The organism is Pandoraea fibrosis (assembly GCF_000807775.2).
Taxonomy (GTDB): domain Bacteria; phylum Pseudomonadota; class Gammaproteobacteria; order Burkholderiales; family Burkholderiaceae; genus Pandoraea; species Pandoraea fibrosis.
Window position 1 is genome coordinate 3,453,475 of the sequence record NZ_CP047385.1, and the last position, 115,343, is coordinate 3,568,817.

Below are 115,343 nucleotides of genomic sequence, written 5' to 3' on the forward strand. Positions count from 1 at the left end.
GTGCTCTATACCGGTACGTTCAGCAAGGTGCTGTTTCCCGGGCTGCGTCTGGCCTATCTGGTCGTGCCCGTTACCCTCATCGATCGCTTCACTGAAACCGCGAACCTCCTCGGAGGCGCCGGCCCCATCTCCACACAAGCAACAGTCGCCGAATTCATGGAGCACGGCCATTTCGCCCGCCATCTCCGGAAAATGCGTGCCCTTTACGCTGAACGTCGCGGGTTGCTCGTCGATGCCCTCAACCACGTCTTTGGCGACGACCTCGGCGTCCAGCCTCAGGCCGGCGGTATCCAAACGCTCGCTTATCTCCATGATTCTCTCGGCGGGCTGACCGACGTTTCCGTCGCCAACGCCGCCCACGAACTCGGACTCGCCGTGCACGCCCTCAGCCACTGGCATTTTCACGGAACGCCACGCGCCGGACTGCTGATGGGGTTCGCCAATATTCCCGATTCGAAAACAGCGCTTGCACTATGTCGGAGGCTTTCTGTGGCCGTTTACGCCGATTAACACCTCCCCCCAGACGGACCGGGGCCCCTTTCCGCCTCTCAGACATAAACCCAACTCGATTCGGAAAGGAGCCCCGGTCCGTCTCCCTCTACGCCATTTGTGCTTCCCGCCAACAGCTTTTCTGAGCGGAGGTGGCTTGTTTTGACGGCATTGCATAGAGACCATGCCGCGACAGGTGCTTTGGAAACCCGTTATGCTTCTTTGCTCGACGTTTGCGTCTCCCCCCTTTTTTCCGGCGACGATTTTTTCGCCGACCCGCTTTTCAGGAGTTCCCGCCCGTGGCCGCTTTCGAAATCGACGATATCGTCTCCTCACTGCACTCCGCACGCCTGCGCTGGCGTGACGGCCAACGTCGCCTGCTCGAATCCGGTGGACGCGATCTTCCCTCGCGTGAACGCCTCGCAGAAATCATCACGCAACTCAAAGGCGTTCTCTTTCCCATGCGACTCGGGCCTCTCGACCTTCACCAACAAGGCGAGAATTATTACGTGGGTCATACCCTGACCTCCGTGCTTAACGATCTCTCCGAACAAGCCCGGCTCGAATGGCGCTATAAGGCCCGGCACAATGCCGAAATTACCGCAGCCCTCATCGAGGAACGTGCCCACTCGGCCATCCAGCAGTTCGCCCGCAAACTCCCGGAAATCCGCGAATTGCTCGACTGCGATGTCCTTGCCGCCTATCAAGGCGATCCGGCCGCCGGCAGCGTCGACGAAGTCCTCATCTGCTACCCCGGCATCCACGCGATGATTCACCACCGCATCGCGCACGAACTCTATCGGCTCGAATTGCCTCTGCTCGCCCGCATCATCGCGGAACAAGCCCACTCGGAGACCGGTATCGATATCCACCCCGGTGCCCAAATCGGGGCAGGCTTCTTTATCGACCACGGAACGGGCGTGGTGATCGGCGAAACCGCTATCCTCGGCCAACGTGTGCGCGTGTATCAGGCCGTCACGCTTGGCGCCAAACGCTTCCCGGCAGACGACGACGGTAACCCGCGCAAGGGCCTCGCTCGCCACCCGATCGTGGAAGACAACGTGGTGATTTACGCCGGTGCCACGATTCTCGGCAGAGTCACGATCGGACAAGGCTCGGTCATCGGCGGTAACGTCTGGCTAACGCAAGACGTCCCGCCGTACAGCAACATCACCCAAGCCCGCTCGCGCACGGAAGCCGGCTCGCCTCCCGTCTCAGGATGCGATAACGACCCGGCCTGATCGTTCGGTCGTCGCGCCGCCGGGAGACGTTATCCCGTCTGTGGCGGTGCGGCGACGCGCAAGCGAACCTCCGGTGACGCCAGGCACGTTGCCACGGCCTCAAAGCCCGGCGCGCCAGGGTAGGGCGCCACGCGAACCGGTGGGCTGTGGTTGGCCGGACAGAGCACGATGGCCTCGTCGGGACCCACCGCCGTCAGGTCTAGAATGGCGGACGAGCGCGTCATCACAAAGCACGGTTGTTTCTGCGTCCTTGTCCGCTTGCGCAAGTAGCGAATCAACGCTTCCTGTGTGTTTTGCGCAAGACCCTGCTCGATCATGTCGATGACCAGCGCACCCTCGCGCTCGGCTTCCAACGCAACGAGCAATACGGTCAACGCGTCGGATTCGGTGGCTCCTTCGTCTCGCAACCAGATCGTCGCCTGCTCGACTCGCGCACGCAGCAGCGCGTCGCGCTCCAGGCAGGCGAGGGCGGTGCTGCGACCAGCGTCCAGTCGATCAAGTCCCAGAAATGTCCCGCCCGGCAATTCCAGCGCGAGTCGCATGGCCAGTCGCGTCTTGCCACTTCCCAACGATCCGATGAGGTAGGTCAACGGTCGAATATCGCGCAACTCGAATCGCTCGCCACCCCACGGCCATGGCAAGTCGAACGCGACACTCGGCGCCACCGGTTCAATGAGGCCCGGCAATTCTCCTTCGGCAGGCATCCGGCCCGCCACCAACCCGGCACGCAAGCTTCTCACGCGCTCCAGCCGCTGCAATCGATCGCGGATCTCTTCGTCCAGCACACGTTCATGCGCAGCCAATGCGCCCGCCAGCGGCTGGGGCTCGCTGCCACTTAGCACGCTGGCGACTTGCGCAAGGCTCAATCCCAACGCGCGCAGCGCGACAACTTCCGCCGCTCGCGCCATATCGGCCGTGCCGTAGACGCGGTAGCCCGCCGTTGTTCTGCCGGGCGAAACCAATCCATGCCGCTCGTAAAGCCGCAACGCCTTGTTCGAGACACCCAATCGTCGTGCGGCCTCCGATGCGTTCAGGCGGATCGCAGAATCGTTCATCACTCACCTCGTTGTATCGACCGGTCAATGCCGTGAGAGGCCATGCTCAGGCCGGTCCCAAGGGACAGGTCAACATCGACGGACGTTACTTAACATATCAACGGTTGTCGAATTAATTAACCGACCGGTCGGTTTTTGTTATGTTAGGCTTCAATGGGCTTAGCCCCTCATAAAAATACGGAGACATTGATGACTTTGATTGCTCGTTCGCCGCGCTCATCCGGTAAAACCACTGTGATTTCGGCGCAATCGTGGACCCGTAAGGGCCATGCCAGTCGCCGGGGGCTGCCCGCGTGTCTGGCTGCCACGCTGCTGAGTCTCGCGTTTGTGGTGCCGACGGCCGCCGAGGCCGCAACGACAAGGGCCGACGGCCCGGGCAACGCATCGGTGACGGCGCAACCGGGCACGGTGCCGGGACGTGCCGACGTGACGATCAAGCGCGATGAGTTCGGGGTGCCGCACATCTATGCGTCGACGACGTATGCGTTGTTCTATGGCTACGGCTATGCCATCGCGCAGGATCGCCTGTTCCAGATGGAGATGGCTCGCAGGAGCACGCAAGGGACGGTCGCGGAAGTGCTGGGCGAGAAGTTCGTGGACTTCGACAAGTCGATTCGCGGCAATTACTGGCCGGCCTCGATTCGTCGTCAATTGGCCGATTTGCCACAGCGCGAACGCGATATTCTCGACGGCTATGCTGCGGGTATGAACGCCTGGATCGCACAGATTCGCGCGCAACCGGATCAACGCATGCCGAAGCAATTCAACGACTTCGGCTTTCAACCGGCGAATTGGGATGCCTTCGACGTGGCGATGGTCTTTGTCGGCACGATGGCGAATCGCTTTTCGGACGCCACGAGTGAGATTGACAATCTGGCACTGGTGACGGCACTCAAGGACAAGTACGGCGCACAGAAGGGCATGGCGCTGTTCAATGAACTGAAATGGATCGCCAATCCGGACGCCCCCTCGACGGTGCCCGCCTCGGAAGGTGTCTACCCGGTGAAGGTTGGCCCCGAGTCAGGCGCGCCGATGCAACCGCTCGCCCGTTACGATGGCCCCGCCCCGATGTTTGCCCGTCTCGCGCGCGGCGACGACGGCGCATTGCTGCATCAGGACCCCGAGGCGAACGCGGCCACGATGCTCGCGCAATTCGCCGCTTCCGGACAACCCGGCCTCGCAGGTTTTCCCACGACGAGCAATATGTGGATCGTCGGTAAGACCATGGCTCGCGACGCCCGCGCAATCATGCTCAATGGCCCGCAATTCGGCTGGTTCGCGCCCGCCTATACCTACGGCGTCGGCCTGCACGGTGCGGGCTTCGATCTCGTCGGCAATACGCCCTTCGGCTATCCCTGCATTCTGTTCGGTCACAACGGCAAGATCTCGTGGGGGTCGACCGCAGGCTTCGGCGACGACATCGATATTTACGCGGAAAAGCTCGACCCGGCCAACCCGAATCGCTATTTCCATAAGGGCCAATGGCACGACATGGAGAAGCGCGTCGAGATCATTCGGGTGAAGGGCGGGGAGCCCGTGGTGCAGGAGGTCTATCGCACCGTGCACGGCATCGTGATGCAACGCGACGCGAAGCAGCCCATTGCCTACGCCAAGGCTCGTGCATGGGATGGCCTCGAAGTGCAATCGTTGCTCGCCTGGACCCACCAGGCGCAAGCGCAGGACTGGAAGTCATGGACGGCGCAAGCGGCACGTCATGCACTCACCATCAATTGGTACTACGCCGACGTGTCGGGCAATATCGGCTATGTCCACACCGGCGCTTATCCCTCGCGTCAGCCGGGACACGACCCGCGCCTGCCCGTGCCCGGCACCGGCGAATGGGACTGGAAGGGCCTGCTGCCGTTCTCCACGAACCCGAAGGTCTACAACCCGAAGCAAGGCTGGATCGCCAACTGGAACAACTCACCGCAAAAGGGCTATCCCGCCAGCGATCTGTTCGCCTTCGTATGGGGCGGTGCGGACCGCGTGGTGGAAATCGACCAGCGTATTGAAGCGCACGACAAGCTGAACGTCGACGATATGTGGCAGATCCTGAAAGACACCAGCGCGGTGGATGTCAATCGCCGTCATTTCTTGCCGTTCATCGAGCGTGCCACGGCCAACCTTCCGGCGACCGACGCACGACGCCAACTCGCCTCGCAATTGGCCACGTGGAATGGCTTGAGCCTCGATCCCCAGCACACGGGTCACTACGACACGGCCGGTCCCGCCGTCATGGACGCATGGCTGAGTGCCATGCTCAAGCGCACGCTGGGACAGGTGGTGCCCGCGCCCTACGACAAGTGGTTTCTGGCAAGTGGCTACGCCGCACCGCAGGACGGACCGACCGGCTCGCTCAATATCGGCAACGGCAGCAAGGTGCTCTATGAGGCGCTGCGCGGCGACAAGGCGGGTGTGCCGCAAACGTTCGATATCTTCGGCGGCCAGCGTCAGGACGACGTGATCCTCGCCGCTCTGGACGACGCCATCGTCGCCCTCAAGGCGAAGCTCGGCCCGGACATGGCCGCATGGCGCGCCCCGACGGTGCCGCTGACGTTCCGCGCAAACAACTTCTTCGGCGTGCCGCAGGCGAATGCCGCAGAAGCGGCGCGCACGCCGGTCTACATGAACCGCGGGACGGAGAACGACCTGATCGTTTTCGGCGCCAAAGGCAGCTCAGGCAAGGTGGCTGCGTATGACGTCGTCGCGCCGGGGCAAAGTGGGTTCATCGCGCCGGACGGCACGCGCTCGCCGCACTATGCCGATCAGTTGGAGATGTACACGTCGTTTGGGCGCAAGCCGCTCTGGCACGACGCGTTCGACGTGAATCGCGCAGCGAAGTCGGTCGAACGGCTGCGTATCGAACGGGAATCCGACGCGCAATAAACGTCGTTACCCTTCAGGCGAGCCCCGTCGCCCCTGCCAGGGCGCATAGCGCGACCACGGCAAGTGGCGGGGCTTTCCAGCGCGTCAACAGAAGGACGGCGACAGCGGCAACCGCAAAATCGGCTGGACGGTGCACCGCGCTGGTCCATACGGGCGAGTACAGCGCCGAGGCCAGAATGCCGACGACCGCCGCATTCACGCCGGCCAGCATGGCGGCTGTCGTGGCCCGCTCCCGCAGCGCTTGCCAGTGCGGCAGCGCGGCAATGACAAGTAGCAATCCCGGCAGAAATATCCCCACCGTTGCCAATGCCGCACCCAGCCACGGATGGTCCGGACTTCCCGAGAGCCAGCCGAGAAACGTGGCAAAGGTGAAGAGCGGCCCGGGCACCGCCTGTGCGGCGCCATATCCGGCCAGAAAGTCGTTGGTCGAGACCCACCCCTGGGCAACGATCTGTGCCTGAAGCAGGGGTAATACAACGTGTCCGCCGCCGAATACCAGGGCGCCGGCACGGTAGAACCCGTCGAGGATCGCGATGGACCGTTCGCCGGTGAACTGTTGCAAGACCGGCAGTCCAGCCAGCAGCGCGACGAAGAACGCCAGTGAAACGGCGCCCGCCGTGCGCGAGATCCGGAATCGAAGCTGGGGCGATGTTGGGGCGGCCGCAGATGACACGACCGAACGCAGTCCTGCATAGCCCAGCCCCGCCCCCAGTGCGATCACAATGAGTTGCGCAAACTGGGTCGTCGCGACTGCCAAGACGACGATCGCCATCAGCGCGATGCCAGCGCGGCGTGCGTCTGGACATAGCCGCCTCGCCATGTCCCACACGGCTTGTGCGACGACCGCGACGGCCATCAGCTTGAGCCCGTGCAGCACGCCATCGCCGACCGGACCGCCCAGACGCGGCGCCACGAGGGCGAACACGAGAAGCAGCAATGCGGAAGGCAGCGTAAAGCCGCACCACGCCGCGATGCCACCCAGCCAACCTGCGCGAAGCAGGCCGATGGAGAACCCGACCTGACTGCTCGCCGGGCCCGGGAGGAACTGACATAGTCCCACCAGATCGCCAAAACTCGCGTCATCCAGCCAGCGCCGTCGCGCCACGAATTCGCGTCGAAAGTAGCCGATGTGCGCCACCGGCCCGCCAAAACTGGTCAGACCCAGCACGAGAAACGCACGCAACACTTCGAGGGCGCTGTGCGGATTCGGGGCGGCAATTCCGGTGGAGGTGTTGCTGTCGGTTTTCAAGGGATTTCGCGTTAAAGATCACGGGGACGAAAGTCCGCCAGCATAGCCTGAAGGCGGTGACGCGAACATGACGCGACACCGCGTCGATATCCCCCAGCTTACGCCGCGCCCGTATACCTGACGGCCTCAACGATGACATATCGACTAAACCCGGAGACTCGCTGACTAACGCCATCGCGGGTCGACACGGGAAACTCGGGTACCGGACACAACAAGATCTGGCAGAACACTAGGGGCCGTTCCGCGATTCGGGCGTCATTGCCGCACCGCCGGGGCCCATGGGTCACGAGGGCAATGGGCGATGGGCAAGGCGTGGGGAAAACAAAAGAACGATACCGTCGGGGCAAACGCGCCGGGCGAGACGCATCGCCGCGTGCAACACCGGCCACCGCTGCGGCTTCGCGCGATCGTCGGCGTCACCGGCCTCATGCTTTCCGGACCGCTCTTCGCACAATCCGGGCCGTACATTCTGAACTATCGAGGTGCGGACGGCGGGTGTTGCTTCAATAACAACGGCTCCGACGGTCAGCCTGCGACGCAGGACGTCGAGCAAACCGTCTCTGGCCTGAACATTCGTGCGACCGGCAGTACGGCCATTTTCGTCGACGTTAGCGGCGGCAACGGAGGCAACAGCAGCGATCTGTCCAGCATGAGCCACTGGGGCGGCAACGGCGGATACGGCCGCATCGCGGATTTCGTCGTGCGCTCTAGCACCGTCGCCAGCACCGAACAGGGTATTGCCGTCCTGTCCAAAGGGGGCGACGGGGGACTCTACGGGTATCGTTCGAACGGCTATGGCAGCGGCGCCGACGGTCATTTCGCACGCCTGACCATCGACAACACCCGCGTAACTGCCAATGGCGACGGCATTGCGGCCCGGTCGATCGGAGGCAACGGCCAGCGAAGCGCCATCCCCCAGTTTCCCGACGCGAACAACGAACGCGACGCCGGCAATGGCGGCAATGCCGGTCAGGCGAGCGTCATCATGCAAGGCAATAGTTCGGTGTCCGTTGTCGGCACGAATGGCGCTGCCGTCATCGCCGAGTCGCTCGGCGGACAAGGCGGCTTCGGCGACAACGAGAGCGAATGGGGCGGGCACGCCTATTCGGGACGCGGCGGATCTGCCGACGCCGCAATTGTCACGGTGAGCGACGGCACCATGACATCGGACGGGCAGGGCATGGGGGGCATTCTGGCGCGCTCTGTCGGCGGGAACGGGCCGAAAGGCGTTGGCTCGAACGTGCGCGCGGCCGACGGCGGCAACGCGGGCAACGTCACCGTGCAGAACGGCGCGGCGATCACCACGAGCGGCAACAACGCCATCGGTATTGCCGCCTACAGCATCGGCGGGAATGGTGGCGACGGCGGCTCGGGCTCCTGGAGCTTCGGGCACGACGGCGGAGCCGGCGGCACGCCCGGCAGTATCAACATTCAGAACGACGGCGCAATCACGACGCGAGGACTCGGTTCGATGGGGATATTCGCGTCCGTCGTCGGCGGCACCGGGGGCAGCGGCGGCGAGGCCGGCGCATCGGGCTCGGGCGGGAGCGGCGGTGCAGGCGGCGCCACCGGCGCGTTGGCCGTTTATGTTGCAAACGCCAGCGACGCCGCGATCCGCACATCGGGCAATTCCGCGCCGGGCATGGTGGCGCACGCCGTGGGCGGTGGGGGTGGCAACGCCTCCGCCAGCAGCGGCGAGATGGTCATCGGTGGCGGCACCGGTGGCAGTGGCGGTGAGGGTGGCAATCTTCACGGGCTGAACTCGGGCGTCATTGCAACGACCGGTGATCAGAGTGGCGGCATGCTGGTGCAAAGCGTCGGCGGTGGCGGCGGGTATGGTGGCGACGCGAACGCGGTGGGCGTCATTTTCTCGGTCGCCACGGGGGGGCGAGGTGGCCCCGGCGGTGGCGGAGGTCACGTCTCGATCGAGCAGATGGGCGACATCTCGACGACGGGCGCGGATTCGAGCGGCATTCTGGTGCAAAGCATCGGGGGTGGCGGCGGCGCGGGGGGAAGCTCGACGTCTGCTGCTGTCGGGGTTGGCCTGGGGCTCGCGGTCAGTCACGGTGGGGCCGGCGGCGGTGGCGGCAACGGCGGTGAGGTCTACGCCACGCTCTATGACGAAAGCACCGTCACGACATCTGGCGTCATGAGTAGCGGATTGGTCGCCCAGAGCCTCGGCGGCGGCGGCGGCAACGGTGGGTTCGCCAGTTCGTCGCAGATCACGATTGCACCCGATCTCGGCCCCGGCGTTTGGACGGCGACGGTCAGCCCGCATGTCACGATCGGCGGTTCGGGAGGCAGCGGCGGCAACGGCGGTACCGTCGGCGTCGATACCGCGAATCTGATCACCACACACGGCGCAAAGAGTTACGGGGTACTGGCGCAAAGCGTCGGTGGTGGCGGCGGTAACGGCGGCAATGCGGCGGCGCCGCTGCGCACCACATCGATCCCGTCGGAGAACACCCGGTTCAACATCAGCGTCGGCGTAACGATTGGTGGCACAGGGGGGAACGGCGGAAATGGCGATGCGGTCACTGTCACTAACGAAGGGGCTGGCAGCATCGTCACAAGCGGCGACCATTCGGTCGCTGTTCTCGCGCAAAGCATCGGCGGTGGCGGGGGCGCCGGCGGCACGGTTCAGCAGGAGACGGCGCAGTCGTTCAACGCCACGCTGGGTGGACCGAGCAATGCGCTCGGCTTGCTCAAGCAAATTTCCGACTGGCTGAGCAGTTCGACGCCGAAACCGAGTATCGCATTCGGCTCGCTGACGCTGGGCGTCGACGTGCGCGTGGGCGGCGGCGGTGCGAGTGGCGGCAACGGTGCCGCTGTGAGCGTGGTGAACAATGGCACGGTCGGGACGTCGGGCGATGCCGCAGCCGCTATCGTGGCGCAGAGCGTGGGCGGCGGTGGCGGAAATGGCGGGACGGCCACGTCGACAAGTGTCTCAAGCCTCATGTCGAGCATCGACGCCCTGTACGGCACGGTGACCGGCAAGGTCGCCAACTATTTTCAGGTGTCCCCGAACGTGGGGTCGAACGTGGCTGTCGGCGGCAACGGCGGAAGCGGTGGCAATGGCGGTGCCGTGAGCGTCACGAATACCCATCATCTCTACACACAAGGCTATGCCGCACCTGCCATCGTGGCGCAGAGCATCGGGGGCGGCGGCGGTGCGGGGGTTTCGACAACGCAAAGTCTCGACGTACTGCTTCACAATTGGGCGCCCAAGGAGGCGCCGGCGATTCTCGGCGAAATCAATCGGATCGTCGACCTGCTCGGATCGAATCTGGCGTCGGCGCAGCACAACGTGAATGTGAGCGTGGGCAGCAAGGGGGGCACCGATGGCGATGGTGGCGCAGTCACGGTCAATGCCGGCGATTCCCGCAGCGACATTCGCACGCAAGGCGATAGCGCTCCCGCCATCCTCGCGCAAAGCGTGGCAAGCGGCGGCGGGTACGCGGCCGCATCGAATTACACCTTCGGGCCGAGTTCGTTTTCCGCGACGAGTGGGCCTGCGCTGTCGCTGAATCTCGGAGCGGAATTCGGTTTCTCGACGACTCATACGGGCACGCCGGGAACGGTTCAGGTCACGAATGGCGGCGATATCGGCACGCAAGGCAACGATTCGACCGGCATTCTGGCGCAAAGCGTCTCCGGTGGCGGCGGCACGGCAACGCTCGGTCTTACGGCGGGAACATCGACGACGCTTGCCAAGGACGCAACACGTACCCAACCGTCTATTCAACTCGGTAGCACGCTCACCAATGGCATTGGCACGCTGCAAGCGTCGGGGGGCAGCGTCACGGTCTTGAACACAGGCACGATCGCAACAGGTGGGGTGCTCTCGCATGGCATTCTGGCGCAGAGTGTGAGCGGTGGCGGCGGTGCCGGGTCCCTGACCACGAGTGCGTTGGCCGGCACATTGATCGATGGGCCTGCGGTCACGCTTGGGGCCGTCGCGTCGAGCGGTGACGGCATACGGGCAGACGCTGGCAATGTGAACGTGAACGTCGGCGACGGCAAAACGTTGGTGAATCAGATCGCATCGAGCATTTCGACGAACGGCGCATTGTCGTTCGGCGTGTTGGCGCAAAGCGTTGGCGGCGGTGGCGGCTATCTGGCGCTGACGAGTGGCAATGCCGCGATGTCGTTATCCCTGTCGGATCTGACGCTCGGGGCGACAGGTGGCGCGGGCGGCAAGGGCGGCGCGGTGACGACCACGCTCGGGGGCAACGCCCTCATTCGCACTTCGGGGCAGGACGCCCACGGCATCGTCGCGCAAAGCGTTGGCGGTGGCGGCGGCATTGCCGGCCTCACCACGGCGCCCGGACAGGTGTCGTTGAATACGGCAAGCAACACGGCGGGGGGCGCCAACGTCAACGACGGCGGCGCCGTGAATGTCAACGTCATTGGGCAGGTACAGACCTCCGGCAACGGCGCGGCAGGTGTGCTGGCGCAAAGCGTTGGCAACGGGGGAGGTATCGCAGGCGATCTGTCATCGCTGAACTTTGGCAACGTTCCGGTGACGTATGCCAGCGTCACGACCAACGCCGGCAGTGGGGCCGGCGGCAATGTGGACGTCTACGTCGGTGGCCGCATCAATACGACGGGCGCCAACGCACCGGGTATTCTCGCCATGAGTCTGGGCGGCGGCGGGGTGCTGTCGGATAGCGGCATCCTCATCAAGAGCGCCGCGTATCGGCAGGGCAACGCAGGGGGCGCCGTGTCCGTGGGGTTGATCCAGGGCGCGTCGGTCAGTGCGATGGGCGAAGGCTCGCCTGCGATTGCCGCCTTCAGCCTCGGCAGTGGCGACAGCAACGGCGGCCATCCCGACGCGTCACCGATGACGATAAGCGTTGCCAACGGCGCGAGCGTGGCGGCAAATGCAACGTCGGGGATCGGGGTGCTCGCCGTCAATACGGGCACGGTATCCATCGACAACGCCGGCAGTGTGACGGCGAAAACCGCGATCAAGACGCTCTCCCGTACCGTCGTGAACAACACCGGCCTCGTTCAGGGCGATGTTCAACTCGGTTCGGGCAGTGTCTTCAACAACCATATCGGGGGCGAACTGCGCAGCGGCGCCGTTCTCACCGTCGACACACTCAACAATGCTGGCGTTCTCAGTCCGGGCGGACCGCGTAGCTACATCACGACGGTACTCACCGGCTCGCTGCAAGAGACGGGGACTTATGCCCCGGACGTCGATTTCACCAACGGCCGCAGCGACCTGCTGTCCGTCACCGGCGCGTCGAGCTATGACGGCAACGTCGTGCCGATCCTGCATAACCCGGTCAAGGACATCTGGCTGAACATCGCGCACTTCGATACGGTGCCGTCCACGTCGACGACGACCGTGCTCAGCCCGGCCATCGCCTTCAGCTTCCGCTCGAAGGACGCGAAGGGCGGCACGAGCGATCCGATGGTCGCCGTCGATGCGAACTTCCGGCCGCAAGGTGTGCCGCTCAATACCAATCAATCGAGCTTTGCCGACTATCTGCAAAACCTCTGGCAACTTGGGCGCCTCGACGCCGGCCCGCTGTTTCAGCCCCTCGTCAGTGCGACGAACGCCTCGTTGTACAAAAAAACGCTCGACACGATGGCCGCCAGCGCATCGCTCATGCGCGCCGGCAGTCGGGGCAATGAAAGCTACGACTTCCTGAATCGCCTGATGAGTTGCCCGCAATTCGTCAATGCGGGCACGCGCATGACGGAAGGCAGTTGTGTCTGGGGTCGTGTGATCGGCACGCGCTCGGATCGGTACGACACCGCTGACGACAGTGGATTTCGCAGCCAGCAACTGACGTGGCAGTTCGGCGCGCAGAAGGAGTTCGTGCCCGACTGGTTCGTTGGCGGCTCGGCGAGCTATGTGGTGACACACGCACACTCGTCGGATCAGTCGCTTCAGGTATCGAGCGACGGTTTTCGCGGCGGCTTGACGCTCAAACACCAGATGGGGCCGTGGCAAGTCGCACTGGCCGTGCTCGGTGGGTTCGAGTCTGGCACGCAGAATCGCACCATCGACTATCCGGAAGCGTTCGCCGTGGCAACCAGCCGCCCCGATGCCTACTTTGTCGGTGCACGAACGCGGCTGTCTTATCAATTGAACTACGCGGGCTGGTACGTGAAGCCCTACGCGGACGTCGACGTCATCTACGATCGCACGGGGGCATATCGCGAGTCGGGTGGCGGCGTCTTCGATCTTGCTGTGGCGGCGCAAGGGCGCACGTCGGTGCTCGTGAGTCCTACGATCGAGGTCGGTGGACGTTTCGACTGGCATGGCGTGACGGTGCGCCCGTATCTCTCGCTGGGGGCAAGCTTCACGTCCAAAGGCAATGCCAGCGTCGACGCCCAGCTCGTGCAGTTCCCCACGGCACCGTTTCAAATCACATCGTCGCAACCAACGGTGTACGGCAATCTGACGGCGGGCGTGGAACTCCTCTCGGCCAAGGGACTGGAGCTTCGGGCCGAGTACAGCCTGCGTCGGGCCGAAGCGCAGACGGTGCAAAGTGCTGCATTGCGTCTGGCGAAGCATTTCTGACCTGACTTGCTGAAGTCATCGTTTCTCCATCAAGCAGCCATGATGCATGACGGCTTTAACGGGGAGGCATAGGAAGATCGGGAGTCGCGTGCGGAGGTGGCGCGCTTTGTTCATTAACCTCTGGACGTTGTTGGCCGGGATCGAGGCACGTAATATTTTCCGTTCATTTCCCAAATGTGAGCCGGCATCGGACGCCAAAGAGAAAAGTGCCACAGTCGGCGGTCCGTTTCAGCAATCGTGCGGCTTTGCATCGCGATAGCGTGTGTCCTCTTTTTTGCTGCGAATACGGTGCCTTCCGAGAACGCGAAGGCATATCGTGGCAGAACCTATGGAGTCACGTCGAATGACACGATTGCATTCTGCAACGCCACACCACACCCACCGCTATGTAGCTCACGCGCGCGACGCGAGACGGAGCAACATGCATCAAGCTTTTGTCGAGGACTGGCGTGCCAGTATGTCGCTGCCGCGCCGTGCACATCTTCACATTAGCCATTCGCGCACGCCTCGTAGTTCAACGCCGAGCGAGACGCCGGTGCCCGCGTCCGCACTTGCATCTGGCAACACAACCCATCGCGAAAGCTCCCAGGCCGCCTTTGCGCTGAGTCTGCTGACAGTGGTTTGTGCAGCGGGTGTGGCAAGTGCGGCCGTCGTCCCCGGGGCGTCCGGCACTTCGGCCAATGCACTGCGCTCGATCAGTCGCAGAAGTGTGACTAACGAGGTGCCTGCCGTAGCGGCACCGGTCGGGCTGTCGCATTCGGAAACGCTCGCCGGCCTGTATGCGTTGCTGCGCGTGTGGCCGTCCCATCCCGGTGGCGAAGGCGTCCTGGAACAGTGCCTGCCAGACCATCGGACACGATCGGTCGGCGCAACGGCGGTGCCGGTGGGTGGCAACGAAGCGTTAAGAGCGGGACTGACTGCCTATCGCGACGATATTCAGCGTGCTGTCGTCAGCCTGATCCGAGAGGCCGTCGCGGCTTCGGACGCAAACACGCGTGCGGCCTTTGCCGAGGCCGATATTCTGATGCCCAGCCGCAAGTTGTTGATCGTTGAACACGCAACGGCGTTGGGCTTGCCGCCGAAAGTCAAGGTCTACGACGCGTCGCACGCCATCTCGCTCCACCTGCGAAATGAGGAGGGCCGATGGCAAGAGTTTGCACTCTCGCTCGCCTACGAGGCGCCAGCGCTCATCACACCCGTGACGGGCGACTGGCCACATGGCCAGATCAAGGACCGCTGGACCGCCGAGACGTATGGCCCCGTGTTCTGGGGCGAGCGCTGGGCGTCGATCGAGTCGAGCATCGGCGAAAAAGATAAGATCATCTTCACAATCGAACGCAATGGGGCATCGATCTCACCCGGTTGGCCGTCTCCCGAATCGTCGGTGCTCGACTCGCCGGACATGGAGGAGGTTGCCGAGCTACTGCTCGAGACCGTACTGAAACGCTCTCCTCGAGACCGCCGCGAGGTGCGGGGAGAGTCTCCCATGCCACGGTCTCGGCGGGACGCGATTTCCGACAGCGACGGGGCGAGGGCGTTGGCTTCCCGACTCTCCATGACGGGGCTCAAGTGTCTCGCTGCCGTGGTCCAAGCCGACAAACTTCATCAGGACGCCATTTCCCTGTTGTCGCGCCTTTGGCCGGATGCCCCCGCAGAGGCGCACACACAATCCCTTGCACAGGTACCGCAAGAGGCGGCCCCGCAGGCACCAACGCTACCGGACGTCATCCACCATGAAGCATTCGACGGGCCCTATGGTCGAGGCGTGACGTGGTCGTTGCCACCGGATGTCTACGTCGAATACCTCCCGGACCGGGCACAGAACGGCGTGAAAGTGTTTTCCATCGACGGTGAGCTATACGGTGCGTCGGTGGCGCATACGCGCAAACATGCCTCCGATCTTCGGCCACTCAAGGACATGCGCGCCGCCTTGGGGCCGGAATCGCTGTGCCGTATCTCGCGCGGCATCGGGGCCGATGTCGATGGCATGTGTCTCGAATGTCATGGAGAACACGAAGGCGAAATCTCGGTCACGGAGCAGGGCGCAACGCTCGCGCAGCACCAGGCGTTGGAAGCGTCGCCAATCGTGCGCCTGCGTGTCGCGATCTATTCACGCCCGTTTTCCACCGCAGACGGCAGTCTTGCGTTCTTCGCGTTTGGACGTCTTGGGCATTTCGACGAAGCGGGAGTGCCGCGCGTGTCCGAGCACTCGCCCGTTGTCGAGTCGTCGGTCTACCCCCCCGAGCTGTATGGCGAGATGACGTATTACGAGCAGGCGACGACGGAGGGCCCGGTCGGTGGTCGGCGCGTGAGACTGACGCTCGGCGACATGCACATCTCGGTGCCGTTCGGCACCTACCGTGACAGACGCGGCACGCTGCACGGCGTGGTGCAACTCTCGCACGTCATCTACTACCGTTTCACGATGCCGGCGGGGGAGAACGTACGAGTCACCCACGGGGTACATCTACACCGGCGCGACGCGGAGCATCGCGATATCCGGGCCTATCGCACCGCGCAGAATCATCGAGCGGCAGCGGAAAATGCCATCGTGCTGCCGTCGATCACCTACGGTGAAGGGCGCACGCTGCTGCAGTTGTATCTCAAGATCTGGCAGCAGTCACCCTCGCCAGCAGATGTGTGGCGAGGACTCGAGGACATTTCGTTGTCCGTGGTCGAGGCAAGGCGGGCGATTCACTCGCTTACGCAAGCCATTGAGCACCAGGTGACGGCGTCCAGAACGCCCCCCGCATCGCCGGGCGCAAGCGTGTCCTCGCCACCGCCGGACGTCGATACGATATTGATGCCGATGTTCAATCGGCTCTGGCGTCATTGGCAGCAGTATCCTGCACAGGCCGACGCGTTCATCAATGCGATTTCGCGGGACTTCGTCTCGCGCCCGGCACCGCTCGCCGTCTGGTCGCAGTTGCCGTTCGTCGGCGATGTACAGACCACGCGCGACGTGCTGTCGATGTTCGAGAACCTCTTTCCCGGCATGGAGGATTTACAGGGACTCGTGAGAGGCTCAGCGCGCGCGGCGCGCGATGTCGGCGATCAAATGCGGGAAGTTTCGGGCAGCGCAAACATCGCCGTCGCGGAGGTGACGCTTGCCGATGGCACCCGCAAGCTCTACTACTGTATGTCCGGGCTTCAACGCAGGGCATTGCGCACGCACCCAACGTCTGTGCCGACCGTGGACGCGGGCCGAGCATACAAGCAGCGGCAAGAGAACGTCATCAGTCAACGGCGTCAATCCCCGAGCACGGGGAGGGACGGTATGTTCACCGAGCCGCCCCATCTGCGCTTTATGGTGGCCGATGCCGACCTGCCGACGTACAGCGGCGCGACGAATGAACCGCAGGCCCGCACGCTCGACACGGAGCGAATGATTTTGGCGCAGATTTATGCGGATCATCCGGCGGGTAGCAACGTCATTCGCTCGATCGTGCTTTGCTCACGTATGCCGTTTTGCGACTCTTGTGCGATTAATCTCGCCATGGTCCCGTATCACTATCCCGACGCCGAACTACGCTTCTACTATGTGGCCCCAGCGCCGCGCGGTCGCCGGGCCGGCGAGGGCTCAGCCTCCGACGGGGCTTCTCCAACCATGGCGACAGCCCGTGCGCGAGGGCGTATGCGTGCTGATGCGGGTCAACCGGCACCCGACAGCCCATAAACAGGACGCCTGATCGTTTTTCCCCTATATTGACCGATCTCGACGTCGATCCCGGCGTCTGATCATCACGACCCGCACCGTCGTTCGCCTCATCAAAGTGAGTGGCGGCGCGGGCACTGTGCCAAGGGGCAAAGGAACGATGCACGCATGACCGCGCCTGAATCCTCCTCGCGCGAGCCGGCCATCGGGCTGGGCAGCGCGGCGCGCGATCTTTACCGCGCGCTGTGGCGTCACGCCAGTGGTGTACGGACACATTTGCTAGGCGCCGCCGGATTGCTGTCGGCCGCACAACTGCTGCGTCTCACCATGCCGTGGCTGGCTGCGCAGGCCATCAATGCGCTTCAGCAAGCCGACATGGCCAGCGCGGGCCGCTGGATCGTCTACCTCGTCGGCATCTATTTGTTGTCATGGATGCTCCACGGCCCGGGCCGGATTCTGGAGCGAAATGTCGGCGTACGTGTGCGTGTCCGGCTGGCCGACGAACTCTATGCACGCATTGCCGCCGCGCCGCTGGCGTGGCGCGACGGTCGACATTCCGGCGAGTTGCAGCATCGTGTGGTGCAAGCCAGCCGCGCGTTGTCGGACTTCGCACAGAATCAGTTCGGCTATCTGCAAAGCGCGTTCAATTTCGTCGGGCCGCTGGTGGCGCTGGCACTGCTTTCGCGCACGAGCGGTGTGATCGCCGTGACGGGATATGTCGTCATCGCGCTCATCATCTTGCGCTTTGATCGCGTGCTGATGCAGCTCGCGCGAGCCGAGAACGATGCGGAGCGCCGCTACGCGGCCGCGTTGCTCGATTTCGTCGGCAACGCCGGCACCGTCATTGGCCTGCGGCTTCAGGCGGCGTCGCGCAAGGTGCTCGGGCGTCGAATGGACGCGGTGATGGTGCCGCTGCGTCGTACCGTGACGGTCAACGAAGGTAAATGGTTCGCCGTCGACATTCTCGGCATGGGACTGACGTGGATTCTGGTCGTCGTCTACGTGTTGCAGTCGCGTGCGCCAGGGCAGGCCGTGCTGCTCGGCACGGTGTTCATGATCTATCAGTACGCGCAACAGGCGGCGACGGTGGTGGGTGCCATGGCCTCCAATTTTCAGAGCTTCGCTCGCATGCATACGGATTACGGCAGTGCCGAGCCGATCTGGTCGGCGCCCGGCGACCCCGACGCCGTCGTGCCCGCGATCGAGCCCGAGGCGCCGTGGCAGACGCTCGCGTTGCGTGGCGTCACCTGGCATTACGCCGACGATGCCCGCGGGGGGCTGCATGGTGTCGATCTCGTACTCAAACGGGGGGCGCGAGTGGCGCTCGTCGGGCCGAGTGGGGGCGGAAAGAGCACATTGCTGCGCACGCTTGCCGGTCTCTACTTGCCGCAGCAAGGCGAGTTGTTGCGCGACGGCGCCCCGGCGGATTGGGCCGATCTGCGCACGCTGGCGACATTGATCCCGCAAGAGGCGGAAGTGTTCGAGGCGAGCGTGGAGGAAAACCTGACGTTCGGCGAGCCGGCCGACGCGCAATCGCTGCACGCGGCCGTGCACGCCGGCGTGTTCGACGACGTACTCGAGCACTTGCCTGACGGATTGGCGAGCGCACTCAATGAGCGTGGGGGCAACCTCTCGGGTGGTCAGCGTCAGCGACTGGCATTGGCGCGCGGAGCGCTGGCGTCGCAGGGCAGTTCGCTATTGCTTCTCGACGAGCCAACCAGCGCGCTCGATCCGCTGGCCGAGGCAAGGGTGTTCGACCGCATGTATGCGGCATTCCCGACAGCGTGCATTGTCGCCTCGGTCCACCGTCCGAGTCTGCTCGAACGGTTCGATACGCTTGTCGTGATGGAGGGCGGTCGGGTGGTGGATGCCGGTCCGCGCGAGGAGGTGCTGGCACGACGGACTTAGCCGGCGTCGCCCTGATATCCGGCGACCAGCGCATCGAGCAGATGGCGCACCGCTGGCACCATGCCACGCCGCGTCGGAAAGATGGCGTGCACGACGCCTGGCGTCGTGGACAGCGCAGGCAGCAGCCGGACCAGGCGTCCGGTGCGAATGTCGTCTTGGACGAATTCGCCGGGCAGTAACGCCACACCAACCCCCATCATTGCCGCGGTGCGCAGGCTGGCGAGATCATCCGTCGCCAGCCTGGGTTTGTGTGCCATCGACATCGCCTGTCCATCATTCCCCACCAGATGCCACGCATACCGTTCGGACTTGTCGGCCATCGCGAGCGTTGGCCAGTCGCTAAGCGTGTGAAGTGAAGTGGGCACGCCATGTCGGGCAACCAACGCCGGACTGGCCACCAGAATCAGCGCAGACAATCCGAGCTGACGAACCGCGAGGTCCGTGTCGTCCAGCGGCGCAAGCCTGACGCGAATCGCGAAATCCAATCCTTCCTCGACGACGTCCACGCGACGATTGGTCGCGTCGATCAGTACTTGCACCTGCGGGTGTGCCTGCGTGAATCTGGCGACCATCTCGGCAACCCCTGAGCTTAGCAATCCCAGCGGGCAACTGATGCGCACGGTGCCTTGTGGTTGACTCCGAGTCCGGTCGACAAGCTCACGGGCCGCTCGAGATTCCGCGACAAGCGCCAGGCAGTGCTGATGGAACTGCCGCCCGGTTTCCGTGAGCGACAGACGCCGACTGGTGCGGTTCAGCAGTCGCACACCCAGTTCCTCCTCCAACGCCCGAACGCGCCGGCTCAGCTTCGATGTCTGAAGCCCCAGACTGCGCGCCGCCGCCGTGAAGCTGCCGCGTTCCACCACTTCGGCGAAGAGCCGGAGGTCATTGAGATCGGAGATGGCATCCATGAGATTTGGGGCAAAGGAGACATTCGTATCGTTCTACAGGAAGCAATGATGCTTTGCAATTGTGGAGATATGCAGGCAATCGTTGCTTGAATAGCATGTGTCCACTGCCTAAGGCCTGCACTGAACCTCGTGAAAGCCCCACAGGCGAACCAAGGAGTCAGACATGTTGACGCACCGGCGTTGGGCATCGCTAGACGCAGCCGATCACGGCTGGTTGCGGGCGAAGTATCACTTTCGGGTCACGCCGTCGGGGCATCCGTCCCACGACGCGCTCGGCCCGTTGATCGTTTGGAACGACGACGAGATCGCCGTGGACAGCGGTTTCCCGCTCCATGGGCATCGCGATGTCGAAATCGTCACCTATGTGCGTGAGGGTGTGCTCGGACACCGCGACACACTGGGCTCGGAAGGCTTGATTCGGGCAGGCGACGTTCAGGTCATGAGTGCCGGCACGGGCATCCGCCATGCTGAATTCAACAAGGGCGACGTGCCGTTGAAGCTCTATCAGATCTGGTTGCAACCACGACAGACCGGTGGCCAGCCGCACTGGGCGACGAAACCGTTTCCGCGTGACGTGGGGATGGGGCGTTTCAAGGTGCTTGCCAGCGGCTACGCGCACGACCAGGGTGCGCTTCCCGTGCGCGCCGATGCTCGCGTGCTGGGCGCAACGGTAGGCGGTGGCGAGCGCCTTCAGCACATGCTCGCCCCCTGCGAAAGCGCCTATCTCGTGGTCGCCTCAGGCCGCATCGCCGTGAATGGCGAGCCGATGGGACCACGGGACGGTGTTGCGATCACGGACGTCTCGAGCATTCAGATCCTTGCTTTGGAAACGGCTGAGCTGGTCATGGTGGAAGCCGGCTGAGCCGCAGCTCTCATATTCCCCATCTTTTTTGCATGTTTTGGAGATTGTTATGGAACGCTACAAATTTCTTCCCTTGCTCGGTCGCATTCTGCTCGGCGCGCCGTTTCTCATGAGCGGATTGGGCAAGCTCGGTGCGCCTGCCGCAACCGTTGGCTATATCACGGCAATGGGGCTCCCGGCGCCTTCGCTCGCCTACCTCGTCGCGGTGATCGTGGAAGTGGGCGGTGGGCTGCTGCTGTTGTCCGGTTTTCGGGCGCGTCCGGTGTCGTTGGTGCTGGCGATCTTCTCGGTGGCGACGGCGCTCGTCTTCCACCACAACTTCGCCGATCAGAATCAGATGATCCACTTTCTCAAGAACGTGATGATGGCTGGCGGACTGCTGCAGATCACCTACTTCGGCGCGGGCGCGTTCAGCCTGGATGCCCGACGCAAGACGTCGACTTCGCGCCAGGCGGTGACGGCCAGATGACAGCCGTGAGGGGCAAACGGATCGGACAGGCGCGTTAGTTGCACCGATCCGGCGGAGGCGGTGCGCTTCGCGGCGTGTCGCTCCCCGTCGCCCTGACAAGCCATAGCAGACGTGAACCGGCGAGCCCTGTTCGTCATGCATCAAAACGATGTTGTTCCCTCATCGAATTCGGCTATGCTGGCGTTTGCACGCGCCTGACGACCGGTAGTAGAGCGGTCTGGATGCGGATGTCCGCCGAAGGGGGAGGGTCATATCGCCTGCCCCTGCGGCCGCATGAGAACACAATACTCAGTCACGCTTCCATGGCTATCACGGCAGTCTTCATCAGCATCGCGGTTCTATCGTGTGTCATGAGCGTGGCCGTTCTGGGCTCGTTATTTCAGGCGAAAGTCCCCGGGGTGCGGCTTTGGTGCGTGGCAAGCGGACTGCTGGCGGTGATCTCCGCGCTGTTGCTGACAGGAACGTCGAACATCGTCGTGGTGACGGCCAGCAGCCTGCTGGTGATCGCCTCGCTCCTCGGCCTGCACGGCTTTCGGCAGTTCCTCAATCGACGCACCTCGTTCGCCTGGGAGTATGGGGCGATCGGCGTCATTCTCTTCATGCTGGTCTACTGGACGTTCGTGTCGCCGCACGTCGATGCCCGTAGCGCCATGATCTCGGGGTTCATTGCCTACGTCCGGTTCCATATCGGCTGGTCGGTATTGAAGTATCGGCCGCCGGGCCGCCCCAAGTACGCCTACTACTTCGTGTCGATTGCGGCCACGCTTGGCGCCATGGTCCATGCGGTGCGCGCCATGGCCTACGCATTCGGCTTTGCCCATGAGACCGTGTTTCTGGAACCGACGCCGTTGAACGTCATGTTCCTCGGCATGGCAACCCTGACCTTGCCGTGCCTGACGGTCGGCATGGTGCTGCTCGCGCATGACCGGCTGACGGATCGGATGGAGCGTCTGGCGACGTTCGATGACCTGACGGGGGTGCTCGCCCGCCGGGCCTTCATCGCTCGCGCCGAAGCCGTGACGCAGGCGAGCGCGGCGCGAAAATCCGTATTTTCGATCGCCATTCTGGATATCGATAATTTCAAGCGCATCAACGACCGATACGGGCATGCCGCCGGGGACCTGGCGCTGGCCCACGTGGCGTCGCTGATCTCGCATGCCGTTCGCGGCGACGACATCGTCGGGCGCATCGGTGGCGAAGAGTTTGCGTTATTGCTGCCGTTGGCCACGAAGGAAGAGGCCGGATGCCTCGTCGACCGGTTGCGTGCCATCGTTGCCGCATCGGGGTCGTGTGTCCCGGGCAGAGACGTCGTGGCCACACTCAGCGCGGGTGTCGATGCCTACTGCGAGGGCGACACGCTTGCGTCAGTGATGGCGCGCGCCGACGCTGCCCTCTATGCTGCCAAGGCGAACGGCCGGAATTGCGTCGTGGTCGCGCCGGCAATGGACCCCCGATCGTGGCGACCGCTCCCGAACGGGCCCGGCGAGCTGTCGCCCGGCCACGTCGCTCCCCTGTAATGCAAGACATTCCGAGGCGCTGTACGCTTTGGCGACGCCAATGCCCATCGCAGCAGCGTCGCTATGACGTGACTCCACGACTGACTTGATTGAGGATTGAGGACGATATGCGCCGAGACGAGCTGTTTCAACAAGTGGCCGAACGCTTCGCGTTTCCCCTGAATGACGAGATCAAAATCGGCGGGAAGTACACACCGGTACTGCTCGACGGCGATCAGGCATACGTGGCAGGCCAGATTCCGAGAATGGGCGATACCGTGCACTTCGTCGGCGACGCCGGCGGTAGCCTCTCGCTGGAAGAGGCTCGACGCGCGGCAGGGGTGTCGGCGCTGCGCGCACTGACGTTGATACAACGGGCCTGCGGTAGCCTCGACGCCATTGTGTCGGTGCCGCGCATCAGCGTGTTCGTGAGAAGTGCCCCGGCGTTCACCCTGCAAAGCGAGGTCGCCGACGGCGCCTCCGATGTGCTTTTCGAAATACTTGGCGAGGCTGGCGTGCACACGCGCACGTCGGTCGGTGTGCTTCAATTGCCGAAGGGCGCTGTTGTCGAAGTCGACTTCATCTTCAGAGTGCGGACGGCGAACACGTAACGCATTTGCCGGCTCGCGCGCGATTCCGCGATTCGGCGATGCGGCAATGCTCTGTCAGGCCGGTGTCTGATGCGCCAATTGGGCCGCGGCCAACTGTCCCAGACGCCGGACGCCACTTTCAATGCGCTCGTTCCACACCGAGGCGGCGCTCAGACGCAGGCAGTTCCTGAAATGCCGGTTGGCCGAGAAAACGTCGCCGGGAGCGAAGCAGATGCCGTCTTCCAGCGCTTGGTCGAAAAGCGCGCGCGAGTCGAATGGACGGGGCAGCTCCAGCCAGAGGACAAAGCCGCCTGCCGGCCGGCTGACCTTCGTGGCGGGCGGAAAACTATCCTCAATGACCCGCGTCATCCGAACGAGATTGTCCTGAAACGCGTGCCGGACCCGGCGCAGGTGCGTGTCGTACAATCCGCTCGCCAGAAATTCGGCCAATGCCACCTGAGGCAGCACCGGGCTACACAGGCTGAAGGCAAGTTTGCGTTCCAGCACGCGTTGACTGTAACGTCCTGCGGCGATCCAGCCCACGCGATACCCCGGAGCAAGGCATTTCGAGAACGAACTGCAATAAAGCGTGTTCTCCCCGCCATCGAGAGCAATGAACGGCTTGGGTCGCTCGCGCCCGAAATGGATATCACCGTAGACATCGTCTTCAATCAACGGCACGCCGCGCTGTGTCAGCAAGCCGAGCAGTGCGAGCTTGTTCGCCTCCGGCATCGCGTAGCCTAACGGGTTGCTGAAGCCGGAGGACAGGACGCACGCCGCCACGGATTGCGCATCCAATAGCCGCGACAGCATATCGATGTCGATGCCGCTCACGGGATCGGTCGGCAACTCGATGACCTTGAGCCCGAGCATTTCGAGCGTGTGCAGTAGCCCGAAATACGTCGGCGACTCCACGGCAATCGTGTCGCCCCGGTCGGCAACGGCGGTGAGCGCAAGCAACAGCGCTTCAGTGCACCCGCTGGTGATCAGCACGTCGTCGGGCGACATGACGTGACCCACGCGCATCGATCGCCGGGCAATCTCCTGCCGCAACCCCGGTTCTCCTTGCGGTGGGCAATAGATGTTGTGACGATCGCCGTGCAGCCGGGCGGCGCGGGCCAGTGCAAGGTCCAATCGTTTGGATTGCAGGATCGAGGCATCCGGCACAGTGCAGCCGAGCGGCACCAGCGCCTGGTTCGATGCATGCTCAAGGAGGCCGGCAACGGCGCCACTGATCGACACGGTGGACGCCTTGGCCTTCAGGCGAGGCACGGAGGGCAGCGCGAGCCGGTGACGACGCGCCGACGCGACATAAAAGCCCGATTGCGGGCGCGACACCAAACGCCCACGATCTTCCAGCAACCGGTAGGCCCGAAGCGCCGTAAAGACACTGATGCCATGCTGCTCGCTGAACGCTCGAACCGAGGGCAGACGCTTGCCGGGCGGCAATGCGCCGTTATCGATCATGTTGACGATGAGGTCCGCCAATTGCAGGTAACGGTACGGTGAAGGCATAGCGATGGCAGCGCACGAGACGAAAGACGGGGCCATTATTGACGCGCGTGAAAGGGTTCGCAAGCACAAATTGTGTTGGTTTATTTGGCCGGAATTGTGACTGTTATCGTTGTCGAGCAAGGACTACGATGCAGGGGATCTGCACAGGAGCCACGTGAAATGACCGTATCGACCGTCTCAACGACTGCACAAGAACCGGAGCAGACGAACCGCTTTCCGGCTGAATGGCGGGGGCGCTTTCCCTACAACGACATCATCTCCCTGCTGGACGTGAATCGGCCGTTCAATCTTGCCGAAAGCACATCGCAAGACCTGACGTTCGGCGAGATTCTGGACCTCGCCAATATCGAGAACCTGCGTGAGTTGAAACTTGGGTACGGCAAATCGGCCGGCTCGCTGGCGCTGCGCGAAGCCATTGGGCAGGCTTGCAACGTCCCGGCGGAGCACGTCGTCACGACCCAGGGTGCCGCGCTCGCCTTGTTTCTGCTGGCATTCGAAACCTGCCGCCCGGGGGATGAAGCCGTGCTGATCACCCCATGTTTTCCGTCGAGCCGGGGCTGCCTTGTCGGTGCAGGCGTCACGGTGCGCGAGGTAACGCTCGCGTTCGAAACGGGGTATCGCCTCGATATGGCGCAAGTCGAAGCCGTTCTGTCACCGAAGACGAAGCTGGTCAGTCTTGCGTCGCCGCAAAATCCGAGTGGCGTACAAACGTCGCGCGGGGAAATCGAGGCGCTGCTTTCCCTCATGGAAAAGCGTTGTCCTCAAGCCGTGCTGTTCATTGACGAGACGTATCGGGAAGCGACCTATGGGGATCAGCCTACGATGGATAGCGTGGCGTCTCTCCACCCTCGCATCGTGACCGGCGCTTCAGTGTCGAAAGCATTAGGCGCTCCCGGGTTGCGCACGGGGTGGCTCACCGTCGCCGACCCGGACCTGCGGGCGCGTATCGTCGTGGCGAAGATGAATACCATCATCTCCGGGTCTGTCCTCGACGAAACCCTCGCGACGGCGCTGTTGCAGCACCGGCAGAAGGTTCTGGCGCCGCGCCGTCGTTTGCTCGCCAGCGCGTTGGACGAACTTGGCGCATGGTGCTCGTGCGAATCGGCGCGTATCGAATGGATACGCCCCGACGCCGGGGCCTTGTGTTGCGTCAAGCTTTGCGCCGACGTGTTTGACGACGCTGCTGTCTCGCGATTCTGGACGCTGCTGCCAGACCACGAGGTGCAGTTGGCTTGCGGCGACTGGTTCGGCGAGAGCCGTCGCGTGTTCCGTCTCGGCTTCGGCTATCTTCCGCCGGAGCGACTCGGCCCGGCGCTGTCGGCGTTGTCGTCGGTCATGACCGCGTGTCTGCGCCCGTGAGCTTTCGGCTTCCCTTTGAAGGACATCCATCGTTATGAAAGTCAGAGTCGCCTATATCGAAGAACCGCCGTTCTATTGGACCGGTCCCCACCAAACCGCCACCGGTGCCGATATCGAATTGGCCGACGTGACGCTTCGCGCGATCGGTGCGTCGGTCATCGAGTTTGTGCCGACGACATTCGATGAGCTGCTGCCGGGGGTGCAAGAAGGGCGGTGGGACATGAACGTGCCTTTGTTTGTCTCGGCGGAACGCGCGCAATCCGTTGCTTTCAGTGTGCCGGTCTGGGCGCTGGGGGATGGTTTCGTCGTTCGGCAAGGTAACCCGAAGGCGCTTTCTCGCTACGAAGATGTGGCCTCCCGAAGCGACGCGCTGCTCGGCCTGGTGGCGGGAACCGTGCAACGCGACACTGCAATGCGCGCAGGCGTGCCTGAGGGCCGGATCGTGGCGTTCAAGCGTCAATCCGAGGCTGTGGCGGCGCTTATCGCAGGAGAGATCGATGCCTATACGGCCACGGCAGTCGGCAACCGGGAGATCGTCGGCACGCATCGGGCACTCGAAGCCGTTGCGCACGACGTGTCTGGTGACGGCAACACCCCGGTCGGGGCATTCTCCTTCCGGCAAGACAATGAGGCACTTCTGCGTGCGGTGAACCACCAGCTGCGTCAATACCTTGGCTCGGCCGATCACCGGGCGCGCATGGCGAAGTACGGCATCACGACGACGGAGATCGATGGCGCCCTGCAACGCGGCGCTTAAGCCGCTTTCGCAATATCGAGCCCGAGTCCCGTATGGACGTGCCCCAACTGGAAGGTCTCGTCCTCCAGCACGCGAAGGGCGAACGGGATATTGGTCTTCACGCCTACGACCTCGGTCGCGTTAAGCGCTTCGATCATGCGACGGATCGCGGCCGGCCGGTCTGCGGCATGCACGATGATCTTGGCCAGCAGCGGATCGTAGTAGGGCGTGACCGTGTTGCCCTGCGCATATCCCGTTTCGACGCGGATGCCATCCCCTTGCGGCAACCGGAAGACATCGAGCGTGCCGGGTGACGGGAAGAAGCGCACGGGGTCTTCGGCATACAGCCGGACTTCAATGGCGTGTCCCTGAACTCGCGGACGGTCAGGGATCACGCTCTCAAGCCGTGCGCCGGCGGCCAGCCGAATTTGCGACACCACGAGATCGATTCCCGTAATGGCCTCGGTCACTGCATGTTCGACTTGCAGGCGCGTATTCATCTCCAGGAAGTTGCACGCACCGTCGCTACCGAACAACGTTTCGGCCGTGCCGATGACGTCGTATCCGATGTGCTGCAACAGACCGGCAATGCGCTCGGCAGTGGCTTCCAGATCGCGGCGCGGCAGCAGCGGTGCGGGGGACTCCTCGATCACCTTCTGATGACGGCGTTGCACCGAGCAATCTCTCTCGAACAGATGGCAGGCGTTGCCGAACTTGTCCGCAAGTATCTGAAACTCGATATGACGCGGTCGCTCGATCAGTTTTTCCAGATACAGATCGGCGTTCCCGAAGCTCTTCTGCGAGACCGAGCGCGCTTGGGCAATGGCGGCAAGCAACGACACTTCGTCTCGCGCCGGCAGCATGCCGATGCCGCCGCCACCCGCCGCAGGCTTGATCAATACCGGGTAACCGATCGCGCTCGCGGCGGCGCGGATGGTATCGGGCACGTCGTCGAGCAGTCCCGAGCTGGGCGACATGGGCATGCCGTGCCGGGCCATCAATTCGCGTGCGCGTGTCTTGTGTCCCATCGCTTCGATCCAGCGCGGCGAGGGGCCGATAAAGATCGCACCCGCTTCGACGACGCGGGTGGCAAAAGCGGGGTTCTCCGAAAGAAAACCATAGCCCGGATGGACGGCGTCGGCACCGCTGAGCTTGAGTATCTCCAGCAGCCGCGCCTGATTCAGATAGCTCGAAGTCGCGGGGGGCGGCCCGAGCGCATACACCTCATCGGCGGCAGCGAGATAGGGCATCGTGCTGTCGGCGTCGGAGTGCACGGCCACGGATCGGATCCCCATCTGACGCAGCGCCCGAATGATGCGCGCGGCAACCGCGCCCCGATTGGCCACCAGAACCTTTTGAATCATGTCTCCTCCTTAGGCTTATTGCGTCGGCGCTGCGTGATCGAGCATGCCGTCCCAAACGCGCGGGACTGCGTCGAGCGCTTGCCCGAGGACCTCGGTTTCTTGTCGGAGGGCGCGCAAGGCGTCCTCGAGATGCGCGCCGGTCATGCGCGACGCAATCGATGCAATGCTGATCGACGCACACGGCGTGCCGTCTCGTCGCGGTAGCGTCATGCCGATGGCGCTCACGTCGGCAATCACCGTCTGCAAATTGGTCGCGTAGCCGTCGAGGCGCGTGCGCTTGACCATCTCGCGCAACCGCTCGGGCGAAATCTCGCGATAGCGCGAAAAGTGGGCGGCGTTGGCCGCAATCGCGGCATCGACCGCGTTGTCGGGCAACGCGGCAAGCAGAGCCATGGCGCCGGCACCGGCGCCCAGCGCACGGCGGGCCCCCATCGTCAAACTGTGGGTGCGAATCGGGTAGCTGCCCTGAAGATGGTCGAAGCAAACGGCCTCATGACCGCTTCTGACCATCAGGAATACCGAGTCGCCCGTCGCGTCGGCCAATCGGCGCAGCGTCGGTTGACACCGCTCCCTCAAGTCGAACGAGGGTGATGCGCTCAGGCCAAGCACATAGGCGGTATGGCCCAGCGTGTAACGACGGGCTTGCGGCTCGAGTTGCAGCATGCCGCTGAAGACAAGGCCTTTGACAATGCGGTGCGCCGTAATGCGCTCGAGCGCCAGCCCTTCGGCGATCTCGTGAAGACGAAGTCCCGCAGGGCCGCGCATGGCGATCAGACGTAGCACGGCAATGGCGCGTTGAATGCTCTGGGTGCCTTCGTTCGCGCGGCGCGTCAGCGTCTTGCCATGTGACTCGTCGCCGCTGAGGCTGTCGGCATCGATGGCGAGGGAGGAGGGCAGGGTCATGAACGGGTTTCGAAAGTTGTCGGTCAATCCGGGGCAAATGTCGTGACTGCGAAGTATGAAGCAGGCGGCTATCGTCCGCGAAATACCGGCGAGCGTTTCTCGGCAAATGCCTGACGACCCTCCTTGCGATCTTCCGTGTCTCGTAACAGCCCCCATGCATGGCGCTCGTAAGTGAGTGCCGAGGCGAGCGGCATATCGAGACCGTCGCGCACCGCACGCTTTATGGCGCGCACGGCCAGCGGTGCGCTGTCGGCGATGCGTCGCGCCAGGGCCACGGCGGTGTCATGCAGGGCATCGGGGGGCACGACATGGCTTACCAGTCCGATGCGCAGCGCGGTGTGGGCATCGATAGGCTCGCCGGTGAGCAGCATCCACATCGCATTTGCACCGCCGACGAGCCGTGGCAGACGTTGCGTGCCCCCCGAGCCGGGCATCGATCCCACCTTCACTTCGGGCAGCGCAAATCGCGCGGTATCGGCAGCAATGCGGATATCGCAGGCCAGACCGATCTCCAGACCGCCGCCATAGGCCAGACCGTTGAACGCACAGATGAGCGGTGTGTCGATGTCCAGTCCCAACGTCAACGATCCGGCTTCGGCATGCTCGCTTGCCACATCGCTCGCGCCGAACGCCTGTGCGGCGAACGGTTGGGTGGGCGGGGGCGTGCGCTTGAGGTCGGCACCGCTGCTGAATGCGCGCTCGCCTGTGCCTGTCACGATCACAACGCGAATCTCCGGTTCCCGGGCGATGTGCTGCCACAACCGCTGTAGTTCCGCCCGCATCGGATAGTCGATGGCATTGAGCGTCTCAGGCCGGTTCAGCCGTACCGTTGCGATGCCTTCGTTCAAGGAAAAATCGATGCTCATGGCGGCTCAGGGGTCGATTCGGTGCTTGAAACCCGGCACCCGGGCATCCGCCGTCGCGCGCAGCGTTCGTCGGATCACATCGCGTGTTTCGGCGGGGTCGATGACGTCGTCGATCCAGCCTTGCGCAGCGGCTTCGTAGGCACTCGACTGTTCGTCGAGCTTTGCCATGATCTCGGCTTTGCGCGCGCCAGGGTCCGGCGCGCCGGCGATCTCGCGGCCGTACACCAGTTCGACGCCCGCCTCGGGACCCATTACATCGAAATGAGCCCCCGGCCAGGCGGCGAGATAGTCCGGGCGCATGGTGCGTCCGCACATCGCGAGATACGCGAGACCGATGGCTTTGCGCGCCACGATCGTGACCTTGGGTACCGAGGCGGCACAAACGGTATTGAGCAGACGTGCGGCGAGCGACACCATGCGATGCTTTTCGATATCGGGGCCGACGAGAAAGCCCGGCGCATCGCAGATGAAGACGAGCGGCACGTGAAAGGCATCGCAGAGGTCGACGAATTTTCGCGCCTTCTGCGCGGTCTTTTCGTCCATCACGCCGCCGCGCGCCATGGGGTTCGACGCCAGAAAACCGACGGGCTGTCCATCGATACGCCCGAGCGCCGTGATCAGGTTCGGACCATATTTCGGTCGATAGTGGAAAACGTCGCCTGCGTCGACGAGCAGACTCAATACCCGTTTCATGTCGTAGGCCTGACGACCGATATCGGGGATCATTGCGCGCAGTTTCTCGCGGCCTTCCTCGGTATCCACCGCGGCCGGTTGGGGGGCGCGCACCGGCGGGAGTTCGCCGCAGTGGCTGGGCAGGAACGACAGGAAGGTGCGCAGGCTTTGCAGCGTGTCGGCTTCGGTATCGCCAACGTAATCGGCCTGTCCAGTGACGGTTTCGCTCACCTCGGCGCCACCGATGGCGTCGCTCGTCACCAACTCGCCGGTGCCGACTTTCACGACCAGAGGCCCCGACATTCCCATGACCCCAGTCCCACGGGCGAGCGCCGTGAAATCCGATTGCGCCGCAGTGAACGAGGGGCCACCGAAGGCCGGTCCCAGAATGGCGGCGAGTTGCGGTATCTGGCCAGACATCCGGAAATGATCGCCGAAGCGTGCGCCCATGTTCGCCGCCATCGCACCGAAGCTTTCCTGCACGCGCGCCGCACCGGCTTCCATCAGCGCGATGAACGGCTTGCGATGTTTCAGCGCCGCTTCACGCACACGCGCGATCTTGATTTCACCCACTCGGCCGCGAGTGCCGCCCAACACCGTGGCATCGTCCGCCGCCACGTAGACGATTCGGCCATCGATCGTTCCGTAACCCGTGACGATGCCATCGGCTGGCGTGCGTTCGCGTAGCGAGGCATGGGCGCTGTGCGCGTGAATCCCCATCTCGACGAAGCTGCCGTCGTCCAGCAACAACGCCAGTCGTTCCCGCGCGGTCAGCTTGCCTTGCGCTCTCAATTTCTCGATGGCGGCGCCGGACGCCGCGGAACGGACCGCCGAGCGACGTGCGTGGAGTTCGTCAATTTTGCGTTTATCCATTTGAGCTTATCGGCGGGGCAGGGTAAGTGCGGCTATCCAGATATCCATATATTGAAATAAATAACGATTATATGGTGCGGTGCGCGATCGAAATCTTGTCGTCGGTATGATCGCTTATTGACATCGGCATCCTAGTTTCCTAGCTTTTATAGCGGATATTTCGACAATATGCCAGAGAGTTTCTTGTAAATTGCAGTGGGGTTTTCGATGTCTTTTTGATTCCGATATTTGTACATATGAGATGAGGACGAAATGAATCGAACGACGGGATGGCGCGTTCTGACGCGTGTGGCTTCGGGGCTGCGGGCCGGGTTGACCGCAACGGCGATAACGGCGGGCGCCTTGGTGGCGATGGGGGCGCCACTGAATTCGGTCGCTGCCGACAAGACCGGGCCGGCCGTCGACAAGAGCACGCTCGTGGTCGCGCTCGACAAGGAAATCCAAAGCCTCGACGCGTTGGTGACGGCGAGCGGCGATTCGCAGCGCTACGCGATGCAAATCTTCGATACGCTGTACGGGTTCGACTCGAAGGGCAATATCGTGCCGCGCATGGCCAGTAGTTACACGATGTCGTCCGACGGCCTGCTCTACACCTTCAAACTTCGCCCGCACATCAAGTTCCACAACGGCGACCCATTCACGTCGGCCGACGTGAAATACTCGATCGAGCGCATCATCGATCCGGCGACGAAGAGCACTCGCCGGCCGTTCTTTGCGCCGGTAATCGATGCGATCGAAACCCCGGATCCGCTGACCGTGCGTGTGAAGCTCAAGCAACCGGACGGCGTATTTCTCAACAAGATTGCGGGCTTCCTTTTCATCGTGCCCCAGAAATACGCGTCGTCGCTGCCCAATGTCGAAGCGTTCGCCGCAGCGCCTATCGGGACCGGCCCTTACCGGGTCAAAACGAACAAGGTGGGGCAATACCTTGAGCTTGAGCGCTTCGACGATTTCTACGGCGAGAAGCCGGGCATCAAGACGCTCGTGTTCAAGTACATTCCCGAGCCGTCCAGCCGTGTGAATGCCATCGTCTCCGGCGAAGTCGACATTGCCGCAATGATCCCGCTGGCCGAGGTGGCACGTCTTCGTCAGGACGCGGCGCTCGACGTCATCACGAACCCGGTGTCGTCGCCCATGCACGTGCGCCTGTACTCCAACGTGCCGGACTCGCCGCTCGCCAAGCGCGACGTGCGTCTCGCGCTGAACTATGCGATCGACGCGAACGCCATCATCAAGGGTGTCTTTCACGGCGTTGGTGCGCCGATGGGGACTTTCATTTCCAAATACTTCCCCTATGGCGGCGATCCGAGCATCGCGCCATATCCCTACGACCCGGCCAAGGCTCGCGCGCTGCTCAAGCAGGCCGGCTATCCCAACGGCTTCTCGATCAAGCTCTATGACGCAGTCGGCACCCCCAAAGAGTTTGCCGAGGCGCTGGCGGCGTACTGGGCCCAGGTGGGCGTGAAGGTCGACATCAACCGCATCGACTATGCCGCATGGAGTCGCTTGAACAACACGCACAAGACCGGGCCAATGACAACGACGCAGTTCACCAATGCGATCTACGACCCGATCCATCCGGTGGCGGGCTCGTTCTCGAAGGACGGCGCATGGTCCGACTACGCCAACCCCGAAGTCGAAGCGTTGCTCAAGCAGCTCGAGACCACTACGGGCGCCGAGGCACGCGGTGCGTTGTTCCGCAAGATTGGCAAGATCCTTCATGACGATGCCTCCGCGGTGCTGGTGACGGAGTTGTTCAACGTCTTCGCCAAGAAGAAGACGCTTACGTGGGAAGTGCAGCAGGGCTCGGGCTTCCTCAATTTCCGCAAGGTGGCCTGGCAATAAGGTGTTGCCGATACTGCGTGACGGCATTTCCCGTGCGCAGTATCGGCATGCAGATCGACGTTCGGTTCGGGCCTCAGGCGTCGATGCTTACCGCATCGTCGCCTTCACCAATCGGATCGCCCACCTTGAAATGCACTTTCGTGACACGTCCGGCGCGCGGGGCGATGACGGGGATCTCCATCTTCATCGACTCGACCAGCAACAGGGCCTGGTCCTCGGTGACGGCGTCGCCTTCGGCGACAAGCACCTGACAGACGGTGCCGGTAATTTCTGAGCGGACAGCTTGGTGCGACATGTGCGTTTCCTCCGGGTGGTAATCCATCGTGCAATCAGTGTTGTGCGGTGCGCAGACAACAAGGAGTCGTCGGCAAATGGGTGCTTCTATCAGTGCTTCGGGAAATCGTGCGGGACTGGGTGTCAATGAGCAATGGCAGGCGGAGTACGACATCGTCGTTGTAGGGTACGGGGCGGCTGGCGCTGTGGCCGCCATCGAAAGCGCCGATGCCGGGGCGCGCGTTCTGCTCATCGAAAAGATGCCGGACCCGGGTGGCATTTCGATTCTGTCGGCAGGCGGCGTGCGCGTCTCCGACGATGCCGAGGCGGCGTTTCAGTACCTCCATCACACCTGCGGAGGGCGCACGCCCGACGATGTTCTGCGGGTGCTGGCGAGCGGCATGACCGAGGTGCCCGACTACCTGCGCGAGTTGGCGCAAGTCAATGGCGCGTCGGTGCGCGTCGACCCCGCGGTGGGCAACTACCCCTTTCCTGGTTGCGATGCGCTCGGTTACGCGGACATCGAATCGATTCCGGGTTTCGGCGATCCGTCGGGATACCTTGCGGCGCGCCCGTTCCGTCCCGGCTGCTTGCTTTTCAAGCTGCTGGTCGACAATGTCGACGCGCGGCGCGGCAGTATTGATGTGTGGCTGTCGTGCGCAGTGGAACGGTTGGTGCAGGGCGAGGATCGCGAGATTCTGGGTGTGCGGCTGCGGCGCGACGGCCATCAGGCGGCGGTGCGCGCCCGTCGGGCGGTCATTCTTGCCTGCGGCGGCTTCGAGGCCGACGAGGAGATGAAGCGACAGTTTCTCGTCTCTACGCCAGCCCTCCCGGGCAGTTTTCGGGGCAACACGGGCGACGGCATCCGCATGGCGCAAGCGGCCGGGGCCGCGCTTTGGCATATGTGGCATTGCCACGGCCCCTACGGCATTCGTCACCCCGATCCCGTCTATCCGTTTGGCATCTACGCCAAGCTGCTCCCGATGTGGACGCCCGAGCGCGAAACAAAGCCACTGCCCAAGATGGCCTGGATCGTGGTCGATCAGCGCGGCCGGCGTTACGTCAACGAATACCCGCCGTACATTTCCGACACGGGGGTGCGCCAGTTCGATCACTACGACCCCGTCACCTACCGGCACGACCGCTTGCCATCCTTCCTGATCTTCGACGAAGCGGGGCGCCGCCTGTACCCGATGGGCCGGGCTATCACGAACGATCGAGACGCCTGGTACGAGTGGAGCGACGACAACCTGAAAGAGGTCGAGAACGGTTTGCTGGTGCGCGCCGACACGCTTGAGGGCCTTGCGCAAAAGCTCGGCATCGACGCAGGTGGACTGGTGCGCACGATCGACGCATGGAATGCGGGCTGCGACGCAGGGCGCGATGACGCCTTTGGTCGCCGCCCCGAAACGATGGTGCCGCTGCGCGAGGGGCCGTTCTATGCCGCATCGTTGTGGCCGGTCGTCATCAATACACAGGGCGGGCCGGTTCATGATGCAGGGCAGCGTGTGCTCGACCCCTTTGGTGCGCCGATCCCGCGACTGTATGCCGCAGGCGAACTGGGCAGTGTCTTCGGTCACATTTACATGGCGGGCGGCAACCTCGCCGAGTGCATCGTCGGCGGGCGTGTTGCGGGTCGAAACGCCGCAGAGGAAGCCGCGAATTTCCGTCATGTTGAATTCTAAAATCAATAAAACGTTCAAATGGTGGAATTAATATTGCGCCATATCGTGTGTAAAACGCAAGCCTGGGCGAGATGATTTGCTAAGTAGAAATCCATATAAAGACTGGCTAAGGCTTGCGTTATAAAGATAACTCAAGGCGAATCGAACGAGATGAGAGTTATCCCTGATGAGATTTCAGACAATATATTTGTTTCAAATATTGACCATCTTCGAATGCGTGACTAGACTGGATCGCAACACGACGACTGCGGACACAGATCACGCAGCGCCACAACCAGGAGACGCAAGCGCATGAGCAATCGCTTCCAGGGCAAGGTGGTTTTAGTCACCGGCGGTGCGCGTGGCATTGGCTACGCAACAGCCGAACGTTTCGCGAAGGAGGGCGCAAGCGTAGCGATCTGCGATATCTCTGCAGAAGCTGCGCAGACCGCCGCCGAAACGTTGCAGCGCGAGACGAATGGCAAGGCCGTCGGTTTCGGCTGCGATGTCACCAACGAGGCGCAGGTCGACGAACGCTTCGCACAGGTGATCGCGCAACTGGGTGGCCTCGACGTTCTCGTGAACAACGCCGGCATCACACGCGACAATCTGCTGTTCAAGATGTCGGTCGATGACTGGGACCTCGTCATGAACGTGCATCTGCGCGGCACCTTCCTGTGCACGCGCGCCGCGCAGCGCCATATGGTCGAGCAGCGCAGCGGCAAGATCGTCAATCTCTCCTCGACGTCGGCACTGGGCAATCGCGGGCAGGCGAACTATTCGTCGGCCAAGGCGGGCTTGCAGGCATTCACGCGCACAGCGGCCATCGAACTCGGCCCGTTCAACATCAACGTCAATGCGGTGGCGCCAGGGTTCATCGATACCGAAATGACCCGCCAGACCGCCGAGCGACGCGGCATCGATCCCGAGGAATACAAGCGTCAGCGCGCCAGGAACATTCCGTTAGGACGTGTTGGCGTGCCCGGCGACGTCGCGAATGTGGTGGCTTTTCTCTGTAGCGAGGATGCCGCTTTCGTGTCGGGACAAATCATCTATGTGAAGGGTGGGCCGGAGACGTTGCGCTGAGATTGCGCACACGTCTGTCGTCACCATCAACGCTCATACGGAGAATTCAATGCGTATCAAGGCATTGCCGCGCCAACTGGCGTGGCTGGGCTCGGGGCTCGCGCTGTGCGCCGCGCTGCTGTCGTCGCACGCGGCACTCGCCATCGGGGGAAAGCCCGCCGTCAATCGTGACACCGTGGTTTTCGCGGTCGGCAAGGACATCAACAATCTCGACGGACAGGTCGCCGCGACCGGCGATTCGCAACGTTACGGTTGGCAGCTCTTCGACACGCTTTATGCGTTCGACATCGATGGCAATCTGAAGCCGAGCGTCGCCACCGGTGTAAAGATTGCGCCGGATGGCTTGCAGTACACCTTCACATTGCGAAAAGACGTCACGTTTCATAACGGCACGAAACTCACGGCAAAAGATGTGAAGTATTCGCTCGAGCGCATCGTGGCACCCGAGACCAAGAGCACGCGACGCCCGTATTTTGCCAATCTCGTCGAGCGTGTCGATGCGCTGAACGACACCACTGTGGTGTTTCACCTGAAGCGTCAGGACGGCGCGTTCCTGAACAAGATCGCCGGTTACTTGCTGCTGGTGCCGAAGGCCTACACCGAAGCGCTGCCGTCGCCGGAAGCCTTCGCGCGCGCGCCGGTTGGCTCGGGACCTTACAAGTTCGTCGAGCAGAAGATCGGCCAGTCGGTCACGTTCGAGCGGTTCGACGGCTACTGGGGAGCGAAGCCGGGTATCAAACATCTGGTTTTCAAAGTCATTCCCGAGGCGAGCAGCCGAATCAACGCCTTGCTCAATGGCGAGGTCGACGTGATCGACTATGTACCGAGCGTGGATGTCGCCCGGCTCAAAGCCAACGCCGGTCTGAAGGTGAAATCGGTGCCTGTGGGCAGTCCGCTGGCCGTGCGTCTGTACTCGAACGTGCCGGGCACACCGCTGGCGAAACGCGAAGTCCGGCTGGCGCTCAATTACGCGCTGGATACGAAGGCCATCATCAATCAGGCGTTGCATGGTGTCGGAGCGCAGATGTCGTCGTATGTATCGTCGAGCTACCCATACGGGGTGGATCGCACGCTCAAGCCGTATCCGTATGACCCGGCGCAGGCGAAGAAGCTGCTCGCACAAGGCGGATATCCGAACGGATTCACGACCGACTTGCTTTGCCCGACCGACAACCCCAAAGAGCTTTGCGAAGTGATCGCCGCGTATTGGAGCGCCATCGGCGTCAAGACCAATGTGAAGGTCATCGACTACGCCGCCTGGAGCCGCCTGAACAACACGCACAAGGGTGGGCCGATGACGATGATGCAATTCTCGAATGCCATCTACGACCCGGTGCATCCGATCAGCGGCGCGGCGACCAAGGACGGGACCTGGTCCGACTACTACAACCCGGAAGTCGAAGCACTCGTGGCGCAGGGCGATGCGGCCACGTCGCGCGAGCAGCGTGACGAGATCTTCAAGAAGATTGCGCGTCTGCTGCACGACGACGGGCATGCCGTGCTGATTACGGAGCTGTACTACACCTTCGCACAAGACGTGAAGCTGAACTGGGAGCCGCAGCATGGCAGTGGGTACTACAACTTGCGCAACCTGGGCTGGCAGTAAGCCTGCCTGCCAGCGGACGTGACTCAATGAGCCAAGCCATGAACCGAGAAGACGGTAGCGTGCTGAGCCAGGCGGCACCGGCGGATGTCTTGACGACCGATAGCATCCCCCCGTTGACGCCTGCGGCAGACAGCGTCGACTGGACGCGCGAGACGTTCGGCAGCGCACTCACGTGGATCGCGCGAACGCATGGCATGCGTGAGGCCGTCGTCCATGGCGAGACCCGCCTGACGTTCTCTGAACTTGCCGAGCGTATCTGCGCCTTCGCCCGAGGCCTGATCGCACTCGGCATCGGGCCGGGCGAGAATGTCGCGCTGTGGATGTCCGACAGCACGGATTGGCTCGTCGCCCGCTGGGCGGTGCCTTTGATCGGGGCGGTCCTGGTGCCCGTCAACACGCGATTCCGGGAAAGCGACGTTGCCTATGTGCTGAGTCAGTCGGAAGCCAGCACACTCATCGTGGAGGAGCGCGCCGGCTCGGTAGCGCGCGGGATCCGCTACTTCGATATCCTCGCCCGTCTCGATCCCGATTGGGACAAGCACCGGCGTGGCGCGTGGCGTTGCGAACGCATGCCGGCGATGCGACGTGTGATCGGCTTGTCGTGCGATCGCACGCTGCCCGGCGGGATGGAAGACTTCCGGGCAGTCGAAGCCCATGGGCAACGTCACCGGCACGACGGTGTGCTCGAGCGACGCCTGAACCAAGTCAAACCCGACGACGTAGCGCAAATTCTTTACACCTCCGGCACCACCTCGTTTCCGAAGGGGGCGATGGTTCGCCACGGCGCGCTGCTCGCGAACAATCAATATGCCGCTCAGTGCCTGAGACTGTCGCCGAGCGACCGATACCTCTCGTGTGTACCGCTTTTTACCGCAACCGGCACGTTCTATACCCTGGCGATGGCACTCTCGGGCGCGGCCATGGTCATCGCGGACCAATTCTCGCCGAAGCGCTTCTGTGAGCTGGTCGAACGCGAAAAGATCACCGTCAGTTTCTTCGTCGACACCATCGTGCAGGACCTCAAGGCGTTTGCCGATATCGGTCGTTACGACCTGTCGAGCCTTCGCACCGGTACAGGGGCGCCATTGCCGACGGCCTCGTTCGAGTGGGTCAGCACAACGTTGGGGGTGCCCGAACTGGTGAGCGCCTACGGCATGTCGGAAACCTCCAACGCCGTTGTTCGAACCCGCTGGAACGACCCTTACGAGAAGCGTTCGCGCACGAACGGGCGACCGGTGCGCGGCGTGCAGATTCGTATCGCCGATATCAATACCGGTGTCTCCGTGCCAGCCGGCGTAACGGGCGAGATCTGCATCGCGGGCTATGTCGTGATGAAGGGCTATTACCGGATGCCCGACGAGGACAAGAAAGCCATCGACGCAGAGGGCTGGCTCCATACGGGCGATCTCGGCGAGCTGGATGTCGACGGCTATCTCACTTACCGTGGCCGTCTGAAGGAAATGATCAAACCCGGCGGATTCAATGTCGCCACGCAGGAGATCGAGGTGTTCCTGAAAACCTACCCGGGCGTGCGGCAAGCCGTGGTGGTGGGTGTGCCGGATGCGCGGCTTGGCGAGGTGGGCTACGCCTACATCGAACGACAGGCGGGCGCTGAGATCGACCCGCTTGCGTTGCAACAGTATTGCCACGCGCACATCGCTAGCTACAAGGTGCCGCGTTACGTCGAGTTCATCGAGGACTGGCCGCTCACGGGAAGTCAGAAGATTCGCAAGCTCGAACTACGCGATCGTGCGACACAGATTCTCGCCGCGGGCGAAACGGCAGAGGCGGGCGGTCACGCCCAGCCGGCGGGGTCGTCTGAAGACGGAGGCCGCGCTTGATTCGCTATCTCACGCGCCGTGTGGCGCAATCACTGATCACGGTGTTGCTCGTCACGCTGGTGATTTTCCTGATCGTGCGGCTGATTGGCGACCCGACCCATCTGATGTTGCCCCCCGAGGCGACGGAAGCGGATCGGGCGGTGCTGCGCCATCAGATGGGCCTCGATCGTCCGGTCGCGGTGCAGTACGGCTCGTACTTGTGGCATCTGCTGCAAGGGCAGCTTGGCATGTCGTACCGGTTTTCCCGGCCGGCGCTCGACGTCGTGCTTGGTGCACTGGGCCCGACGTTGTTGCTCACCACGTCGGCGCTCGGCCTGGGCATTCTCGTCGGGGTTCCACTCGGCGCCATCGCTGCCGTTCGCCGGGGAGGTGCCGTCGATCAATGCGCCAAGCTTTTCGCCATTCTCGGACAGGCGGCACCGCCTTTCCTGTTCAGTCTGCTGTTCATCCGCCTGTTCTCGATCCAGTTGTCGTGGTTTCCGACCAATGGCTACGGCACCTTCTCGCATCTTGTCCTGCCAGCCGTGGCGCTGGGGTGGTACTCGGCGGCCGGCATCATGCGGCTGACCCGCTCAAGCATGTCCGAAGTGCTCGACACGGAGTACATCAAGTTTGCACGGATCAAGGGCGTACCCGAGCACACGATCATCTTCCGCCACGCCTTGCGCAATGCGCTGCTGCCGATGATTACGTTCACGGCACTTCAGTTCGGCATCCTGATGGGGGGAGCCGTCTCGGTCGAATTCATCTTCTCGTGGCCGGGGATCGGCCGCCTGATTCTCGATTCGATCTCCAATCTCGATTACACGGTCGTGCAAGCGGCGGTGACGGTGGGGGCGCTGATCTTCACCTTGCTCAACCTGGCGGTAGACGTGCTCTACGCCTATGTCGATCCGAGGATTCGTTATGCATGAGGCTACGCCCCTCGATTTGCAGCAACGCCCGGCCGAACTCAGTGTGCCGGTGCCGGACCTGCGTGCACGCCGTCAGCGCTGGCGCGACGTCCAGCTCTGGGTAAGCCTTGCGCTGGCCATCGGGCTGGTCGTCGTGGCGCTGGCGCCGCAATGGTTCTCTCCCTACGATCCGAACGCGATCTCGTTGAGCGACATTCTCAAACCGCCGTCGTCCGCCCATTGGTTCGGTACCGATCAACTCGGTCGCGATCTGTTGTCGCGCGTCATCTGGGGGTCGCAGATTTCGCTGTATGTGGCGTTCTGCGCGGTGCTGCTTGCCGGCGTGTTCGGCAGCTTGTTCGGCATTGCCGCCGGATACCTCGGCGGTTGGGTCGATGCCGTGGCGATGCGTCTGGCCGACATTCAGCTCGCGCTGCCTGCTGTCATTCTCGCGCTGGTGCTGGTCGGCGCCATCGGGTTCAGCGTGTTCAATCTCGTGATCGTGTTGAGTCTCGCGAACTGGGCGCGCTTCGCCCGCGTGACACGCTCGGAAGCGCTGTCGCTGCGCTCGCGTGATTTCGTGCTACTTGCAAAGCTGGCCGGTGCTTCGCGTATTCGCGTGATCTTTGCCCACATCGTTCCGAACGTGATCAATACGTTCATCGTGCTGGCCACGCTCGATATCGGCACGATCATCATTCTGGAAGCAACGTTGTCGTTTCTCGGGCTCGGTGTGCAACCGCCTACGCCGTCGTGGGGCGCGATGATCGCCGACGGGCGAGGCTATCTGGAAACCGCGTGGTGGATTTGCGGCATTCCGGGCATGGTGCTGATGGTGGCCGTGCTTCTGGCGAACCAGCTTGGCGACGCGTTGCGCGATCGGCTGAGCCCGACGATGTCGCGGGGGTGGTAATGACGACGTCTTCAGCCCCGCTTCTGGAGGCCCGTCACCTGAGCACGATGCTACGGGGCAAGCATGGCGTGGTGACGGCCGTCGACAACGTCAGCCTGCGTGTCGACGCCGGCCGTTCGCTCGCGCTCGTTGGCGAGTCCGGTTCGGGCAAGAGCATGACATGCAACACGCTCCTTGGCCTGTTGCCCTCCAACGGGCGACTCGTACAGGGCGAGGTCTTGTACAAGGGGCAGGATCTCGCGAAGCTGCCGCGCCGCGCGATGGAAAAGATTCGCGGCCGCGAAATCGGCATGATTCTTCAGGACGCGATGACCTCGCTCAACCCGTTGATGACCATCGGGGATCAGGTCGCCGAGATATTCCGCGTGCATCAGGGCATTCGCGACAAGGCGGAACTGCGCCGGTTGTGTGTCGAAGTGCTGGAGCGCGTAAAGATTCCCGCTGCCCGCGAACGCCTCGACAGCTATCCGTTCCAGTTCAGCGGCGGCATGCGCCAACGGGTGTCGATCGCGATCAACATCGCCCTCTCGCCCGAATTGCTGATTTGCGACGAACCGACCACTGCGCTCGACGTCACCGTGCAATTGCAGATCCTCAAGTTGCTTCGCGAACTTCAGCAGCAACGCAATATGGCGCTGATCTTCGTGACGCATGACCTGCATCTGGCGTCGCAGTTCTGCGACGACGTCGCCATCATGTACGGCGGACGCATTGTCGAGGCCGGGCCCATCGCCGACGTGTTCGCGCATCCCGCACATCCCTACACAGCGGGTCTTCTCAATGCGGTGCCTTCGCTCGGTCATTACGAGCGGCGTCTGGAAGCCATTCCGGGGCAACAGCCGGGACTGGCCGACTGGCCGGAAGGCTGCCGTTTCGCGCCGCGTTGCCAACTCGCTACGGAGCAGTGCCGCACGCGGTACCCGGATTGGTTCGAATGGCAGAGCGGCGAACGGCGCAGCGCTTGCTGGGAAACGGTCAGGATGCTGAGTGCCTCGTCTGCCTCGGAGACCCATGGCGCTGGAGAATCTCCGGCGGCCCGGGCGGGGTGCAGTGCCGGCCAAATCCGCAGGGAGGTGGCATGAGCGCCCACGCCTACCTTTCGGTGCGCGATTTGCGCAAGACCTATGATGTGCGCCGCGGCCTGCTCGGCCGGGCCCGCCCGCTGCATGCCGTGGCAGGCGTCTCGTTCGATGTCGCCCGGGGCGCGACGTTCGGTCTGGTCGGCGAGTCCGGCTCCGGCAAGAGCACCATCGCCAAAATGCTGATGCTCGCAGAGCCGGCGACCAGCGGTGTGGTGAGCGTCGACGGGCAGGATATCCGGTCGCTCGACGCCGCCGCCCGAGCGCATTTCCATCAAGTGCTTCAGCCAGTCTTGCAGGACCCGTACAGCGCGCTGAATCCGCGCATGCGTGTGGGGCGCATCATCGACGAGCCGCTGCGCATTCACCGGACCCTCGATGTTCAGGGCCGCGCACAACGTGTGGCTGAATTGCTGCGCCTTGTGGGGTTGCCTGCCAGCGCAGACCGCAAGTTTCCGCATGAACTCTCGGGTGGCCAACGACAGCGTGTGGCAATTGCGCGCGCCCTCAGCCTCAGTCCGCGCTGCATGATTCTCGACGAACCGGTCTCCGCGCTGGATGTGTCGATTCAGGCACAGATCCTGAACCTGCTCAAGGACCTGCAGGGTGCGCTGGACCTCACTTATCTGTTGATCTCGCACGATCTGGCCGTCGTGGCCTATATGAGCCAACGCATCGGCGTGCTCTACCTCGGCGAGTTCATGGAGGTCGCCGACACGGCCACCCTCATGCGCGGCGCGCGTCACCCCTACACGCAGGCCCTGATCGCCTCGGTGGATGCCCGTGGGGCGAGCGGGGCGCAATCGGTGGCCGGCGAGATCCCGTCACCGATGAATCCGCCGTCGGGATGCCCGTTTCATCCTCGCTGCCCGCACGCGGCGGCACGATGTCGAGAAGAAAAGCCGGTGGCGCGGGAGATCGCGCCGCGCCACTGGGTGACTTGCCATTTCGCGGAAACGATTCCCGTAGCGACAGCGAACACTGCTGCGCGCGCCATCGGCCCGAGAGCGATAGAAACCGCCACCCCCTCCGTTCCGGAGAACCAGGCGGTCCCCTTTCAGGAGACAACATGAATTTCGCCGAAACCCCGTCGCTGTCCCGCCAAGGCAATCAGGCTGTGCTGGCAGCGCTTGAAGATGTCGTTCAGTCCCGTTTTCCCGCGCGTGAACGTGCCTACCATGACGCAGCGGCCATGCCGTTCGAGAACCTGCAGGATCTTTTCGAACTCGGCTTGCTGACCGCAACGGTGCGTCGGGAGCATGGTGGACTCGGCAGCAACGTGCGTTCCAGCGATCCGGCCACTTTCCTGCAAAGCATGCGCCGCGTTGCGCGCGTGTCTCCGGGCACCGCGCATTGCATGCAAGTGCAGAACCACGTGGCGTGGGCTATCGACGAGTTGGGGACCGATGCCCAGCGCGAGCGCTTCGTGAAACCGATGACGCAAAAGATGAGCGTGTCGTCGTTCGTCGGCAGCGAAGCCGGCCGCAAGCACATGTATGTCCTGAAGACGACCGCGAAGAAGGTCGACGGCGGCTACATCGTCAACGGCAACAAGAACTATGCGACGAACGGCTATGAGAATGGCGTTGCCATCGTGTTCGCCACCATCGAAGGCGAGACTGAGTATGACAAGTCCCATCTGATGGTCATCATCGAGCCGGGCATGGAAGGGCTGAGCATCAACCATGACTGGTATCGCCCGACAGGCATGCGCGTTTGCCCGAGCCCGGAAATCTATCTGAACGATGTTTTCATCGACGAACTGCATGTCCTCGGCGAGCCGGGCGTCTACCCGCGCGGACGTTGGCAAGGCCGCTTCCATCTGGGCTTTACCGCGAATTACCTCGGCATGATCGAAGGCGCCTACGCTTGGGTCAAACAGAGTCTGATCGAGCGTGGCAGAGGGAAAGACCCGTTCGTACAGCTTCGTCTGGGGGAAGCCAAGACGCAATTGCTGGGGGCCCAGGTGGTCTTCGAGAACGCTATCGAGGCGTGGCGTACTGGCGACGTACAGCAAGCGGAACTGATTTCGATGCAAGCCAAGTCGATCTGCGCGCACGTGGCGTTGGAGATGTCGCACACCCTGATCATGCTGGCCGGTTCGACAGCACTCTTCGACGAGTTCCCGCTCGGCCGGCTGATCCGCGACCTGAATACGCACATTCTGCACGTCGGCCACGACAAGACGGCGCAGATCGTGGGGGCGGCCGAGCTTGGGGAGTCGTTCGATTCGACACTGCAACGCTAAGTCGATCGCGCTCATCGCCGCGGCCCAGCCATCTTCGTTCATCCGGATTTTGAGACTTCGAGAGTACCCATGGATTTCCAGCTCACCGATTCGCAGCGCGAACTGATCGATGCCACCGAGAAGTTGTGTCGTCAGTTGCTCCCGCTCGCGAAGGAGGCCCACGAGGCCGAGACCCGCGGCGACTGGGGGCCGCTGCAGACGCTGCGTCGCCAGATGGCCGAGGCAGGTTTGCTCGCCCTGAATTTGCCGCAGGAATATGGCGGTGTTGGTCTGCCATTGCTCGACACATTGCTGTTGATTCAAACCATCCAGCGGGTGGACTCGACGCTGGGCGGGCTATCGCATCGCACGTCGACGGGCGCCATCGGTGCGGTGCTCGAACTGGGCACCGAGGAACAAAAGCGTCGTTTTGTCACCGGTGTTGCGCGCGGTGAAATCGGTGTGTCCATCGGCATTACCGAGCCCGACGCGGGCTCGGCCGCCACGGCAATGAAAACGAAAGCTCGCATCGAGGGCGACGAGGTCGTCATCAGCGGGCAGAAGATCTTCATCAGCGCGGCCAAGGCCAATCACTACACAATGCTCTACTGTCGCTTCGGCAACACGGGGCGCGCGAGCGACATCGGTGCCGTGATGGTGCCGCACGATGCGCCGGGGTTCTCGTGCAGCAACGGTACGTTGAACATGGCCGGCGAGCGTCAGTACGAGCTGTATTTCGACGAATGCCGCGTGCCCAAGGCCAATGTTCTGGCCGAGAGTCGTGCGTTTGCGAAGCTCATCAGCGTCTACAACGCAGAGCGCCTCGGCAGTATTTCCCGCATGCTCGGGTCGGCCCAGGCGGCGTTCGACTTCGCATTGCAGTACGTGCAGGAGCGCAAGCAGTTCGGTCGCGAACTGGCGGATTTTCAGGGCTTGCAGTGGATGCTCGCGGAGATGAAAGTCAAGCTGGAGGCCGCACAACTGCTGACCTACCGGGCAGCGTCGAACACGGCGAGCGGGTTGCCTTCGCCATTGGAAACGTCGGTCGCCAAGGTCTATGTCGCGCAGGCCGCCAAGGAAATCTGCGACGACGCGATCCAGTTGCTCGGCGGCTACGGCTACATGAGCGAGTATCCGGTCGAAGGGCTGTATCGCGAGGTGCGCGGCGGCTCGATCTATGGTGGCACGCTGCAGATTCACAAGAACATGATCGCGGGTCATCTGCTGGGACGAAAAAACAGCCAGTGGGCCAGCCATTCCGGGGAGTCGGGAGAATGAAGGCGTCCGATCTCGCCGGGCACGAGCCGGTCATCGTCGATGTGGTGCGCACGCCGGTTGGCCGCCGCAATGGCGCCCTGCGGGAGTGGCACGCGACGGCACTGCTTGCCCATGTGCTCTCGGCACTGATCGAGCGTAGCGGGGTGCCGCGCGGCGACGTCGACGATGTCATCGCGGGATGTGCGACACAGGTGGGCGAACAGGCCGGCAATATCGCCCGCACGGCATTGTTGATGGCCGACTTCCCCGTGACCGTTCCGGGAACCACCGTGCAGCGCGCGTGCGGATCGTCGCAGCAGGCGATCCATTTTGCCGATAACCTCATTCGCAGCGGGGTATGCGAGGTCGTGATTGCCGGCGGTGTCGAACTGATGTCGAAGACGCAAGGCGGCAATGACGATACGCGTTACGGACTCCGCTATCCGCCGTCGCTGGTCGAGCGCTTCTCCATGCCATCGATGGGGATCGCCGCAGAGCGCATTGCCGAGCGGTGGCAACTCGATCGCGGCTATCTCGACGAACTGGCGCTGCGCAGCCATGCACTGAGCGCCGAGGCACAAGACGCGGGTCGCTTCGATCGGCAGATGGTGCCGCTCGCCGGGGTGGACGGCCAGAGGCTCGAGCGCGACGAGGGGGTTCGCCGCGATACCTCGCTCGATAAGCTCGCGTCGCTCAAGGCGTCGTTCCGCGAGGACGGCAGGGTGACGGCGGGCAACGCGAGCCAGGTCTCCGACGGTGCTGCCGCCATTCTCATCATGACCGCCGCGAAGGCCCGCGAGTACGGCCTTCGTCCCCGAGCGATGCTGCGCGCGCAACGTGTTGTCGGCGTCGACCCGTCGCTGATGCTGACGGGACCGATTCCTGCGACGCAGCAGATTCTGGCCCGTAGCGGGCTTGCGCTGGCAGACATCGATCTGTTCGAGATCAATGAGGCGTTTTCATCCGTGTTGGGTGCCTGGCTGGCCGAACTGAAGCCGGATCTCTCGCGCGTGAATGTCAATGGTGGATCGATTGCCGTTGGGCATCCGCTCGGCTCCACAGGGGCGCGGCTAATGGCGGGGCTGGTCGACGAACTAGAGCGTCGGGGCGGCCGCTACGGACTGCAATCGATGTGTTGCGGCGGCGGGTTGGGCACGGCAACGATTATCGAGCGCGTGGAATGACGGGCGCGAGTGTCCGAAAACCGGTGGGGCTACGAGACAAGGAGCGTGACGATGACAGAGATCGACCGTTCGCTGATAGGCACGAGTGCGGCGCCGTTCGTGGTCGAGGTCGAGCGTGGTGCCATTCGCAAGTTTGCCGATGCCATCGGCGATGGCAATCCGCTTTATCGTGACGACGCGTTTGCCCGCCGGCACGGCTTTGCCGGTGTCGTTGCGCCACCGACGTTTCCCACGTGCTTCCGCCCGCCGCAAGATCCGCCGTGGATTGCGACGCTGGATCGGCGTCGCATCGTGGCGGGCGAGATCGGGTTTCACTACCTGCGTCCCATCGTGGCGGGCATGCGCTTTGAATGCCGCCTGCGACTCCTCGCCGTGGACGACAAATCGGGCGCTCGCGGCGCGATGTCCTTGCTGCGTCAGGAGATGACCGGACATCTCCTCGACGACGATGGCGGGGCAGGCGAGAGTGTTTTCGTTGTGCGACGCACGACCGTCTATCGATCGTCGCAGCAGGTGCAGGCAAGGAGTCTGGCATGAACGGCGCACATCTTCAGCGCGCACGCATTGGCGACACGTTCGCGCTCGCCGTGCCCGCGATCAGCACCACGCAATTGGTGCGCTACGCCGGCGCGTCGGACGATTACAACCGGATTCACTACGATCAGGCCTACGCGCAAGAGGCGGGACTTGGCGGCGTGATTGCCCATGGAATGCTGACGATGGCCTTCATGGGGCGGGCGGTATCGGACTGGGCCGGCCCGGCTGCGGCCATTCTCGACCTCGATGCCCGCTTCAACGCGCCGGTGCGCCCGGGCGATGTCGTCATGGTCGTGGGAACGGTGGCGGAATGCTCGCCTGCCGAGGACGGCCGGCGGCGTTTGCGTTGCGAGATTGTTGCCCGTGTCGGCGAGAAGACCGTTGCGAGCGGCGAAGCATGGGTGGCGGCACCGTCTGCCTCTCCAGTGCCGTGAGCACTGCCGTTGCGAGCCGGGGCGGATTCGCACAACCCACGCGGTAACCACGATGTCTTTCAGGAGGTCCCAGTGAACGCCACATTCGATGCCAGCCATTTTCGCCATGCGTTGGGACGCTTTGCTACCGGTGTAACCATCGTCACAACGACGGCGCAGGACGGTACACCAATAGGGCTGACGGCCAATTCGTTCAACTCGGTGTCGCTCTCTCCGCCGATGGTGCTCTGGAGCATCAACAAGCGATCGCGAAGTCTCGAGGTCTTCGAGTCGTCGGGGCGTTTCGCGATCAATGTGTTGTGTGCCGATCAACTGCCGCTCGCCGCGCGCTTTGCGTCACCCGTTGCCGATCGTTTCGAGGGCGTGGACTGGCGCACCGGACGCTCGGGCATGCCGCTCTTCGAGGGGTGTGTGGCGTGGTTCGAGTGCCATCTGGCGTTCAAGTACGAGGGCGGCGATCATTTCATCTTCGTGGGCGAGGTGATCGACGTCGGCCATTGCGACCGCGTACCGCTGCTGTATGCCGGCGGGGCGTATGGGGTGCCAACGCAGCATCCCGATCTGGCGCTTGGGTAAGTCGCAAGGCGGAGGCGGGGGCCTCGCGTGCCTCATTCCCAGGTTTGCGACTCGACGTCGAGTTTCTTCTCGAGTGCCCGGACTTCCTTCTGCAGAAGCTTGGCCATCTCCGCGCGGCGGGCGCCCGACAAGCGGGATTCGATGGCTGCAATGCTGATGGCCGCGTAGGGCTGTCCCTGACGGGGCCGGATCGCCATACCGATGGCCGACACGCCGGGCAGCACGTCTTCCTCATTGAGCGCGTAGCCGATCGCGAGCGACGTATCGATGGCTTTTTGCAGGCTGGCTTCGGTCACGTTGCCGAATGCCCCCAGGCGGCCCGCGTTCGTCGCCATCACACGTTGGCGTTCGTCCTGCGGCAGAGACATCAGCAGCGCGAGACTGCCGGCACCGACGCCGAGCGGACGCCGTCCGCCAATTTCCAGGGTGCGCGTCTGGATCGGATATCCCCCTTCGAGCAGGTCGATACACACGGCATCGAGTCCGCTACGGACCATCAGGAAAACGGAATCGCCGGATTTCTCGGCCAATGCCTGAAGGGTCGGCTGACATAGCTCTCGCAAACTGAAGTGCGGCGACGCGGCAAGGCCGAGTTCGTAGACCACGTGGCCAAGGTGGTAATGCCGCGTTTGGCGGTCCTGCATGAGCATGCCCTGCGCCACGAGCCCCTTGACGATGCGATGTGCCGTCGGGCGTTCGAGCGACAAGGCGTCGGCGATATCGGACAGCCGCAGGCCTTTCAGTCCATGTGCCGCGATCTCACGCAGTACCGTGACGGCACGGTGAACGCTCTGCGTGCCCAGCGGAGGCGCCTTGTCGATGGGCTTGTCTGTGGCCGCAGGCTTGCCTGACGTTCGTCCGGTCTCGTTGCTTTTGGTAGGCACGGAAGGAGGGCGGTAAGTGAACATGGGAAGCCGAAGCATGCATTCCTTTCGGCCAGTGTCGGAAATTATACGGTGAGCGCCCTTTTCGGGGCGCGTAAGTGAATACGACGCTTGACAGTCGCGCGATTCGAGACGGCTTGCGCCTCGGTCACACGACTGAAAAAAGGGAGACATGCTGTGTTCAGGCGTCGCGAGATTTCTCCGGTGGCCCGGCATCCACATGACCGCCGAAGGCATAGCGCATCGCCGACAGCAATTGGTCGGCGAACACCCCTTGGCCTCGTGAGCTGAAGCGCGCATAGAGCGCTGCACTCAGCACCGGGGCCGGGACCGCTTCGTCGATGGCTGCCGCGATAGTCCACCGGCCTTCTCCCGAATCCGCGACATGACCGGGAAATTTCTCCAGCGCCGGGTCAGTCCGTAATACCCCTGCCATCTTTTCGAGTAGCCAGGAATCGATCACGCTTCCGTGCCGCCACACTTCGGCGATATCGGGCAGGTTGAAGTCGTACTGGTAGTACTCGGGATGTGGCAAGGGCGTGATTTCGGCGCTGACCTCGCGTTGCTGCATCCCGATGTTCGCGTGTTTCAGGATGTTCATCCCTTCGGCATAGGCGGCCATCATTCCGTACTCGATGCCGTTATGGATCATCTTCACGAAATGACCTGCCCCATGCAGTCCGCAATAGAGATACCCCGACTCGGGACCCGGTACGTCTGCGTTCGTCTTGCGGCCGGCACTGTCCGTCGCACCCGGGGTGAGGGCAGTGAAGATCGGCGTGAGATACGTGGCGATGTCCGCCTCGCCGCCGACCATCAGACAGTAGCCTCGCTCGAGACCGGCGATCCCGCCGCTGGTGCCCACATCGACGAAATGGATGCCTTTCTCGCGCAAAGCGACGCTGCGCCGAATATCGTCCCGGTAGTAGGAGTTACCGCCGTCGATGACGATATCGCCGGGCGACAGCCGGGGCACGAGGTCCGTCAGCGTCGCGTCCACCGCAGCCGCCGGCATCATCAGCCAGAGAATCCGGGGCGTTTGCAGAAGGGACAGCATCTCGTCGAGTGAAGCCGCGCCGGTCGCGCCCTCGTGGCGAAGCGCTTCGATCGCGGCGGGCTGAACATCGTGCACGACGCACTGATGACCGTGACGCATCAGCCTGCGTACCAGATTGCCGCCCATGCGGCCCAATCCAATCATGCCGAGTTGCATGGCTCGCTCCCAAGGTTGGTGGGTCGAGGTAACGCGATTGCGCCCCTCCATCACTGCCAGACTTGACGGATGAACTCTACACCTTCGTGCTGACGCTGGCCCCTTGACACAAGGGCGTGGTGCAGCGTCTTGTGAAGTCCTCAGACGGCGCGCGTTTTCGATCCCTCAGCCCCGGGAGGTTCGGCGCGAAGCAGGTACGCGACGCGAGCTGTCAGACCGGCGCCGTCAGGGCGATTCTCCAGCATCAGCCGGGCGTGGTGACGTTCCGCAACGCGACTGACGATAGACAGTCCCAAACCGCTGCCTTGCCCCACGGCGTCGGTACCCCGATAGAAGCGCGTGGTGACCTTTTCGAGCTCTTCCGGCGCAATGCCATGTCCGGTGTCGATCACCTCGAGCGCCACACCTTCCGGCTGGCTTGACAGACGGACATCGACCGCGCCGCCATCGGGGGTGTGTCGAAGCGCATTGTCCACAAGGTTGACCAGCAACATGGTGAGACCGGTAGCGTCCCCGTGAACAAACAGCGGGCTGTCCGGCCCGACGAGCCCCAGATCGATATCCCGGCTCTCGGCGGTGAAGGAGTAGTCCCCCACGACGTGTTCGGCCAGTGCCCGAATATCGATGACGTTCGCGATATCGATCTGGTCCGCGTCTGCTCGTGCGAGGTCGAGCAATTGTTGTACAAGGTGAATCAGGCGATTGAGCCGGCCCTCCAGCTTGGCGGCGATGGTGGAATCGCTCCCCAACGCCCCTTGCTGGCGCGCGTGCTGCAACTGGAGCTTTAACGCTGCCAATGGCGAGCGGAGTTCGTGGGCGGCATTGGCGACGAAAACCCGTTGCGCCGACGCGGCCTGATCGAGCCTCTTGAGCAAATCGTTCAGCGAATTGACGAGTGACGAAATTTCGCTGGGAATCGGCTGGTCGAAGCTCAGCGGCGTGAGCGACTCATAGGAGCGCTGGGCGACCGATCGCGAGACGGCGGAAATCGGCTGAAGTCCCTTGGAGACGACCCACAACACAAACATGACGATTGCCGGCACCAGCACCCATAGGGGGGCAATGATTCTGAGCGCCATGCCAACCGCCAACGAGTCTCGCACGGCGATGGGCTGCGCCACCTGCACATACCGATCGGGGAGTTGCATGCCATAGACCCGCCAATGCGTCTCGTCCCACTCCTTGTCGTGGAATCCCGGCGTCAGGCGTGGCATCGAAAGGGCCGCGTCGTTGTGATACTGAGGGATGTTGTTCCCTTCCCACCGTTGTATCACCAGACGATCCTCCGCGAGGCTACCCCAATCGGCCTTGCCCGGCCCCTCCGTGAGCGCCTCCTCCGAAGAGGTGACGGGTAACGACAGCGCAACGGTTCGCAATTCGTAATCGAACAATTCGGCGGCTTCGTTGCGCGCGGTGCGATAAAGCGAGTATCCCGCGACCAGCGCAAGGAGGATAAGGCCGACGAGTAGCCAGACGATGAGCCGCCAACGTATTGATTTCATTCGACGCGCGCCATGCGATATCCCACACCGCGAACGGTCACGATATGCTGCGCGCCGATCTTTCTGCGCAGACCGTGGACGTGCACCTCGATTGTGTTGCTTCCCACCTCGTCCCCCCAGCCGTAAAGCTTCTCTTCCAGCTCCCGTCGAGTGAAGACGTGTGTCGGCGTTTCCATCAAGGCAGCCAGTAGCGCGAACTCGCGGGGCAGCAGATCCATCGGCTGTCCCTCCAGCAGCACCGTATGCGCCGAAGGATCCAGCGTCAAAGCCCCGTGCACATAGCACGGGGCCGCCTGACCGACGCGGCGGCGGCCCAGCGCGCGCACGCGGGCGGCCAATTCGTCCAACTCGAACGGTTTCACCAGATAATCGTCGGCGCCTGCATCCAGACCTTGCACCCGATCCGTCAGCGCGTCGCGCGCCGTCAGAATCAGGACCGGAGAAGTGCCGCCGGCATTGCGATAGCGCTTCAGCACGTCGATACCGTCCTGCTTGGGCAGACCGAGGTCGAGGAGCACCAGCTCGTAGACGGCGTTGCCGAGAGACAGCTCCGCCGCCCGGCCATCTGCCGCCCAGTCCACCGCGTGTCCGGCGCTTCGCATGGCATCCAGCACCGTCTCGGCGATCATCGGGTCATCTTCGACCAGCAAAAGTCTCATCCGCATGCTCTCCAACGTGCGCCTCGCGCGATTCGACCGCGCGGATAAAGGGCTATTCTGCCATCTCCTTTCTTAAGCGTTGCTTATCCGGTGCGGATGCCTCTATCCGCGCACGGCAACCGATTGCCCGTCGATAGCATTGTTTTGGCTTAAGCAGTTCTTAAGGCTGCGCTTTCTAGAATCGCCCCAACGTCATCACTATTTGCCGTTGGAGGCCCGGATTGCACCCCATCACATGCCATCTCACTGCTGGACTGACCGCAGTCGGCGTTGCGCTGCTCAGTGGCTGCACGATGTATCACGAGGCGCCGCTGCCGACACAGCCCCATGCACCAACGAACGTCAGCCGCATCGATATCGACGCCGCTGCCATGCGATTTCCGGCGCTGGCGGCGCATCATTTCGACCCGTCGGACGGATTGGACAGCATCGAGATCGCCATGCTGGCCGTGTCGAACAACCCTGACCTGAAGCTTGCTCGCGACGACCTGGGTATCGCCCACGCGCAGTCGTTTGCGGCAGGTCTGCTTCCCGATCCACAGGTCGGGATTTCGAGCGACTACGTCAGTCCGGGGCCGAGCGATGCAACGCGTGCCTTCAACTACGGCATCAGCATGGATCTGATGGCCATCGCCGCGATCCCCGGCGCGAAGGCCACGGCGGAGCACAACGTTCAGAAACTGGATCTCGGATTGCTGTGGCAGGAACAGCAGACGATTGCTCAGGCACGCCGACTCTTTGCCAAGGTACGCACGCAGGACGCCTTGCTGCCGCTGGCGCGTGACGCAAACGACCTCGCGCAGGAGCGCTATGAGACATATCGGAAGGCGGTGGACGAGGGGAACCTGACGTCGGACAGCGTGAGTGCCGCGTTGACGGCGGCACAAGACGCACACAAGCAATACACCGACTTGCAGCATGCCGATCTTCAGGCACACGCCGACCTGAATGCGTTGCTGGGGCTGGCGCCGCAAACCGAACTGACGCTGATCGGCGGCGAACCCACGAGCGCGCCGTCGGATTCGCTGCTGGACGATGCCGTCACTCATCTCCCGCAGCGACGCGCCGACTTGCAGGCGCTCGCAGCGGGTTACGCCGCGCAGGATGGCCAGTACAGACAGGCCATTCTCAAGCAATTCCCGAGCTTGTCGGTGGGCTTCGTCAGACAGCGCGACACCTCGAATGTCTACACATCGGGCTTCCAGATCAATCTGAGTCTACCGATCTTCAATCGCAATCAGGGCAACGTGGCGATTGAATCGGCAACGCGCAAGCGCTTGCGCGACGAGTATCAAATCCGACTGGACCAAGCCTACGCCGACATCTCACGGCTACGCGCCGACCGCGCCATTTCGCAGGCACAACTGCTCGGGGTCGAGACGGCGCTGCCCAGGCTCTCGCAAGCGAGCGATGAGGCGACACGTCAATACCGCAGCCGCAATCTGACACTGGGTGCCTATACCGACAGCCGCCTGGCATGGCTGGCGAAATCCGTTGAGGCCTTGTCGTTGCACGAGGCGGTCGAAGAGCAGGACATCACCATCGAAACGCTGGCCGGACTCGCCATGTTGCCCGCGAACGCCACGTCCAAGGAATCGAATCATGACCACGAATAAACGCGCCACTACAAACTGCTGGGCAAAGGCCGTGCCCGGTGTATTGTCTCTCGGCCAGGCGGTCGTGTTGGGATTGACATGTTTGCTCGCGGGCCTGAGTGGCAGCGCGTCGGCACAGACCTCAACGGTTTCCGTGAGCACGCTACCGGTACGCCAGGCGGTCATCGCGCAACCGGTAAGCGCCTACGGCGCCGTCTCGGCCTCCGGTGCGGCGGTTCAGTCCATCACGTTGCCCTACACGGTGCGTGTTGCGACCTTGCGCATTGCCCCCGGTCAACGCGTGGCCAAGGGAACGCCGTTGATGGATGTGGTCGCCGACGCAACGGCGACGCTGGCGCGCGATCAGGCGAGCACGGCACTCGCCGCGGCGCGTCGCGACCTCACGCACACGAAAGCGCTATACGACGCGCATCTTGCCACGCAATCCCAACTCGATGCCGCCCAAAAGACGCTCGACGATGCAACGCAGGCCGAAGCGGTCCAGCAACGCGTGGGGGCAACGAACGGCACGCAAACCCTGCGCGCGCCGCTCGACGGTGTCGTCGTGCAACTGAATGCGGGGCAGGGCGATCAGGTGCCGGCCGGTACTGCGCTTGGTGTGCTGGCGCGCGACGTGCAGCGTGCGCAGGTGCCAAACGTCGTGCTCAGCGTCGAGCCGTCGCTGGCCGGCAGCATCCGCCCGGGAGACGTCGTGGAAGTGCGCGCCATCGCGGCGAATCTGTCCGGGCAGACGGTTTCCGGCAAAGTCGCCACGATTGGCGCCGCCATCGACCCGATTACGCAGGCCGTGGTTGTGACGGCCATCGTTCCTGAAAGCCCGACGCTGATCCCCGGCACCCGTGTCTCGGCTTCGATTCAGACGCAGCCCGCACAGCACTGGGTCGTCCCCAGAAGCGCGGTACTGCGTGACAAGGATGGCGCGTATCTGTATCAGGTCGACGGCTTGCACCGCGCCCACCGCATCGCCGTCCGGCCCAGGGTTGATGCGGGCGACAAGTACGGTGTCGACGGCGAACTGCTCAAAGGCGCACCGGTGGTCGTCGCAGGGAACTACGAACTGACCGAAGGCATGACGGTGACCATTGCGGGAGGCAACTGATGAGTTTCGTCCAGTGGATGCAGGCGCACCGGCGCTCGTTGCTGTTCGTCATCTCGATGATTGCCATCGCCGGCGCGCTGATGTCGACACAGCTTCCGATTTCCTTGTTTCCGGATGTCGCTTTTCCTCGCGTTGTCGTCTCGCTCGACGCCGGTGATCGTCCCGCCGAGCAGATGGCCGCACTGGTGACGATGCCGGTCGAAGAGGCACTGCATCGCGCACCGAACGTGCGGGGCGTGGAATCCAGAACCAGCCGCGGGAGTGCCGAAATCGCCGTGAATTTCGACTGGGGCACCGACATGGCACTGGCAACGCTACAGATCCAGTCGGCCATTGCCGAAACGCTGCCGTCGTTACCCGCCGGGACCTCAACGCAGGTTCGCCGCATGGACCCCACGGTGTTCCCGATCATCGCGTACAGCCTGACGAGCGCGACGCGTTCACCATCCGAACTCTATAACCTCGCCCAGTACCAACTGCGGCCGTTGCTGTCTGCGGTCGGCGGTGTTGCCCGGGTGGACACGGTCGGTGGTGCACATGACGAACTCGAAGTCACCATCGATCCGCTTCGACTGACGCCATACAAGCTGGCGATCGGTGACGTGGTCAAAGCCGTCGCAGCCAGCAACGTGTTGCTGGCCAGCGGCCGGCTCGAAGATCACGACAAGCTGTATCTCGCCATTGCACGCGCCTCGGTGACCTCACCGCAGACGCTCGCCAACGTTGTCGTAGCGAACACGCCGGCGGGGCCGGTACATCTCTCGGACGTCGCACAAGTCTCACAGGGCACCGTTCCACAATGGCTGCGTGTCACGGCGAACGGCCGCGACGCCGTGTTGCTCAACCTCTATCAGCAGCCCGGCGCGAACAGCGTTGCCATCGCCCGCGACGTGCGCGCGAAGCTCGCTGCCTTCCAGGCGCAGTTGCCGGCCGACGTGAAGCTCTCGAACTGGTACGACCAGAGCGAGCTGGTCATTGCCTCGGCGGCAAGCGTTCGCGATGCCATGCTGATCGGCGTGGTGCTGGCGGCGTTCACGTTGCTGCTTTTCCTGCGTAACTGGAAGATCACGGCAATTGCCGTGGCGCAAGTCCCTGTCGTCATGGCCGCCACGCTACTTGTATTGCACGTGTTCGGCATGGGGCTCAACATCATGACCCTGGGCGGTATGGCGGCGGCCGTAGGCCTGATCATCGACGACGCCATCGTGATGATCGAGCATATCGTGCGGCGCATGCACGAACACGGGGCGGAGAGATTCCACGGAAGGATCATGGCCGCCGCTCTGGAATTCACGCGTCCGCTCGCCGGGTCGTCGGCGGCAACGCTCATCATCTTCGTCCCGCTGGCGTTTCTTACCGGGGTCACGGGGGCGTTCTTCAAGGCGCTGTCGATCACCATGGCCAGCGCGCTCTTCGTCTCGTTCTGCGTCACATGGCTCGCCATTCCGCTGCTATGCGACCGTTGGCTGACGGCAAAGGACGCCCATGCGGAAGCGGGCGGAAAGGTCGCGACGTGGGTGGACGCGCGATATACCCGCCTGGTCAAGGCGCTGACCGCGCGCCCTTCGCGAATGCTGCTCGGGATCGTTCCGTTGCTGATCGTGGCGGCCTTTGCGTTCACGCGTGTCGGCAGTGGCTTCATGCCGAGCATGGACGAGGGCGGCTTTGTCCTGGATTACCACACCGCCCCCGGTACATCGGTCACGGAAAGCGATCGCCTCGTGCGTCAGATCGAGCAGATCGTGCAGGCCAATCCCAACGTGCAGACTTATTCGCGGCGCACCGGCACCGGCCTGGGTGGCGGACTGGGCGAGCCGAATCGGGGCGACTTCTTCGTGCGTCTGAAGTCCGGCGACCGGCAGCCCATCGATACCGTGATGAACGATATCCGTGCGCAAGTGGAAGCCAAAGTGCCGGGCGTAAGCGTCGAGTTTGCGCAGTTGATGGAGGATTTGATCGGTGATCTGACGGCCGTGCCGCAACCCGTGCAAATCAAGATCTACGGCGACGATCAGAGCGTGTTGGAAGCCACGGCGCGCAGTGTCGCCGGCACGCTTGCCCACGTCCCCGGGGTCGTCGACGTCAACGACGGCATCAATCCGGCCGGCGATGCGCTCGACATCCAGATTCAACCGGATGCGGCAGCGGCGCAGGGGGTCGATCCTCAGTTCGTCGCTCAGCAAGTGGCCGATCTGCTGGCCGGAAACGTGGCGTCGAGCTATCAGGCGGGCGTCAAGAATGTGGGTATTCGCGTGCAGTTGGAAGGGGCGCAGTCGTTGACTGACACGGGGCTTGCGCATCTGCTCTTGCGCGCCCCCGACACCCACCTGTTCCCGCTCGACAGGGTGGCGAAAATCGCTCCCGTCACGGGACAGCCGGAGATCAGCCGCGACAATCTGAAGCCGATGGTCGCCGTCACCGCGCGTATCAGCGGGCGCGATCTCGGGTCCGTCATTGGCGATGTGAGGCAGATGCTGGACACGCGTCACCTGCTGCCCAAAGGGACGTACTACGCGCTCGGAGGACTCTATGAGCAGCAACAGATCGCATTTCACGGCCTGATGGTGGTGTTTGCGGCGGCCGTGGCGCTCGTCTTTGCGCTGCTGTTATTCCTGTACGAGCGCTTCCGGGTGGCTGCGGCGGTGCTGGCGATGCCGATGCTCGCCGCCGGCGCGGTATTCATCGGACTGTGGGCAACCGGCATCGAGTTGAACATCACCGCCATGATGGGCATGACGATGATCATCGGGATCGTGACCGAAGTGGCGATCTTCTACGTCTCGGAGCTTCAGAGTCTGATTCGCGAGGGCATGCCGCTCGAAGACGCATTGGTCGTGGCGGGGCAAAACCGCCTGCGTCCCATCGCCATGACAACATTGGCGGCCATTCTCGCACTGCTGCCGCTGGCGTTTGCCATCGGGCAAGGTTCCGCCATGCAGCAACCGCTGGCGATCGCCATTATTGCCGGGCTCATTGTGCAGATGCCACTTGTGCTGCTGGCACTGCCTGCTGTGCTCAAGGCCGTGCTCAGGACGAAGTAGCCCGGGCCGCCCCGAGGGAATCATGCGAGGTCAACTTGCTGAGTCCCTCGGCGCAAACGCGGCGCAGCGCTTACCACCGATGCTGATAAGTCGCCGTGAGCGTAATCCCCGGCGCGGGCAGGTGGCTTGTGTTGTTGCTGTTGCGCAGGAGTTGGCTGTAGAGCGGGTAGTAGTACCGATTGAACAGGTTCTGGATGCCCACGGTCGCCGTGTCGTTCCTGGTGATTTCGTACCGGCTCATGACATCGACGGTCGTGTAGCTCGTCGTGTCCATCCGGCCAAAGCTGTTCGCGCCGTTCAGGCGATAGTCGCGCCCCGAGAAGTAGGTGACCTGCAGGCGGTTGCTCCACTTCGGCGTTGGCTTGAACTGGACGTAGCCCGTGAGCTTGAGCGGTGGAATGCGGTAGCCGCTCATGTCCTGCGCATTGGCGCCCTGTGGCGTCTCGCGCCCCTGCATCCACGTGAACGTGCCGCCCAAGCCCCAGCGTTCGTCCTCCGACAAATAGTCGGCCGTCCCTTCCACGCCGATGATTTTCTCAGCCGTGCGCGTCAGAATCAGGCCGTTGTTGAAGCTCTGAACGTCCCCGAGGTCCGAAGTGGTGTAGAAGACCGCCAGTGACGTGAGCGTATTGCCGAAAACGCCGCGCCAACCCAACTCGTAGTTGTTTGTTTTGACCGGTCGAAGGTCGGACGAGTTGATATCGAATCCGGGACGGGCATTACGAACCTGCACGCCGATGTCGGGCAAGTTGAAACCCTGACTGAAGGCCGCGTAGAACTCATGCCCTTTGACGGGCGAGTACGTCACGCCGATATTGCCGAGCAGCGCGGTGTAATTGACCGTGCCGCCCTTCACACCGACCGGGTTCGCCACTTTCGATTGTGATAGCGGCACGAAGTCATTGAAGCTGGCAGTCGCGTATTGATAGCGCAGCCCGCCTTCCGTCGACCAATGTTCGTTGAACTTGTGCTGCAACTGCGCAAAGCCACCGAGGCTGCGTGTGGTGAGCGGCGGTAGATAGGTCGCTTCGCCGATCTTGCGGAAAACGCGTCCGCCGCTGGCGTCGTACAACTTCGGGTCGAAGATGTCGAGCGGCATGTCGCTCTTTTCCTGCTCGAAGTCCATCCCCCAGATGACCCGTGTGCGCTTGTCGGTGCCGATAGGCGTCTTGATCGTCAGACGGCTGCCGAAGACGGTGGAGTCCTGCATGGTCTGGTCGACGTTGGCGCCGCGCGTTGCCACGGCACGCGCATCGAACGGCGTGAAGCGCGTGAAGTAATCGCGGTAGTAGAACTGGGCAGACAATTGACTGCCCAGCAGGTCTCGATGTTCATACTCGAGATTGACGAGCGTGTTGCGAATCTGATTCTGTTCGTCGAGCTGCAGACCGCCAATACCGCGCGCCGGCACGCTCCCGGCAGGTAGGCGGGCAACGGAAGGGTCCGACGCGTAGCTCGTGTCCTGAGACGCGTTGATATGACTCACCGAAAGCTGCACGCGCTGGTCGGGTGCAAAGCGAAGTCCGAGCTTGCCGCCAACGTTGTAGTTGTTCGACGAAAACAGGTCGCCCTGACTGGGTTCCGGCGCAATGCGTTGGCCGCGGGCATCGTAGGTGTTGCCGATGCGGCGTCCGCCGACGTCGAACGCATAGTCCAGCATGCCGGTGCTTCCGGAGAAATGCTGCTGGATATCCGCACTGAGTCCATCGGCACGCAGACGCGACAACGGCGTGCCAAGTGAGATCGTGGTATCGGTTTTCGGCTCGCCGCCTGCGGGACGCGTCGTAATGGAGACGATCCCGCCGGTGGCGCCACCGCCGTAAATGGAGCTACTTCCCCGCAGGACTTCCACTCGCTCGATTAGTGCCGGATCGACGTTCGCGAGATTGCGTGCCGAGTCGCGGTTTGTGTTCAACGGCACGCCATCGAGCAGCACCAGCATGCCGCGGCCACGCAACGTCTGACCGAAGTCGGTGATCGTATGGCTGGAATCGGCCATGCCCGGAACCACTTTGGCCAGCACGCTCGCGAGGCTGTCGGCGCCGGTCTTGAGTTCGTCGAGTTCCGCGCGTTCGATGACCGTGGCCTGACGCGTCGGACGCACAAGGTCACTGGTGGTGCGCGAGGCGCTGACTTCAACAGGGGCCAACGCAAGCGGGCTGCTTTGAGCGGGGGCAGGGGCCTCGGCTTTGGACGCACCGGTACCGACAAGCACGTAGCCCTGATTTCCGCTGCGGCGGTACGTGATGCCACTGCCCTGAAGCAAGGCGGCGAGCGCCGCATCGGCCGACATGATGCCGCGCAATGCTGGAGCGGTCTTGCCTTGTACCAGATCCGGCGAGAAGAACAATTGCAGGTTGGCTTGACGGCCGAACGTTACGAGGGCGTTGGCGAGCGGCTGCGATGCGAGGTTGACGTCGATCATGCCGTCGGCTGCACTCGCCCCCTGGCCGGGCGCTTGTGCGTGGGCGGACTCGGGCGCGGCGCTGAGCGTAGCCACGGCGGCGAGAAAGAGAAGCGACATCGCCGTGTGCGGACGGCGCGATCGGGAACTGCGGGCGTGTGTAGTACCTTTCACAGCGGTTGGTCTCGTGTCGAATTGTGATGAGTTCGCGGGTCAACTTGCGAGGCGAACTATCAGAAGACGTAACGAAGACCAAAAACCTGAATCATTTCGAAGAAATTCTTACGCTGCCATCTGGCAGAAACCGGACCGTGACGGGGAGGAATTGCGGCAGGGCGGCGAGCAACGCATCGGTGTTGTCTGCGCTGAACACGCTGCTCACGCGCAATTGCCCAGTGGGGTTGTCCGCGACAGTGACGGGCGACTCACGGTATCGCGACACCTCGGCAACCACGTCTGCGAGCGTCGCATTCTGGAAGACCAGCTTGCCCTCACGCCACGCAAGCGAACTCGCCAGATCGACGGATTGCGCGGGCGCAAGCGAGCCATCGGAGCGGATCGTCGTGCCTAGCCCGCTTGTCAGCGTCACCGTCGGCGTTTGGGGGACGCGTGGCGACTGCGCCGCCCGGCCATCGACTTTCACCGACCCGGACTCAACGGCAACGACCACCCCGGACGACGCCCGACGGACATCGAAGCGCGTACCGGTCACGGTGATCTGCCCATTTCCCGCATCGACAACGAAGGGCCGCGACGGATTGTGCGTCACGGAAAACATCGCTTCGCCCTCGACGAGCGTGACGTCACGTCGTTCGGGGCGATAGTGAACGCGGATCACCGTCCGGGTGCTGAGTTCGACCGATGTGCCGTCTGCCAGCGTGACAGTGCGTCGCTCTCCCGCCCGGGTTGAGAATGCTTGTGCGCCGTCGCTGTCTGCAGGTGCTGACGGATGACTCGCCTGAATCGTGTCGCCGGGGGCCAGGGCAGGCGTGCGCAGAAGTACCGCGCCGATCGCCACGCCCAGTACCAGCGTCAAGGCGCTCGCCAACCCCTTGGGTGACCGGCGCGGCCCGGGGTCGTGCGATTGCATGCCAACCGTCGCTTGTGCTTCCGTCGATGCCGTTAGCTGCCGCATGCGATCGACCGGAACCGCCGCTGCCGCCTGCCAGACCCGTTGCAAGGCCGCATATTCGGCCCGGTGCAGCGGGTCGGCCGCAAGCCACGCATCTCGCGCGTCGGCTTCTGTTGGCGTGAGTTCTGCACCGCATGTCCTGGCGAACCACTGCGCGGCTTCGTGACGAATTCGTTCAGCGGCGTCGTGCATCAGGTCGGGCGGAAAGGGGCATGAAGAGGGCGGCGCGCATTTGATTGGACTGTCGGCGAAGAAGAGGCGTGGCAGTGAGCATTATTGGGGAGCCAGCGCGCCCAGGCGCTCACGCAAGTGTTTCATCGCCCGAATCATATACTTCTCGACCATGTTTTTCGATATGTCGAGGCGTGCTGCGATTTCCTGCTGGCTGTATCCGTCAATACGCTGCCAGACAAACACCTGACGGCATTTCAGCGGAAGCTCGGCTAATGCGCGCTCTACGGCCAATGCGAGTTGCACGGCGTGAACCTCGTCCTCGGGATTCCCCGTGGTGGCCTCATGATTCGCCAGCGCATCAAGTTCGGTTTGCTCTCTGGCACCGTCGCGGCGATACGCGTCGATCGCAATGTTTCTTGCTGTCTGGTGGAGATAAGCGCGAGGCTGCTCGGGTTGGATTTCCATCTCCAGCACTCGTAGCAGGGAGTCCTGAGCAATGTCCTCCGCCTGATGCCGATTGCTGAGTTTGCCGGTCCATGTGCGAAGCAGTTCGTCGTAATAGGCGAACAGGCCTCGGGAACGCGTAGAGGTGGACATCAGCCGACCACAACCCAACACTCAAGCGAGCCGATCCGGGCATAGGTACAACGACTTGAGAGGAGGTGGACTGGCACGTGGCGAACAGCGAAAAAGGACAACGACCCGGGTGTCGTGCGGTAGTCATCACCACCGACAAATGCGAGTGATTATCATTTCATATTGAATCTTCGTCAATAGCCCGATCTCGTCTCGCGCGATCCTCGGGCATCGTTGCGGGATCGTGCGCTGCCCACGCTGTGCGCGTCGGCGGCTGTGGACTTCTGATCGCGCTGGCTCGCTATCCCGCCCGGACGGCCCAGATTCGTCTGCGATTCAGGAGCAGCGGGATCGCACCGATGACGATGCCGCCCATCCCGACGACATTGGTGACCCAATCAAACGTCGGGATGCTGTATAGCGCGATGAAGAAGAGGAAAACCCCGCTTGCCGCTGGCCATAGCACATGGGTCACGGCAAGCCATGGTCCCTGCGTCAGTGTTTTGCGGTAGTACCAGCCGCAGGCAAGCCCGGTCAGTCCGAGGTAGAAGCAGATCTGGAAGCCGATCGCGGTAATCGAATCTTGCAGGATGACGTTGATGGTCGGCAGGTACGACGACATCAGTAACAGCGCGAGGCCGGCGATCCAGATAAAGAAAATCGCAATGTGCGGCGTTCGCCACCGGGGATGCAGACGTGCATAGCGCTCGTGCAGGGCGCCGTCGCGGCTCTTGGCAAAAAGCGTCCGTGTGAACTGAAGCATTTGCGTCTCGACCGTTCCTACAGTGCTCAGCAATACCGCGATGATCGCGACGTAGCCCCAGGTCGGCCCGAACAGCTTTTCCGCAATGGCGAAAATGATGTTTGTGTTGTAGTGCTGGATCTCGGCATCGGACAGACCGAGTAGCGTGATGACGATGAAGACAAGGAAAAACACCATCAGGAACACCATCGACCAGAAGGCGGCCCGACCAGGGGTGCGGTTCGAATCCCGCGTCTCCTCGCTGAGGTTCAGCGTCACATCCCAGCCGTAAAAGAAGAAGATCGCCACCAACGCACCGTTCGCGAACAGCTTTGGCGTGAAGGCGAAGGGCCAGAACCAGTCCCACGAGAACGGGTGCTGCGCCGCATGAGGAAAGACAAAGAAGCTCGCGACGATGATCGCGAGCAGGATAACGCCCTCGACAATCGTCATCAGGACCTGCACATAGCTGGTGAGCTTGATCCCCTTGACGACCACCGCACTGACGATCGTGAGCCATGCGGCCGCGATCAAGGTCACGTAGTGCACGTTATTCATCAGAGGACGATTAAAGATGAGCAGGGTGGCATTGGCCGCCGGAATCATGGCCGACACCATGAATACGCAACACAGCACCAAAAGCGCCCAGCCAGCGAAAAAGCCCAGTGAGCGTCCGAACACCATGCTGACCCACGAATAGGAGGTGCCGGCGCTTGCCAGAGCGCGGTTCATGTTGATGAAGGCATAGGCAATGCCAAACATGATGAGTCCGCACACCAGAATACTCGCCGGCGATAGCGTACCGGCCGTGCCGATAATGGTGGACGTGGTGATCTCGACGCTGTAAGCCGGCGCCGTGCCGGCGATGCCCATGATGACCGACTCGACGATACCCAGCGAATCGGCATTGAGCTTGGCGGGTTGATCCATGGCGCGACTCACGGTTGGCGTCGATGGATCGACTTTTACTCCGTCACGGCGCGGGATTCAAGCAGTAATTTTCGGGCCGGCCAAATCGAAAACTCGCACCGTCCGGTATCAAAACGTGTGGCGCACCCCGGCCATCACGCCCAACTGGTTGACCCCTGCATTCGGCGAAGCACCGGCGCCGCCCTGGCTCAAGGTGTAGGCCGCACGCGCGCTATTGAACAGATACCCGGTTTGCAGGTAGACGGCCGAGCGTCGGGAGAGCAGCCATGTGCCACGCAGCGCGGCGATCGTTCCGCGGGCGTCGTGTTGGGCATTGACGATGCGATACACGCCACCGTCGATCACATACTGCGGCGCCCACGTATATGACGCCGTCAGATAGAACATGTCCGAGTTGACGCCGGGCAGTCCCGCTGCGTCCGTGCTCACGCGGCGTCCGAGCCATCCGGCACCGACTTTCCAGTCGCCCCCTTTGACATAGCCGTTCAACTGGATGCGTGAGTCCGTCGCGCCGCTACCGGCAATCGCGACCGGGGCAACGCCGTCGAAGAAGTTCGCCGCCGCGCCCGGACCACCTCGCTGTTGATCGTAGGCGGCGGCCACCCCGAAAGCGGCCGTATCGTAGCGCAGCATGGCCGACCACTGGCGGCATGCCGGCGACCCGTTCGCGCCGGTGCCATTGCCCGCACAGGTGCCTTGCCCCGGCGAGTTGCCCGTTCCGGCGCTGTCGCGACCAAACGACCACGTCGCGCCGAACGTCAAGCCGCGCCACGTCCCCTTATACGCCACCGTGTTGTCGCTGCGGGCATTCGGGATGTACGCGTCGAACGAACCGAGCCCGCCGTAAATATCCGGCCCGAGTATGTCGGCGTCGGAGAGCGCCCAGAAAGTCATGGAGTACTGGCGCCCGAAACTCAGTGTCCCCCAGTCGTTCTGCAAGCCCACCCACGACTGGCGTCCGAACAATCGTCCGCCCTGATTGACGTCGCCCGCGCGCACATTGAACCCGTTCTCGAGCGTGAAGACCGCATGCAATCCGCCGCCGATATCCTCGTTGCCGCGTATGCCCCAACGCGACGGCATCGTTCCTGTAATGCCGGGAACGCGCCACAGGTTCTCGCCGGTCGGCCCGGCGTGCGTCACGAACTCGATGCCCGTATCGAGCACGCCGTAAAGCTGGATATTGGTCTGCCCGAATGCCGGGTTCATGCTCAGACAGGCGAGTGCCGTCGCCGTTACGCCGGCGAGGCGTACCGTTGTTACCTTCATTGCTGTCTCCTCAGTCGATGCCAGTGTGTCTGGTCTGTTGTGCCACCGCGCTCAGGCAGCGGCGGTATCGGGGGTGTCGGGGGTGTCGGTATTGCGAATGAAGTCTTCGGGGACGTCGGGCCCCCAGAGGTACAGCGAGTCTTCGGGGTCGAAGTCGCCGGCGGGCCATGTCTGGCCTTTGCCGACGTAGTCGATGTCGGCCGAGTACTCGCTGAACGATCCCCACGGGTCCTGAACGTAGTGAAAATAGTTCGAGCCGAGTACGTGTCGGCCCGTGCCCCAGCCGTGCCGATAGCCGGCTGCAGCCATCTGCGCGGCGCCATTGCCGACTTCGTCCAGACTTGCCACGTCCCATGAGCAGTGATGCCAGCCACGCGCATGGCTCTTTGCGAAGGCTACGAGATGGTGGTCGCAGCCATGGGGGGCGTGCGTGAAGGCGATGAGGTCCTGCGAACGGTCCGACAGGCGCAATCCGAGCGCGTCGCGATAGAACGCAAGGGCACGCAACACATCGGGCGTAAAGAGCAGCACATGCGACAAGCGCCGTGGGCGCACTTGCGCCACGTCATGCCGGCAATGTGTGCCTCGCGCACCGTTCGCACTCGAATTCAGCACGAAAGACGGCTTCGCGTCCGGCGACGTCTTCTCGCCAACGCGCACGCCGATCAGGCAGCCGTCGGGGTCAAGGAACCAGAAGCCGTCGTCGCGCACCCGCCCGGTGGCCGCCGCCAGTGACGACGGCCTGTCGGTGGGTGTCGCACCGGCTTGCGCGACCTGCGCGCGCAGCGCATCGAAATCCTCCGCAAAGCAGTGGAATTGCAGATACGCGAGCGATTTTCCAGCCGCCGGAAGCAAGCGAGCCCAGCGATGTCCATCCGTCGCGTAAAGGTCGAGTCCCCGTTCGGGGGCGATCGCGTCGCGCACGTCCAGGCCAAACGTCGTAAAGAAGTGCTGCGCTTGTGCCAGGGACGGCACATTGAGCGCGAAGTGATCGATGGAATGCACGGCGTACGGCGCGCCGGGCGATGGCGATGCAGTCATGACGTCCTCCGGGCAAAGGTCTGCCGGCGCCCCACGAGAAACACGGGCACCGGCATCAAGTGGCGATCAGACGCGCGACTTGCGCAGCGTCGCTTCGTTGGCAATGGCGTTGCGCAACAGGCCTACACGCTCGATCTCCACTTCACACACATCGCCTTCGCGCATGAGCAGCTTCGGCGTGCGTGCCCAGCCAATGCCGGACGGCGTGCCTGCGACAATCACGTCGCCCGGTTCAAGGGTGATGGCCTGACTGATGACCTCGATGAGCGTGGCGACATCGAACACCATGTCTTCGGTGCTGGCCGACTGCACGACTTCGCCATTGAGTCGTGTCTGTAACCGCAAGCCGCGCGCGCCTGCCGGCAGTTCGTCGGCCGTGACCAGGTCCGGGCCGAAGGCGCCCGTGGCATCGAAGTTCTTGCCCATGGTCCACTGAGGGGTCTTGAATTGGTATTCGCGAATCGACCCGTCGTTGAACACCGAGTAGCCCGCCACATGATGCAAGGCGTCTTCGTGGCGAATATGGCGGCCGCCGCGACCGATGACCACCGCCAGCTCGCCCTCGTAGTCGACGCCTTCGCTATCGGCAACGTCCGGCCGCACAATCGGCGCGTCGTGCGCAACGAGGCTCGTGTTCACGCGTGTGAAGAGGGTAGGGTAGTCGGGTTGTGCATACTGGCTCTCGGCCGAGTGATCGCGATAGTTCAGTCCCACACAAAGGATTTTCGGGGGGCGTTGCAACGGCGGCAGATATCGAATCACGTCGGCGCCAACGTAATGGGTCGACGTATTCGCCTGCGCAAATGCGAGGAGATCGACGCCGTCGGCCAACAGGTCTTCGAGGGCAAATTCGCCGAGCACGCGGATACGCTCGGCATCACGCACACCGAGACAGGACTTGCCGTCGAGTTCAAAGCTGACAAAACGCATGGTGGGCTCCAGATAGGGAAGGGGAAACTGTGGGTTGGCGATTGTGTGCGGCGGCGTCGTTACATGGACGCTTGCTGGCGGCGATAGCGCACACCGTTGGCGATCATCGCCATGCCGGCGATTACGGCTGGCAAGGCGAACACAAGGAACGACACCTGAACCGACGACATCGCGGCGAGCAGCACGCCACCCGTCATCGAACCGATGATCGATCCGACGCGTCCGATGCCGAGCGCCCAGCTCACGCCAGTCGCACGCGCCCCGGTGGTGTAGAACCCTGCAACGAGCACGTTGGCGCCGGTCTGCGCCCCCGACAGGCCGAAGCCGGCAAAGAACACCGTGATGAAAACGAGCGTGGCGGAATGCAGCGACATGCCGATAAGGGCAATGGAGACGGCCGCGACCGCGTAAGAGAACGCCAGCACGACAAATGGATTGAATCGGTCCATCAGACGGGCATTGAGCAATGAGCCGAGCGTGCCGCCGATGGGAAGCATCGCGCCCACCTGGGCGGCATGGGCCACGCCGATACCGCTTTCGGTGAGTACCGTCGGCAACCAACTGCTGATCTGGTAGTACACCCAGAGCGTGCAGAAGAACGCGAGCCACAGCAGCAGGGTGCCGGTGCGGTAGTGAGCGTTGAAGAGCGTCGCGACCGGACGCTCGACCGCTTTTGCGGCACCGCCCAGAACTTCGGCCGACGTCCGCGGCGCGCTGGCTTCCGCCTCGAAAGACGCCGCGCCGCGCTCGCCCAGCCGAACTAGCGTGCGCTGCATCTGTCGCGCGAACGCGGGCTTACCCACCATGAAGCGCAGCGACTCGGGCAACTGCCAGGCCACGATCGGTAGCAGGACGAGCGGCGCCAACCCGCCAAAGACGAAGACGCCTTGCCAGCCGAAGTGCGGAATCAGCCATGCCGCCACATAGCCGCCGCACGCAAGTCCAAGCGTGAAGCCGCAGAACATGAGTGTAACGAGCCATGCACGGTTATGTGCCGGGCTGTACTCGGAGGACAGCGTGATGGCATTGGGCATGGCGCCGCCCAACCCCGCGCCGGTCAGAAACCGCAGAAAGACCAACCAGCCCACCGACGGCGACCACGCGCACGCGAGGCTGCCGATAGCGAACAGAAACATCGAAATCAGAATGACGCGCTTGCGCCCGATTCGGTCGGCGAGCGGGCCGAAGAGGAAGCTGCCGACGGTCAGCCCGAACAGGCCCGCGCCGAAGACCGGACCCAATTGGGCAGGGCTCAACGACCATTGATGTTTGAGCAACGGTGCAACGTAGCCGACGCTGGCCACATCGAAGCCATCGGCAGCGACGACCAGGAAGCAGAGAAATAGCGTGAGCCGTTGCAGTGCCGTCATGGGCTCGCGCGTCTCGCGGCGCAAGACGGTATCGCCGGCCGAAGCCGTTCGCGACGTGGAATCTACGTACATCGTTGTCTCCTGAGGATATCCGGCGATAACGCCACCGGTCTGCGACTGCCAGCGTCTGTTGTCAAAGCGCGTGGCCGGCATGCCGCCGATAAAAGGCAATGAACGGAAGTGAAGTGGGCTAGCGTAGGCAGGTCATGAATTCAGGATCGGATCAGGCATCGGATTCGCGGATGGCGTGGCGGCTCGGGCCTCGAACGCATCGAGCGCCAGACACCGACGTGCTGCCATCACGAACGCGTCGTCGAGGGTGTCGCCACGCCACGCCACGTGAAGGTCCGGGCGAATCAGTACGTAGCTGCGCTCATAAAGACGCCTGAGTCGTGCAACGTCGGCAAGCGTCGGCATAACGACCACCACGTCCCCGAGCACGTCGCGGGCCGTTTGCACTGCGCTTGCCTCCGGGGTCTGCGCGTCAACGCAGAGCAAGGTGAACTGTTGCCCCATCGCGTCGTACAGCGAACTGCCGTCGGCAAGCCACGCATGAGGCGCACGATGTCCCGGGCGCGCACACGGCACGTAGAGATTGGCGTTGTCGGCAGGTGGGCTACCGGGTTCCGCGACCAGCAGCGGCGACGATTCATAGCGAGTACCCAAATGGACACCGGGAATCACAAACTCATGTCGCGCATGAAACGCGAGGTATTCGCCGACCGCGTGCCTTGCCGCATCGCCGTCCGGGCCTGGCTCGTAGGCTTCGCGGGGCAGGGCGACGTAGCCGATGCTGTCGGCAAAATTGCGCGCGAAGGCCGTATTGCGTTCTCCGGCCGGGCGGCGTTCGGCGTCGTAGCTCTGGGCGAGCGCTTCGCCGGCGTTGCCCCGCACAAGCGCGACGAGCTTCCATGCAAGATTGGCCGCGTCGTCGATGCCGGTGTTGTACCCGAGCCCGCCGGTCGGTGTGAACAGGTGCGCGGCGTCACCACAGAGAAACACGCGCCCGACGACGAGCCGCTCCGCGACCAGGGCGTGTCCGGCCGTCCATGCCGAGGCGCTCTTCACCTCGAACGGAATATCGGCGCCCAGCGCCTGAGCGATGCGGGAACGCACGACGTCGTCCGACGGCGTTTCGTCGTCGTGGCGTTGTACGTTCATGATGAAGTGACCCCGGCCGTCCACCGCGACGATCAAGGCCCGTTGCGTGGGACCGAAGGTCCAGTACTGCCATGCCGGCGCCTTGCCGCTCGCCTCCACCAGCGTGGGCGCGTAGAAGTACACGGCGTCCATCTGCCCCCCCATGAAGGCACGCTTCTCGCTGGCGACGCCGCCATAGCGAAGGCCCAGCGATCGCCGTACAAAGCTGCGTGGGCCGTCGCAACCCACGGCGTAGCGCGCTCGCACGCGGCGCACCTGCGCCGGGCGATCCGGCGTTTCCGATAGCGTGATGACAGCGCTGACTCCATCCGCGTCTTGCACGAGGTCGGTGACCGTTGCGTCGAAGTGCACGTTGCAGGTCGATTGGCGACGTGCGGCGTCAAGCAACACGGGTTCGATATAGAGCTGTGAACAGCGGTGCGGTGGCTCGGGGGTTGGCCATGTGAAGCTGTGCGCCTTGGCGTAGGCGACGGCGTCACGCGATGCCGGCTGCGAAAGCCGAGCCAGTTCGTGTCCCGAGATCGTCGTGAAGTAGGCCACGTCAGGGGACTGGTCCGGCGGCAGGCCCAACTGACGAATATGCGCGGATACGCCGATACGACGGAAGTGCTCCATCGTGCGTGCGCTGTTGGCGTTGGCCGCAGGGTGTTTGCTGGTGCCGGACTTGGCGTCGAAGACTTCGACCCGCAGTCCCTGTTGTGCGAGCGACGTCGCCAGAAATAAGCCCACCGGGCCAGCGCCCACGATCAATACATCGCAATCCATCACCGTCGTCTCCTGATACTTGCCTTTTTCACGTCTGTCGCGACGTGTTGATGCAAAGGTACGCGGCTGCGATGTATAAATCTATAAAATGGAAATCATAGAGATTATGAATTCAATGCATATCACATTCGCAACGCAACGGCGCGCAGACGCCATGAGGAGACACGCATGGAATACCCCGATCTGAATTTTCTCTACGTCGTCGAAGCGTTGATGGCAGAGCGCAGCGTGTCTCGGGCTGCCCAGCGTCTGGGGCTGACGCAACCGGCGGTGAGCCACGCGCTTGGCCGGCTGCGCACTCGATTCGGCGACGATCTGTTCGTGCGGGCGGGTGCTGTCATGGCGCCGACTCCGACCGGAGAGCGTGTGGCGGACGGTGTCGCCCGGGCACTGGCATTGATCCGACAGGACGTGCTCGATGCGCGTGCATTCGAACCGGCGGACACCCGTCGCACGTTCTCGGTGTGTTTGAGCGATATGGGCATGATCGTACTGCTGCCACGATTGCTCGCGGCGCTGGCCGAACATGCCCCGATGGCGACGTTGCGGCCCATTCAGGTGCCAGCGGCCGAACTCGGTGTGGCCTTACAGGATGGAGAACTGGATCTGGCGATCGGCTATCTCGACCGGATGGGTGAGCATCTGCATCAGCAACGACTCTTCACGCGCTCGCTGGTGGGAATCCGGCGGGCGTCGGCAAGCAAGAGAGGGCGAGGGGGAAGGGCAGCCCGCATGGATGCCGAGACGTTCATGAGTACGCGCCACGTGGTCGCGGCAACGCTGGCGATGACGAACGAGCTACTCGCCAAGGAGTTGCGCAAGCGTGGCACGCGCCTGAATGTCGGCGTGGAGGTACCGTATCTGCTCGCGGTGCCGAGTCTGGTCGCCAATTCGGACTTCATTGCGGTGATCCCGAACGAACTCGCGGATCTGTTCGGCAAGATGGCGCATGTCGACGCGTTTGACCTGCCCATCGCACTGCCGGACCTCACGGTCAGGCAATTCTGGCATCCCCGATTTCACAACGACGCCGCGCACCGCTGGTTCCGCAAGCTAGTCGCGGAAGCATTGCGTTGAACAATGCACGGTGCCGAGTGCGCAACATTCGGAGCATTCGCCGATGACGGCGAAATAAACGTATCACCACGCCCATTCCCACCCCATGGTTCCCAAGCGCGCCCCGTTCGGTCTGCGTTACAATTCGCCCCTCGCGCGGCTCGGGGACATGACGTCGTTTTCGATCCGCCGACCCTATGACACTTACTAGTCTGAAATATGGCAGGCGAGCACGTTAAAAGAATGCTCGCCCCGGGAGATTGATCGGTCTAGAAATCCAAACAGCATTTTTGAAGGTTTTCTATTCACATGACTCAAACGGACAACAAGCCAGCGTCTAAAGGTAGCGGCAAGCCCTTCTCCCGTCGCAAATTCATTGCGGCCGCTGTCGGCGCTGCCGCCGTATGGGGTGGATATTCCTACCTGTTCGGTAGCCAGTACCGTGCAGCCAAGGCGGATCGCAAGGTGGATGTCCTGCTCATCGGTGGCGGCATCATGAGCGCAACGCTGGGCGTCTATCTGTCTGAGTTGGAACCGAACTGGACGTGCGAGGTTTTCGAGCGCCTGGACAAAGTCGCAGAAGAAAGCTCGAACGGGTGGAACAACGCGGGCACCGGCCACTCGGCGCTTTGCGAGCTGAATTACACCCCGATGGACGACAAGGGCAACGTCCATATCACGCAGGCCATCGGCATCAACGAGAATTTCCAGATCTCTCGCCAGTTCTGGTCGCATCAGGTGCGCCAGGGCGTGCTGGGCAATCCGCGCGAATTCATCAATTCGACGCCTCACATGAATCTGGTTTTCGGCGAAGAAAACCGCGAGTTCATCCGTAAGCGCGTGGAAGCGTTGAAAGCGTCGCCGCTGTTTGCCGGCATGGAAATGACGACCGATCCGGCAAAGATCGCGGAGTGGATTCCGATCATGATGGAAGGCCGCAAGCCGGAAGAGGTTGTGACCGCGACGCGCTCACCGCTCGGTACCGACGTCAATCTGGGCGAAATCACGCGCCAGTTCTACAAACACCTCGGTGGCAAGGCGGGCGTGAAGGTCACGACCGGATACGAAGTCCGTTCGATCACGCGCAACGAGGACGGCACCTGGCGCGTGTCCGCGTTCGATACGAACGACAGCTCGAAAATTCAGACGGTGGATGCCCGCTATCTCTTTATCGGAGCTGGCGGCGCGGCATTGCCTCTGCTGCAACTGTCCGGAATTCCGGAGGCGAAGCAGTATGGCGGCTTCCCGGTCGGCGGCGAATTCCTCGTGACGGACAAGCCCGAGATTGCTTCGCGCCATTTGGCGAAGGTCTACGGTCTTGCAGATACCGGCTCGCCCCCGATGTCGGTTCCCCATCTGGATACCCGCGTGCTCGACGGCAAGAAGGTGATCCTCTTCGGACCGTTTGCGACATGGTCGAGCAAGTTCCTCAAGAACGGCTCGTACTTCGACCTGGCAAAAGCGACAACGCCCTCGAACGTCATTCCTCAGTTGCAGGTCGGTGTCCATGAGTTTGCGCTGGTGAAGTATCTGGCGGAGCAACTGTCGTTGTCGCAATCGCAAAAAATGGATGCGCTGCGTCACTACATGCCGGAAGCCAAGGACGAAGACTGGCGTCTGTGGGAAGCCGGGCAACGTGTGCAGATCATCAAGAACGATCCGGAGAAGGGCGGCATTCTGAAGCTCGGCACGGAAGTCGTGGTGTCGGAAGACCGCTCGGTATCCGCGCTGTTGGGCGCGTCGCCGGGCGGTTCGACCTCGCCGGCGATCATGCTGTCCTTGCTCGAACGCGTTTTCCCCGATCAGATGAAAACGCCTGCCTGGCAGCAAAAGATTCGCGAGATCGTGCCGAGCTACGGCAAGAAGCTCCACGACAATCCGCAGTTGCTGGCAACGGAATGGGCGAACACCGCTGAAACGCTGCAATTGGCTATCGCTTCACCGAGTCTGGACGGCTTCGTTCCGAACACCGCCCCTGTGCAGAATCCGGGCGTCGTGAAGAAGGTGCCCGATATGGCGCTGTAAGTTCGGCGCGGCAAGCGCACACGGTCCGTGGCAAATGGCAGGCGGGCCGTACGGCACAAAAAAGGGTTACGCGTTTTTTCGTAACCCTTTTTCATTTCTATCGTCCGAACGTGTTTCATTTAGGTCGCGTGAGAACTACCTGTTACACTGCGTAGGCTCGCGAGACGCCTCAGCTCCAGTCATCCGGTGACCATAGCTTGTATTGTGCGACCCACGGTCAGTATCTCAAGCGAAAACATCCCCACGAAGCCATGACCGTCCATAGGTCACCGGCCAAGCCTCTGAATTCGCGCTCCCAACGTTGGCCCCCATAGGGAACACGCCTTGAAACGCCTTGGCTTTGCGCTCATCGTGGCGTTGCTGCGCGCATTTTCCGTACTTCCCTATCCATTGGTCGCAAGACTCGGGATGGTTGTCGGCACGGTGCTATATGCGCTTCCGAGCCGCCGCAAGCATATTGTTCTCGTGAACTTGCGCCTTTGCTTTCCCGACAAGACCGCCCTAGAGCACCAGAATCTCGCCAGAACTCACTTCCGGCATGTGATGCGCAGCTATCTCGAGCGGGGAATTCAGTGGTTTGGCAGCGCGCAGTCGATCCAGGATATCGTCCAGCTCGACAGCAAGATCGATCTCAACGACCCTAATGCGCCGCCTACCATCTTCATGGGATTTCACTTCGTGGGTATCGAGGTGGGCTGCATGCTCTACTCAACGCATCTGCCTGTGGCGTCGTTATACACGCGTATGTCAAGCACGGCCCTGTGTGACCTGGCCAAACGCCAGCGAGGCCGGTTCGGCGCCGAGATGATCGAACGCGCGACCAGCGCGAAGAAGATCGTGGGACTGCTGCGCTCCGGCAAACCGGTCATGATCGCCGCAGACATGGATCAGGGCGTCGACAACTCCGTGTTTGTTCCGTTCTTCGGCGTTCCCGCGTGTACGCTCACGGCCGTTTCACGTCTCGCCAAACTGGGCCGCGCGCGGGTGGTGCCGTTCGTGACGGAAGTGCTCCCGGATTATCAAGGGTACAAGCTGACGATTTTCGAGCCACTCGCAGGCTTCCCGTCGGGAAGCGATGAGGTCGACGCCCGCCGCATGAATGCGTTTCTCGAGGAACAGATCGTCAAATTCCCCGAGCAGTATTACTGGGTGCACCGACGCTTCAAGCACCGGCCATTGGGTATGGCACCCGTTTATTGAAGTGCAGGGCGGCGACGCCCACCACACCCGATCAAAAGACAACGCCGGACTTTCGAGTCCGGCGTTGTCGCATCTATAATTCTTTTCTGATGCCAAAGTAGTTCTCGCTATTAAAGTAGCGACAACTACTCTGAACAAATTTCACCTTTCCCTCAGGCCGGTACTCGTTGGGTGCTTGTCAATATTAAACTCGGGCTTTACTTCTCTAATAATAACAATCCCCCGACTTCCTCCATCCGCACTTGGTTGACACATTGCACGATGAAGATTTGCGAGAGGAATCCACGGCTTTTCCGGATATTTATAATTTGCGGTTTCCCCGAGATGAATGTGCATCTCGCCTTCAACTTCTTTTGATCCCAAAATATGACCAAAATGACCGCCATTTCCTGGAGGATTGTACAGCGATGACGTTCCGAAATTAATCAACAAGCGATCATTATTTTCATTTTTAATTATATTTTTCAGTTCTTGCGTGGATATATTTCCAGAACGAACTGCCGTTGCGGTCCATGCAACCCCCGTTGATTTGAAGATTTTATTGGCCAGATCTGCCAATTCGCTTACACTCATCCCGCCAGTAAAAAATCTACTCTTTTCTTCTTGAGAAATCTCCTCGCCGTCTATAAGGGAAATGAATTTTTCAAGTGCAGTTTTTCTAGAATCGAATGGTTCCGGGAGAATATCATTCGTCGCTGAGAAAAAAGCTGTCACATTGCAGCTGCTCGATGTTGGTTGGGTATGATGAGGAGGAGGCGTCACGCTGCCTGTAGCCAAGAACTTCCCCTTAGGTTCTATTGAAAATTCTCGACTTTGAGAGTTTTTTATTTTCAATAAATCAGTTCTTATCTTGTTAAACTCTTCTTGGTTGCTTCTCCACAACAAATGAGAAGTTTGGTTGGATTCACTTTGCCTTTCTACACCTACATTGCCGGGGACAGACGAGGCTCGTCTCATGCTACTGCTCACATCTATCAGGCGCCGAAACGCATCGTGGCCATGCCCCTCGTGCCGAGAAGGTGAGAGATCGGTGTTGGATACGCTGCGAAAGCCATAAGGGATTGCAGTTGCGCCCGAGAACATTTTATCTCCGTGTTGATGAACATATCGGACCTGATTAATTTTCTCACCAGGCCATTGTTCGCAGAATGTTGGCGCATAAGCAATCTCCATAATTGCAAAAATTAGCCCCAATGAGGGGCGGCAGTTGGGGGAGGGATTCTGCCGCAAAGACGGCGCAGTTGTCGGATACAAAGTAGGGTACTTGCCGCTATTCTGAAAAACCAATAAAAGCAATCACTTAAGAATTTAATAACGGCATCGGCACCCTAACTTTTGCCACATCAATGTGGACATAATTTAAGTGCGTTTCTGTGGCGCGACAGAAAATAGGTGCAAAACGGTCGCGTACTCTGCCGTGGGTGATTCAGGACTCGTCGACGCCCGCACGGCAACTGCTGGCATCAGCGTTCGCCCACGAGACACTGCCATTGCCTGCAATCGTCGTCGGTCTACATGCCCCTCAGCCTGGTGTGCCACGCGGACATGGTCGGCGTGCTCCCACGCGCCATGATCGACACCCTGGTTGACCTGGCGCGCACCGAACGTCAGTCGGCATTTGCGGCGGCCTGACGCTCGCGCACAACACCGCGTGTCGAGCGTGCGTGGCACGCCTCAGGGTATTTGCCAGTTCGAGGTGACGATTCCCGGATAGTGGAATCGCCGCTTCATCGCCCGCGTTCCCCCTCTGCGTCGCCTTCGTTTCCGTAGCTAACATCCGCTTCCGCCAAACCAAGAATGGAGACACAAGGCAATGAAGCAGAAGCTACTGATCGCAATCGCCGGCACCGTGGTATCAGGCGCGTCGTTCGCACAAGGCAGTGTGCAGATTTATGGCGTCATCGATGCCGCCTACACCTACGTCAACAACTCGGGCGGCGGCTCGCTCAATGCGCTGAGCGCGGGGCCGCTCAAGGGCAACCGCATCGGCTTCACGGGTACGGAAGATCTGGGTGGCGGCCTCGCCGCCGTATTCCGCCTCGAAAACGGCTTCTCCGTGCTCAACGGCTCACTGGGGCAGGGCAACGCGATGTTCGGGCGTCAGGCGTATGTCGGGCTGTCGTCGAAGTCGGCCGGCACGGTAACGCTGGGCCGTCAGTACGACTCGATGGTCGATTACGTCGGTGTGCTCAAGGCGGGTGGCGATACCGCCGGTGCGTACGCCAACCATCCGGGCGATATCGACAATACGGGCAACAACTACCGCGTCAACAACGCGATCAAGTACGCGAGCCCGAATTACAGCGGCCTGTCCTTCGGCGGCGTGTTCAGCCCGGGGGGGGTGGCGGGCAATGGGCGCAGCAAGCGCATCTTTTCGCTGGGGGCCGGTTACAACAATGGTCCGCTGCAACTCGGCCTGGCGTTCGTCAACGCCCAGGATCCGAACTTCTCGTACTACGGCAACAACCCGAATTCGAGCACGACCGGCAACAACATGAGCACGCCGCCGATCTTCTCGGGCTATGCGTCTGCCGGCTCGTTGCAGACCATTGGTGCGGCCGGTGCGTACAACTTTGGCGGCTGGATTGCCGGCGTGATTTATACCAACTCGCAACTCAAGTCGCTGGGCAGCGAGGCAGGACTGAACCCGCGCGGTTACTCGGGCAACGCCGTGTTCAACACGGTGGAACTGAACCTGCGCAAGTTCCTGACGCCGTCGGTACTGTTCGGCACGTCGGTGCAGTACACGCGCGCCAATCAAGTGACGGGCAACGCGGGCGGCGGCAGCTACGTGCAGGCCAACGCCGGGTTCGACTACTTCCTGTCCAAGCGCACCGACCTGTACGCCGTGGGCATGTGGCAGCGCGCCAACGGCTACGATTCGACCGGCGGTCGTGCCGTGGCGTCGATCTTCGGGTTTACACCGTCGACGACGAATACCCAGATGGCACTGGCCATCGGCATGCGTCACGCGTTCTGACGCAGTCCCGCATGCTGGTACTGGTGCGGTGCCATCCGGCCGGTACCTAGTACTACAAGAAGGTATTTGGGCGGAGGATACGCCCTGAAAGCCTGCCGGCACCCCTGCGGCGCCGGCGAAAAGAAAGACAGTTTCGGAGACAGATTGTGAAGTACAAAAAGTATCGGAAAACCATCCTGGTGATGTTGCTGCTCGCCATGGTCATCAATTACATCGACCGCGCTGCGCTGTCGATCGCCATGCCCTTCATCACGAAGGACTTCCATCTGACGCCGGGCGAGAAGGGGTTGATCTTCAGCGCGTTCTCGGTGGGCTACGCATTGTTCAATTTCCTCGGAGGCTACTTTGCCGACCGCTTCGGCGGCAAGCGCGTGCTGAGCGTATCGATGGCCGGCTGGTCGCTCGCCTGCGGCCTGACGGCGGCCGTCTCGGGCTTCTGGTCGATGCTTGCGGTTCGTATCGCATTCGGCGCAGGCGAAGGGCCGAACTCGGCCACGGCGAACAAGGTGGTCAATACGTGGTTCCCGATCAAGGAGCGCGCCAGCGCTGCGGGCATCAACCAGGCGGGCGGCCCGATCGGTGGCGCCATCGCGGGGCCCGTGATCGGCTTTCTGGCCCTGTCGTTCGGCTGGCGTGCGTCGTTCCTGGTGATGGCCGTGCTCGGTCTGGCGTGGGCGATCGCATGGCATCGCCTGTCGGCCGAGACGCCGGCGCAGCATCCGAAGGTCGGCAAGGAAGAGCTTGCCGAGATCAACGAAGGGCAGGAAGTGGTGGTGGCTGCCGAGGGCGCCAAGGTGTCGATCCTGGAGGTCATTACGACCCGGGCCGTCTTGATGACCGGCATTTCGCTGTTCTGCTACAACTACATCCTCTTCTTCTTCATCACGTGGTTCCCGAGCTATCTGGTCGATGCCAAAGGCATCAGCCTGAAGGACATGAGTCTCGTCAGTTCGTTGCCGTGGGTGACGGGTGCGCTGGGGTTCCTGTCGGGTGGCTTCCTCGTCGATGCGATCTTCCGCCGCACGGGCAAGCAGATGTTTTCGCGCAAGGTGGTGTTGGTGACGTCGCTGCTGATTGCCGCGGTGTGTATCGGCCTGACCGGCGTGGTGCAGCAGGCGACGACGGCGGTCGGCGTGATGACCGTGGCCATCGGGTTCCTGATGCTTGCGGCGCCGGCTTACTGGGCGATCATTCAGGACAGCGTGCCCCGCAATCAGGTCGGTACTGCCAGCGGCTTCATGCACGGCTTGGCGAACGTGTCCGGCATTGTCGGTCCCGCCGTCACCGGCTTCATCATCCAGGGCACCGGCAGCTATGCCAGCGCCTTCGTGCTGGCGGGCGGTCTGGGCATCGTCGGTGCGACGATCCTGGCGCTGTTCGTGGGTGGTCGCTCGGGCCGGATGCCGTCGCCGTCGCTGGCGTAAGGCCAATATCGACGGGCGTGGCGCCCGCCAGTTGAGTCTCTCCAAAGTGGTTGCTCAGACGCACGTTCCCTGCCGGGGATGTGCGTTTTTTTATGGGGGGGAGGGGACATCGAGTGCAGCGCCGGTCGCTCATTCGCAACACATTGGGCGCCAATAAAAAGGGCGTTCCGTGATCGGAACACCCTTCGTGCTGCTGCCTGCCGGCGCCCTGGCGGCAGCGCCGCTCAGGTCGATGCTTACGCCGTGCGCAGGAACTTCGCGACCACGGCTTCGTCCGGTTCCAGTCCGATACCGGGGGCATCGCTGACGCAGAACGTGTGACCATCACGGATCGACGACAGATCAATCAGCCAGGCTGCCGGGTCGACGTACAGATATTCCACCTGCATCGTGTCGCGGAAGGCCGTAGCGAGGTGCAGCGTCGCGAGGAAGCCCGGACCGAAGTAGGGGCTGTGCGGGAGCACGCCAAGCTTGGCCTCGCGAGCGATGCCCATGATCTCGACGAACTCGGTGATGCCGCCGACCTTGCTCACGCTCGGTTGCAGATAGTCCACGGCGCCCGCCGCAGCGGCCTGGCGGAATTGCATGGCCGTGCACCAGTTCTCGCCAGCCGCGAGCGGTACACCCGGGCCGCGAAGGCTGGCCAGCGTGGCGAAGTCTTCCGGCGGGAAGATCGGCTCTTCCAGCCATTCGATGCCGCCCAGCGCATTGAGACGTTGCAGATTGGCACGGGTCGTCTCCGCATCCCAGGCGCAGTTCACGTCGACGGAAATCGACGCGCGGCCATTGACCGTTGCATGGCAGGCCTCGATCACCGGCATGGCGATCTCGTGCAGCTTGATATTGCGGAAACCTTCGGCGAGCGCGCGCTCGCAGACCGTCGCTGCCACTTCCGGATGGCCATAGCGCGTCATGCTCGCGTACGTGGTGAGCGTGGCGGGCGCTTCGCCGCCCAGCAGCCGGTACAGCGGCACGCCGGCACGTTTGGCTTTCAGATCCCACAACGCCATGTCGACGCCGGAAATCGCGAACATCGTGATGCCATAGCGCCCGAAGATATGCAGCAGCTTTTGCGTCTGCCGGGTCCAGGCCTCGACCGATTCAACCGTCGCGCCCTCGAGCAGCGGCTTGATGCGCGTCTCGATCACGCTGCGCGTGGCCTCGGGAACGAAGTAACCGAAGCCTTCGCCCCAGCCGACGTTGCCGTCGGTATCTTCCACCCGGACCAGCACGGTCTCGAACGACCGCCAGGCCGACGGCGTGATGCCGAGCCCGGCGCCGCCGTCGTCGAACGGAATCTCGACGATGCGTGTCTGCAATGATTTGATTTTCACGACGGCACCCCGACCACCAGCGGCTTCGGCACATACGGCCCGCCCACATGATCGGGGCCGCTCGAGGCCGGCATCTGCGCGCGCGGCACAAATTCGGGCGACAGGTTGTCGCTGGCATCGTCCTGCGGCACGTAGCCCAGCTCGACGGCGCGACGGTTCTCGAAGAACGGGGCGGGACAGCGCGACACGCCGTAGACCACGTCTGCGCCGATATCGGCATGCTCCAGCCCGATGCGAACGAGCTGGGCCATGTCGCGTCCGCTCACCCAGATATGCTGACGGCGGCCATCGGCCACTTTCAGATCGGCATTGCCGATGCGGATCGACAGGCTCTTGATGCCGTGACGATGCGAGTACAACGCACAAGCCGCCTCGCCGAAGACCTTGCTCAGGGCATAGAAGCCATCGGGCGCGACCGGGGCGTCGTCACCCGCAAAGCCGTCGATGCGATGGTGGCCGACGGTGTGGTGGCTGCTGGCGAAGATGAAACGCGAAATGCCGAATTCCCGGCAGGCGTCGAGCAGATAGAGCTGCGCGCGGTAGTTGGCGTCGAGCGTGGCTTCGAACGTGATGTCGAGGCTGTAGCTGCACGCCAGATGCAGGATGCCGTCGACGCCTTGCGCGGCGCGACGCACGGTATCGGCTTCGGTGATGTCACCGACGATCACGCTTTCGTTTTCCGCGAGATCGAGCGGTTCGCGCAGGTCCATCAGGCGCAGATGATAATGCTCGCGCAGCCACGGCCGTACACGGGCCGCCACGCCACCGGCAGCGCCGGTCACCAGCAGGGTTTTCATGTGAGGTGTTTCCTTTCAGACAACGCTTTCGTTCTGTACACGGCCTCGTGCTTTGCCGGGGCGTGCAGTCTCCATGCCATGACGGCCGGCCGCGGCCCTACTGTAACGCGAAGGCGATCGCCGGCCGTCAATCTCCGATTCAGGCCGTCGTGTAGTCGACTGCCACCCACTCGAAGTAGGGTTTGAGGTCTGCCACCAGCGCCTGATGCGCCGGGTGCGGCAGATAGCGGGCTACCGCATCGGCGTCGTCAAACACCGACTCCAGCAGGTAGTCCCAGCAAATCGGACGATCTAGTTCGTTCGCCGACACACGCCATTCACGCACGAAATCGATCTCGCGCTCGAGGTTGCGCATGCGAACGATCAGCGCCTGCTCGCGTTCGAGATCCTTCTCGATGTGCGGATGGCGGCGGAACATCACGACGTGTTTCATCATGCCGGCAGCCCTCCACGACGGGCGTCGAGATACCAGTCCGGCGCGTCCTGCAGGGCCACGGGACGCAGGAAACGCTCGATGGCCGCATAGCCGACCGACGTCGACTGCGGGTGCGTCGATGCGGGCCACGGGCCGCCATGCTGTTGCGCGTGGCACACGGCAACCCCCGTCGGGACGCCGCCGAACAACACGCGTCCGCCGATCTGCTCAGCCGCTGCGGCCAGTGCACGGTGCTGCGCCGTGTCGTCGAGCGCGCCCCAGAGCGTGACGGTCAGCGTGCCTTCGACCGCGGCGAGCACGCGCAGCAGGTCGTCATGTGACTTGACGCGCACCACCAGGGCGGCGGGGCCGAACATCTCCTCGCGCAGCGCGGGCTGGGCCAGGAAGGCGTCGGCATCGATCTCGTACAGGCGCGGGGCCGGCGTCGCGGTATCGGCGCCGGTGCTCGGCGCCAGTCGGGTGCGCACACCCGTTTGCGAGGCAACGTGGGCGCTGGCGGCTTCAAACCCGCTGCGTATGGCGGGCGTGAGCATGCGGTGCGGGGTCTGGCTGGCCAGCGCGGCGGCCAGGTCGACGACGAACTGTTCACCTTCCTTGTCGTCCGACACGAGCAGCAGGCCCGGGCTCGTGCAGAACTGACCGCAGCCCATCGTGATGGAAGCGGCCAATGCCTTGGCCGGGGCCTCGGTGCCATCGGCCAGGGCGGCGGGCAACACGACCAGCGGGTTGATGGAGCCCAGCTCGCCGAAGAACGGGATCGGTCGCACACGTGCATTGGCGGCGCGCCAAAGGGCTACGCCGCCCTGATAGGAACCGGTGAAGGCGACCGCAGAGACGACCGGGTGGCTCACCAGATGGGTGCCGCCTTCGCGCGAGGTCTGGCCGACGAAGGTCAGCACGCCTTCGGGCAGGCCTTGTGCGCGCACGACGTCGGCCGCCAGCGCAAACACGCGGCGCGACAGTTCCGGGTGGCCGGCGTGCGGCTTGACGATGACGACGCAACCGGCGGCCAGTGCCGCGGCCGTATCGCCGCCGAGCACCGAGAAGGCGAACGGGAAGTTGCTGGCGGAGAACATCGCCACGGGCCCCAGCGGTGCGAACACGCGGGTGAGGTGCGGGCGACCGGCGGGCGGTGCGCCGGCGACGGCCGCATCGTCAATCTGATGGAACGGTACGCCCCGCTCGACATCGTCGGCAAAGCCGCGCAGTTGATAGGCAGTGCGGGCGAGTTCGCCCGTCAGGCGGGCCGTACCGAGACCGCTCTCTTCGTCGGCGAGGGCGATCAGGGCAGGGGCTTGCGCTTCGAGCGCGTCGGCCAGTCCGCGCAGCAGTCGTGCGCGGGTCGACGCGTTCGAGGCGCCATACACCGGCTGGGCGGCGTCGGCGAGTGCGACAGCGTGATCGATGGGCGCGAAGGCGCCGTTATCCAGTTGGCTCACGATTGCGGCTCCAGATGGTAGCCGCGGCCACGGTAGTCGAAGGCGACCAGCTCGTTGATGGCCACCGACTTGTCGGCCGGCGATGCGTAATAGGCGCGAATTTCCTTGATGCGACAGGTGTCGGCGTCGAACACGTACCACTCGTCGCCGCGCAGTGCCGTGCCTTGCCTGGACTTCCAGTGCGTCCATTCGATGACGGCTTCGTGGGAGTCGTGCGAGACAAGAATCTTCTCGATGGTCCACTGCGAGCCCAGTTCGGCCACGCACCATTGCCACTTGCGGGCGATGGTGCCGGCGCCAACCCACGGCACCTCCGGCAGGCCGGCCGGGAAGTAGTGAACGGCGTCGGGCGTGAAGCACGAGACGAGCTTGTCGTAGTCGGCTTCGTTGCAAGCGTCGAAGTAGCGGCGAATCAGCGCCGCATATGCTGCTTGGTCGATGTTTGCCATCGAGGGGGTCTCCTGGGTGGGCGCGCGACGCACCTGTGCCGCGCGCATGGGAACACGTCGTGAGTGTAGAAGCCGCATCGTCGGGTGTCGGCCTCCCCAAGAGGCGCGGCATCCACTCAGTTCCAGCATCTGGGACCCTTTGCGGCACGAGGTACGCGGACGTGATTTCCCGCCTTATGGGCGCGGTGCGGCCACCCATTGCAACCGGGTCGTGGCCTGTGCCGACTCACCAGGCCCCAGCACCAGCATTCCCGTTTCAGTTTCGCCTTGTGCGGCCAAATTGAAGCCGTTGGCCACGTGGCTGACCGGCTCGACGCAAAGATAGGGCGCGCCGCGCGGCACGAAAGCGATCAGATGGGTCAGCGGCGCGTCGGCGTGCATGGCGAGGTGTCCCGAATGGCGGGATACGATGGCCGGGCCGGTCCATTCGCTCGCATAGATGACGCAGTCGGCGGTTTGCCAGTCGGCGGCGCCGAGTTCGGTGGGGGCGCTCTGCTGCTGCCGTGCGCCGGTAGGCACGAACTTGTCGTCGAGCTGCCAGTGGGTGGATGCGTCGAAGCGGATGCCGGCGTGGTCATCGGCCACCAGAAACGGATGCCATCCAAGACCGGCCGGCATCGGCCTGGTGTCGGCGTTACGTACCGAGAGGTCGACGTGCAACGTAGCGCCGTCGAGGCGGTAGCCGAGGCTGGCATCGAAGGCCCACGGCCAGTGTTCGCCGTCATAGTGCAGCGTCAGTATGGCGTGCGTAGCGTCATGTGACTCGACCTCCCATGCACACAGATGGCTGTTGCCGTGCAGGGCGTTCGGCAGATCGAGCGGGTGCGGCGGCAGGTCGTGCGTCGCGCCGTCGAAACGGAGCCGGGCGCCAGCGATGCGGTTGGAGTACGGGATCAGCGGATAGGCGCCGGCTTTGGGCCAACCGTGCGCGGGCGCTTCCCATCGGTCCAGTGGCACGATCAGGTCGGTGCCGTTGGCGACGGTGCGCAGATGCGTCAGTCGGCCGCCAAGTTGCGGGGCGATGCGCGCGTACAGCACATCGTTGGAAAGCGTAAGGCGAAATGCGTCGTTCATGAGCGAGGCCAGGCGGATAAGCGGGGAGGATTTCGACCGGCGCAGCGGCGTGGCCAACGGCGGTCAGGCAAGCGGTGTCAGGTGTCGATCCGCAGGCGCAGCAGCCTGCCGGACAGCGGTGCGCTCGCCAGCGATTCGATCGGCTGGTGATTGCGGTCGCTGGTGATGAACAGCGAGGCGTCGGTGTCGCTGCGCACGAAGGCGAGGCCGGTCGGGGCGGCGACGGGCAGGCTGACGATGCGATCGACGGCCCCGTCGGCGTTGAAGCGCATCAGGCTCCAGCCATCGCGCAAGGCGACCCAGATGCCGTCGCGATCGTCCAGCGCAATGCCGCACAGCCGGCCGGAGCCGGGTGTCATCGAGGCGAAGCGGCGTACGTTGCTGCTACTGCGCTGCAGGGTGTAGATCGCACCGGCCGACGAGCTGATGACGTAGGCGGTCGTGCCGTCGGCAGACCAGGCCATGGCGTCAATGGTCTGCTGGAACGGCCAGCGCGCCTCAAAGCGTTGTGCAGCGTTGATGAACCCGAGATGGCCGGCGCCGTCGCGTTGCAGCCATGCCCAGGTCATGCCTTGAGCGTCGGTACACAGCAGCTTCATGGCGGGGTCGTTCCAGGCGCTGACGCCTTCCTGCGTCGATACGCTGCCGTCCGCCGCGATGTGCAGGCAACGAGCTTCCTGAGTGACGAGCAGCCCTTCCGGTCGCAGTTGCATGCCGGTGATCGGGCCGTCCAGTTGGGCGACGATGCGGTTGTGGGTGCCGTCGAATGCGTACACCGCAGGCGCCAGCGTATCTGCCCAATACAGCGAGTTCTGTGCCGACGCCCAGAGCGGGAAGGCGCCGTGGAAGGCCCAGCGATCGCCGGCGGGGGTGACTTCCTCCTGTTCCGGCGCGACGCGCGGCGCTTCGAGTTGCGCGCCGACGCGTCGCGCGGCTTCGGCGAGTTCCGGGCCGAGCAGTTCCAGCCGCTGCATCGACATCCGGTAAGCCGGGCCGGCCACGCTCAGCGCGCCACGAACCCGACCTGCCATGTCGACGACCGGCGCGGCGACGCAGCGCACGCCCAGCACGATCTCCTCGTCGTCGATGGCGTAGCCGCGTGCCGAGGTGATGCGCAATTCGACCTGCAGCCGACGCCGATCGGTGATGGTGCGCGGCGTGAGCGCCGTCATGGTAACGCTGCGCAGCAGGGCGTCGCGTTCCTCACGGGACATGCGCGAGAGGATGGCCTTGCCTTGGCCGGTGCAGTACACGGGCTTGCTGCGCCCGAGTGCGGCCGAGGAGCGTTGGGAATGCGCGCCGTCGCAACGTTCGAGCGAAATGACCTCGTTGCCGTCGAGTGCTGCCAGGTAGGTGGTCTCGCCGGTCAGGTCCCGTAGCGCACGTAGTTCCGGCGTGGCGGCGGCGACCAGGTCCGGCATGAGATAGGAGTTGCGCACGAGTTCCAGATAGCGGAACCCCAGGCGATAGACGCGGTGACTGGCGTCGCGTCGCAGCAGGCCGTGTTCGATCAGTGTTGCGAGAATGCGGTAGAGCGTTGTTTTGGGAAGTCCTGCGAGCTCGAGCAACTCGGCATTCGTCATGCCCTGAGGGGATGCGCCGACCAATTCGAGCACCGTCAGGGCCTTGCCCAGCGATGCGGTTCCGTCTCCGATTGCCACTTTTCCACCTTTTGGAATTCAAGCGCCGCGTGCGGCGCGGGTGTCGTTTTTTGATGATTACTTTAGCAGTAGGATCGATTCCATCGCGACGTCACTGTCGCGGAAGTCCCACATGTTGGAACTTTGGCTGATTTATTTTTATTGACAGGGAATTGACGTGACCATCCACCAATATTCGGACGGACTCGACCGCGAGATCGATCGCGGCGTGCATGTGAGTGACGAGACGCTGGCGCGCCTGGCGAAGGTCAGCAGCGGGTCGCTGACGACGCAGCTCTTCAAGCGGGGCTTTCGTCAGCCGGCGCTGGTGGGATTGCGCGCGCTGAACCATGAGGTCAAGCCGTTTGCCGGGCGGGCGTACACGATGCGCTTCATTCCGGCGCGAGAGGACATCGACACCTACGGCACGATGACCACCAAGCCGAACGGCGACAACCTTCAGTGGCAGGGTGTGGAGCAGGTGCGTGAGGGGGATGTGCTGGTGATCGACAGCCGCGACGATCCTCGTGCGGCGTCGGCGGGCAATATTTTGGTGACGCGTCTGTTGGCGCGCGGTGCGCGTGCGATCGTCACCGACGGTGCGTTGCGGGACGGCTCGGAAATCGCGGCGATGTCGCTGCCGGCGTATGCGCGTGAAGTGACGGCGACGACGCGCATTTCGTATCATCACGTGGCGGATCTGCAGGTGCCGATCGGGTGTGCGGGTGTCGCGGTGTATCCCGGCGATGTGATCGTCGGTGACAAGGATGGTCTGACCGTCGTGCCGGCGCATCTGGCCGAAGAGTTGGCTGAAATCTGCGAGAAGCAGGACGACATCGAGCACTACCTGGCGATGCGCATTGCGGGTGGCGAGCCGCTGTGGGGCGTGTATCCGCCGAGCCAGCAGTCGTATGCCGACTATGAAGCGTGGGTGGCCGCCGGACGTCCGGCACTGGAGAAGAAGTTCGGTTAAGTCGGCGCCGACGGAAAACGTCCGCAGTCGCGATGGCAGGGAAAGAGGCCGGAACCCTTCAAGGGGCCGGCCGTTTTACGTTCCCAGTTTACCGCGCACGCTTATCCGACGTTACGTTTCATTTAACATAATGTACATTATGCGAATAATGGCGATCCTGACGTGTCTGGAAGCCGCCGGATATGCGTGTCATAACGGGGTGGCGTATCCGTCGGTACCTGGCACCGGAAAACCTACTCGCGTCTAAAACCTAGAACGGCCCGTCCTATTGGATTGCCTGGCACCAAGGGGTTCGGCATCCAGGCCGTACTGACGACGAGCGTGTCCCCGTCGAGTTTGTAGACTCGTTCCTGCTCAGTGCCATTCCAGGCTTCATTCCAGGAGGCATCAATCTTTGTGATGAATCTATCTCCGTCTATCCGATATCGCCCGGTGTAAGCCACCGCCGTGCGGAACAGTTCGGCCAGTTCAGCATCGGTACTCCCCGGTTCCCGTGACTCTGCCGTAATCAGCACCATCATTCGCCCATCGACACCGAAAATGAGGCGGCCATTCGGTTCGGCGCCCCACGGTTGAGTGCGCTCACCTGTGTCCTGAAGTTCGGTATGGAACGAAGTCAGCCGCCAGCAGCCGTGAAGTTTGGTTTCGTGTACAGACATATTCCCTCCCTGAATAGCTCGTCAAATAGACCTACCTTCGAAGGTCAGGCTTCTATTGATAGTCGCTACCGGCCGAAACCGCCCTATTTATGTTTTGCGCGGCAAGACCTCAAGTACATAGGCAACAAGTTTGCTCAGACTGGCGGTCAGGGGCTCCGAGGCGGTATCGACCACGCAATCTGCTCGCTCAGGTGCTTCGTAAGGTGCACTGATGCCAGTGAACTCCCCGATTTCCCCTGCACGCGCCCTTTTGTACAAACCTTTGGGATCGCGTGCCTCGCATGTTGCGAGGTCAGCCGATACATGGATTTCGTGAAATGCTCGCTTACAGCGCAAACGTGCCTGATCACGGTCCACACGATACGGCGAGATGAACGCCGTAATGCAGATCAGTCCTGCATCCGCGAACAAGGCAGCGACTTCGCTCACGCGGCGAATGTTCTCTGTCCTGTCTTCCGGACTGAAGCCCAAATTAGCATTCAGACCGCCGCGAATGTTATCGCCGTCGAGCACGTAGCACGAATACCCCAACTGCATCAGCGTCTGTTCCAGCGCCATCGCCAAGCTGGATTTTCCCGACGCCGACAAGCCGGTGAGCCATAGCACAGCACCATCGTGGCCGTAGTGAACGTGACGGTCCGTGGCGGTGAGCGCATGTGCGGTTACGCTCAGGTTGTGAGGATGAGATGGCACACTCATGTCAAAGTCCCGCATCACCAGATTCGGCAATACCAAGTGCCGTCAGCAGCGGCCCCAGTTGCGATGCGTGGCGACGCCAGCGCCCTTTCGATGTTGCGTAAATCGGTTGCCGTACCTGGCTCACGCTCGCCGTGCGCACCGCGCGGCGCGTCTTGTGGAAACTGAGACAGGCGTCGTCCCACGGCAGATCGACAAAGGCAATCAGGCGCCGCGCCTCGCGCTCCAGATGATCCACTACGTCTTCGTAGTCGACCTCAAGAAAACGTTCCGGCGGCAAAACCTTGCGTAAGTTCTCCATGAACATCTGATAGTCGCGATGGAAAGCCCCCAATTCATCAAGACGATAGGCAAACATCTGCTCGCCCGCAAAGTGCTTGCTGTAACACGACAGGCAGGTATCCACCGGATCACGCCGGCAATGGATGATGCGCGCGCCCGGCAGAATTAACGGAATCGCACCGGCATACAGGAAGTTGGCCGGCAACTTGTCAACCACCCGCAGTGCATCCGGAGCGAGGCCGTCGATACGGGACAAGTAGTCACGACCGACCCGGGCAAAATCCCCCCTGCCCCAGTGCGTCAGCGCATCGGGAAATGGTCCGGCGCTTTCGAGGGCGTGGCGCAAGGCGCTCAGCTCTCCGGCACCGTGAATGCCAGGGTGCGATGCCAGGATCTGCTCCACAAGCGTTGTGCCCGAACGCGGCATCCCAATAATGAACACGGGGCGTTGCGAAGCCGTGCCGGCATCGGCGAATTTCGCCATCAATTCCGGCGTAAAGATCGCAGCGACTTGTCGCATCCAGGCACTGGCAGCATCGGCATCGTAATCGAACGTGGCTCGTTTGATGCCGTTCCCCTTGTGGAGATGGAAAAACGCCCGATCCGAATCACCGGTATCGAGATACGCTTTGCCAAGCGCGAAATGCAAACTCATCTGATCGACGATCGTCGGCTGTATCGTTCGCGCTAGCGCCGCTTCCATCGCAACGATGTCGCTATCGTCGCCGCGATACGTCTTGGTGTCGGCACGCGCTGCCATCACCCGCACCGAGCCGGGAAACCGCTCAAGCGTGCGCTCAAACGCAGCAATGGCTGCCTCCTTGTCACCAATCTCCATCAACAATGATGCGCGTGCAACGAGCGCTTCTTCAGCAACCGTTCCCGGCAAAGCTGCCGCGCGATCAAAAGACGCGATCGCGTCGTCATGCTGTCCTAGCGCTTGCAAAACCTGCCCGAGCACCTTATGCCCGCTCGCGCTATCGGGGGCGAGACTCACTGCCTGACGCGCGCAGGCGAGCGCGTCCTGAAAGTGATCGTCATGCATCAACAATTGCGCGCGTGCCGACAACGCCCCTGCGTGCTGCGGCGCGAATGCGATAAGGGCGTCGACCCAGCGACCGGCGTCGGCACGGCGCATGCGTGACATCTCGATCTGGGCCAGATTGAAGTAGGCATCGGCCAGTTGTGGGTTGATCTCGATGGCTCGCGACGCAGACGTTATGGCTTCGTCGAAGCGGCCAAGATCGTTCCACAGCACCGCCAGGTTGCAGTGCGCTTCAGCATAGTCAGGCCGCAACGCCAGCGCTCTCAGATAGCTGGCGTGTGCTTGCTCCAGCGCGCCCGTGTGCTTTTGCGTATTCGCAAGATTATTGTGCGCTTCAGGGCTATCGGGAAGCAACGAGACGACACGTTTCAGGCATTCCAGAGCAGCGTCAAATTTTCCGCTTTCCTGCAGGATGATGCCCAGATTGTTCCAAGCCGCAACGAGCTGCGGCTCTTGGTCCACCGCCCGTCGGGCGGCTTGTTCTGCTTCCGCCAGCAACCCCTTCTGGCGACACATTTCAGCCAGATTGCTGCAATACGTTGCGGGCGCAACGGGCGACAGACAAGCCTTACGCAAGTAATCGATGGCCAGATCGAGCAAGCGATGAGCATGGGCAATCAGGCCCATCAAATGCAGGGCATCCGGTTGCTCGGGCAAGACTTGCAAGACGCGCAGACAGCATTCTTCAGCCTGACGCGCCTGTCCCGCATTCCAATGCGCATAGGCCAGATTCAGTGCCTCACGAATGGTGATCTGTTGAGCATCAGGGTTGTGGTTCTTATTCAAAGATGCTCCACCGCAAAACGCGAAAAGTCGGGCATTCTCATTGAAGATGGCGTGAAGGTATTCGTGACAAGCCTCGTCGACCCGTCGTCTGCAATGCATTTGCATCATCTACGGCATTGCAAGTCCCCAGAAAATCGTAGCCGAAGGCGCATTCGGTCGTCAAAAAAAGCATGTTTCGCCTGCCAGCACAGTTGCAGTGACGACGGCCTTTCGTCCCGTTTCGGGAATCCTTGAGTTTTCGGGAGAATCAATTGATACTCCTCGTCGAAAGTTGAATTGTCCGACAAAAATATTGAAAAATTATCAAAAGAACAAATGGGCCGATCAAAAAAACAACCTCGCTTTTCTGCGGGCGAGCAGACCTGTCTTGCGCTATCGCTGACGGCCGCATGTGCAACATTGATTGCTACCCCGGCAAAAGCGGTCACGGTCACGGGGACCGCCACTGTCACTGGCTCGACGTCCAACGTGTTCTGGAACGGCATCGGGACGATGACCGTCAATAGTGGCGTTCTTGTCACCGGCACACCAGTGTTCAGCATTAGCACCACGAACGGCACTCTGCAGAACAACGGCACGCTTAGTGGTTCCACTGGGGTTGCCAATACAGGCTTGCTTACTACCCTCAACAACGGGAACGGCGCAGTCGGCGGTTCAATTACCGGCGGCACAGGCATTGACAATGCCGCGAATGGCACGATCATCACGCTGCACAACTTCTCCGGCAGCGAGATCACCGCCGTTACCGGCATCAAGAATAGCGGCACCATCGGTACGGTAACCAATGACAGTGGCGGTTCGATATCCAACGGCGCAACGGGGATCTTCAACTATTCAGGCGGCACGATTGGCACGCTGAGCAACAGTGGTTTGATTAGCCAGGCTGGTTTCGGGATCAACAATAACAACGCCGCCATCACCACGCTGCAGAACGGCGCAGGCGGCACCATCAGTGGCGTCACCGCGATCCAGAACAATAATGGCAGCATCGGGACGCTGACCAACACGGGGTTCATCAATGCCCATAGCGCGGGTATCGCCAACCTCGGCAACAGTACCATTGCCATACTCAGCAACGGCGGCTTAATTGACGCCCAGACGGCCATCTCCAACGACGCCGCGATTGGTACGTTGACCAACACGGGCACTATCAAGGGGACCCAAGCTGCGATCTCCAACACCGGCACCATCAACGTCATCGCCAACGATGGCGGCGTCATTTCCGGCAAGATAGTCAACACAACGCAACCCTTGAGCCTGACCGGCGGTAGCGGAACCACCTTCGGCACCCTCACCGGCGCCGGCAGCGGAATCGACGCCGGCAATATCGGGCTGATCACCAATACGGCGTCAAACCTGACCTTCAGCGCCGGCAATCAGTTGCTCAACGACCATATCAACGTGGGTGGCAACACCGTGTTCAATGCAGGCGGTACGCTGCAGGTCAACAACGCGATCACGATCACCGGCAACTACACCCAGAACGCCGGCGCAACACTCAACATCGGCGTGGCGGACGGGGCGGTTGCCACCGGTGTCGCCAGTGCCGACAGCGGCTACGGCCGGCTAGTCGTGTCGGGCGCAGCGACTTTCGACGCCGGCGCCAGCGTCGCGCTGAAAAAGCTCAATAGCTATGGCTTTGCGCAGGGACAGCGCTTTGTTGTGGCACAGGCGAGTCACGCCAGCACGAATTACAACGCAGGATCGCTGAACTATTCCGCTGACGGCTACACCGGCACATATTCGGGCGCCAGCGTGGTCGATAGCGACGACAACACCAAGACCGATCTTGTCGTCACCCTGGCAGCGCCAGCCACTGGTACAAATCCGGGCGGCACCGACCCTGGCTCGACGCCAGGCGGTTCCAGCCCTGGCGGCACCAGCCCCGGCACAAGTCCGGGCGCGACCAGTCCGATCATGCGGGCAACGACGCCAAACGCCATTTCCGCGTTGTCGGGATTGTTTCGTTATGGTGGCACCAACGCCGACATGCTCAACATGTTCAATGCTGCTGTCGCCCTCGATTCCGCAGGCGACGCCAATCGCGCTGGCGCTCAATTGAGTCCGGCGGCAATTACCGCTTCGGCCGTCCAATCAGCACAGGCGACAACGCAAGCCGTACTCAATATCGCCGCATCCCACATCGACATCCTGCGCTCGGCGCAAAGCGCCGGCAGTGGTGTGGCAACCGGCGAGTCTGCCAGTGATATTGCCCTGTGGGGACAGGCGTTCGGCGGTCAGGCAAATCAGAGCGGTCGCAGCGGCGCCAGCGGGTATCGTGCCAGCTACGGAGGCCTTCTCATCGGCGCCGACACTGCGCTCAACGATGCGTGGCGTGTCGGCGGCTTATTCAACTATGCAGATACGTCGGTCGATGGCCGCGATGACAGCACAGGTAGCTCGGCACGTGTCAAAGCGTATGGACTTACCGGATATGGCGGCTATACGGCGCAACGCTGGTACGTGAATCTCGCCAGCGGCATCGTCTGGCAAAAGTACGACACCCATCGCAGCGTCGACTACACGGGTTTCAGCGGTAACGCTGCCGGTCGATTCAACGGTGCGCAATACATTGCGTCGGCGCAGGCGGGCTACCCCATCAAACTGGACGCCGTGACGACCCTCACACCGATCGTCGGCCTGACCTACAGTCGCATGACGCAGGATGCCTATACGGAAACCGGCAGCGTCGCCGCGTTGCGTGTCAATTCCTCCAGTGCCTCGTCCTTGAAGAGCGAACTGGGTGCAAAACTGGCGCGCACATTCACGACTTCGTATGGCGAAATCACGCCGTCGATTCAACTGAGCTGGCGACATGAATACCTCGATACCAACATACAGTCGATCGCTAACTTCGCGGCTGACACCAGCGGCGCTACCAGTTTCATTACGCAAGGGGCGCTGGCTAACCGCGATACCGGCGTAATGGTGTTGGGGGCGGCACTGGCACGCAGCCAGAATCTGACGCTCGTGGCGCGTTATACCCTGGAGGCCTCGCGAGGCTATACAGCACAAACGGCAGATCTGCGGCTGCGCTATCAATTCTGACATCGGATCGATGCATCGTCTGGAGAAAGCCGCCTATGCGGCTTTTTTCTTTAACGAGAGATGACTCATGCTCGCCCCCTGGCATGGACCGTCTTTTCACACCAGCGGCGCATCGTGCGCGCTCGGGTTCGTCGACGCGTGAGACGCGAGTGCGCGCATCTCGCCCGATCCGGCAGGAGACAATGGTGCGCTGCATCCATCGCCTCGCTGACCTGCGGGTAGAATCGGGTCTAGATATTTCACTCTTCCCATTTCGGAGGCAGATGTGCCCGGACTACTTCCCGATGTCGACCACGAGGGACTCCTCGAATATTCGGTCGTGTACACCGATCGATCCATCAATCATATGTCGCAGCGCTTTCAAGGCGTCATGCGCGATATTTCCGAGGTCCTGAAGCAGGTCTACAACGCCCGGTCCGTCGCCATCGTTCCGGGTAGCGGCACGTTCGGCATGGAAGCCGTTGCCCGCCAGTTCGCGACGAACAAGAAATGTCTGGTCATTCGCAACGGCTGGTTCAGTTTCCGCTGGTCGCAGATTTTCGACATGGGCAACATTCCGTCCGAATCCATCGTGCTTAAAGCCCGTCCGGTCGAGCAAGGCAGGCAAGCGGCATATGCACCGGCCCCGATCGAGGAGGTTGTCGCCGCGATCAGGGAACACAAGCCCGATTTGGTCTTCGCACCGCATGTCGAGACCGCTTCCGGCATGATGCTGCCCGACGCCTATTTGCGCGCGGTGGCCGACGCAGTCCACGATGTCGGTGGCATGTTTGTCCTCGACTGCATAGCCTCCGGTACGGTCTGGGTCGACATGCAGGCCTGCGGCATCGATGTACTGATCAGTGCCCCTCAAAAGGGGTGGAGTGCGTCGCCCTGCTGTGCCATGGTCATGCTCAGCCCGCTCGCCCGCGAGCGAATCGAGTCGACCACGAGCACCAGCTTCGCCTGCGATCTCCGGCAGTGGCTCCAGATCATGGAAGCCTACGAGAAAGGTGGCTTTGCCTATCACGCCACCATGCCGACCGACAGCCTCACGACATTGCGCGACGTCATGAAAGAGACCGAGGCCTACGGTTTCGAGAAGGTTCGGGCGGAACAACTTGAACTCGGGCAGCGTGTTCGATCGCTCTTGGCCGCGAAAGGCTTCAAGAGTCTCGCGGCGAAAGGATTCGAGGCGGCAGGTGTCGTGGTTTGCTATACCGATGACGACGGCATTCGTTCGGGGAAGAAATTTGTCGATGTGGGCCTGCAGATCGCGGCCGGTGTGCCGCTTCGCGTCGACGAACCGGACGATTTCAAGACCTTCCGCATCGGCCTGTTCGGCCTGGACAAACTGCACGACGTCGAAGGCGCAGTGAATCGGCTCGCCAAGGCGCTGGACAGCATTTCCTAACGCGCCTTTCCGGAAAATTGAGGGTGTGCGGCGCTCCACTATCGCGTGGCGGAAGAGTATGACACTCAATCCCGCCACGCCGTCACCGATTGGAAACCATGCGACTCAGGATCGATGAGGCTCGGGCACTTGCCCGACGAGCCGCGCTGGCGGCCGGCGCGAACGAGCAGACCGCCACGTCGCTCGCCAACGCTACGGTTGCCGCAGAACGCGCGGGCCATCGATCAGTGGGCTTCGCCCACTTGCCGGACTATCTGGAAGGCCTCTCGTCAGGCCGTATTGCGGGCACTGCCCGACCCGAAATCCGCTTTCCCGCCCCGACGACCATTCGCGTCGACGCCGATGCCGGCATTGCGCAACTCGGCTTCGACCTGACTTTCGACAAACTCGTCGAGAACGCCAGACAATTTGGCGTGGCGCTATTCCTGCAAGGCAATAGTTTCACAGTGGGCGAGTTGGGCTATTACACCCGTCGCTTGGCCGAGGCAGGCCTCGTCTGTCTGGCGACCTCCAACGGACCCGCGATGGTGACCACGCCACAGAGCCGCCAACCTGTGTTCGGCACCAATCCGATGTCGTTCGCTGCACCGGTTGCGGGCGGCGTCCCGCTCGTCATCGATCAGGCGTCGAGCGCCACCGCCTTCGTCAACATTCGCGACGCAGCGACGCGCGGCGAAACGATTCCCGAGACGTGGGCGCTGGATACTGCCGGCGAGCCCACGACCGACTCCCGGAGCGCGCTGTCAGGCATGCTGCTGGCATTTGGCGGCGCCCGAGGGGCCAACATCGCCCTGATGGTCGAAATCCTCTCGGCCGGCATGACCGGTGCAAACTGGTCGTTGGATACCCCATCGTTCCAGCACGGAGCGCAGTCTCCGGGCGTGGGGCTCTTCATTGTCGCGATCGATCCCGCGATCCTGGCGCCCGACTTGCCTGACCGGTTGACATCCCAGATCGAGCGCCTGTCGGCGAAGGGTATCTACATTGCCGGCCGTGGCGAGACGCCCGATCACGTCTGCCTTCCCCCTTCCCTCCTGTCTGTCATCGAACACTACTGTCGCTTCGACAACCCGACACCATCGCCAATCAGCACGAACCGATAGCCGTCGGAGAACCACAGGTGACCCGCCGGCGGCCGGGTTTCGGGCTGCGACTGGCGCTTTTCGGTAAACTGCCGGTATTCGGGGCACATCGCGTCCCGCAGCTTACTTAGTCTCACATGTCGAATACCCACGAAATCCGCCCTGGTCAGTCCGTCGAATTGCTCAAGGAACTGCATATCCTGACGCGCGACGGCAAGATGAATCAGGACAGTCGCCGCAAGCTCAAGCAGGTCTATCACCTGTTCCAGTTCATCGAGCCCCTGCTTCAGGAAGTCAAGACCGACAGCGGTCGCGTCACGTTGGCCGACCACGGGGCGGGCAAGTCGTATCTGGGGTTCATCCTCTACGATCTGTTCTTCAAGGCATTGGCCGACGATTCGCACATCTTCGGCATCGAAACCCGCGAGGAACTGGTCAAGTCGTCGCAGGCGCTGGCCACGCGCCTGGGCTTTCCCGGCATGTCGTTCCTGAATCTGTCCGTTGCGGAATCGATCACGTCGCCGGCACTCCCGGAAACGATCGACGTCGTCACAGCGCTTCACGCCTGCAATACCGCCACCGACGACGCCATTCGCTTCGCACTCGCCAAGAAAGCACGCCACATTGTGCTTGTCCCATGCTGTCAGGCCGAAGTGGCCGGCGTATTACGCAAGCACAAAGGCAAGCTGCTGGCAGGCAATCCGCTGACCGAAATCTGGCGGCATCCGCTGCACACGCGCGAGTTCGGGAGTCAGGTCACCAACGTGCTGCGCTGCTTGCAGTTGGAGGCACATGGCTACCACGTCACCGTCACCGAGTTGGTGGGCTGGGAACATTCGATGAAGAACGAGCTGATCATCGCGCAGTACAAGGACCTGCCCCGCCGCCGCCCCGCCGAACGACTGGAAACCGTGCTGGAATCGCTCGGGCTGGAAGAGCTGCGCGAGCGATTTTCCACCACGCTCGTGCCGCAGACGCAAACGTAAGGTCTTTTAGACCACGCGCCTTCCCTCCCCCAAGCCAAGCAAGAAGCCGCCCTCCCAGGCGGCTTCCATTCATTTCGATGGCGCAGGGGAGTCATCCGACACGGGATCGCGTCTGGCCAGCGAGTCGAATCGCTCTCGCGCCGAGTGAAGCATGTGCAACGTGATTTGTTTGACCTCGGACTGACTCTGCTGGATATGGGCCTCGATTCGCGACTGTGCAAGGCCCAGGTCGCGGGACTGAATGGCATCGAGAATTGCCGCGTGTTCTTCGTAGGTCGCCAGCACACGCGGCGCCTTGGTAAAGTCCAGTCGCCGAATGATCCGGATTCGCTCGGTCACATCGAAATGCATCCGGACCATCTCCAGATTCCCGGTCGCCGTGATCAGGCCAGCGTGAAACGCTTCGTCCAATGACGCGAGCTTCGCCGGCTCGGGCTCATACTGTGCAGGCGCCACGCACCATATCTCGCGCAGCGGCATGAGCGCCCTAAAAGCAGCCCCCTTGGCCAGCCGGGCGATGGCCGCGGACTCCATCATGATGCGGATCTCATACAGGTCTTCGAAGTACTTGAAGTCAAACTCCCGCACCTGCCAGCCGCTCTTGAAGTGGACTTCGACATAACCCTCGCGTTGCAGCCAGAACAGCGCCTGCCTCACCGGTGTGCGGCTGACCTGCATTCGCGTCGCCACGTCGCTCTCGCTGAACCGGTCGCCCGGCAGCAAACGAAAGTCGAAGATGTCGGCCTTGAGTCTGGCGTAAATCTGGGCGGCCAGCGACCCGGCACTGCTCGCCGGGCCAAATTCGGGCGTATGCGCGGCGGCCGGTTCAACGACGTCGCTTGCAGCAGTTTTCATGCGTCCATCCACGCATTTGGTACTCCTTCTTGTGTACAAGTCTGCGTGGATCAACTCAAGTTTCGTGCCAACGCCCATGGCCAAAGGCGCTATCCCGGAATTGCCCCGAAAGCATGCACGACTACCTGCCGGACACACCCTTCCGATGGGGCAGATTCCGCACCAATGCAAGGCGTGCGCACCATTCGCAGGCGTGCGACACCGCCTTGGCATGCGTGGCAAACGAAACGCCTAGCGCGAATACCCGGGCTGCTGGAAAGGATGCGCCTGTGCGAACGCCGGCAGTTCGAAACATCGCTTCGTCAACGCCGCAACGTTCGGAAATGCGTCGATATCCAGCTTATGTAGATCCGCGATGATCTTCTGGCCGGCAATACAGATGTCGGCGAGCGTGAGTGCCGTACCCAGTGCAAAGGGGGTGGCCGGGCGTTGCACGAGCATGCGCTCATAGGTCGCCAGCCCCTCCTCCGCCCAGTGCCTGCACCATGCATCAATGGCATTGGCGTCTGCGCCAAAGGTATCAGTCAGATGTTTGCGAACGCGCGGTACCACAAGCGGATGGGCGTCTGCGACCGAAACGAGCGACAGGGCTCTGGTATAGGCACGATCTTCGACGTTATCCGGCATCAGCCGCGGCGACGGGTGAATCTCGTCGAGATACTCCAAGATCGCGAGGGACTGGAAAATCCGACGGCCGTCGTGGACCAACGTCGGCACGACACGCTCGGCATTCACCTCGGCGTAGCCGGCATCGAATTGGCGTCCAGCCAACAGATCGATCTCGATTTCCTCGAAAGGTAGTTGCTTCAGGGCGAGCGCCACGCGCACGCGAAAGGCGGCATTCGATCGCCAAAAGCCGTAAAGCTGAATTGCCATTGAGCCATCCTTCTTCAGAGTCGTTAAGGGAAAATTGCGACGTGCCGACGTGCATCGACATACGATTGCATTTGCAATTCAATTGCCGGCGATCATGCCACGCAACGATTGCACTTGCAACTCACATGTCGACGTTGCATCCGATGGGGGGTGTCATTCGTATTTCCTGCCATGACCTCCTTCCCACACCTCGCCATGCCGAATGCCGGTCGCCCCCTGCCCGACAGGACGCCCTTTGCTGCGGTGAAGGTGCTATATTGCGCGGAACGCCAACGCTACGGCCTCGTCCGCATGAACGATATGCCCGAAAGCACTGACCAAGATCGAGCTTCAGGTACGCAGCGCACAATCGATTCAGGCGGCGACAACGAATTGCGCGACACGTTGAACCGCACGCTGTCGGCCGTTGCTCAGGAAGATCGCGACGCGTTTGCCACGCTTTACCGGCTGGCCTCCGCGCGCGTGTTTGGCGTCATCTTGCGAATGGTTCGCGACCGGGCCGAGGCAGAAGACCTGCTCCAGGACGTTTTCGTCAATGTCTGGCGGCGGGCCAGCGCCTTCGATCCCGCACGGGGCAGCGCCATGACCTGGCTGATCACGCTGGCGCGCAACCGCACCATCGATCGCTTACGCGAGCATCGCGAATCGGCCCTCGACGAGCCTGACGCCCTTGCCATCCCATCCGAAGACCCCACGCCCGCTGCCCTTGCCGAAGCCTCCGAGGCACGACAACGCCTGGAAGAGTGCATGCAGCGCCTTGAACCACAGCAACGTGGCGTGGTGCGCGAGGCCTTCTTCAGCGGTGCGTCCTATAGCGAACTGGCCAGCCGTCTGAGCGTGCCGCTCGGGACGATGAAAAGCTGGATTCGCCGCAGCCTGATGCAATTGAAGATGTGCCTCGAGCAATGAATACGCCCGCCAACCCAGACGACGAACTGCGCTGCGCCGAATACGCCCTCGGGGTATTGGACGCGACCGAGCGGCGCGAGCTTGAGCAAGACGCCAACGAGAACCCGCTATTGCAGGGTAGCCTGCATCAATGGCAAGCCCGCGTTGCGCCATTGGCCGAGGATGTCCCGGCCATCGAGCCGCCGCCTCGCGTCTGGCAACGGATTCAGCGCGATCTCGGTATCTCGCCTGGAGTTCAGGCTGCCCGACCGGCTTCGTCGACCGCCATCACCTGGTGGGACAATCTGCGCCTCTGGCGCTGGCTGGGGATGGGGGCGAGCGTTGCCGCGCTGGCGCTGCTGGCCGTCAACTTCCGCTCGTTTGTGCCATCGGGGCCACCGAGCGTTGCGACCAGTGCCTATCTGGTCGCGACCATCGCGCGGCAAGACGGCGTGGCCCACTGGACGGCAACCGTCGATACCCGCCGCGCCAGCATGGTCGTCGTGCCAGCCGACAAGCCCGTCATTGCCGCTGGACGCGCCACGGAACTCTGGCTGATACCGCCAAACGCGAAGCCCATTCCGCTCGGGGTATTCCCCGCCGATCAGCCAGCGTCGATGACCCTCTCGCCGGAAATCCTCGCCCAGATTGGCACGAACGCCGTGCTGGCCGTGTCTGTCGAACCGCCGGGTGGTTCGCCAACCGGCCAACCGACCGGCCCCGTGGTGGCGACGGGCGCGATCCGCCCGGCCTGATCACGCCGATCCGTATCCGCAATCGTTCTCGCTGCAAGGGTTGCCCAGACGTTACGGCAACCCTTGCGTGGTTTCCCCACACTCGCCCCCCTTCCCCGGCCCTGCCGAAATATTTCATCCACGTGTGCATCCGGTAGCGCATGGCTTCCGTATAGAGCGGTATCACCTTTCGATCCGCTACTGGAGTCCGCATGCCGCATGCCGCCGTCATCCTCCTCGCGTTTGCCGGGGTGAGCCTCTCGCTACTTGCCGTCTGGGCTTACCAGCGGCACTCGCGCAATGCCGGCATGGTCGACCCGGTCTGGGCCGCCGCGCTCGCGGGGGTTGCCGTCCTGGCGGCAGCACTCGGTGCAGGTCATACCACCTACCGGGTTTTCGTCGGACTCGCGGGCGGCCTCTGGGGCCTGCGTCTCGCGGTGCATCTCTGGCGACGCAATTACGGACATCCGGAAGATGCGCGCTACCGGCAGTTCCGTGAGCAATGGGGCGTGCACGCCGAGCGCGACATGTTCTGGTTCTTCCAGTTGCAAGGCGTCATCGCGATGCTGCTGGCCACGGCGTTCTTCGTGCCCGCCTTCAGCCAGCGGGCCCCCGCCCCGCTTGCTGTTGCGATCGCCATGCTCGTTTGGTTGGCCGCCGTCGCGGGCGAGGCCTCGGCCGATCGTCAGCTTCGACGATTCACCTCCGACGCAACGCATCGCGCTCAGGTCTGCCAAGTTGGCTGGTGGCGATACTCGCGTCATCCCAACTACTTCTTCGAATGTCTGCACTGGTGCGCATATCCCGTGCTCGCCATTGGCACGCCATGGGTCTGGGCCACGCTCTTCCCACCCTTGCTCATGGCGTGGCTGTTGCTCAAGGTGTCGGGCATTCCGCTGCTCGAAGCCCATCTGGTGCAATCGCGTCCCGCATACAAAACCTACATGCAGAGCACCAGCGCTCTGATTCCTTGGCCACCGAAAAAGACCGTCGAGACATCGATGTCATGAAACCCGCACGTCGAAGCCAGGAGCCCGACACCATGACCGTATCCCTGACGCAACCGCCTGCCGCCCCCGCCGCCGGCTCGGACGAGACCGGCCTGATCCGCCTCTGCGAACGTGGCCTTGTGCCGGACATTGTGCTGCGGGCAGGCATGCGCATGCTGATGCGTCAGCGTCTGCGCGACGCCCATGCGCACAACCCCGCGCGCCGTGCCGAATCGCTCGCGACATTGCTGAACGACCTTCGCGTCAGCCCGATTGCTGTCGACGCTCAGGCCGCCAACACCCAGCACTATGAAGTGCCCAGCCACTTCTTCGTCGAGCATCTCGGACCCGCGATGAAGTACTCATGCTGCTACTACCCCAACGGCAACGAAACGTTATCGCAAGCCGAACAGGCCATGCTCGCGCTTTATGGCAAGCGCGCCGAGATTGTCGACGGGCAGCGGATTCTCGATCTCGGCTGCGGGTGGGGCTCGCTCTCGCTCTGGCTCGCGACACGATATCCACACGCGCAGATCGTCGGATTGTCGAACTCGCACGGGCAGCGCCGTTTCATCGAGTCGGCGGCCGCGCGTCGCGGGCTTCGCAACCTGCGCATCGTGACCGGCAATGTGGCCGACTTCGAATTCGACGACGCCCTGCCCTTCCGTTTCGACCGCATCCTGTCCATCGAGATGTTCGAGCACATGAAGAACTACGGCGCGTTGCTCGGCAAGGTGGCGCGCTGGCTCAAGGACGATGGAAAGCTGTTCGTTCATCTTTTCGCCCACCGTCACGTTGCCTATCACTTTCAGAACCACGATGGCAGCGACTGGATGTCCCGGCACTTCTTCACCGGCGGCACCATGCCCAGTGCAGATCTGCTCCTGCATTTTCAGGACGACTTGCGCGTGGTGAACCGCTGGTGGCTCGACGGCCGCCATTACCAGCGCACTGCGAACGACTGGCTGGCGGCGCTCGACGCCTCGCGCGCCCTGACGCTGCCGATCCTGGAAGCCGGTTACGGCGCGCAGGCGAGCATTCAGTTTCAGCGGTGGCGCATGTTCTACATGGCCGTTGCCGAACTGTTCGGCTACGCCCATGGCAGCGAATGGGGCGTCGGCCATTACCTCTTTGTCCGGAACCGCGCCGAAGGAAGCGGGCAATGACCACGCCAACCTTCGCGTTCCCGCCAGGACGCCGCGTCGCCGTCGTCGGCGCGGGCATCGCCGGACTCGCCAGCGCCTACCTGCTCGCTCGCAAACATCAAGTGACGTTGTTCGAAGCCGGGGGCTACCCCGGCGGCCACACGAACACGGTCGATGTTTCGCTCGACGGCCGAGAAGCACCGGTCGACACCGGGTTTCTGGTCTTCAACGATCGCACCTATCCCAATCTGATCGCCTTGTTCGACGAACTCGGCGTAAGCACCATCGCCAGCGCCATGTCCTTCTCCGTGTCGGTCGACGGCGGTGCGCTCGAATGGGCCGGCACGAATCTCAATACGGTGTTTGCACAACGCCGCAACCTCTACTCCCCGCGCTTCTTGGGCATGTTGCGCGACGTCCTGCGTTTTAACGCCCGGGCGCAGGAGCATTTGAGGGAAGCCCTCAGTCGACGTCAGTCCGTGGGAGACCTGTTGCTGGCCAACGGCTATGGACAGTCGTTTCAGCATCATTACCTCCTGCCGATGGCCGCAGCCATCTGGTCGAGCCGGGCGGCAGACATTCTGCACTTTCCGGCCGCGACGTTTCTTCGTTTCTGCCTGAACCACGCGTTGCTCCAGATTCGCCATCGGCCTCAGTGGAAAACAGTGGCAGGCGGGGGGCGCGACTATGTGCGACGCATGGTCGCAACGCTCGACGATATCCGTCTGCGAACGCCCGTGCGTCGCGTCACACGCGATCCGGAAGGCGTCACGCTATCGTTCGGCGACGATCAGTCGCAACGCTTCGATGCTGTCGTGCTGGCAGGACATGCACCGGATAGCTTGCGACTGCTGAGTGATGCCAGCCCGGCGGAGCATCGCGTTCTCGGCGCGGTGCGCTATCAGCCGAACCGCGCAGTACTGCACACGGACCCGAAGCTGCTGCCACGACGCCGCCGCGTCTGGTCGGCGTGGAATTACGTCAGTCAGACAGGACAGTCCATGCATGCACAGCTCCCCGTATGTGTGAGCTATCTGATCAATCAACTCCAGGCGTTGCCCTTCACCTCTCCCGTGATCGTCACGCTCAACCCTGTCGAGGAGCCTGCGCCCCATACGGTACTGGGACGCTACGCCTACGAACACCCCCTCCTCGACCTCGCGGCAGTCGATGCGCAATCGCGCTTGCCTGAGTTGCAGGGCCGCCAGAACACCTGGTTCGCAGGCGCCTGGACGGGCTACGGCTTCCATGAAGACGGCCTGAAATCTGCACTACGCGTGGCCCGCGACTTCGGCGTCATTCCGGCATGGGCGAGGTTATGAACCGCGATACGCCAATATCCTTGCCCGCTGGCTCCTCCCCAGCGATCTGGTTGTTGCGCGGCTGCGTGACCCATGAGCGTCTGCATCCTGTGCGGCATGCGTTCGCATACCCGATGTTTCAGGTCGCCTGCGACATCGGCCGTGCGCAGGCGCTGCGCGGTCGTTGGTTCGCCATGGATTGCCGCCGGCCGCTCTCTGTGCGCTCACGCGACTACGGCCCACGTGACGGAAGCGCCCTCATGCCGTGGATGCGGGCACGTCTCGTGGAAGCAGGCATTCCGGCCGACGGCGACATGTGGTTGCAGACGATTCCCCGCATGGCGGGCTTCGCCTTTAACCCAGTGAGCTTCTGGTATTGCCACGACCGCGAGGGAAATCTGCGCGCGTTGTATGCAGATGTGCGAAACACGTTCGGCCAGCACCACGGGTATCTGCTCAGCGCCCCCGGGCACGCGGTAATTCACAACGACACGCTGCTCGTCTGTCGCAAGGTGTTTCACGTCTCGCCGTTCTGCGATGTGGAGGGGCAGTATGAATTTCGCGTTCGCCGAGAAGGCTTGTCGTGGTCGCTCGCTATCGACTATCGCGTCGGCGAGCTGCTCTTGCTGCGCACGGCGATCGCGATGCGTGCGGAACCCTTCACCGCGCGCCGCGTGTTGCGCGCGGTCCTGTCACAGCCATGCAATGCGATCAATGTTGTCATCAGAATTCACTGGCAGGCGCTGCGCCTTTGGTTCAAGCGCGTGCCGTTCTATGGAAAGACCCCGCCGGCGTTATCGGCAACGACGACCGAATGCCCAGCCTCCTCAGATCAGGAGATCCATCCATGATTCCGCTACGACTTTTCTCACCGCATGCCGTTGTGCCGATCTGGGCGCATTTGTTTCTCACCCTGGTGCGCCGGATTCGGAGCGGCCACCTAACGCTCGTCTGTCCCGATGGCACCGTGCATGTGTTCGGTGATTCGCACAGCCCGCCGCACGCCACGCTTCAGGTGCGAGATTGGCGTGCCTGCCGTCGCATCCTGCATGCCGGCGATATCGGCTTCGCAGAGGCCTACCGGGCCGGATGGGTCGACTCGCCGGACATCGTGGCGCTGCTCAGGCTGGCCATACGGAATCTGCCGTCGGTCTCTACGGCCGCGACGGGTTCGCGAATCGCGCGTATCTGGTATCACCTCCGGCATCGGCTTCGCGCTAACTCGCGCGCGGGGAGTCGGCGCAATATTCATGCGCATTACGATCTGGGCAACGCGTTCTACCGCCTGTGGCTCGATACGACATGGACGTATTCCAGCGCGTGGTTCGACGGCGACGACCAGCGCTCGCTCGCCGACGCACAGCATGCCAAGTATCAACGAATCATCGACACTCTCGGGCTTCGCCCCGGCGAGCGCGTGCTGGAAATCGGCTGCGGCTGGGGCGGCTTCGCATTGCATGCAGCCCGGCAAGGCATCGCGGTGCATGGCATCACCCTATCGCCGGCCCAGTACGCCATCGCCACCTCGCGCATCGACGCCGAAGGATTGGGTCACCTCGCACAGATTTCGCTGACCGACTATCGTGACGTGCAGGGGCAATTCGCCGCCATTGTCTCCATCGAGATGTTCGAAGCCGTGGGTGAGGCCTACTGGCCGGCCTACTTCGCCGTGCTCAAGTCCCGCCTGCTCCCCGGCGGCCGGGCACTCATCCAATCGATCACCATCGACGACGACGCCTTCGACGCGTACCGCATATCGAGCGACTTCATCCGCGAGTTCATCTTCCCCGGCGGCATGCTGCCCAGCGCCGAACGCTTTGCGACGGCATCCCGAAACGGTGGCTTGCATGTATCCCAGACCCTGAGTTTCGGGCTGGATTACGCCAGAACGTTACGGCTTTGGCACGCCGCCTTCGAATCGCAGATCGACGCCGTGCGCGCACAGGGCTTCGACGATACGTTCATCCGGACCTGGCGCCTGTACCTCCAATACTGCGAGGCGGCGTTCGAAGAGCGGCGCATCGACGTCAGGCATTTCGTCGTGACCCTCCCGGTGTGACATGTTTCCCCAAATTCCTGCCCCCTCGAGGGGGCACCTTGCGCATCGATTGAATATTCCATATTATTGGAAATATCAAATCAATGATCGGACACTGTTATGCATGTGGTCTCGTCTCAACCCACCCTTCCTGCCGTGAAGCCCGGCAGTCTCGATGTCTCCATTGCCGCCAGACTCGGGATGCCCGACGCCGCGCCTGCCCGCATTCTGCTTCTGTACGGTTCGCTGCGCGAGCGGTCTTACTCTCGCTTGCTGACCGAAGAGGCGGCCCGGCTGCTGGAGCGGATGGGCGCAGACGTGCGTATCTTCGACCCTCGCGGACTGCCAATGCCCGACGAAGTCGATGGAGACGCACACCCGAAGGTCAAGGCATTACGAGAGTTGTCGGTATGGTCCGAAGGTCAGGTCTGGTGCAGTCCCGAGCGACATGGAACGATCTCCGCCGTCATGAAGACGCAGATCGATCACCTTCCGCTCTCGATGGGAGGCATCCGGCCGACCCAAGGCCGCACGCTCGCCGTCATGCAGGTCAGCGGCGGCTCTCAATCGTTCAATTCGGTCAATCAGTTGCGCCAGCTTGGCCGGTGGATGCGCATGTTCACGATCCCCAATCAGTCCTCGGTCGCGAAGGCATTTCAGGAATTTGACGAGGCGGGCCGGATGAAGCCGTCGGCCTATTACGATCGCGTCGTGGATGTGATGGAAGAGTTGATCAAGTTCACGCTATTGCTGCGCGCAAATCGCGACTATCTCGTCGATCGTTACAGCGAACGTGCCGAGGCCGATAGGCCGCTGGATGCGACAACGGACCTGTCTGCCATTGCTATCGGCGCAGCGTCACGCGCGAAATGATGGCAACACAACGAAACATGACTCAGCACTTCCGTGGCGACGCCGGCTCGCAGCGTTCCGGCACGCCCTGACAGCAGTTTTCGGTGAGAAAGCCGATCAAGGCGTTCATCTTGTCGATGGCCGCCGCATAGTAGATGTAACGCCCTTCGTGTCTGGACGAGATCAGGCCCGCGTTGACTAGCTCCTTGAGATGGAATGACAAGGTGGCATTGGCAAGCCCGAGCGTCTCGGCAATGTTGCCGACGCTAAGTCCTTCCGGACCGGCAACGACCAGCAGTCGAAACACGGCAAGCCGGCTGCCTTGCGCGAGTGCGGCAAGCGCTTTGACAGCGTCGGTATCGTTCAAGGTGGTTTGCATGTCGTCGATTACCCCGTGATCCCACGGGTCCATTATTTCGATATTTCCGGAATCTTTGCGTCATGATACAAGCAGATATCGCCAAGCACCACGTGCTCTTCCTCTGCACACACAATTCGGCTCGTTCGATCCTGGCCGAAGCCATTCTCAACGACCTGGGGGCCGACCGGTTTGTTGGCTTCAGCGCGGGCAGTCAGCCTTCCGGACAGCCCAATCCCCATGCGATTGCGTTGCTGGCATCGCGTGGGAACGACACGTCGGCACTGCGCAGCAAGTCCTGGGACGAATTCGCCCGGGCCGGCGCACCCCGAATCGACTTCATCTTTACCGTCTGCGACAACGCGGCGGGCGAGACGTGCCCCATCTGGCCCGGCCATCCCGCCAAGGCGCATTGGGGCGTGCCCGACCCGTCGCAGACACAGGGCACGCCAGACGACATTCGCAAAGCCTTCCTCCAGACCTATCTGCAACTCCGCGCGCGCATCGAGTTGCTGCTGGAGCTTCCCTTGGAAAAGCTCGACCCGGCGGCAGCGCTTGAGCAACTTCAGGCGATCGGCAACCGCCTTCGCGCCGGGGAGGCGTAATGAGCCGTTCGCTTCCCGACATCGATTCATCCAAAGCGAAGCCCGAACCGGCAGCGGTCATGGGCACTTTCGAGCGATATCTATCGGTTTGGGTACTGCTCTGTATGGGAGCCGGCATCTTCATCGGACACTTTGCACCGACGCATATCGTGCTTGTCTCCCGGTTCGAAGTCGCCCACGTCAACATCGTCATTGCGATGCTGATCTGGGTCATGATCGTTCCCATGCTCGTGAAGATCGACTTCGGCGCGTTGCGACATGTTGCCGAGCATTGGCGCGGCGTTGGCGTGACCGTCGCAGTGAATTGGCTGGTCAAACCTTTCTCGATGGCGTTGCTCGCGTGGCTGTTCATTCGTCATGCGTTTGCGGCATGGTTACCCGCCGATCAATTGGACAGCTATACCGCGGGACTGATCCTGCTGGCTGCGGCGCCATGCACGGCGATGGTGTTCGTGTGGTCTCAACTATGCAAAGGGGACGCCTATTTCACGCTCTCGCAGGTCGCGCTGAACGACGCCATTATGGTTATCGCGTTCGCCCCCATCGTGGCTTTACTGCTCGGCGTTTCGGCCATTGCCATTCCATGGGAGACGTTGCTCGTCTCGGTCGCCGTCTACATTCTGATTCCGGTGGCGATTGCGCAGGGCCTGCGTCGCGCCCTGCTCCGGCGCAATGCGAATGCGCCGGCCAGTGCCGCGGCGGCCTCTGCGCCCTACGCCATGGGCGCGCTGCTTGCCACGCTGGTATTGCTCTTTGCCTTTCAGGCAGACGTGATGATCGAGCAGCCCGTGGTCATCGGATTGCTTGCCGTTCCCATCGTGATACAGGTGATGCTCAACGCCGGGCTGGCGTACGTGTTGAATCGAAGACTCGGTGTTGCGCACTGCGTAGCCGGGCCGTCGAGCCTGATTGCGGCCAGCAACTTCTTCGAGTTGGCGGTTGCCACGGCCATCAGCGTTTTCGGCCTTCGCTCGGGCGCGGCACTCGCGACCGTGGTAGGTGTGCTGGTCGAAGTGCCGCTGATGCTTGTCGTCGTGCGCGTCGTCAACAGAACTCAGTCCTGGTACGAGCGCAAGCGCGCTGCCTGATGACAAAATTCACCAGTTAAGCCAGAATTTCCCCGGCTCGCCCCGTATTGGCCCGAAAGTTTGGCGTGCCAACGTCCGATTGCACCGACCAACTCTGCTGAAGGCTCAAGACATGTCACATCCTGTCTTTCTCGAGAGTCCGCCTTGGCCACGCATGCCGGAGGGCCGTAAAGGCGAACTGAAGACGTACTTTTCCGCCGATGGTCCCTCGTTGGAGGCGAACGCCCATATCCCGCTCTTCTGGCGCGCATTATTCGCTCCAGACGATATTCACTTCGCCTACGTCATCGACGACTTCGATCCCGACGACGCGGCGGTGGAACTCGAAGAGTTTCTGGAAAGCGCCACACAAGCTGAAAAGGATGCCCAATACCCCTATCTGGTGACGAGCAAGGCGCTGGCGCTCGAGCGCGCTGGCCGCCGACGCGATTCTGTAATTGCGCTCCTCGGCGAGCGTTTTCGCCCGATTTACGACGCCTTTGTCAGCTATCTTTCGACGGCCTACGGCACGTTCATTCTGGTTCGCACCAGTGGGCTGCCCGACGTCACCGACGCCACCGAATGGCTAACGGCGGAACTCGAACAGATCACGGCACTGGATCACGGCACCCGCGTCCACGCGGATCTGGCTGAGGAAATCGCAGATCTGAAACGGGTGGCCGACGCCGACGCCGTCTGGCGCACCACCGGTGCGGGCAATCCCGGCGCCGAGGTCAATCCGTGGCCCAGCCAATCCCTGGTGGAGGCTTTTCCCGCATGTGCACCGCGTGCACGATATGCCGCCGCCACATCGTCAGGCGAGCCCCCTGCTGGAGACAAACACCGTTATCGCGATCCGAACATGCTCGACAAGGGACTCGAATGGATCGCGATTTTCGTGTTCGCGGGGGCGTTCGTCGGAACATGGATCACCACACACTCCGTCTGGAAGTCGATTCTTGCGACGGTCGTTGCTACGGCGGTGATGGTCTGGCTGCTGGTGCGCGTGCGCCGCATCGACTGAGCGACAGGGACGACACCGTACACGGCAACACCAGTCAGTTGGCGTCGATCATCGCTTCGAGATGAACGAGCTTCTGCAGGCGTGCGAGGGTTTCATTGCGCGCCTGCACGGCTCGGCAAGCCTGTCCCTGCGAGGTGTCGGCCGCGGGACAAACCGCTGCCACGAGCGCTTTCTCCATCGACATAAACGTTCGCCACTGGCTGGCAGATGCGCGCATCGCGGCGCGTGACGCCACCGGCAATCGCTGCTCGATGCGCCGCGTTTCGTCGTCGATATCCTTTGTGTAGTGTGCTGTCGCCTGAGCTGCGCAGCGGGCAATGGTCGCCGGCTCGGTCAGCCCGTGGCAGTGTTTTCGCTCGAATGCCAGACCTCTCTGTGGCACAGCGCTGCCGCCCTCTTCTTTTTCCACCTTCGCAGGCGTGAGCCGTCCATCCATGCGGAAGGCGCTCGCCGAAGCATTCTCGATATCCGCGCTGTAACGCGTCAAGATCTGAGCGCGTCGTCGGGTCAGCACCATCACGTCGTTGGCATTCATTGGGGCGTACATCGTGCCTCGTACCGTGGCGTACACCGCAGCGATCAGCTTGAGGTCCGCATCGCGACTCGCCAGCCACGCCCGTTGCGCCTTCAACAGTGCCGGGCGTGCCGCCTCCGGCAACGCGCCACGTAGCGTCTCGTAGCTGGCGTTCAGACGTGCGTCCCACGCATGCGTGGCTTCGCTGATGCATTGATCCTGATCGCCGGTGGATGGTTCGTCTGGATCGGCCAGACACCGGTTCAGGCGCTGATCGAGGTCGATGCCGCTGGCCGACGGCGGCCCGTCTGCCGCCATTGCCACGAAGGACAGGCACAACGCCAATACCGGCAAGGATTTCATCAGGGTGCGAATCACGGGCTCCGCCTCGAACGCAAGGAATACCGGATTCAAGCGCGTGCAGGTCCAAAAATCAAGCGCTGACCCACGCGCCGGTGTACGAGCCATGTCGAACCGGCGTCAATCGTCCTCGTGGGACTCGCCGATCGGACTGCCCCCGCGCCCGTGCGCGGCGCGCACCGTCCCCGTGCGCACCCCGTGGTGACCGAGCGCCTCGGCCAGCGCCACGCGTGCCGCCATCAACATGGCGGTCAACTCCTCAGCGTGCACGCGCAAGGCATGATTCTCGATTTCGAGACGCTGCAATCGGCGGTAAGCGTCAACCGCATCGAACGGATGGTCCCCGGTGTAATCCGGGGACGAAAAACCCATGCCGTCCGGACTGAGCAATGCCATCACGCGAGCGACGTGCTGGGCCAGTGTGTGCTGCTCGGCGGCTCGCATGGCCGGGCCGGTCACCGCAGTCGGGGTCGTAGACACCGCGCGCGCTCTCGAAATGGCGCGCTGGACCGTGCCCGCACTCGGCAGACGTTCGATACCCGCGCCCGCCAGCACACGCAGGTATGTCTGAGCACTGTGCAACCGATGCGTCGTCCCCCTCACGTCCCGAATGAACTGATCAAGAAACGCAGTGTTGGAGTCCCGATGCTCCCTATCGGCCTGCCGGGCCGCTGCATGCAGCAGACCAAGTGTGACGTCGTCGAAGCTGGGTGGAGTTCTTGGCATCGGGCGCCTCATCAATTGGGAGGGAGACGGCTGAAACGGCGTGGGCACGCCACTGGCTCCCGACCGAGCACCGCGTCGCCGATATGTCTTTCAGATTCAATAATGGCATTTATCATAATGACGATAATTTAAATTATTTATTAATAACTCAGCGCCTATCTCGTCACAATGATTCAGCATGAACATTAATTAATAAGACGCATATCGTCAAAGATTTATTTCATTAGTCATTCAAAATATCAATTGAGTTTGTGCAAATTAAATAATAGTCTTTAAGCCAACTCCCGGGCGGTAGCCGTGTGATGGCGTGCCCTGGTCGCTCGGCGAAACCCGAATGTCGCTTAAGGTCACCACCATGCCCCAGTTGCACCCCACGTCTGCCACCTCGACCATGAATCCGCCTGCACGACGTTCGCGACGGCGACCGGCGCTAGCGCTGGCGTCGAGCGTTGCGCTCGCCGCACTGGCGCTGGTTTCGCCGCATGCCGATGCGACGGAAGGCGCGCTTGGCCGCCCGGTCAGCGGCACGGGTGTCCAGCCGGATGCAGGCGTCGTCTCGCCAACCCCGATGTGGGCCGTGAATTTGTCGGAAATCTATTTCGACGGGAACATCGGCTCAAGCCGTCAGGTGCCGATTGCGGGCAAAACGTCGCTGGGTCTGGAGGGTGAACTGTCGTTCACGCTCGCGACCTTTCTGAAGACATGGGACACAGGCGCCGGCGCTTGGAACTTCGCGTCGAGCTTCACACTGCCATACCTTTGGACCAAGACGACGGCGTCGCTCAGTGCGGGCGGACGCACCGCAAGCACGTCGCAGAACGCATCGAACCTGTTCGACATCACGTTCACGCCGATCATCGCGGGCTATCACTTCTCGAAGACCGACCACATCGCGTTCTCCGTTGCGGTCTGGGCACCGACCGGCCGATACGATCCGAACGCCCTCGCCAACCCCAGTCTGAATAACTGGACCTTCATCCCGCAGGTCGCCTACACCAAGTTCGTGCCGGCCTACGACCTCGAATTCGACGTCATCGCCGGTTTGCAGTTCTACACGCGCAACACGGCCACCGACTACCAGAACGCGCCGCTCTTCACGCTCGACGTGATGGGGCTGAAGAAATTCTCGAACGGCCTGGGCGTCGGGCTGGTTCTAGGTACAACGCAACAGTTGGGCAGCGATAGCGGCCCGACCGCAGATCGCCTGAACGGCTTTCGCGGGCACGACTTCGCGATGGGGCCAATCGTCACGTATGACACGAAACTCGACGGCAAACATCCCTTGTCGTTCTCCGCTCGCTGGGTGCCGACTATCGCGAGTACCAACCGTCTGAAAAGTACTGCGACGTTCATGGCAACAGCCACATTGGTCTTCTAGTTGCCAGTCTCCGAACAGACCGACACGCTTCGCCGCGCCGTCTGTCTGACGGACGTATTAGTCGTTGCCGCGCTTTAGGTAGAAGAAAACTCGCGAAACACTGTCCGATTGGTGACAGATCGCACCTGCGCCTCACTTCCACAATGGCCCTGTCGAGTCTGTCAGGGCCACACTTCTTTGCCCTCGCTGATCTCCCGCAACGCCTCCATGTTCAGTAAAGACACGCGGCCATAGCGCACGCGCACCCATTGCCGGTCGAGGAACCACCGGAATTCCCGGTTGAGGTACTGCCGAGACGCCATGAGTAGCGCCGCGAGGTCCTCTTGCGACAGCCGCAGGCTCAGGGTCACGCCGTCGCCGTCGGGCACGCCATAGCGTCTGGCCAGCGCCAGCAACTGATAGGCGAGACGCGCGCGAAACGGCATGAGGCTGTGCCGCCCGAGCCGGTCGTGCAACCCGCGCGCCCGGCCGGCGATCAGGCGCAGAAGCGACGCTGTCAGCGTCGGGTCGCGCACCAGTTGGTCGTGCAGTGCCTGCGCGGGAATATGGAACAGCCGGGTGAGCCCTCGGGCCCGCTGGTGGTGGACGGACGTCTCCCCCGTGAGCACCGCGATGAAGTTCGCGACCTCGCCGGGCGGAATGAAGTCTTCGACGGCACGGCCACCGTCCGGACTCGTCCACTGCCACTCGAGCACGCCGGAGAGGATCACGTGGATGTCCGGACAAGGCGCTCCGGCCGCGTAGATAAGCGCTCCGTCCGAATAGGTCTGCAAATGGCCGGCCTGGATCAGCGTGTTGAGTACGTCGTCGGACCACGTGCGCAAGCCCGCATTGTTGCGAAACGCCGTCCAGATGACTTCGCGCTGCTGCGCGGTGAGGTCGCGCCCGTTCGAGCGCAGGGGCAAATGCGAGGCGGCCTGAACGGCAATGTCTTGGCCGGCATTCGCGTAGCCGACAGGAAGTACGGAAGGTGACTGCATGACGCCGTGGGATGTCTTGGGAGGTGTGGGGATGGGCGTGGTTGAACATGGAGCGAGCGGTCACGGTACCGCGTTTCACCCATTGGCCAAGTGATGAATCGGCATATCGAAATTCAACTCGGGAGCGTATGGAAATGACACAGACAAATGCACAGCGACGCAAAGTCACCGATGCCTTCGCCGGCAAGCGCCACGATGTGGACGTGCTCGTGATCGGCGGTGGCCCCGCCGGAACGTGGGCGGCGATCAGCGCGGCGGCCAACGGCGCCAAGGTGGTATTGGCCGACAA

92 protein-coding genes (2 of these 92 only partly in view) are annotated in these 115,343 nt (G+C 62.5%); 53 read left to right on the forward strand and 39 right to left on the reverse strand.

All coding sequences use genetic code 11. The annotated features are described in order from the left end of the window. Together pdxR and epsC are read left to right on the forward strand one after the other, a co-directional pair. Positions 1 to 510: the 3' portion of a MocR-like pyridoxine biosynthesis transcription factor PdxR gene (pdxR, locus tag PI93_RS15255; RefSeq protein WP_039365705.1), read on the forward strand. It extends 924 nt beyond the left edge of the window; only the last 510 of its 1,434 coding nucleotides appear in the window; the start codon falls outside the window, past its left edge; its stop codon occupies positions 508 to 510. Positions 511 to 788: 278 nt separating this feature from the next. Beyond that, entirely contained in the window at positions 789 to 1,730 is a 942-nt protein-coding gene (epsC, locus tag PI93_RS15260) for a serine O-acetyltransferase EpsC (protein ID WP_039365703.1), read from the forward strand. 29 nt (positions 1,731 to 1,759) lie between these two features. Here epsC and PI93_RS15265 read toward each other — a convergent pair whose 3' ends face one another. After that, positions 1,760 to 2,785 carry a MerR family transcriptional regulator gene (locus PI93_RS15265; protein ID WP_039365701.1) on the reverse strand — a complete coding sequence of 342 codons (1,026 nt, stop codon included), beginning with the start codon at positions 2,783 to 2,785 and terminating at the stop codon, positions 1,760 to 1,762. Between the two features lie 189 nt (positions 2,786 to 2,974). Between PI93_RS15265 and PI93_RS15270 the strand changes: the two genes are divergently transcribed. Beyond that, the gene (locus tag PI93_RS15270; RefSeq protein ID WP_080758991.1) at positions 2,975 to 5,671 is read left to right on the forward strand and encodes a penicillin acylase family protein; all 2,697 of its coding nucleotides are present in this window, start codon (positions 2,975 to 2,977) and stop codon (positions 5,669 to 5,671) included. A gap of 13 nt (positions 5,672 to 5,684) precedes the next feature. On the opposite strand, the gene chrA is transcribed toward PI93_RS15270, so the two are convergent. Then, positions 5,685 to 6,920, reverse strand: coding sequence for a chromate efflux transporter (gene chrA / locus PI93_RS15275; RefSeq protein WP_407945334.1), 1,236 nt, complete (start codon positions 6,918 to 6,920; stop codon positions 5,685 to 5,687). A 301-nt stretch (positions 6,921 to 7,221) separates the two neighbouring features. Here chrA and PI93_RS15280 point away from each other — a divergent pair, with 301 nt between their 5' ends. The 3 genes from PI93_RS15280 to PI93_RS15290 all read left to right on the forward strand — a co-directional run bounded on the left by PI93_RS15280 (position 7,222) and on the right by PI93_RS15290 (position 19,024). Next, positions 7,222 to 13,461 (forward strand): autotransporter outer membrane beta-barrel domain-containing protein, encoded by a 6,240-nt coding sequence (locus PI93_RS15280; RefSeq protein ID WP_052240361.1) that lies wholly within the window; start codon positions 7,222 to 7,224, stop codon positions 13,459 to 13,461. A gap of 421 nt (positions 13,462 to 13,882) precedes the next feature. After that, positions 13,883 to 17,137, forward strand: a complete 3,255-nt coding sequence (locus PI93_RS15285; RefSeq protein WP_039365698.1) for a deaminase domain-containing protein — start codon at positions 13,883 to 13,885, stop codon at positions 17,135 to 17,137. A gap of 147 nt (positions 17,138 to 17,284) precedes the next feature. Next, entirely contained in the window at positions 17,285 to 19,024 is a 1,740-nt protein-coding gene (locus PI93_RS15290) for an ABC transporter ATP-binding protein (RefSeq protein WP_080758990.1), read from the forward strand. On the opposite strand, the gene PI93_RS15295 is transcribed toward PI93_RS15290, so the two are convergent. Continuing rightward, entirely contained in the window at positions 19,021 to 19,932 is a 912-nt protein-coding gene (locus PI93_RS15295) for a LysR substrate-binding domain-containing protein (protein WP_039365696.1), read from the reverse strand. The genes PI93_RS15290 and PI93_RS15295 overlap by 4 nt on opposite strands. Positions 19,933 to 20,095: 163 nt before the next feature. Here PI93_RS15295 and PI93_RS15300 point away from each other — a divergent pair, with 163 nt between their 5' ends. From PI93_RS15300 to PI93_RS15315, 4 genes are all read left to right on the forward strand, one after another. After that, complete coding sequence (locus PI93_RS15300; protein WP_039365694.1) at positions 20,096 to 20,794, forward strand: pirin family protein; 699 nt, start codon at positions 20,096 to 20,098, stop codon at positions 20,792 to 20,794. A 49-nt stretch (positions 20,795 to 20,843) separates the two neighbouring features. After that, a complete protein-coding gene (locus PI93_RS15305; protein WP_039365692.1) occupies positions 20,844 to 21,263 on the forward strand; it encodes a DoxX family protein in 420 nt (139 codons plus the stop codon). 350 nt (positions 21,264 to 21,613) lie between these two features. Continuing rightward, positions 21,614 to 22,780 (forward strand): GGDEF domain-containing protein, encoded by a 1,167-nt coding sequence (locus PI93_RS15310; protein WP_236109265.1) that lies wholly within the window; start codon positions 21,614 to 21,616, stop codon positions 22,778 to 22,780. A 107-nt stretch (positions 22,781 to 22,887) separates the two neighbouring features. Further along, positions 22,888 to 23,370, forward strand: a complete 483-nt coding sequence (locus PI93_RS15315; protein ID WP_039365690.1) for a RidA family protein — start codon at positions 22,888 to 22,890, stop codon at positions 23,368 to 23,370. Positions 23,371 to 23,424: 54 nt separating this feature from the next. Here the strand turns inward: PI93_RS15315 and PI93_RS15320 are convergent, their stop codons facing one another. Beyond that, positions 23,425 to 24,864, reverse strand: a complete 1,440-nt coding sequence (locus tag PI93_RS15320; protein ID WP_039366088.1) for an aminotransferase-like domain-containing protein — start codon at positions 24,862 to 24,864, stop codon at positions 23,425 to 23,427. 159 nt (positions 24,865 to 25,023) lie between these two features. On the opposite strand from PI93_RS15320, the gene PI93_RS15325 reads away from it, so the two are divergent. Together PI93_RS15325 and PI93_RS15330 are read left to right on the forward strand one after the other, a co-directional pair. After that, entirely contained in the window at positions 25,024 to 26,223 is a 1,200-nt protein-coding gene (locus tag PI93_RS15325) for a pyridoxal phosphate-dependent aminotransferase (RefSeq protein ID WP_052240359.1), read from the forward strand. A gap of 34 nt (positions 26,224 to 26,257) precedes the next feature. Then, on the forward strand, positions 26,258 to 26,980 hold the full coding sequence (locus tag PI93_RS15330) for a transporter substrate-binding domain-containing protein (RefSeq protein WP_039365688.1): 723 nt from the start codon (positions 26,258 to 26,260) through the stop codon (positions 26,978 to 26,980). On the opposite strand, the gene PI93_RS15335 is transcribed toward PI93_RS15330, so the two are convergent. From PI93_RS15335 to PI93_RS15350, 4 genes are all read right to left on the reverse strand, one after another. Further along, a complete protein-coding gene (locus PI93_RS15335) occupies positions 26,977 to 28,323 on the reverse strand; it encodes an acetyl-CoA carboxylase biotin carboxylase subunit (protein ID WP_039365686.1) in 1,347 nt (448 codons plus the stop codon). The two genes, PI93_RS15330 and PI93_RS15335, sit on opposite strands and share 4 nt — an antisense overlap. Before the next feature lie 15 nt (positions 28,324 to 28,338). Then, positions 28,339 to 29,226 (reverse strand): IclR family transcriptional regulator, encoded by an 888-nt coding sequence (locus PI93_RS15340; RefSeq protein ID WP_052240358.1) that lies wholly within the window; start codon positions 29,224 to 29,226, stop codon positions 28,339 to 28,341. 68 nt (positions 29,227 to 29,294) lie between these two features. Further along, entirely contained in the window at positions 29,295 to 30,092 is a 798-nt protein-coding gene (locus PI93_RS15345) for an enoyl-CoA hydratase/isomerase family protein (protein WP_039365684.1), read from the reverse strand. A gap of 6 nt (positions 30,093 to 30,098) precedes the next feature. Further along, a complete protein-coding gene (locus PI93_RS15350) occupies positions 30,099 to 31,637 on the reverse strand; it encodes an acyl-CoA carboxylase subunit beta (protein ID WP_052240357.1) in 1,539 nt (512 codons plus the stop codon). Positions 31,638 to 31,889: 252 nt separating this feature from the next. Between PI93_RS15350 and PI93_RS15355 the strand changes: the two genes are divergently transcribed. Continuing rightward, positions 31,890 to 33,482, forward strand: coding sequence for an ABC transporter substrate-binding protein (locus PI93_RS15355; RefSeq protein ID WP_080758988.1), 1,593 nt, complete (start codon positions 31,890 to 31,892; stop codon positions 33,480 to 33,482). Positions 33,483 to 33,555: 73 nt separating this feature from the next. On the opposite strand, the gene PI93_RS15360 is transcribed toward PI93_RS15355, so the two are convergent. Continuing rightward, positions 33,556 to 33,777, reverse strand: coding sequence for a biotin/lipoyl-binding carrier protein (locus tag PI93_RS15360; protein WP_039365683.1), 222 nt, complete (start codon positions 33,775 to 33,777; stop codon positions 33,556 to 33,558). Between the two features lie 76 nt (positions 33,778 to 33,853). On the opposite strand from PI93_RS15360, the gene PI93_RS15365 reads away from it, so the two are divergent. From PI93_RS15365 to PI93_RS15430, 14 genes are all read left to right on the forward strand, one after another. Then, the gene (locus PI93_RS15365) at positions 33,854 to 35,440 is read left to right on the forward strand and encodes an FAD-dependent oxidoreductase (RefSeq protein ID WP_080758987.1); all 1,587 of its coding nucleotides are present in this window, start codon (positions 33,854 to 33,856) and stop codon (positions 35,438 to 35,440) included. Between the two features lie 291 nt (positions 35,441 to 35,731). Beyond that, positions 35,732 to 36,505, forward strand: coding sequence for an SDR family NAD(P)-dependent oxidoreductase (locus PI93_RS15370; protein ID WP_039365680.1), 774 nt, complete (start codon positions 35,732 to 35,734; stop codon positions 36,503 to 36,505). Between the two features lie 49 nt (positions 36,506 to 36,554). Continuing rightward, positions 36,555 to 38,111 carry an ABC transporter substrate-binding protein gene (locus PI93_RS15375; protein ID WP_039365678.1) on the forward strand — a complete coding sequence of 519 codons (1,557 nt, stop codon included), beginning with the start codon at positions 36,555 to 36,557 and terminating at the stop codon, positions 38,109 to 38,111. 38 nt (positions 38,112 to 38,149) lie between these two features. Continuing rightward, complete coding sequence (locus PI93_RS15380) at positions 38,150 to 39,952, forward strand: AMP-binding protein (protein WP_052240356.1); 1,803 nt, start codon at positions 38,150 to 38,152, stop codon at positions 39,950 to 39,952. Further along, the gene (locus tag PI93_RS15385) at positions 39,949 to 40,866 is read left to right on the forward strand and encodes an ABC transporter permease (RefSeq protein WP_039365676.1); all 918 of its coding nucleotides are present in this window, start codon (positions 39,949 to 39,951) and stop codon (positions 40,864 to 40,866) included. Before PI93_RS15380 ends, PI93_RS15385 begins: the two co-directional genes overlap by 4 nt. Next, positions 40,859 to 41,758 (forward strand): ABC transporter permease, encoded by a 900-nt coding sequence (locus PI93_RS15390; protein WP_052240355.1) that lies wholly within the window; start codon positions 40,859 to 40,861, stop codon positions 41,756 to 41,758. Before PI93_RS15385 ends, PI93_RS15390 begins: the two co-directional genes overlap by 8 nt. Continuing rightward, positions 41,758 to 42,840, forward strand: a complete 1,083-nt coding sequence (locus tag PI93_RS15395; RefSeq protein WP_080758985.1) for an ABC transporter ATP-binding protein — start codon at positions 41,758 to 41,760, stop codon at positions 42,838 to 42,840. Before PI93_RS15390 ends, PI93_RS15395 begins: the two co-directional genes overlap by 1 nt. Next, positions 42,837 to 43,910 (forward strand): ABC transporter ATP-binding protein, encoded by a 1,074-nt coding sequence (locus PI93_RS15400; protein ID WP_039365675.1) that lies wholly within the window; start codon positions 42,837 to 42,839, stop codon positions 43,908 to 43,910. The genes PI93_RS15395 and PI93_RS15400 overlap by 4 nt, the downstream gene beginning before the upstream one ends. Next, entirely contained in the window at positions 43,907 to 45,085 is a 1,179-nt protein-coding gene (locus PI93_RS15405; RefSeq protein WP_039365673.1) for an acyl-CoA dehydrogenase family protein, read from the forward strand. The genes PI93_RS15400 and PI93_RS15405 overlap by 4 nt, the downstream gene beginning before the upstream one ends. A 69-nt stretch (positions 45,086 to 45,154) precedes the next feature. Next, a complete protein-coding gene (locus PI93_RS15410; protein WP_039365672.1) occupies positions 45,155 to 46,342 on the forward strand; it encodes an acyl-CoA dehydrogenase family protein in 1,188 nt (395 codons plus the stop codon). Continuing rightward, on the forward strand, positions 46,339 to 47,505 hold the full coding sequence (locus PI93_RS15415) for a thiolase family protein (protein ID WP_039365670.1): 1,167 nt from the start codon (positions 46,339 to 46,341) through the stop codon (positions 47,503 to 47,505). Before PI93_RS15410 ends, PI93_RS15415 begins: the two co-directional genes overlap by 4 nt. A 51-nt stretch (positions 47,506 to 47,556) precedes the next feature. Continuing rightward, positions 47,557 to 48,042 carry an FAS1-like dehydratase domain-containing protein gene (locus PI93_RS15420; protein ID WP_052240354.1) on the forward strand — a complete coding sequence of 162 codons (486 nt, stop codon included), beginning with the start codon at positions 47,557 to 47,559 and terminating at the stop codon, positions 48,040 to 48,042. Then, positions 48,039 to 48,476 carry a MaoC/PaaZ C-terminal domain-containing protein gene (locus PI93_RS15425; protein WP_039365668.1) on the forward strand — a complete coding sequence of 146 codons (438 nt, stop codon included), beginning with the start codon at positions 48,039 to 48,041 and terminating at the stop codon, positions 48,474 to 48,476. The genes PI93_RS15420 and PI93_RS15425 overlap by 4 nt, the downstream gene beginning before the upstream one ends. A 72-nt stretch (positions 48,477 to 48,548) precedes the next feature. Further along, positions 48,549 to 49,052 carry a flavin reductase family protein gene (locus PI93_RS15430; protein ID WP_052240353.1) on the forward strand — a complete coding sequence of 168 codons (504 nt, stop codon included), beginning with the start codon at positions 48,549 to 48,551 and terminating at the stop codon, positions 49,050 to 49,052. A gap of 32 nt (positions 49,053 to 49,084) precedes the next feature. Here PI93_RS15430 and PI93_RS15435 read toward each other — a convergent pair whose 3' ends face one another. From PI93_RS15435 to PI93_RS15450, 4 genes are all read right to left on the reverse strand, one after another. Next, positions 49,085 to 49,936 carry an IclR family transcriptional regulator gene (locus PI93_RS15435; RefSeq protein ID WP_224785733.1) on the reverse strand — a complete coding sequence of 284 codons (852 nt, stop codon included), beginning with the start codon at positions 49,934 to 49,936 and terminating at the stop codon, positions 49,085 to 49,087. A 181-nt stretch (positions 49,937 to 50,117) separates the two neighbouring features. Continuing rightward, entirely contained in the window at positions 50,118 to 51,149 is a 1,032-nt protein-coding gene (gene gnd / locus PI93_RS15440; RefSeq protein ID WP_039365667.1) for a phosphogluconate dehydrogenase (NAD(+)-dependent, decarboxylating), read from the reverse strand. Positions 51,150 to 51,289: 140 nt separating this feature from the next. Beyond that, entirely contained in the window at positions 51,290 to 52,651 is a 1,362-nt protein-coding gene (locus tag PI93_RS15445; protein WP_080758983.1) for an ATP-binding protein, read from the reverse strand. Continuing rightward, entirely contained in the window at positions 52,648 to 53,310 is a 663-nt protein-coding gene (locus tag PI93_RS15450; protein WP_039365666.1) for a response regulator, read from the reverse strand. The genes PI93_RS15445 and PI93_RS15450 overlap by 4 nt, the downstream gene beginning before the upstream one ends. 221 nt (positions 53,311 to 53,531) lie before the next feature. Here PI93_RS15450 and PI93_RS15455 point away from each other — a divergent pair, with 221 nt between their 5' ends. From PI93_RS15455 to PI93_RS15465, 3 genes are read left to right on the forward strand one after another with little or no spacing between them, the layout of a single operon-like run. Then, complete coding sequence (locus tag PI93_RS15455; RefSeq protein ID WP_236105547.1) at positions 53,532 to 54,926, forward strand: TolC family protein; 1,395 nt, start codon at positions 53,532 to 53,534, stop codon at positions 54,924 to 54,926. After that, complete coding sequence (locus PI93_RS15460) at positions 54,913 to 56,025, forward strand: efflux RND transporter periplasmic adaptor subunit (RefSeq protein ID WP_144400496.1); 1,113 nt, start codon at positions 54,913 to 54,915, stop codon at positions 56,023 to 56,025. The genes PI93_RS15455 and PI93_RS15460 overlap by 14 nt, the downstream gene beginning before the upstream one ends. Next, complete coding sequence (locus PI93_RS15465) at positions 56,025 to 59,066, forward strand: efflux RND transporter permease subunit (RefSeq protein ID WP_039365665.1); 3,042 nt, start codon at positions 56,025 to 56,027, stop codon at positions 59,064 to 59,066. Before PI93_RS15460 ends, PI93_RS15465 begins: the two co-directional genes overlap by 1 nt. Before the next feature lie 70 nt (positions 59,067 to 59,136). On the opposite strand, the gene PI93_RS15470 is transcribed toward PI93_RS15465, so the two are convergent. The 9 genes from PI93_RS15470 to PI93_RS15510 all read right to left on the reverse strand — a co-directional run bounded on the left by PI93_RS15470 (position 59,137) and on the right by PI93_RS15510 (position 71,560). After that, a complete protein-coding gene (locus PI93_RS15470; RefSeq protein ID WP_052240352.1) occupies positions 59,137 to 61,590 on the reverse strand; it encodes a TonB-dependent receptor in 2,454 nt (817 codons plus the stop codon). Positions 61,591 to 61,735: 145 nt separating this feature from the next. Then, the gene (locus PI93_RS15475; protein ID WP_039365664.1) at positions 61,736 to 62,794 is read right to left on the reverse strand and encodes a FecR family protein; all 1,059 of its coding nucleotides are present in this window, start codon (positions 62,792 to 62,794) and stop codon (positions 61,736 to 61,738) included. 81 nt (positions 62,795 to 62,875) lie between these two features. After that, entirely contained in the window at positions 62,876 to 63,373 is a 498-nt protein-coding gene (locus PI93_RS15480; RefSeq protein ID WP_039365662.1) for a sigma-70 family RNA polymerase sigma factor, read from the reverse strand. Positions 63,374 to 63,653: 280 nt separating this feature from the next. Continuing rightward, positions 63,654 to 65,024, reverse strand: a complete 1,371-nt coding sequence (locus tag PI93_RS15485; protein ID WP_039365660.1) for an APC family permease — start codon at positions 65,022 to 65,024, stop codon at positions 63,654 to 63,656. 108 nt (positions 65,025 to 65,132) lie between these two features. Then, the gene (locus tag PI93_RS15490) at positions 65,133 to 66,293 is read right to left on the reverse strand and encodes a porin (protein ID WP_039365658.1); all 1,161 of its coding nucleotides are present in this window, start codon (positions 66,291 to 66,293) and stop codon (positions 65,133 to 65,135) included. Between the two features lie 51 nt (positions 66,294 to 66,344). Next, positions 66,345 to 67,334 carry a VOC family protein gene (locus PI93_RS15495; RefSeq protein WP_039365657.1) on the reverse strand — a complete coding sequence of 330 codons (990 nt, stop codon included), beginning with the start codon at positions 67,332 to 67,334 and terminating at the stop codon, positions 66,345 to 66,347. Positions 67,335 to 67,400: 66 nt separating this feature from the next. Then, positions 67,401 to 68,264 (reverse strand): fumarylacetoacetate hydrolase family protein, encoded by an 864-nt coding sequence (locus PI93_RS15500; RefSeq protein WP_039365655.1) that lies wholly within the window; start codon positions 68,262 to 68,264, stop codon positions 67,401 to 67,403. 59 nt (positions 68,265 to 68,323) lie between these two features. Then, a complete protein-coding gene (locus tag PI93_RS15505) occupies positions 68,324 to 69,706 on the reverse strand; it encodes an MFS transporter (protein WP_080758982.1) in 1,383 nt (460 codons plus the stop codon). A 132-nt stretch (positions 69,707 to 69,838) separates the two neighbouring features. Then, complete coding sequence (locus PI93_RS15510; RefSeq protein WP_052240351.1) at positions 69,839 to 71,560, reverse strand: FAD-dependent monooxygenase; 1,722 nt, start codon at positions 71,558 to 71,560, stop codon at positions 69,839 to 69,841. A gap of 168 nt (positions 71,561 to 71,728) precedes the next feature. Here PI93_RS15510 and PI93_RS15515 point away from each other — a divergent pair, with 168 nt between their 5' ends. From PI93_RS15515 to PI93_RS15525, 3 genes are all read left to right on the forward strand, one after another. Then, positions 71,729 to 72,637 carry a LysR family transcriptional regulator gene (locus tag PI93_RS15515; protein ID WP_039365653.1) on the forward strand — a complete coding sequence of 303 codons (909 nt, stop codon included), beginning with the start codon at positions 71,729 to 71,731 and terminating at the stop codon, positions 72,635 to 72,637. Positions 72,638 to 72,925: 288 nt separating this feature from the next. Then, positions 72,926 to 74,641 (forward strand): malate dehydrogenase (quinone), encoded by a 1,716-nt coding sequence (gene mqo, locus PI93_RS15520; RefSeq protein ID WP_039365651.1) that lies wholly within the window; start codon positions 72,926 to 72,928, stop codon positions 74,639 to 74,641. 324 nt (positions 74,642 to 74,965) lie between these two features. Next, the gene (locus tag PI93_RS15525) at positions 74,966 to 75,841 is read left to right on the forward strand and encodes a lipid A biosynthesis lauroyl acyltransferase (protein ID WP_039365649.1); all 876 of its coding nucleotides are present in this window, start codon (positions 74,966 to 74,968) and stop codon (positions 75,839 to 75,841) included. A 141-nt stretch (positions 75,842 to 75,982) separates the two neighbouring features. Here the strand turns inward: PI93_RS15525 and PI93_RS15530 are convergent, their stop codons facing one another. Further along, complete coding sequence (locus tag PI93_RS15530; protein ID WP_144400497.1) at positions 75,983 to 77,014, reverse strand: phytochelatin synthase family protein; 1,032 nt, start codon at positions 77,012 to 77,014, stop codon at positions 75,983 to 75,985. A 640-nt stretch (positions 77,015 to 77,654) separates the two neighbouring features. Here PI93_RS15530 and PI93_RS15535 point away from each other — a divergent pair. Then, the gene (locus PI93_RS15535; RefSeq protein WP_039365643.1) at positions 77,655 to 78,821 is read left to right on the forward strand and encodes a porin; all 1,167 of its coding nucleotides are present in this window, start codon (positions 77,655 to 77,657) and stop codon (positions 78,819 to 78,821) included. A gap of 146 nt (positions 78,822 to 78,967) precedes the next feature. Then, a complete protein-coding gene (locus PI93_RS15540; protein ID WP_201278396.1) occupies positions 78,968 to 80,245 on the forward strand; it encodes an MFS transporter in 1,278 nt (425 codons plus the stop codon). A gap of 236 nt (positions 80,246 to 80,481) precedes the next feature. Here the strand turns inward: PI93_RS15540 and PI93_RS15545 are convergent, their stop codons facing one another. The 7 genes from PI93_RS15545 to PI93_RS15575 form a co-directional block, all read right to left on the reverse strand. Beyond that, complete coding sequence (locus PI93_RS15545) at positions 80,482 to 81,579, reverse strand: mandelate racemase/muconate lactonizing enzyme family protein (protein WP_039365641.1); 1,098 nt, start codon at positions 81,577 to 81,579, stop codon at positions 80,482 to 80,484. Continuing rightward, a complete protein-coding gene (locus PI93_RS15550; RefSeq protein ID WP_039365639.1) occupies positions 81,576 to 82,376 on the reverse strand; it encodes an NAD-dependent epimerase/dehydratase family protein in 801 nt (266 codons plus the stop codon). Before PI93_RS15550 ends, PI93_RS15545 begins: the two co-directional genes overlap by 4 nt. Before the next feature lie 139 nt (positions 82,377 to 82,515). Further along, a complete protein-coding gene (locus PI93_RS15555; protein WP_039365637.1) occupies positions 82,516 to 82,812 on the reverse strand; it encodes a Dabb family protein in 297 nt (98 codons plus the stop codon). Next, positions 82,809 to 84,251 (reverse strand): aldehyde dehydrogenase (NADP(+)), encoded by a 1,443-nt coding sequence (locus tag PI93_RS15560; protein WP_039365635.1) that lies wholly within the window; start codon positions 84,249 to 84,251, stop codon positions 82,809 to 82,811. Before PI93_RS15560 ends, PI93_RS15555 begins: the two co-directional genes overlap by 4 nt. Further along, entirely contained in the window at positions 84,248 to 84,700 is a 453-nt protein-coding gene (locus PI93_RS15565; RefSeq protein ID WP_039365632.1) for a nuclear transport factor 2 family protein, read from the reverse strand. The genes PI93_RS15560 and PI93_RS15565 overlap by 4 nt, the downstream gene beginning before the upstream one ends. 174 nt (positions 84,701 to 84,874) lie before the next feature. Continuing rightward, positions 84,875 to 85,774 (reverse strand): aldose 1-epimerase, encoded by a 900-nt coding sequence (locus PI93_RS15570; protein ID WP_039365630.1) that lies wholly within the window; start codon positions 85,772 to 85,774, stop codon positions 84,875 to 84,877. 77 nt (positions 85,775 to 85,851) lie between these two features. Beyond that, the gene (locus PI93_RS15575) at positions 85,852 to 87,435 is read right to left on the reverse strand and encodes an IclR family transcriptional regulator domain-containing protein (protein WP_039365628.1); all 1,584 of its coding nucleotides are present in this window, start codon (positions 87,433 to 87,435) and stop codon (positions 85,852 to 85,854) included. A gap of 157 nt (positions 87,436 to 87,592) precedes the next feature. Here PI93_RS15575 and PI93_RS15580 point away from each other — a divergent pair, with 157 nt between their 5' ends. Further along, positions 87,593 to 88,387 carry an RraA family protein gene (locus PI93_RS15580; RefSeq protein ID WP_236105546.1) on the forward strand — a complete coding sequence of 265 codons (795 nt, stop codon included), beginning with the start codon at positions 87,593 to 87,595 and terminating at the stop codon, positions 88,385 to 88,387. A gap of 233 nt (positions 88,388 to 88,620) precedes the next feature. Here PI93_RS15580 and PI93_RS15585 read toward each other — a convergent pair whose 3' ends face one another. The 3 genes from PI93_RS15585 to PI93_RS15595 all read right to left on the reverse strand — a co-directional run bounded on the left by PI93_RS15585 (position 88,621) and on the right by PI93_RS15595 (position 91,963). Next, on the reverse strand, positions 88,621 to 89,046 hold the full coding sequence (locus PI93_RS15585; RefSeq protein ID WP_039365626.1) for a lipocalin-like domain-containing protein: 426 nt from the start codon (positions 89,044 to 89,046) through the stop codon (positions 88,621 to 88,623). Positions 89,047 to 89,133: 87 nt separating this feature from the next. Further along, positions 89,134 to 89,745 (reverse strand): adenylyl-sulfate kinase, encoded by a 612-nt coding sequence (gene cysC / locus PI93_RS15590; RefSeq protein ID WP_039365624.1) that lies wholly within the window; start codon positions 89,743 to 89,745, stop codon positions 89,134 to 89,136. Position 89,746: 1 nt separating this feature from the next. Further along, a complete protein-coding gene (locus PI93_RS15595) occupies positions 89,747 to 91,963 on the reverse strand; it encodes a tetratricopeptide repeat-containing sulfotransferase family protein (protein ID WP_236105545.1) in 2,217 nt (738 codons plus the stop codon). Positions 91,964 to 92,131: 168 nt separating this feature from the next. Between PI93_RS15595 and PI93_RS15600 the strand changes: the two genes are divergently transcribed. The 4 genes from PI93_RS15600 (at position 92,132) to PI93_RS15615 (ending at position 98,364) form a co-directional block, all read left to right on the forward strand. After that, complete coding sequence (locus tag PI93_RS15600) at positions 92,132 to 94,903, forward strand: autotransporter outer membrane beta-barrel domain-containing protein (protein WP_236105544.1); 2,772 nt, start codon at positions 92,132 to 92,134, stop codon at positions 94,901 to 94,903. A 265-nt stretch (positions 94,904 to 95,168) separates the two neighbouring features. Continuing rightward, on the forward strand, positions 95,169 to 96,296 hold the full coding sequence (locus tag PI93_RS15605; protein ID WP_039365620.1) for an aminotransferase class V-fold PLP-dependent enzyme: 1,128 nt from the start codon (positions 95,169 to 95,171) through the stop codon (positions 96,294 to 96,296). Between the two features lie 98 nt (positions 96,297 to 96,394). Beyond that, positions 96,395 to 97,399, forward strand: a complete 1,005-nt coding sequence (locus tag PI93_RS15610; RefSeq protein WP_052240349.1) for an Ldh family oxidoreductase — start codon at positions 96,395 to 96,397, stop codon at positions 97,397 to 97,399. A 116-nt stretch (positions 97,400 to 97,515) separates the two neighbouring features. Next, positions 97,516 to 98,364, forward strand: coding sequence for a class I SAM-dependent methyltransferase (locus PI93_RS15615; RefSeq protein WP_039365618.1), 849 nt, complete (start codon positions 97,516 to 97,518; stop codon positions 98,362 to 98,364). A 69-nt stretch (positions 98,365 to 98,433) separates the two neighbouring features. Here the strand turns inward: PI93_RS15615 and PI93_RS15620 are convergent, their stop codons facing one another. After that, positions 98,434 to 99,219 carry a GntR family transcriptional regulator gene (locus PI93_RS15620; RefSeq protein ID WP_080758981.1) on the reverse strand — a complete coding sequence of 262 codons (786 nt, stop codon included), beginning with the start codon at positions 99,217 to 99,219 and terminating at the stop codon, positions 98,434 to 98,436. A gap of 231 nt (positions 99,220 to 99,450) precedes the next feature. Then, on the reverse strand, positions 99,451 to 100,095 hold the full coding sequence (gene maiA, locus PI93_RS15625) for a maleylacetoacetate isomerase (RefSeq protein ID WP_052240348.1): 645 nt from the start codon (positions 100,093 to 100,095) through the stop codon (positions 99,451 to 99,453). Between the two features lie 291 nt (positions 100,096 to 100,386). On the opposite strand from maiA, the gene PI93_RS15630 reads away from it, so the two are divergent. From PI93_RS15630 to arsH, 8 genes are all read left to right on the forward strand, one after another. Beyond that, complete coding sequence (locus PI93_RS15630; RefSeq protein ID WP_039365616.1) at positions 100,387 to 101,004, forward strand: sigma-70 family RNA polymerase sigma factor; 618 nt, start codon at positions 100,387 to 100,389, stop codon at positions 101,002 to 101,004. After that, positions 101,001 to 101,738, forward strand: coding sequence for an anti-sigma factor (locus tag PI93_RS15635; RefSeq protein WP_039365614.1), 738 nt, complete (start codon positions 101,001 to 101,003; stop codon positions 101,736 to 101,738). The genes PI93_RS15630 and PI93_RS15635 overlap by 4 nt, the downstream gene beginning before the upstream one ends. A 191-nt stretch (positions 101,739 to 101,929) precedes the next feature. Continuing rightward, positions 101,930 to 102,727 carry a DUF1295 domain-containing protein gene (locus tag PI93_RS15640; RefSeq protein ID WP_039365612.1) on the forward strand — a complete coding sequence of 266 codons (798 nt, stop codon included), beginning with the start codon at positions 101,930 to 101,932 and terminating at the stop codon, positions 102,725 to 102,727. 32 nt (positions 102,728 to 102,759) lie between these two features. Beyond that, entirely contained in the window at positions 102,760 to 103,872 is a 1,113-nt protein-coding gene (locus tag PI93_RS15645) for an SAM-dependent methyltransferase (RefSeq protein ID WP_039365610.1), read from the forward strand. Further along, positions 103,869 to 105,173: an NAD(P)/FAD-dependent oxidoreductase gene (locus PI93_RS15650; protein ID WP_039365608.1), complete on the forward strand. Its 1,305-nt coding sequence runs from the start codon at positions 103,869 to 103,871 to the stop codon at positions 105,171 to 105,173. The genes PI93_RS15645 and PI93_RS15650 overlap by 4 nt, the downstream gene beginning before the upstream one ends. Before the next feature lie 14 nt (positions 105,174 to 105,187). Further along, the gene (locus PI93_RS15655) at positions 105,188 to 106,003 is read left to right on the forward strand and encodes a DUF1365 domain-containing protein (RefSeq protein ID WP_407945368.1); all 816 of its coding nucleotides are present in this window, start codon (positions 105,188 to 105,190) and stop codon (positions 106,001 to 106,003) included. Next, positions 106,000 to 107,211 carry an SAM-dependent methyltransferase gene (locus PI93_RS15660; RefSeq protein WP_039365606.1) on the forward strand — a complete coding sequence of 404 codons (1,212 nt, stop codon included), beginning with the start codon at positions 106,000 to 106,002 and terminating at the stop codon, positions 107,209 to 107,211. Before PI93_RS15655 ends, PI93_RS15660 begins: the two co-directional genes overlap by 4 nt. Positions 107,212 to 107,310: 99 nt before the next feature. Beyond that, positions 107,311 to 108,063: an arsenical resistance protein ArsH gene (arsH, locus tag PI93_RS15665; RefSeq protein ID WP_039365604.1), complete on the forward strand. Its 753-nt coding sequence runs from the start codon at positions 107,311 to 107,313 to the stop codon at positions 108,061 to 108,063. Between the two features lie 22 nt (positions 108,064 to 108,085). On the opposite strand, the gene PI93_RS15670 is transcribed toward arsH, so the two are convergent. Then, positions 108,086 to 108,409: an ArsR/SmtB family transcription factor gene (locus PI93_RS15670; RefSeq protein WP_201278452.1), complete on the reverse strand. Its 324-nt coding sequence runs from the start codon at positions 108,407 to 108,409 to the stop codon at positions 108,086 to 108,088. Positions 108,410 to 108,483: 74 nt separating this feature from the next. On the opposite strand from PI93_RS15670, the gene PI93_RS15675 reads away from it, so the two are divergent. The 3 genes from PI93_RS15675 (at position 108,484) to PI93_RS15685 (ending at position 111,096) form a co-directional block, all read left to right on the forward strand. After that, the gene (locus tag PI93_RS15675; protein WP_039365603.1) at positions 108,484 to 109,005 is read left to right on the forward strand and encodes an arsenate reductase ArsC; all 522 of its coding nucleotides are present in this window, start codon (positions 108,484 to 108,486) and stop codon (positions 109,003 to 109,005) included. Continuing rightward, a complete protein-coding gene (arsB, locus tag PI93_RS15680; RefSeq protein ID WP_039365601.1) occupies positions 109,005 to 110,093 on the forward strand; it encodes an ACR3 family arsenite efflux transporter in 1,089 nt (362 codons plus the stop codon). Before PI93_RS15675 ends, arsB begins: the two co-directional genes overlap by 1 nt. Before the next feature lie 112 nt (positions 110,094 to 110,205). Then, entirely contained in the window at positions 110,206 to 111,096 is an 891-nt protein-coding gene (locus PI93_RS15685) for a hypothetical protein (protein ID WP_144400498.1), read from the forward strand. Between the two features lie 34 nt (positions 111,097 to 111,130). Here the strand turns inward: PI93_RS15685 and PI93_RS15690 are convergent, their stop codons facing one another. Continuing rightward, positions 111,131 to 111,988, reverse strand: a complete 858-nt coding sequence (locus PI93_RS15690) for a lysozyme inhibitor LprI family protein (RefSeq protein ID WP_158453312.1) — start codon at positions 111,986 to 111,988, stop codon at positions 111,131 to 111,133. Between the two features lie 102 nt (positions 111,989 to 112,090). Then, positions 112,091 to 112,696 carry a hypothetical protein gene (locus PI93_RS15695; protein WP_144400499.1) on the reverse strand — a complete coding sequence of 202 codons (606 nt, stop codon included), beginning with the start codon at positions 112,694 to 112,696 and terminating at the stop codon, positions 112,091 to 112,093. Between the two features lie 391 nt (positions 112,697 to 113,087). On the opposite strand from PI93_RS15695, the gene PI93_RS15700 reads away from it, so the two are divergent. After that, on the forward strand, positions 113,088 to 114,074 hold the full coding sequence (locus tag PI93_RS15700; protein ID WP_052240399.1) for a SphA family protein: 987 nt from the start codon (positions 113,088 to 113,090) through the stop codon (positions 114,072 to 114,074). A gap of 161 nt (positions 114,075 to 114,235) precedes the next feature. Here PI93_RS15700 and PI93_RS15705 read toward each other — a convergent pair whose 3' ends face one another. Beyond that, positions 114,236 to 115,054, reverse strand: a complete 819-nt coding sequence (locus PI93_RS15705; protein WP_052240345.1) for a Crp/Fnr family transcriptional regulator — start codon at positions 115,052 to 115,054, stop codon at positions 114,236 to 114,238. Between the two features lie 134 nt (positions 115,055 to 115,188). Here PI93_RS15705 and PI93_RS15710 point away from each other — a divergent pair, with 134 nt between their 5' ends. Continuing rightward, positions 115,189 to 115,343, forward strand: partial view of an FAD-dependent oxidoreductase gene (locus PI93_RS15710; RefSeq protein ID WP_039366029.1) — the start only. The gene runs 1,525 nt beyond the window's last position; 155 of the gene's 1,680 nt are visible here — the first part of the coding sequence; it begins with the start codon at positions 115,189 to 115,191; its stop codon lies beyond the right edge, outside the window.

Excerpts from the sequence above, each read along its gene's own strand:
- PI93_RS15265 (WP_039365701.1), bottom strand. The coding sequence starts at position 2,785 with ATGAACGATTCTGCGATCCGCCTGAACGCATCGGAGGCCGCACGACGA.
- PI93_RS15270 (WP_080758991.1), top strand. The coding sequence starts at position 2,975 with ATGACTTTGATTGCTCGTTCGCCGCGCTCATCCGGTAAAACCACTGTG.
- PI93_RS15280 (WP_052240361.1), top strand. The coding sequence starts at position 7,222 with ATGGGCAAGGCGTGGGGAAAACAAAAGAACGATACCGTCGGGGCAAAC.
- PI93_RS15285 (WP_039365698.1), top strand. The coding sequence starts at position 13,883 with ATGCATCAAGCTTTTGTCGAGGACTGGCGTGCCAGTATGTCGCTGCCG.
- PI93_RS15290 (WP_080758990.1), top strand. The coding sequence starts at position 17,285 with ATGACCGCGCCTGAATCCTCCTCGCGCGAGCCGGCCATCGGGCTGGGC.
- PI93_RS15295 (WP_039365696.1), bottom strand. The coding sequence starts at position 19,932 with ATGGATGCCATCTCCGATCTCAATGACCTCCGGCTCTTCGCCGAAGTG.
- PI93_RS15300 (WP_039365694.1), top strand. The coding sequence starts at position 20,096 with ATGTTGACGCACCGGCGTTGGGCATCGCTAGACGCAGCCGATCACGGC.
- PI93_RS15305 (WP_039365692.1), top strand. The coding sequence starts at position 20,844 with ATGGAACGCTACAAATTTCTTCCCTTGCTCGGTCGCATTCTGCTCGGC.
- PI93_RS15310 (WP_236109265.1), top strand. The coding sequence starts at position 21,614 with ATGAGCGTGGCCGTTCTGGGCTCGTTATTTCAGGCGAAAGTCCCCGGG.
- PI93_RS15315 (WP_039365690.1), top strand. The coding sequence starts at position 22,888 with ATGCGCCGAGACGAGCTGTTTCAACAAGTGGCCGAACGCTTCGCGTTT.
- PI93_RS15320 (WP_039366088.1), bottom strand. The coding sequence starts at position 24,864 with ATGCCTTCACCGTACCGTTACCTGCAATTGGCGGACCTCATCGTCAAC.
- PI93_RS15325 (WP_052240359.1), top strand. The coding sequence starts at position 25,024 with ATGACCGTATCGACCGTCTCAACGACTGCACAAGAACCGGAGCAGACG.
- PI93_RS15330 (WP_039365688.1), top strand. The coding sequence starts at position 26,258 with ATGAAAGTCAGAGTCGCCTATATCGAAGAACCGCCGTTCTATTGGACC.
- PI93_RS15335 (WP_039365686.1), bottom strand. The coding sequence starts at position 28,323 with ATGATTCAAAAGGTTCTGGTGGCCAATCGGGGCGCGGTTGCCGCGCGC.
- PI93_RS15340 (WP_052240358.1), bottom strand. The coding sequence starts at position 29,226 with ATGACCCTGCCCTCCTCCCTCGCCATCGATGCCGACAGCCTCAGCGGC.
- PI93_RS15345 (WP_039365684.1), bottom strand. The coding sequence starts at position 30,092 with ATGAGCATCGATTTTTCCTTGAACGAAGGCATCGCAACGGTACGGCTG.
- PI93_RS15350 (WP_052240357.1), bottom strand. The coding sequence starts at position 31,637 with ATGGATAAACGCAAAATTGACGAACTCCACGCACGTCGCTCGGCGGTC.
- PI93_RS15355 (WP_080758988.1), top strand. The coding sequence starts at position 31,890 with ATGAATCGAACGACGGGATGGCGCGTTCTGACGCGTGTGGCTTCGGGG.
- PI93_RS15360 (WP_039365683.1), bottom strand. The coding sequence starts at position 33,777 with ATGTCGCACCAAGCTGTCCGCTCAGAAATTACCGGCACCGTCTGTCAG.
- PI93_RS15365 (WP_080758987.1), top strand. The coding sequence starts at position 33,854 with ATGGGTGCTTCTATCAGTGCTTCGGGAAATCGTGCGGGACTGGGTGTC.
- PI93_RS15370 (WP_039365680.1), top strand. The coding sequence starts at position 35,732 with ATGAGCAATCGCTTCCAGGGCAAGGTGGTTTTAGTCACCGGCGGTGCG.
- PI93_RS15375 (WP_039365678.1), top strand. The coding sequence starts at position 36,555 with ATGCGTATCAAGGCATTGCCGCGCCAACTGGCGTGGCTGGGCTCGGGG.
- PI93_RS15380 (WP_052240356.1), top strand. The coding sequence starts at position 38,150 with ATGAACCGAGAAGACGGTAGCGTGCTGAGCCAGGCGGCACCGGCGGAT.
- PI93_RS15390 (WP_052240355.1), top strand. The coding sequence starts at position 40,859 with ATGCATGAGGCTACGCCCCTCGATTTGCAGCAACGCCCGGCCGAACTC.
- PI93_RS15395 (WP_080758985.1), top strand. The coding sequence starts at position 41,758 with ATGACGACGTCTTCAGCCCCGCTTCTGGAGGCCCGTCACCTGAGCACG.
- PI93_RS15400 (WP_039365675.1), top strand. The coding sequence starts at position 42,837 with ATGAGCGCCCACGCCTACCTTTCGGTGCGCGATTTGCGCAAGACCTAT.
- PI93_RS15405 (WP_039365673.1), top strand. The coding sequence starts at position 43,907 with ATGAATTTCGCCGAAACCCCGTCGCTGTCCCGCCAAGGCAATCAGGCT.
- PI93_RS15410 (WP_039365672.1), top strand. The coding sequence starts at position 45,155 with ATGGATTTCCAGCTCACCGATTCGCAGCGCGAACTGATCGATGCCACC.
- PI93_RS15415 (WP_039365670.1), top strand. The coding sequence starts at position 46,339 with ATGAAGGCGTCCGATCTCGCCGGGCACGAGCCGGTCATCGTCGATGTG.
- PI93_RS15420 (WP_052240354.1), top strand. The coding sequence starts at position 47,557 with ATGACAGAGATCGACCGTTCGCTGATAGGCACGAGTGCGGCGCCGTTC.
- PI93_RS15425 (WP_039365668.1), top strand. The coding sequence starts at position 48,039 with ATGAACGGCGCACATCTTCAGCGCGCACGCATTGGCGACACGTTCGCG.
- gnd (WP_039365667.1), bottom strand. The coding sequence starts at position 51,149 with ATGCAACTCGGCATGATTGGATTGGGCCGCATGGGCGGCAATCTGGTA.
- PI93_RS15445 (WP_080758983.1), bottom strand. The coding sequence starts at position 52,651 with ATGAAATCAATACGTTGGCGGCTCATCGTCTGGCTACTCGTCGGCCTT.
- PI93_RS15450 (WP_039365666.1), bottom strand. The coding sequence starts at position 53,310 with ATGAGACTTTTGCTGGTCGAAGATGACCCGATGATCGCCGAGACGGTG.
- PI93_RS15460 (WP_144400496.1), top strand. The coding sequence starts at position 54,913 with ATGACCACGAATAAACGCGCCACTACAAACTGCTGGGCAAAGGCCGTG.
- PI93_RS15465 (WP_039365665.1), top strand. The coding sequence starts at position 56,025 with ATGAGTTTCGTCCAGTGGATGCAGGCGCACCGGCGCTCGTTGCTGTTC.
- PI93_RS15470 (WP_052240352.1), bottom strand. The coding sequence starts at position 61,590 with ATGTCGCTTCTCTTTCTCGCCGCCGTGGCTACGCTCAGCGCCGCGCCC.
- PI93_RS15475 (WP_039365664.1), bottom strand. The coding sequence starts at position 62,794 with ATGCACGACGCCGCTGAACGAATTCGTCACGAAGCCGCGCAGTGGTTC.
- PI93_RS15480 (WP_039365662.1), bottom strand. The coding sequence starts at position 63,373 with ATGTCCACCTCTACGCGTTCCCGAGGCCTGTTCGCCTATTACGACGAA.
- PI93_RS15485 (WP_039365660.1), bottom strand. The coding sequence starts at position 65,024 with ATGGATCAACCCGCCAAGCTCAATGCCGATTCGCTGGGTATCGTCGAG.
- PI93_RS15490 (WP_039365658.1), bottom strand. The coding sequence starts at position 66,293 with ATGAAGGTAACAACGGTACGCCTCGCCGGCGTAACGGCGACGGCACTC.
- PI93_RS15495 (WP_039365657.1), bottom strand. The coding sequence starts at position 67,334 with ATGACTGCATCGCCATCGCCCGGCGCGCCGTACGCCGTGCATTCCATC.
- PI93_RS15500 (WP_039365655.1), bottom strand. The coding sequence starts at position 68,264 with ATGCGTTTTGTCAGCTTTGAACTCGACGGCAAGTCCTGTCTCGGTGTG.
- PI93_RS15505 (WP_080758982.1), bottom strand. The coding sequence starts at position 69,706 with ATGTACGTAGATTCCACGTCGCGAACGGCTTCGGCCGGCGATACCGTC.
- PI93_RS15510 (WP_052240351.1), bottom strand. The coding sequence starts at position 71,560 with ATGGATTGCGATGTATTGATCGTGGGCGCTGGCCCGGTGGGCTTATTT.
- PI93_RS15515 (WP_039365653.1), top strand. The coding sequence starts at position 71,729 with ATGGAATACCCCGATCTGAATTTTCTCTACGTCGTCGAAGCGTTGATG.
- mqo (WP_039365651.1), top strand. The coding sequence starts at position 72,926 with ATGACTCAAACGGACAACAAGCCAGCGTCTAAAGGTAGCGGCAAGCCC.
- PI93_RS15530 (WP_144400497.1), bottom strand. The coding sequence starts at position 77,014 with ATGGAGATTGCTTATGCGCCAACATTCTGCGAACAATGGCCTGGTGAG.
- PI93_RS15535 (WP_039365643.1), top strand. The coding sequence starts at position 77,655 with ATGAAGCAGAAGCTACTGATCGCAATCGCCGGCACCGTGGTATCAGGC.
- PI93_RS15550 (WP_039365639.1), bottom strand. The coding sequence starts at position 82,376 with ATGAAAACCCTGCTGGTGACCGGCGCTGCCGGTGGCGTGGCGGCCCGT.
- PI93_RS15555 (WP_039365637.1), bottom strand. The coding sequence starts at position 82,812 with ATGATGAAACACGTCGTGATGTTCCGCCGCCATCCGCACATCGAGAAG.
- PI93_RS15565 (WP_039365632.1), bottom strand. The coding sequence starts at position 84,700 with ATGGCAAACATCGACCAAGCAGCATATGCGGCGCTGATTCGCCGCTAC.
- PI93_RS15570 (WP_039365630.1), bottom strand. The coding sequence starts at position 85,774 with ATGAACGACGCATTTCGCCTTACGCTTTCCAACGATGTGCTGTACGCG.
- PI93_RS15585 (WP_039365626.1), bottom strand. The coding sequence starts at position 89,046 with ATGTCTGTACACGAAACCAAACTTCACGGCTGCTGGCGGCTGACTTCG.
- cysC (WP_039365624.1), bottom strand. The coding sequence starts at position 89,745 with ATGAGTGTGCCATCTCATCCTCACAACCTGAGCGTAACCGCACATGCG.
- PI93_RS15595 (WP_236105545.1), bottom strand. The coding sequence starts at position 91,963 with ATGATGCAAATGCATTGCAGACGACGGGTCGACGAGGCTTGTCACGAA.
- PI93_RS15610 (WP_052240349.1), top strand. The coding sequence starts at position 96,395 with ATGCGACTCAGGATCGATGAGGCTCGGGCACTTGCCCGACGAGCCGCG.
- PI93_RS15615 (WP_039365618.1), top strand. The coding sequence starts at position 97,516 with ATGTCGAATACCCACGAAATCCGCCCTGGTCAGTCCGTCGAATTGCTC.
- PI93_RS15620 (WP_080758981.1), bottom strand. The coding sequence starts at position 99,219 with ATGAAAACTGCTGCAAGCGACGTCGTTGAACCGGCCGCCGCGCATACG.
- maiA (WP_052240348.1), bottom strand. The coding sequence starts at position 100,095 with ATGGCAATTCAGCTTTACGGCTTTTGGCGATCGAATGCCGCCTTTCGC.
- PI93_RS15630 (WP_039365616.1), top strand. The coding sequence starts at position 100,387 with ATGAACGATATGCCCGAAAGCACTGACCAAGATCGAGCTTCAGGTACG.
- PI93_RS15635 (WP_039365614.1), top strand. The coding sequence starts at position 101,001 with ATGAATACGCCCGCCAACCCAGACGACGAACTGCGCTGCGCCGAATAC.
- PI93_RS15640 (WP_039365612.1), top strand. The coding sequence starts at position 101,930 with ATGCCGCATGCCGCCGTCATCCTCCTCGCGTTTGCCGGGGTGAGCCTC.
- PI93_RS15645 (WP_039365610.1), top strand. The coding sequence starts at position 102,760 with ATGACCGTATCCCTGACGCAACCGCCTGCCGCCCCCGCCGCCGGCTCG.
- PI93_RS15650 (WP_039365608.1), top strand. The coding sequence starts at position 103,869 with ATGACCACGCCAACCTTCGCGTTCCCGCCAGGACGCCGCGTCGCCGTC.
- PI93_RS15660 (WP_039365606.1), top strand. The coding sequence starts at position 106,000 with ATGATTCCGCTACGACTTTTCTCACCGCATGCCGTTGTGCCGATCTGG.
- arsH (WP_039365604.1), top strand. The coding sequence starts at position 107,311 with ATGCATGTGGTCTCGTCTCAACCCACCCTTCCTGCCGTGAAGCCCGGC.
- PI93_RS15675 (WP_039365603.1), top strand. The coding sequence starts at position 108,484 with ATGATACAAGCAGATATCGCCAAGCACCACGTGCTCTTCCTCTGCACA.
- arsB (WP_039365601.1), top strand. The coding sequence starts at position 109,005 with ATGAGCCGTTCGCTTCCCGACATCGATTCATCCAAAGCGAAGCCCGAA.
- PI93_RS15685 (WP_144400498.1), top strand. The coding sequence starts at position 110,206 with ATGTCACATCCTGTCTTTCTCGAGAGTCCGCCTTGGCCACGCATGCCG.
- PI93_RS15695 (WP_144400499.1), bottom strand. The coding sequence starts at position 112,696 with ATGCCAAGAACTCCACCCAGCTTCGACGACGTCACACTTGGTCTGCTG.
- PI93_RS15700 (WP_052240399.1), top strand. The coding sequence starts at position 113,088 with ATGAATCCGCCTGCACGACGTTCGCGACGGCGACCGGCGCTAGCGCTG.
- PI93_RS15705 (WP_052240345.1), bottom strand. The coding sequence starts at position 115,054 with ATGCAGTCACCTTCCGTACTTCCTGTCGGCTACGCGAATGCCGGCCAA.